Origin of the sequence: Bacillus sp. ATD (assembly GCF_050585765.1) — a bacterium.
GTDB lineage: Bacteria > Bacillota > Bacilli > Bacillales > Bacillaceae > Bacillus > Bacillus stercoris.
This window is the reverse complement of the sequence record NZ_JBOBQH010000009.1, coordinates 1-112,972: the sequence shown is the minus strand read 5'-3', so window position 1 is coordinate 112,972 and position 112,972 is coordinate 1. Positions and strand designations below refer to the sequence as shown.

118 protein-coding genes, 3 pseudogenes and 8 riboswitches are annotated in these 112,972 nt (G+C 43.5%); of the genes and pseudogenes, 82 read left to right on the top strand and 39 right to left on the bottom strand.

Annotated features, from left to right (window positions below; genetic code table 11):
* Positions 1–563: 563 nt before the first annotated feature.
* From ACQXR1_RS18280 to ACQXR1_RS18210, 15 genes are read left to right on the top strand one after another with little or no spacing between them, the layout of a single operon-like run.
* The gene (locus tag ACQXR1_RS18280; protein WP_430772654.1) at positions 564–4,955 is read left to right on the top strand and encodes a transglycosylase SLT domain-containing protein; all 4,392 of its coding nucleotides are present in this window, start codon (positions 564–566) and stop codon (positions 4,953–4,955) included.
* Positions 4,948–5,607, top strand: coding sequence for a LysM peptidoglycan-binding domain-containing protein (locus ACQXR1_RS18275; protein WP_014663654.1), 660 nt, complete (start codon positions 4,948–4,950; stop codon positions 5,605–5,607). The genes ACQXR1_RS18280 and ACQXR1_RS18275 overlap by 8 nt, the downstream gene beginning before the upstream one ends.
* Positions 5,608–5,622: 15 nt before the next feature.
* A complete protein-coding gene (locus ACQXR1_RS18270) occupies positions 5,623–6,600 on the top strand; it encodes an XkdQ/YqbQ family protein (protein WP_430772620.1) in 978 nt (325 codons plus the stop codon).
* On the top strand, positions 6,600–6,866 hold the full coding sequence (locus tag ACQXR1_RS18265; RefSeq protein WP_430772619.1) for a DUF2577 family protein: 267 nt from the start codon (positions 6,600–6,602) through the stop codon (positions 6,864–6,866). The genes ACQXR1_RS18270 and ACQXR1_RS18265 overlap by 1 nt, the downstream gene beginning before the upstream one ends.
* A 57-nt stretch (positions 6,867–6,923) precedes the next feature.
* Positions 6,924–7,349: a DUF2634 domain-containing protein gene (locus ACQXR1_RS18260; RefSeq protein ID WP_014663657.1), complete on the top strand. Its 426-nt coding sequence runs from the start codon at positions 6,924–6,926 to the stop codon at positions 7,347–7,349.
* Positions 7,342–8,388, top strand: a complete 1,047-nt coding sequence (locus ACQXR1_RS18255) for a baseplate J/gp47 family protein (protein WP_003232669.1) — start codon at positions 7,342–7,344, stop codon at positions 8,386–8,388. Before ACQXR1_RS18260 ends, ACQXR1_RS18255 begins: the two co-directional genes overlap by 8 nt.
* Positions 8,372–8,950, top strand: a complete 579-nt coding sequence (locus ACQXR1_RS18250) for a YmfQ family protein (RefSeq protein ID WP_430772618.1) — start codon at positions 8,372–8,374, stop codon at positions 8,948–8,950. Before ACQXR1_RS18255 ends, ACQXR1_RS18250 begins: the two co-directional genes overlap by 17 nt.
* Entirely contained in the window at positions 8,947–9,219 is a 273-nt protein-coding gene (locus ACQXR1_RS18245; protein WP_071580567.1) for a hypothetical protein, read from the top strand. Before ACQXR1_RS18250 ends, ACQXR1_RS18245 begins: the two co-directional genes overlap by 4 nt.
* A 2-nt stretch (positions 9,220–9,221) precedes the next feature.
* Complete coding sequence (locus tag ACQXR1_RS18240) at positions 9,222–11,285, top strand: terminase (protein WP_430772617.1); 2,064 nt, start codon at positions 9,222–9,224, stop codon at positions 11,283–11,285.
* 12 nt (positions 11,286–11,297) lie between these two features.
* A complete protein-coding gene (locus ACQXR1_RS18235; protein WP_071580569.1) occupies positions 11,298–11,627 on the top strand; it encodes an XkdW family protein in 330 nt (109 codons plus the stop codon).
* Positions 11,624–11,788 (top strand): XkdX family protein, encoded by a 165-nt coding sequence (locus ACQXR1_RS18230; RefSeq protein ID WP_103748868.1) that lies wholly within the window; start codon positions 11,624–11,626, stop codon positions 11,786–11,788. Before ACQXR1_RS18235 ends, ACQXR1_RS18230 begins: the two co-directional genes overlap by 4 nt.
* 44 nt (positions 11,789–11,832) lie before the next feature.
* Positions 11,833–12,672: a phage-like element PBSX protein XepA gene (gene xepA / locus ACQXR1_RS18225; protein ID WP_430772616.1), complete on the top strand. Its 840-nt coding sequence runs from the start codon at positions 11,833–11,835 to the stop codon at positions 12,670–12,672.
* 52 nt (positions 12,673–12,724) lie between these two features.
* A complete protein-coding gene (locus ACQXR1_RS18220; RefSeq protein ID WP_003232655.1) occupies positions 12,725–12,994 on the top strand; it encodes a hemolysin XhlA family protein in 270 nt (89 codons plus the stop codon).
* Between the two features lie 12 nt (positions 12,995–13,006).
* Positions 13,007–13,270: a phage holin gene (locus ACQXR1_RS18215; protein ID WP_003232653.1), complete on the top strand. Its 264-nt coding sequence runs from the start codon at positions 13,007–13,009 to the stop codon at positions 13,268–13,270.
* A gap of 12 nt (positions 13,271–13,282) precedes the next feature.
* Positions 13,283–14,176 (top strand): N-acetylmuramoyl-L-alanine amidase, encoded by an 894-nt coding sequence (locus ACQXR1_RS18210; RefSeq protein WP_014663665.1) that lies wholly within the window; start codon positions 13,283–13,285, stop codon positions 14,174–14,176.
* 37 nt (positions 14,177–14,213) lie between these two features.
* Here ACQXR1_RS18210 and spoIISC read toward each other — a convergent pair whose 3' ends face one another.
* The 6 genes from spoIISC to steT form a co-directional block, all read right to left on the bottom strand.
* The gene (spoIISC, locus tag ACQXR1_RS18205; protein ID WP_136654612.1) at positions 14,214–14,351 is read right to left on the bottom strand and encodes a three component toxin-antitoxin-antitoxin system antitoxin SpoIISC; all 138 of its coding nucleotides are present in this window, start codon (positions 14,349–14,351) and stop codon (positions 14,214–14,216) included.
* 85 nt (positions 14,352–14,436) lie between these two features.
* Positions 14,437–14,607: a three component toxin-antitoxin-antitoxin system antitoxin SpoIISB gene (gene spoIISB / locus ACQXR1_RS18200; protein ID WP_003239095.1), complete on the bottom strand. Its 171-nt coding sequence runs from the start codon at positions 14,605–14,607 to the stop codon at positions 14,437–14,439.
* A complete protein-coding gene (spoIISA, locus tag ACQXR1_RS18195; RefSeq protein WP_095431469.1) occupies positions 14,607–15,353 on the bottom strand; it encodes a toxin-antitoxin-antitoxin system toxin SpoIISA in 747 nt (248 codons plus the stop codon). The genes spoIISB and spoIISA overlap by 1 nt, the downstream gene beginning before the upstream one ends.
* Before the next feature lie 109 nt (positions 15,354–15,462).
* Positions 15,463–16,464, bottom strand: coding sequence for an inorganic phosphate transporter (locus ACQXR1_RS18190; protein WP_014663667.1), 1,002 nt, complete (start codon positions 16,462–16,464; stop codon positions 15,463–15,465).
* Positions 16,465–16,476: 12 nt separating this feature from the next.
* Positions 16,477–17,094: a DUF47 domain-containing protein gene (locus tag ACQXR1_RS18185; RefSeq protein WP_003218470.1), complete on the bottom strand. Its 618-nt coding sequence runs from the start codon at positions 17,092–17,094 to the stop codon at positions 16,477–16,479.
* 276 nt (positions 17,095–17,370) lie between these two features.
* Positions 17,371–18,687 carry a serine/threonine exchanger gene (steT, locus tag ACQXR1_RS18180; protein ID WP_014663668.1) on the bottom strand — a complete coding sequence of 439 codons (1,317 nt, stop codon included), beginning with the start codon at positions 18,685–18,687 and terminating at the stop codon, positions 17,371–17,373.
* A gap of 386 nt (positions 18,688–19,073) precedes the next feature.
* Between steT and ACQXR1_RS18175 the strand changes: the two genes are divergently transcribed.
* The 4 genes and pseudogenes from ACQXR1_RS18175 to ACQXR1_RS18160 all read left to right on the top strand — a co-directional run bounded on the left by ACQXR1_RS18175 (position 19,074) and on the right by ACQXR1_RS18160 (position 23,404).
* Positions 19,074–20,024, top strand: a complete 951-nt coding sequence (locus ACQXR1_RS18175; protein WP_134975631.1) for a ring-cleaving dioxygenase — start codon at positions 19,074–19,076, stop codon at positions 20,022–20,024.
* Between the two features lie 84 nt (positions 20,025–20,108).
* A pseudogene (locus ACQXR1_RS18170) lies at positions 20,109–20,254 on the top strand (hypothetical protein).
* 7 nt (positions 20,255–20,261) lie between these two features.
* Positions 20,262–22,421, top strand: a complete 2,160-nt coding sequence (locus ACQXR1_RS18165; RefSeq protein ID WP_430772615.1) for a glycosyltransferase family 39 protein — start codon at positions 20,262–20,264, stop codon at positions 22,419–22,421.
* Between the two features lie 11 nt (positions 22,422–22,432).
* Positions 22,433–23,404, top strand: a complete 972-nt coding sequence (locus ACQXR1_RS18160; protein WP_014663672.1) for a glycosyltransferase family 2 protein — start codon at positions 22,433–22,435, stop codon at positions 23,402–23,404.
* Between the two features lie 183 nt (positions 23,405–23,587).
* Here the strand turns inward: ACQXR1_RS18160 and ACQXR1_RS18155 are convergent, their stop codons facing one another.
* Positions 23,588–23,764 carry a hypothetical protein gene (locus ACQXR1_RS18155; RefSeq protein ID WP_052438167.1) on the bottom strand — a complete coding sequence of 59 codons (177 nt, stop codon included), beginning with the start codon at positions 23,762–23,764 and terminating at the stop codon, positions 23,588–23,590.
* A 159-nt stretch (positions 23,765–23,923) separates the two neighbouring features.
* Entirely contained in the window at positions 23,924–25,294 is a 1,371-nt protein-coding gene (htrA, locus tag ACQXR1_RS18150; RefSeq protein ID WP_069838915.1) for a serine protease HtrA, read from the bottom strand.
* A gap of 165 nt (positions 25,295–25,459) precedes the next feature.
* Here htrA and proG point away from each other — a divergent pair, with 165 nt between their 5' ends.
* The 10 genes from proG (at position 25,460) to ACQXR1_RS18100 (ending at position 35,839) form a co-directional block, all read left to right on the top strand.
* The gene (gene proG / locus ACQXR1_RS18145) at positions 25,460–26,278 is read left to right on the top strand and encodes a pyrroline-5-carboxylate reductase ProG (RefSeq protein ID WP_430772614.1); all 819 of its coding nucleotides are present in this window, start codon (positions 25,460–25,462) and stop codon (positions 26,276–26,278) included.
* Positions 26,279–26,406: 128 nt separating this feature from the next.
* Positions 26,407–27,231, top strand: coding sequence for a D-aminopeptidase DppA (gene dppA, locus ACQXR1_RS18140; protein WP_040083350.1), 825 nt, complete (start codon positions 26,407–26,409; stop codon positions 27,229–27,231).
* A 16-nt stretch (positions 27,232–27,247) separates the two neighbouring features.
* Positions 27,248–28,174, top strand: coding sequence for a dipeptide ABC transporter permease DppB (gene dppB / locus ACQXR1_RS18135; RefSeq protein WP_014663677.1), 927 nt, complete (start codon positions 27,248–27,250; stop codon positions 28,172–28,174).
* 5 nt (positions 28,175–28,179) lie between these two features.
* Positions 28,180–29,142: a dipeptide ABC transporter permease DppC gene (gene dppC, locus ACQXR1_RS18130; protein WP_014663678.1), complete on the top strand. Its 963-nt coding sequence runs from the start codon at positions 28,180–28,182 to the stop codon at positions 29,140–29,142.
* A 4-nt stretch (positions 29,143–29,146) separates the two neighbouring features.
* Positions 29,147–30,154, top strand: coding sequence for a dipeptide ABC transporter ATP-binding subunit DppD (gene dppD / locus ACQXR1_RS18125; RefSeq protein WP_430772613.1), 1,008 nt, complete (start codon positions 29,147–29,149; stop codon positions 30,152–30,154).
* Between the two features lie 2 nt (positions 30,155–30,156).
* A complete protein-coding gene (gene dppE, locus ACQXR1_RS18120) occupies positions 30,157–31,806 on the top strand; it encodes a dipeptide ABC transporter substrate-binding protein DppE (RefSeq protein WP_082033051.1) in 1,650 nt (549 codons plus the stop codon).
* Between the two features lie 87 nt (positions 31,807–31,893).
* The gene (locus tag ACQXR1_RS18115) at positions 31,894–32,853 is read left to right on the top strand and encodes a S66 peptidase family protein (protein WP_430772612.1); all 960 of its coding nucleotides are present in this window, start codon (positions 31,894–31,896) and stop codon (positions 32,851–32,853) included.
* On the top strand, positions 32,850–33,950 hold the full coding sequence (gene ykfB, locus ACQXR1_RS18110) for an L-Ala-D/L-Glu epimerase (RefSeq protein WP_430772611.1): 1,101 nt from the start codon (positions 32,850–32,852) through the stop codon (positions 33,948–33,950). The genes ACQXR1_RS18115 and ykfB overlap by 4 nt, the downstream gene beginning before the upstream one ends.
* Complete coding sequence (gene eepC / locus ACQXR1_RS18105) at positions 33,947–34,837, top strand: gamma-D-glutamyl-L-lysine dipeptidyl-peptidase (RefSeq protein ID WP_430772610.1); 891 nt, start codon at positions 33,947–33,949, stop codon at positions 34,835–34,837. Before ykfB ends, eepC begins: the two co-directional genes overlap by 4 nt.
* 12 nt (positions 34,838–34,849) lie before the next feature.
* Complete coding sequence (locus tag ACQXR1_RS18100) at positions 34,850–35,839, top strand: ABC transporter ATP-binding protein (protein WP_430772609.1); 990 nt, start codon at positions 34,850–34,852, stop codon at positions 35,837–35,839.
* Between the two features lie 35 nt (positions 35,840–35,874).
* On the opposite strand, the gene pgl is transcribed toward ACQXR1_RS18100, so the two are convergent.
* Together pgl and ACQXR1_RS18090 are read right to left on the bottom strand one after the other, a co-directional pair.
* Positions 35,875–36,924 carry a 6-phosphogluconolactonase gene (gene pgl / locus ACQXR1_RS18095; RefSeq protein ID WP_069838907.1) on the bottom strand — a complete coding sequence of 350 codons (1,050 nt, stop codon included), beginning with the start codon at positions 36,922–36,924 and terminating at the stop codon, positions 35,875–35,877.
* A gap of 89 nt (positions 36,925–37,013) precedes the next feature.
* On the bottom strand, positions 37,014–37,874 hold the full coding sequence (locus tag ACQXR1_RS18090) for a dimethylarginine dimethylaminohydrolase family protein (protein WP_430772608.1): 861 nt from the start codon (positions 37,872–37,874) through the stop codon (positions 37,014–37,016).
* A 159-nt stretch (positions 37,875–38,033) separates the two neighbouring features.
* Here ACQXR1_RS18090 and ACQXR1_RS18085 point away from each other — a divergent pair, with 159 nt between their 5' ends.
* Both ACQXR1_RS18085 and hmpA read left to right on the top strand, forming a co-directional pair.
* Complete coding sequence (locus ACQXR1_RS18085) at positions 38,034–38,552, top strand: acyl-CoA thioesterase (RefSeq protein ID WP_003232595.1); 519 nt, start codon at positions 38,034–38,036, stop codon at positions 38,550–38,552.
* A gap of 226 nt (positions 38,553–38,778) precedes the next feature.
* Positions 38,779–39,990 (top strand): NO-inducible flavohemoprotein, encoded by a 1,212-nt coding sequence (gene hmpA / locus ACQXR1_RS18080; protein WP_430772653.1) that lies wholly within the window; start codon positions 38,779–38,781, stop codon positions 39,988–39,990.
* Positions 39,991–40,058: 68 nt separating this feature from the next.
* Here hmpA and ACQXR1_RS18075 read toward each other — a convergent pair.
* Positions 40,059–40,271 (bottom strand): annotated as a pseudogene (locus ACQXR1_RS18075) (hypothetical protein).
* 108 nt (positions 40,272–40,379) lie between these two features.
* Here ACQXR1_RS18075 and ACQXR1_RS18070 point away from each other — a divergent pair.
* The 9 genes from ACQXR1_RS18070 to ACQXR1_RS18030 all read left to right on the top strand — a co-directional run bounded on the left by ACQXR1_RS18070 (position 40,380) and on the right by ACQXR1_RS18030 (position 47,345).
* A complete protein-coding gene (locus tag ACQXR1_RS18070) occupies positions 40,380–41,111 on the top strand; it encodes a DUF421 domain-containing protein (protein ID WP_040083340.1) in 732 nt (243 codons plus the stop codon).
* A gap of 91 nt (positions 41,112–41,202) precedes the next feature.
* The gene (locus ACQXR1_RS18065) at positions 41,203–41,730 is read left to right on the top strand and encodes a DinB family protein (protein WP_430772607.1); all 528 of its coding nucleotides are present in this window, start codon (positions 41,203–41,205) and stop codon (positions 41,728–41,730) included.
* The gene (locus tag ACQXR1_RS18060) at positions 41,720–42,235 is read left to right on the top strand and encodes a GNAT family N-acetyltransferase (RefSeq protein WP_040083338.1); all 516 of its coding nucleotides are present in this window, start codon (positions 41,720–41,722) and stop codon (positions 42,233–42,235) included. The genes ACQXR1_RS18065 and ACQXR1_RS18060 overlap by 11 nt, the downstream gene beginning before the upstream one ends.
* 32 nt (positions 42,236–42,267) lie before the next feature.
* A riboswitch (guanidine-I (ykkC/yxkD leader) is annotated at positions 42,268–42,379 on the top strand.
* A 77-nt stretch (positions 42,380–42,456) separates the two neighbouring features.
* On the top strand, positions 42,457–42,795 hold the full coding sequence (gene ykkC / locus ACQXR1_RS18055; protein WP_134975619.1) for a multidrug efflux SMR transporter subunit YkkC: 339 nt from the start codon (positions 42,457–42,459) through the stop codon (positions 42,793–42,795).
* Complete coding sequence (ykkD, locus tag ACQXR1_RS18050) at positions 42,795–43,112, top strand: multidrug efflux SMR transporter subunit YkkD (protein ID WP_014476583.1); 318 nt, start codon at positions 42,795–42,797, stop codon at positions 43,110–43,112. Before ykkC ends, ykkD begins: the two co-directional genes overlap by 1 nt.
* A gap of 70 nt (positions 43,113–43,182) precedes the next feature.
* Positions 43,183–44,085: a formyltetrahydrofolate deformylase gene (gene purU / locus ACQXR1_RS18045; protein WP_014663695.1), complete on the top strand. Its 903-nt coding sequence runs from the start codon at positions 43,183–43,185 to the stop codon at positions 44,083–44,085.
* A 350-nt stretch (positions 44,086–44,435) separates the two neighbouring features.
* A complete protein-coding gene (gene proB / locus ACQXR1_RS18040) occupies positions 44,436–45,533 on the top strand; it encodes a glutamate 5-kinase (RefSeq protein ID WP_430772606.1) in 1,098 nt (365 codons plus the stop codon).
* A gap of 11 nt (positions 45,534–45,544) precedes the next feature.
* Positions 45,545–46,792 carry a glutamate-5-semialdehyde dehydrogenase gene (gene proA, locus ACQXR1_RS18035; protein ID WP_430772605.1) on the top strand — a complete coding sequence of 416 codons (1,248 nt, stop codon included), beginning with the start codon at positions 45,545–45,547 and terminating at the stop codon, positions 46,790–46,792.
* Positions 46,793–46,919: 127 nt separating this feature from the next.
* The gene (locus ACQXR1_RS18030) at positions 46,920–47,345 is read left to right on the top strand and encodes an organic hydroperoxide resistance protein (protein ID WP_014663698.1); all 426 of its coding nucleotides are present in this window, start codon (positions 46,920–46,922) and stop codon (positions 47,343–47,345) included.
* Between the two features lie 40 nt (positions 47,346–47,385).
* Here ACQXR1_RS18030 and ohrR read toward each other — a convergent pair whose 3' ends face one another.
* Entirely contained in the window at positions 47,386–47,820 is a 435-nt protein-coding gene (ohrR, locus tag ACQXR1_RS18025; RefSeq protein ID WP_014663699.1) for an organic hydroperoxide resistance transcriptional regulator OhrR, read from the bottom strand.
* 142 nt (positions 47,821–47,962) lie between these two features.
* Here ohrR and ACQXR1_RS18020 point away from each other — a divergent pair, with 142 nt between their 5' ends.
* A complete protein-coding gene (locus tag ACQXR1_RS18020; protein WP_014663700.1) occupies positions 47,963–48,373 on the top strand; it encodes an organic hydroperoxide resistance protein in 411 nt (136 codons plus the stop codon).
* A gap of 326 nt (positions 48,374–48,699) precedes the next feature.
* On the opposite strand, the gene guaD is transcribed toward ACQXR1_RS18020, so the two are convergent.
* The 3 genes from guaD to isp all read right to left on the bottom strand — a co-directional run bounded on the left by guaD (position 48,700) and on the right by isp (position 53,005).
* Positions 48,700–49,170: a guanine deaminase gene (gene guaD / locus ACQXR1_RS18015; protein ID WP_306289866.1), complete on the bottom strand. Its 471-nt coding sequence runs from the start codon at positions 49,168–49,170 to the stop codon at positions 48,700–48,702.
* Between the two features lie 172 nt (positions 49,171–49,342).
* On the bottom strand, positions 49,343–51,631 hold the full coding sequence (metE, locus tag ACQXR1_RS18010) for a 5-methyltetrahydropteroyltriglutamate--homocysteine S-methyltransferase (RefSeq protein ID WP_430772604.1): 2,289 nt from the start codon (positions 51,629–51,631) through the stop codon (positions 49,343–49,345).
* Between the two features lie 127 nt (positions 51,632–51,758).
* Positions 51,759–51,914: riboswitch (SAM riboswitch) on the bottom strand.
* 131 nt (positions 51,915–52,045) lie between these two features.
* Positions 52,046–53,005 (bottom strand): serine protease Isp, encoded by a 960-nt coding sequence (gene isp, locus ACQXR1_RS18005; RefSeq protein WP_014663706.1) that lies wholly within the window; start codon positions 53,003–53,005, stop codon positions 52,046–52,048.
* A 222-nt stretch (positions 53,006–53,227) separates the two neighbouring features.
* Between isp and rsbRB the strand changes: the two genes are divergently transcribed.
* Entirely contained in the window at positions 53,228–54,061 is an 834-nt protein-coding gene (rsbRB, locus tag ACQXR1_RS18000) for an RsbT co-antagonist RsbRB (RefSeq protein ID WP_227098458.1), read from the top strand.
* Positions 54,062–54,092: 31 nt separating this feature from the next.
* On the opposite strand, the gene thiX is transcribed toward rsbRB, so the two are convergent.
* Genes thiX through thiU form a run of 4 tightly spaced genes read right to left on the bottom strand, consistent with a single transcriptional unit; the run spans position 54,093 to position 57,665 of the window.
* Positions 54,093–54,857, bottom strand: a complete 765-nt coding sequence (gene thiX / locus ACQXR1_RS17995; protein ID WP_430772603.1) for an HMP/thiamine ABC transporter permease ThiX — start codon at positions 54,855–54,857, stop codon at positions 54,093–54,095.
* The gene (locus ACQXR1_RS17990) at positions 54,832–56,475 is read right to left on the bottom strand and encodes an ABC transporter ATP-binding protein (protein ID WP_430772602.1); all 1,644 of its coding nucleotides are present in this window, start codon (positions 56,473–56,475) and stop codon (positions 54,832–54,834) included. The genes thiX and ACQXR1_RS17990 overlap by 26 nt, the downstream gene beginning before the upstream one ends.
* Positions 56,462–57,061, bottom strand: coding sequence for an ECF transporter S component (locus ACQXR1_RS17985; RefSeq protein ID WP_014663711.1), 600 nt, complete (start codon positions 57,059–57,061; stop codon positions 56,462–56,464). The genes ACQXR1_RS17990 and ACQXR1_RS17985 overlap by 14 nt, the downstream gene beginning before the upstream one ends.
* A 1-nt stretch (position 57,062) precedes the next feature.
* Positions 57,063–57,665: an HMP/thiamine ABC transporter substrate-binding protein ThiU gene (thiU, locus tag ACQXR1_RS17980; RefSeq protein WP_430772601.1), complete on the bottom strand. Its 603-nt coding sequence runs from the start codon at positions 57,663–57,665 to the stop codon at positions 57,063–57,065.
* A 97-nt stretch (positions 57,666–57,762) separates the two neighbouring features.
* Positions 57,763–57,875, bottom strand: a riboswitch (TPP riboswitch).
* A gap of 101 nt (positions 57,876–57,976) precedes the next feature.
* On the opposite strand from thiU, the gene ykoG reads away from it, so the two are divergent.
* The 7 genes from ykoG (at position 57,977) to mgtE (ending at position 63,389) form a co-directional block, all read left to right on the top strand.
* Entirely contained in the window at positions 57,977–58,663 is a 687-nt protein-coding gene (gene ykoG, locus ACQXR1_RS17975) for a two-component system response regulator YkoG (RefSeq protein ID WP_071580593.1), read from the top strand.
* A 3-nt stretch (positions 58,664–58,666) separates the two neighbouring features.
* On the top strand, positions 58,667–60,031 hold the full coding sequence (locus ACQXR1_RS17970; RefSeq protein ID WP_430772600.1) for an ATP-binding protein: 1,365 nt from the start codon (positions 58,667–58,669) through the stop codon (positions 60,029–60,031).
* Entirely contained in the window at positions 60,028–60,708 is a 681-nt protein-coding gene (locus ACQXR1_RS17965) for a PepSY domain-containing protein (RefSeq protein WP_430772599.1), read from the top strand. Before ACQXR1_RS17970 ends, ACQXR1_RS17965 begins: the two co-directional genes overlap by 4 nt.
* A gap of 91 nt (positions 60,709–60,799) precedes the next feature.
* A complete protein-coding gene (locus ACQXR1_RS17960) occupies positions 60,800–61,312 on the top strand; it encodes a PepSY domain-containing protein (protein ID WP_071580596.1) in 513 nt (170 codons plus the stop codon).
* Positions 61,313–61,392: 80 nt separating this feature from the next.
* Positions 61,393–61,530 (top strand): transcriptional regulator SplA domain-containing protein, encoded by a 138-nt coding sequence (locus ACQXR1_RS17955; protein WP_071580597.1) that lies wholly within the window; start codon positions 61,393–61,395, stop codon positions 61,528–61,530.
* 107 nt (positions 61,531–61,637) lie between these two features.
* Positions 61,638–61,803, top strand: a riboswitch (M-box (ykoK) riboswitch).
* A 90-nt stretch (positions 61,804–61,893) separates the two neighbouring features.
* Positions 61,894–62,016, top strand: coding sequence for a hypothetical protein (locus ACQXR1_RS17950; RefSeq protein ID WP_071580598.1), 123 nt, complete (start codon positions 61,894–61,896; stop codon positions 62,014–62,016).
* Positions 62,017–62,033: 17 nt separating this feature from the next.
* Positions 62,034–63,389 carry a magnesium transporter gene (gene mgtE / locus ACQXR1_RS17945; protein ID WP_014663717.1) on the top strand — a complete coding sequence of 452 codons (1,356 nt, stop codon included), beginning with the start codon at positions 62,034–62,036 and terminating at the stop codon, positions 63,387–63,389.
* A 42-nt stretch (positions 63,390–63,431) separates the two neighbouring features.
* Here mgtE and tnrA read toward each other — a convergent pair whose 3' ends face one another.
* The gene (gene tnrA, locus ACQXR1_RS17940) at positions 63,432–63,764 is read right to left on the bottom strand and encodes a MerR family transcriptional regulator TnrA (protein WP_003232541.1); all 333 of its coding nucleotides are present in this window, start codon (positions 63,762–63,764) and stop codon (positions 63,432–63,434) included.
* A 193-nt stretch (positions 63,765–63,957) separates the two neighbouring features.
* Here tnrA and ACQXR1_RS17935 point away from each other — a divergent pair, with 193 nt between their 5' ends.
* The 3 genes from ACQXR1_RS17935 (at position 63,958) to ACQXR1_RS17925 (ending at position 64,980) form a co-directional block, all read left to right on the top strand.
* Positions 63,958–64,113 carry a hypothetical protein gene (locus ACQXR1_RS17935; RefSeq protein WP_052438165.1) on the top strand — a complete coding sequence of 52 codons (156 nt, stop codon included), beginning with the start codon at positions 63,958–63,960 and terminating at the stop codon, positions 64,111–64,113.
* A gap of 87 nt (positions 64,114–64,200) precedes the next feature.
* Positions 64,201–64,383 carry a stress response protein YkoL gene (gene ykoL, locus ACQXR1_RS17930; RefSeq protein ID WP_014663719.1) on the top strand — a complete coding sequence of 61 codons (183 nt, stop codon included), beginning with the start codon at positions 64,201–64,203 and terminating at the stop codon, positions 64,381–64,383.
* 132 nt (positions 64,384–64,515) lie between these two features.
* Entirely contained in the window at positions 64,516–64,980 is a 465-nt protein-coding gene (locus ACQXR1_RS17925; protein WP_003232536.1) for a MarR family winged helix-turn-helix transcriptional regulator, read from the top strand.
* 5 nt (positions 64,981–64,985) lie between these two features.
* On the opposite strand, the pseudogene ACQXR1_RS17920 reads toward ACQXR1_RS17925, so the two are convergent.
* Positions 64,986–66,115 (bottom strand): annotated as a pseudogene (locus tag ACQXR1_RS17920) (MGDG synthase family glycosyltransferase).
* A gap of 91 nt (positions 66,116–66,206) precedes the next feature.
* On the opposite strand from ACQXR1_RS17920, the gene ACQXR1_RS17915 reads away from it, so the two are divergent.
* The gene (locus ACQXR1_RS17915; protein ID WP_040083805.1) at positions 66,207–66,758 is read left to right on the top strand and encodes a YkoP family protein; all 552 of its coding nucleotides are present in this window, start codon (positions 66,207–66,209) and stop codon (positions 66,756–66,758) included.
* A gap of 27 nt (positions 66,759–66,785) precedes the next feature.
* Here the strand turns inward: ACQXR1_RS17915 and ACQXR1_RS17910 are convergent, their stop codons facing one another.
* Complete coding sequence (locus tag ACQXR1_RS17910; RefSeq protein ID WP_095431444.1) at positions 66,786–67,598, bottom strand: metallophosphoesterase; 813 nt, start codon at positions 67,596–67,598, stop codon at positions 66,786–66,788.
* 192 nt (positions 67,599–67,790) lie between these two features.
* Between ACQXR1_RS17910 and ACQXR1_RS17905 the strand changes: the two genes are divergently transcribed.
* Together ACQXR1_RS17905 and ACQXR1_RS17900 are read left to right on the top strand one after the other, a co-directional pair.
* Positions 67,791–69,485 (top strand): DUF6044 family protein, encoded by a 1,695-nt coding sequence (locus ACQXR1_RS17905; protein ID WP_071580601.1) that lies wholly within the window; start codon positions 67,791–67,793, stop codon positions 69,483–69,485.
* 12 nt (positions 69,486–69,497) lie between these two features.
* Positions 69,498–70,511: a glycosyltransferase family 2 protein gene (locus tag ACQXR1_RS17900; protein WP_071580602.1), complete on the top strand. Its 1,014-nt coding sequence runs from the start codon at positions 69,498–69,500 to the stop codon at positions 70,509–70,511.
* 19 nt (positions 70,512–70,530) lie between these two features.
* On the opposite strand, the gene ACQXR1_RS17895 is transcribed toward ACQXR1_RS17900, so the two are convergent.
* The 3 genes from ACQXR1_RS17895 to ACQXR1_RS17885 are packed head-to-tail and all read right to left on the bottom strand — an operon-like array spanning position 70,531 to position 75,754.
* Positions 70,531–72,369 (bottom strand): DNA ligase D, encoded by a 1,839-nt coding sequence (locus ACQXR1_RS17895; protein WP_071580603.1) that lies wholly within the window; start codon positions 72,367–72,369, stop codon positions 70,531–70,533.
* Between the two features lie 3 nt (positions 72,370–72,372).
* Positions 72,373–73,308: a Ku protein gene (locus ACQXR1_RS17890; RefSeq protein WP_168780867.1), complete on the bottom strand. Its 936-nt coding sequence runs from the start codon at positions 73,306–73,308 to the stop codon at positions 72,373–72,375.
* A gap of 37 nt (positions 73,309–73,345) precedes the next feature.
* A complete protein-coding gene (locus ACQXR1_RS17885) occupies positions 73,346–75,754 on the bottom strand; it encodes an EAL domain-containing protein (protein WP_168780868.1) in 2,409 nt (802 codons plus the stop codon).
* A gap of 230 nt (positions 75,755–75,984) precedes the next feature.
* On the opposite strand from ACQXR1_RS17885, the gene ACQXR1_RS17880 reads away from it, so the two are divergent.
* The 4 genes from ACQXR1_RS17880 to rsgI all read left to right on the top strand — a co-directional run bounded on the left by ACQXR1_RS17880 (position 75,985) and on the right by rsgI (position 79,811).
* Complete coding sequence (locus ACQXR1_RS17880; protein ID WP_430772652.1) at positions 75,985–76,599, top strand: DedA family protein; 615 nt, start codon at positions 75,985–75,987, stop codon at positions 76,597–76,599.
* A 47-nt stretch (positions 76,600–76,646) separates the two neighbouring features.
* Positions 76,647–76,806: riboswitch (yybP-ykoY riboswitch) on the top strand.
* A 49-nt stretch (positions 76,807–76,855) separates the two neighbouring features.
* Positions 76,856–77,650, top strand: coding sequence for a TerC family protein (locus tag ACQXR1_RS17875; RefSeq protein ID WP_151256981.1), 795 nt, complete (start codon positions 76,856–76,858; stop codon positions 77,648–77,650).
* A gap of 263 nt (positions 77,651–77,913) precedes the next feature.
* Positions 77,914–78,669 carry an RNA polymerase sigma factor SigI gene (gene sigI, locus ACQXR1_RS17870; protein ID WP_040083319.1) on the top strand — a complete coding sequence of 252 codons (756 nt, stop codon included), beginning with the start codon at positions 77,914–77,916 and terminating at the stop codon, positions 78,667–78,669.
* Complete coding sequence (gene rsgI, locus ACQXR1_RS17865) at positions 78,666–79,811, top strand: anti-sigma-I factor RsgI (protein ID WP_069149488.1); 1,146 nt, start codon at positions 78,666–78,668, stop codon at positions 79,809–79,811. The genes sigI and rsgI overlap by 4 nt, the downstream gene beginning before the upstream one ends.
* Before the next feature lie 10 nt (positions 79,812–79,821).
* Here the strand turns inward: rsgI and sspD are convergent, their stop codons facing one another.
* Together sspD and htpK are read right to left on the bottom strand one after the other, a co-directional pair.
* Positions 79,822–80,016, bottom strand: a complete 195-nt coding sequence (gene sspD / locus ACQXR1_RS17860) for an acid-soluble spore protein SspD (protein WP_003218568.1) — start codon at positions 80,014–80,016, stop codon at positions 79,822–79,824.
* Between the two features lie 130 nt (positions 80,017–80,146).
* Positions 80,147–80,848, bottom strand: coding sequence for a transcriptional regulator HtpK (gene htpK / locus ACQXR1_RS17855; protein WP_040083317.1), 702 nt, complete (start codon positions 80,846–80,848; stop codon positions 80,147–80,149).
* 171 nt (positions 80,849–81,019) lie between these two features.
* Between htpK and htpX the strand changes: the two genes are divergently transcribed.
* From htpX to ACQXR1_RS17835, 4 genes are all read left to right on the top strand, one after another.
* The gene (gene htpX / locus ACQXR1_RS17850; RefSeq protein ID WP_014663732.1) at positions 81,020–81,916 is read left to right on the top strand and encodes a protease HtpX; all 897 of its coding nucleotides are present in this window, start codon (positions 81,020–81,022) and stop codon (positions 81,914–81,916) included.
* 174 nt (positions 81,917–82,090) lie between these two features.
* Complete coding sequence (ktrD, locus tag ACQXR1_RS17845; RefSeq protein WP_151256982.1) at positions 82,091–83,440, top strand: Ktr system potassium transporter KtrD; 1,350 nt, start codon at positions 82,091–82,093, stop codon at positions 83,438–83,440.
* Positions 83,441–83,590: 150 nt separating this feature from the next.
* Entirely contained in the window at positions 83,591–83,746 is a 156-nt protein-coding gene (locus ACQXR1_RS17840) for a hypothetical protein (protein ID WP_003232510.1), read from the top strand.
* Between the two features lie 2 nt (positions 83,747–83,748).
* Positions 83,749–83,931: a hypothetical protein gene (locus ACQXR1_RS17835; protein WP_041521312.1), complete on the top strand. Its 183-nt coding sequence runs from the start codon at positions 83,749–83,751 to the stop codon at positions 83,929–83,931.
* A 41-nt stretch (positions 83,932–83,972) separates the two neighbouring features.
* On the opposite strand, the gene ACQXR1_RS17830 is transcribed toward ACQXR1_RS17835, so the two are convergent.
* The gene (locus ACQXR1_RS17830) at positions 83,973–84,995 is read right to left on the bottom strand and encodes an acyltransferase family protein (RefSeq protein ID WP_430772598.1); all 1,023 of its coding nucleotides are present in this window, start codon (positions 84,993–84,995) and stop codon (positions 83,973–83,975) included.
* A 252-nt stretch (positions 84,996–85,247) separates the two neighbouring features.
* On the opposite strand from ACQXR1_RS17830, the gene kinE reads away from it, so the two are divergent.
* The 3 genes from kinE to ACQXR1_RS17815 all read left to right on the top strand — a co-directional run bounded on the left by kinE (position 85,248) and on the right by ACQXR1_RS17815 (position 88,173).
* Positions 85,248–87,464, top strand: coding sequence for a sporulation two-component system sensor histidine kinase KinE (gene kinE / locus ACQXR1_RS17825; protein ID WP_071580610.1), 2,217 nt, complete (start codon positions 85,248–85,250; stop codon positions 87,462–87,464).
* On the top strand, positions 87,461–87,958 hold the full coding sequence (locus ACQXR1_RS17820; protein WP_095431437.1) for a methylated-DNA--[protein]-cysteine S-methyltransferase: 498 nt from the start codon (positions 87,461–87,463) through the stop codon (positions 87,956–87,958). Before kinE ends, ACQXR1_RS17820 begins: the two co-directional genes overlap by 4 nt.
* Before the next feature lie 89 nt (positions 87,959–88,047).
* The gene (locus ACQXR1_RS17815) at positions 88,048–88,173 is read left to right on the top strand and encodes a hypothetical protein (protein WP_071576678.1); all 126 of its coding nucleotides are present in this window, start codon (positions 88,048–88,050) and stop codon (positions 88,171–88,173) included.
* 33 nt (positions 88,174–88,206) lie between these two features.
* Here the strand turns inward: ACQXR1_RS17815 and mtnA are convergent, their stop codons facing one another.
* The 3 genes from mtnA to ACQXR1_RS17800 all read right to left on the bottom strand — a co-directional run bounded on the left by mtnA (position 88,207) and on the right by ACQXR1_RS17800 (position 91,581).
* On the bottom strand, positions 88,207–89,268 hold the full coding sequence (gene mtnA, locus ACQXR1_RS17810) for an S-methyl-5-thioribose-1-phosphate isomerase (protein ID WP_103748844.1): 1,062 nt from the start codon (positions 89,266–89,268) through the stop codon (positions 88,207–88,209).
* Positions 89,269–89,275: 7 nt separating this feature from the next.
* A complete protein-coding gene (gene mtnK / locus ACQXR1_RS17805; protein WP_136654588.1) occupies positions 89,276–90,469 on the bottom strand; it encodes an S-methyl-5-thioribose kinase in 1,194 nt (397 codons plus the stop codon).
* 92 nt (positions 90,470–90,561) lie between these two features.
* Positions 90,562–90,718, bottom strand: a riboswitch (SAM riboswitch).
* A gap of 83 nt (positions 90,719–90,801) precedes the next feature.
* Complete coding sequence (locus ACQXR1_RS17800) at positions 90,802–91,581, bottom strand: carbon-nitrogen family hydrolase (RefSeq protein ID WP_306646249.1); 780 nt, start codon at positions 91,579–91,581, stop codon at positions 90,802–90,804.
* A 94-nt stretch (positions 91,582–91,675) separates the two neighbouring features.
* On the opposite strand from ACQXR1_RS17800, the gene mtnE reads away from it, so the two are divergent.
* The 5 genes from mtnE to mtnD all read left to right on the top strand — a co-directional run bounded on the left by mtnE (position 91,676) and on the right by mtnD (position 96,155).
* A complete protein-coding gene (gene mtnE / locus ACQXR1_RS17795) occupies positions 91,676–92,872 on the top strand; it encodes a methionine-glutamine aminotransferase (protein ID WP_430772597.1) in 1,197 nt (398 codons plus the stop codon).
* A 38-nt stretch (positions 92,873–92,910) separates the two neighbouring features.
* Positions 92,911–93,011, top strand: a riboswitch (SAM riboswitch).
* A gap of 84 nt (positions 93,012–93,095) precedes the next feature.
* Positions 93,096–94,313 (top strand): 2,3-diketo-5-methylthiopentyl-1-phosphate enolase, encoded by a 1,218-nt coding sequence (gene mtnW / locus ACQXR1_RS17790; protein WP_286315015.1) that lies wholly within the window; start codon positions 93,096–93,098, stop codon positions 94,311–94,313.
* Complete coding sequence (gene mtnX, locus ACQXR1_RS17785) at positions 94,310–95,017, top strand: 2-hydroxy-3-keto-5-methylthiopentenyl-1-phosphate phosphatase (RefSeq protein WP_430772596.1); 708 nt, start codon at positions 94,310–94,312, stop codon at positions 95,015–95,017. Before mtnW ends, mtnX begins: the two co-directional genes overlap by 4 nt.
* Positions 94,975–95,604 (top strand): methylthioribulose 1-phosphate dehydratase, encoded by a 630-nt coding sequence (locus ACQXR1_RS17780; protein WP_103748841.1) that lies wholly within the window; start codon positions 94,975–94,977, stop codon positions 95,602–95,604. Before mtnX ends, ACQXR1_RS17780 begins: the two co-directional genes overlap by 43 nt.
* Positions 95,605–95,618: 14 nt before the next feature.
* Entirely contained in the window at positions 95,619–96,155 is a 537-nt protein-coding gene (gene mtnD / locus ACQXR1_RS17775) for an acireductone dioxygenase (protein WP_014663746.1), read from the top strand.
* A gap of 40 nt (positions 96,156–96,195) precedes the next feature.
* On the opposite strand, the gene ACQXR1_RS17770 is transcribed toward mtnD, so the two are convergent.
* Positions 96,196–96,516 (bottom strand): YkvA family protein, encoded by a 321-nt coding sequence (locus tag ACQXR1_RS17770; protein ID WP_014663747.1) that lies wholly within the window; start codon positions 96,514–96,516, stop codon positions 96,196–96,198.
* A 202-nt stretch (positions 96,517–96,718) separates the two neighbouring features.
* On the opposite strand from ACQXR1_RS17770, the gene spo0E reads away from it, so the two are divergent.
* Positions 96,719–96,976 carry an aspartyl-phosphate phosphatase Spo0E gene (gene spo0E / locus ACQXR1_RS17765; RefSeq protein WP_003218598.1) on the top strand — a complete coding sequence of 86 codons (258 nt, stop codon included), beginning with the start codon at positions 96,719–96,721 and terminating at the stop codon, positions 96,974–96,976.
* 86 nt (positions 96,977–97,062) lie between these two features.
* Positions 97,063–97,494, top strand: coding sequence for a hypothetical protein (locus ACQXR1_RS17760; protein WP_014663748.1), 432 nt, complete (start codon positions 97,063–97,065; stop codon positions 97,492–97,494).
* 27 nt (positions 97,495–97,521) lie between these two features.
* Here the strand turns inward: ACQXR1_RS17760 and kinD are convergent, their stop codons facing one another.
* A complete protein-coding gene (kinD, locus tag ACQXR1_RS17755; RefSeq protein ID WP_168780874.1) occupies positions 97,522–99,042 on the bottom strand; it encodes a sporulation kinase KinD in 1,521 nt (506 codons plus the stop codon).
* 192 nt (positions 99,043–99,234) lie between these two features.
* Between kinD and mhqR the strand changes: the two genes are divergently transcribed.
* Positions 99,235–99,672, top strand: a complete 438-nt coding sequence (gene mhqR / locus ACQXR1_RS17750) for a MarR family transcriptional regulator MhqR (RefSeq protein WP_430772595.1) — start codon at positions 99,235–99,237, stop codon at positions 99,670–99,672.
* A 39-nt stretch (positions 99,673–99,711) separates the two neighbouring features.
* Here the strand turns inward: mhqR and motB are convergent, their stop codons facing one another.
* The 3 genes from motB to clpE form a co-directional block, all read right to left on the bottom strand.
* Positions 99,712–100,497 carry a flagellar motor protein MotB gene (gene motB / locus ACQXR1_RS17745; protein WP_095431430.1) on the bottom strand — a complete coding sequence of 262 codons (786 nt, stop codon included), beginning with the start codon at positions 100,495–100,497 and terminating at the stop codon, positions 99,712–99,714.
* Positions 100,469–101,281 (bottom strand): flagellar motor stator protein MotA, encoded by an 813-nt coding sequence (gene motA / locus ACQXR1_RS17740; protein ID WP_014663751.1) that lies wholly within the window; start codon positions 101,279–101,281, stop codon positions 100,469–100,471. The genes motB and motA overlap by 29 nt, the downstream gene beginning before the upstream one ends.
* A 381-nt stretch (positions 101,282–101,662) precedes the next feature.
* On the bottom strand, positions 101,663–103,762 hold the full coding sequence (gene clpE, locus ACQXR1_RS17735; protein WP_430772594.1) for an ATP-dependent protease ATP-binding subunit ClpE: 2,100 nt from the start codon (positions 103,760–103,762) through the stop codon (positions 101,663–101,665).
* A gap of 364 nt (positions 103,763–104,126) precedes the next feature.
* Here clpE and ACQXR1_RS17730 point away from each other — a divergent pair, with 364 nt between their 5' ends.
* The 5 genes from ACQXR1_RS17730 to queF all read left to right on the top strand — a co-directional run bounded on the left by ACQXR1_RS17730 (position 104,127) and on the right by queF (position 107,811).
* A complete protein-coding gene (locus ACQXR1_RS17730; RefSeq protein WP_095431428.1) occupies positions 104,127–105,170 on the top strand; it encodes a YkvI family membrane protein in 1,044 nt (347 codons plus the stop codon).
* 128 nt (positions 105,171–105,298) lie between these two features.
* Positions 105,299–105,343: riboswitch (PreQ1 riboswitch) on the top strand.
* A gap of 127 nt (positions 105,344–105,470) precedes the next feature.
* Positions 105,471–106,130, top strand: a complete 660-nt coding sequence (gene queC / locus ACQXR1_RS17725) for a 7-cyano-7-deazaguanine synthase QueC (RefSeq protein ID WP_014663754.1) — start codon at positions 105,471–105,473, stop codon at positions 106,128–106,130.
* A complete protein-coding gene (gene queD, locus ACQXR1_RS17720; protein ID WP_014663755.1) occupies positions 106,123–106,572 on the top strand; it encodes a 6-carboxytetrahydropterin synthase QueD in 450 nt (149 codons plus the stop codon). The genes queC and queD overlap by 8 nt, the downstream gene beginning before the upstream one ends.
* The gene (queE, locus tag ACQXR1_RS17715) at positions 106,565–107,296 is read left to right on the top strand and encodes a 7-carboxy-7-deazaguanine synthase QueE (protein ID WP_430772593.1); all 732 of its coding nucleotides are present in this window, start codon (positions 106,565–106,567) and stop codon (positions 107,294–107,296) included. Before queD ends, queE begins: the two co-directional genes overlap by 8 nt.
* A gap of 17 nt (positions 107,297–107,313) precedes the next feature.
* Complete coding sequence (gene queF / locus ACQXR1_RS17710; RefSeq protein WP_003218613.1) at positions 107,314–107,811, top strand: preQ(1) synthase; 498 nt, start codon at positions 107,314–107,316, stop codon at positions 107,809–107,811.
* 229 nt (positions 107,812–108,040) lie between these two features.
* Here the strand turns inward: queF and ACQXR1_RS17705 are convergent, their stop codons facing one another.
* The gene (locus ACQXR1_RS17705; protein WP_430772592.1) at positions 108,041–108,658 is read right to left on the bottom strand and encodes a helix-turn-helix domain-containing protein; all 618 of its coding nucleotides are present in this window, start codon (positions 108,656–108,658) and stop codon (positions 108,041–108,043) included.
* Positions 108,659–108,710: 52 nt separating this feature from the next.
* Here ACQXR1_RS17705 and ACQXR1_RS17700 point away from each other — a divergent pair, with 52 nt between their 5' ends.
* Positions 108,711–109,403 (top strand): M15 family metallopeptidase, encoded by a 693-nt coding sequence (locus ACQXR1_RS17700; RefSeq protein ID WP_430772591.1) that lies wholly within the window; start codon positions 108,711–108,713, stop codon positions 109,401–109,403.
* 135 nt (positions 109,404–109,538) lie between these two features.
* On the top strand, positions 109,539–109,871 hold the full coding sequence (locus ACQXR1_RS17695; RefSeq protein WP_041336582.1) for a hypothetical protein: 333 nt from the start codon (positions 109,539–109,541) through the stop codon (positions 109,869–109,871).
* Between the two features lie 619 nt (positions 109,872–110,490).
* Here ACQXR1_RS17695 and ACQXR1_RS17690 read toward each other — a convergent pair.
* Complete coding sequence (locus ACQXR1_RS17690) at positions 110,491–110,853, bottom strand: DUF1433 domain-containing protein (RefSeq protein WP_430772590.1); 363 nt, start codon at positions 110,851–110,853, stop codon at positions 110,491–110,493.
* 175 nt (positions 110,854–111,028) lie between these two features.
* Entirely contained in the window at positions 111,029–111,391 is a 363-nt protein-coding gene (locus tag ACQXR1_RS17685; protein WP_041334455.1) for a DUF1433 domain-containing protein, read from the bottom strand.
* 50 nt (positions 111,392–111,441) lie between these two features.
* Here ACQXR1_RS17685 and ACQXR1_RS17680 point away from each other — a divergent pair, with 50 nt between their 5' ends.
* Positions 111,442–112,857: a lipase gene (locus ACQXR1_RS17680; RefSeq protein ID WP_430772589.1), complete on the top strand. Its 1,416-nt coding sequence runs from the start codon at positions 111,442–111,444 to the stop codon at positions 112,855–112,857.
* The last annotated feature ends 115 nt before the right edge of the window (positions 112,858–112,972 follow it).

Sequence of the window (112,972 nt, the reverse complement as noted above, 5' to 3'; positions counted from 1 at the left end):
GCAAAACTGTGTTAAGGACAATTGACCGCATACAAAAATCATTAAAGAAAAAGCTTGGCGCCCAAATGATTTCCATTTCAGCTGAGGATAACGCCAGCATTGTCATTCAGAAGGTTCAAACTCAATTGCAAGGATTGCCGGCATCGGTATCTATTAAAATTGGCGCCAGTGACCAAGCAACAGAAAAATTTGAACGACTAAGAGAGCTCGTTGCGGGATTTAAAGGATTTACGATAATGCTGAGTGCAGAAGACCAAATTTCGCCGGCTGTTCAAAAAATACAGCGTTATATGGAAAATGCACTTCAAAATGGCTACTCTGTTACAATACGCGTGATTGATCACGTCATGAAAACAGTCGGTCGCATTTCTGCCGGTATTGATGCCTTAACAGGAAAAGACAACAAATTGGAGCTGGCTATTAATGACAAGGTGTCAGATAAGCTGGATTCCTTGCAGAAAAGAATTGATAGCATGGGAAGCTCAGGTTCACCGGATAAAGCAGCTTCTTCAGCCGGAGGAAATGCCGGTGATATTGCAAGCATGTTTGATCCGGAAACGATTTTGACAGCACTGGACAAATTTGCTGCATCATTCATGGAAAAAGTGGATGAAATCGCCACAAAATTCAGCCCGGAAACAATTCTAACAGAGCTGGATAAGTTCACAACATCATTTATGAGTAAAGTGGATGCGATTGCGACAAAATTCAGTCCAGAGACGATTCTGACACAGCTTGACAAGTTCACAACATCATTTATGAGCAGGGTGGATGCAATTGCGACAAAGTTTAGTCCAGAAACAATTCTGGCACAGTTGGACAAGTTCACAACATCGTTCATGAGCAAGGTGGATGCAATTGCGACAAAGTTCAGTCCAGAAACGATTCTGGCTCAGCTGGATAAGTTCACCACATCATTTATGAGCAAAGTGGATGCAATCGCAACGAAGTTCAGCCCGGAGACAATTCTGGCACAGCTTGACAAGTTCACAACATCGTTCATGAGCAAGGTGGATGCAATTGCGACAAAGTTTAGTCCAGAAACAATTCTGGCACAGCTTGACAAGTTCACAACATCGTTCATGAGTAAGGTGGATGCAATTGCGACAAAGTTTAGTCCGGAAACAATTCTGGCACAGCTTGACAAGTTCACAACATCGTTCATGAGTAAGGTGGATGCAATCGCAACGAAGTTCAGTCCGGAGACAATTCTGTCCCAGCTGGATAAGTTCACCACATCATTTATGGGCAAAGTGGATGCGATTGCGACAAAGTTCAGCCCGGAAACGATTCTAAAACAGCTGGATAAGTTTACAGGCTCATTTATGAAGAAAGTAGATGAAATCGCAAGTAAATTCAGTCCTGAAGCCATTTTTAAACAATTGGATAAGTTTACAGGCTCATTTATGAAAAAAGTAGACGAAGTCGCAAGTAAATTCAGCCCAGAAGCTATTTTTAAGCAGCTGGACAAATTTACAGATTCCTTCATGAAAAAAGTAGATGATATCGTAAGCAAATTCAGCCCGGAAACCATTTTTAACGAGCTTGACAAGTTTACAGATTCCTTTATGAAAAAAGTGGACGATGTCGTAAGTAAATTCAGCCCGGAAACCATTTTTAACGAGCTTGACAAGTTTACAGATTCCTTTATGAAAAAAGTGGATGATGTCGTGAGCAAATTCAGTCCAGACGCCATTATTAATAAAGCGGAAGACTTTGTAACAAATATTGTTGATAAAATCTCAGAAAAATTTAATTTCCTGAATCCGGATAAAATCGCCAATAAAGCAGAAAAGTTTTTTGATAATATTGTCTCGAAAATCGCAAAGAAGTTTGAGAAATTCAGCCCTGATAAAATTATTGAAAAAGTGGGAGAGTTTTTTGAAAAGATTATAAAAGGCATTGCTGAAAAACTGGGGAATCTGGATTTTGGGGGACTGCTTGGCGGCAAATCCAGCGGAAGCAAAGGCAAACAAAAAGCCTCAAAAGCCAATACAAATAACTCAACTTCAAGCAACTCAAACCGTACTAAAAAACCTTCTATGAACCAAAAAGCGTCAGGTTCTAAATCGAAGAAGTCAGGCGGCAAATGGGGCGGGGCTTGCGGATGCTGCTGTGCCGGAATCAGTACAGGCAAAAGCAAAAAAGTTAAAAATAGAAACGGTTCATCTAACAAAGGCAATAAATCAAATCCTGTGAGTACGCCTAAATCTGCAAAAGCAGCTAAAGGCGGATCAGGCAAAGGTTTTTCAGGCCTTCTGAAAACATTGGGAGAATCAAAAGGTTTGAAGGGCGGACTGAAGGGCTTAAAAGGAGCCGCAAAAGGAATACCAGGATTAGGCGAAATATTGTCTCTTACAGACCTAGCGGGAATCAATAAGGATAATGCCGGTGAAAAGGTAGGTTCAGCCGGCGGAGGTTTAGCCGGAGCCGCTGCAGGAGCGGCTATTGGAAGCGTTGTGCCTGGAGTCGGAACCGCTATTGGCGGAGTTGTAGGAGGAATTGCCGGCACTTTCGGCGGTGAAAGTTTAGGTAAGGCAATTGATGCCGGCGCTCTAGAAGATACATGGAACAGCATCACAGAGGGTGCGCAAAATGCCTGGTCAGCCATTCAGGATACTTGGGGAACTGTATCAACATGGTTTATGGATAATGTCTGGACGCCAGTGTCAACCGCAGTTGTGGGTGTAGCAACAAGCATATGGTCCAACATCGTGAATGCTTGGACTACGATCCAAACAATATTCAGTACTGTATCAACATGGTTTATGGACAATGTCTGGACGCCGGTTTCATCAGCAGTTGTAGGTGTAGCAACAGCAATATGGTCTAAAATCGTAAATGCATGGACGACAATTAAAAATGTGTTCAGTACAGTTGCTTCATGGTTTATGAGTAATGTGTGGGGGCCAGTCAAATCTGCTGTAATAGGAGCGGCAACTACAATCTGGGATAAAATGACTGGTGCTTGGAATAAAATTAAGAGTGTTTTCAGTACGGTATCGGGATGGTTCATGGATACAGTTTGGAACCCGGTCAAAAATACAGTCTCAGATGTAGGCAAGGGAATTTCTGATGCTTTCAAAAAAGCGATAGACACAGTCAAGAACATTTGGAAGGGGCTGAGCGGCTGGTTTAAAAAGAATATTCAAGAACCTCTTACAAAGGTTGGAGAAGCCATTTCAGATGCTTTTTCTAAAGCGTTCGGCTGGGTGAAGCAAATCTGGGATAAAGCTGGCGGCGTAGCTAGTAAAGTGATTAATTTTGTAACCGGCGGCGGAGATCCGAATAAAGGGAAGGATCCGGATAAAAAGGCCACAGGCGGCTACATCACCAAACCAACCATCTCGTGGATCGGTGAAGCCGGCAAGGAATTCGTTATCCCGGTCGATAACAACCGAGGCCGAGGGAAGATGCTTCTTTCACAAGCGGCGTCTAAGCTGGGTATGCAAGTCGTAGACGACATGGGCGCCGCTTCGTCTTCCGGTGGAAGTCCGGTATCTGTTTCAGGAGGAGCAGCTGCCAGTCCGTTATCAGGATCTGCCTCTCCAGCAATGGACACTGCAAATCTTACAGGCCAAGCATCCACACTCGGACAGCAATTTTCAGAAGGCTTTGACAAGGGAATAAGCAACCAACCTGTCAAAATGGAAGACTGGAAAAAGAAAAACATCAATACGCCATTTACACAAATGATTTCTGCTTCACCAAATTACGGTAAACAAATGGTAAGCGGGTATGCCAAGGGCCAAAACGGTACAGCAACCGGCACAGACGGCTTTTTGCAATCAAAAGTTAAAACGCCGTACCAAGCCACTGTGAACAAATCGTCTTCATGGGGCACAGGAACGGTCAAAGGCTTTGCACAAGGACAAAACTCAACCCAAACAGGAACTGCACAGTATGTGAGTACACATGTTGACAAACCGTTCCTGCGGTCAAAAGACACATCGAACAGCTGGGGCTCCGGTTTGATCGGAAATTTTGTGACAGGCATGAATGCTAAATCCAGTGAAGTGAAACAAGCTGCAAAGGATATGGCAAAGAGAGTGGAGCAGGCTTTCCGTGAGGAGCTAGATATCCATTCGCCTTCCCGCGTTATGATGAGCTTGGGGCGTTTTGCTTCAATTGGTGTTGTCAAAGGCCTTGGCTCAGTAGATGTCAAGAAATATGCTGAAAAACAAGCTGGATCACTGGCGGCTGCCTATTCCGGAATGGGCGCGATGAGCGGGAACGTAAAACAGTGGATTATGGCTGCTCTCATGGCTACAAAGACACCAATAAGCTGGCTGCCGGGACTCATGACGATTGCGCAGCATGAATCCGGAGGCAACCCGAATGCAATCAACCTATGGGACAGCAACGCTAAAGCGGGGCATCCGTCACAAGGGCTGATGCAGACCATCCCAAGCACCTTTAATGACCATAAAGCACCGGGTATGGGTAACATTAAAAACCCGATTCACAACGCTGCTGCCGCAATCGGCTACATCAAAAGCAGATACGGCTCTATTGACAATGTACCTGGTATTAGAAGCATGAAGCATGGAGGTCCTTATGTCGGTTATGCCAACGGCGGACTGATTACAAAAGAACAAATCGCCCGTGTCGGTGAAGGAAACAAGCGGGAATGGATCATCCCAGAGGAACGGGGCATACGCGGTCGCTACCTTCTTCAGAGAGCGGCACAGGCTCTTGGTATGGAAGTGACAGATCCGTCTCAATCCCAGCAGTCTGAGCTTTCTTCAGGACAAGTTTCAGCTGTTACATCCGGTACACGGCAAACGATACAAACAGCCGGAACGAAAGAAATAAAGATTGAGTTTAACGGCGATCAGCATTTTCATAATGATCAGGACGCTGATAGCTTGGTAGCAAAAATCAAGCAGGCATTGCTTGATGAATTACAAAAAGACATTAACACTGGAACAAAGGGGGTCGTGGCTTTTGACTAAGTCTGTCTATGAATTTTGGATATCACAGGGAAAAGAAAAGCTACGATTCCCTGTTCTTCCTGAAGCGATTGATATAGCGAATAGTGTACAAAATGACTCAGTAAAGATAACAGGACTGGGTGAACTAACGTTTATTGAAGAACCCGGAGCGAAAGAAATTTCATTTTCTTCTTTTTTTCCAAAAAAGTATACGCCGATAGCTGAATATCAAAATCTCCCGTCTCCGGAAAATGCCATTGCGAAAATTGAAAAATGGATGAAGGCTAAAAAGCCTGTTCAATTTTTAATTACGGGAACTAAAATCAATATGGCATGCAGCATTGAAAGCCTTAAATATAGTGAAGGAGACAAAGAGATAGGGGATAGGGATTTTGATATTGTACTAAAAGAATACAAAACCGCTTCCCCCCGAAAAATCAAGCGGAAGAAAAAAACAAAGGCAAAACGCCCGTCGAAGGCTTCCCCGAAAACCTACACAGTGAAAAAGGGAGACACGCTGTGGGACATTGCCGGCAGATTTTACGGGAACAGCACGCAATGGCGCAAAATTTGGAACGCCAATAAAACAGCAATGATTAAACGAAGCAAACGAAACATCAGGCAGCCGGGCCACTGGATATTTCCCGGCCAAAAGTTAAAGATACCGCAATGAAACAGGTGATGTATGATGATAGAACTGTTCGTCATTAAAGACACAGAGTGGCTTGAGCTGGTGGCAGAAAGTGTATCGCTTGAAGGCCATCGTTATCAGGCGCCGCGTTCCATTGAAGCGACCATCGTCATCAAACAGGGCGACCAGACGTATTACAGTGTCTCAGAAGGAGATACGGTATTGTTTAAATGGAAGGGAAAAGAGCTTTTTCGGGGCATTGTTTTTGCAAGAACCCCGGACGAGCATACGCTTGCCTTCAGCGCATATGATATGCTTCAGTACCTGGTCAAAAACCAGGATATGTACGTGTTTTCCAATCAGCGGGCCGACCAGATCATCAGAAGGATTGCTAGTGACTTCCAGATACCGACAACCTCGATCGCGAACACAGGCCATACGATCAAAAGTCTTGTCATTAAAAATGATACGACATTGTTTGACATCATATTAAAAGCGCTGAAACAGACGAAAAGCCAGACAGGGCGACATTACCAGCTGTATTCGGAAAAAGGAAAGCTCGGCCTGCGCGCGTGGCCAGATCCGTCAGAGGTATGGGTGCTTGAAACGGGTGTCAATATTACGGGTTACCAATACAGCACTTCTATAAACGACACTGCTACTCGGGTGGTGCTTCGCCGGCAGAAGGACAATAAAACATATAAAGCCTCTGCCAAGGACAGTTCAGGCGTAAACAAATACGGTGTGCTTCAATATACAGAAACGGTCACAGATGACATCAACCAGGCACAGCTTCAGCAGCGGGCAGATGTACGCCTAGCTGAAAAAAAGGGCGTGAAAAAAGAACTGAAAAATATTCAGGCAGTGGGCATCCCGGAAGTGCAGAGCGGCTTACCCGTCTATATTTCTATTCCGGAGGCCGGCATCAAGAAAACCTATTGGGTAGATACGGACCGGCATGAATTTAAAGGAACGAAACATACGATGACGATCGATGTTGTCGAAAAGAATAAGATGCCGGAAGGAGTATCCTGATGAGATTAAGTGAGGCTATAAAACAGTTGGCTGTTGGTGCAGTTGACGCTGAGTCTCCGGTGGAACTGCTCCCGGCTGAGATCGTTTCGGTTTCTCCTGTGGAAATCAAATTAAAAGAAAACAGCAAACTGATCATACCGGAAGACGCCATCATTATCCCAAAACGGATGCAGTCCGGAGGAGACGATGCACTCGAGCCGGGGGATCGCGTCATGACCGCGGCTCTGACTGGCGGTCAATCGTTTTTTATTTTAGACAAACTATAGACAAATCGCTTCGATCGAAGCGGTTTTTTATTTAGCTTGTAAAAAGGAGTGGGCATCATGGCCCTGACACCAGAAGTAGAGTTTGAGGATTTTGAAGATGAGAGCGAAGTCATTGAAACCTCGCAAACGTACAAAATAGATTTTGAAAATGGAAGAATTACGAATGAGCTGATTACCGGTCTTGAAGCGATCAGGCAATTCGTCTATATCGCCTTACAGACAGAACGCTACGCGTATTCCGTATACAGCCATAATGTCGGAAATGAGCTTCAGGACGTGCTGACAGATCATGAGACGACTGATGCCTATAAAAAGATGGAGATTCCGAGATTGATAGAAGAAGCGCTGGTTTATGATGACCGGATATCGGCTGTAACAGATTTTGAGATTGAAAAACAAGGCGACGCGTTTCATGTGTCCTTCGTGGTGGAGACGGATGAAGGAACGCTTGAGATTGAGGAGGTGATTGGCGAAGATGTTTGAAGATCAGACTTTTGAAGCGATTATGGAGCGTATGCTGAACAGCATTTCTGCAGATATTGACACAAGAGAAGGCAGCGTCATTTATAATGCGTTAGCCCCGGCGGCGGCCGAGCTTGCGAAGTCTTATATATGGCTGGATACTGTTCTTGAGCTAGTTTTTTCTGATACCGCGCAAGGCGAATTTTTAGACAGGCGTGCAGCGGAAGCGGGAATTGAACGGACAGCCGCGACAAAGGCGGTCAGAGCGGGAGAGTTTACATCTGGAGTTACTATTCCTGTCGGCTCCCGCTTTTACGTCGATAATCTTTATTTTCAATATACGGCAGACGGGACGCTCATCTGTGAAACACCTGGTGAAGCGGGAAATGCCAATCTGACTGGACGCAATTTACTATCATTGGATACCATTCCCGGTTTAGAAACGGCCATTGTCAAAGAAATCCTAATTCCGGGACGCGAGGAAGAAGGAGATGACAGCCTGCGGGAACGGTATTTTACAAGGGTTCGTCGGGAGGCTGTCAGTGCCAATAAAATGCATTATAAGGAGTGGGCTGAAGAAGTGGACGGTGTGGGGAAGGCAAAGATCTTCCCGCTTTGGAACGGTGAGGGCACGGTTAAAATTGTCGTCACGAATGCGAATCTTGAGCCCGCTTCTCCTATTTTAATTCAAAAAGTGAAAGATTATATCGACCCTGAACCAGGGCAGGGAGAGGGACAGGCGCCAATCGGAGCTGTAGTCACAGTGGAAAGCGCGGTCTGGAAGGAAGTTGAGATTTCTGCCGAGGTGCTGCCAGAGATCAATCACTCAATTGATGAAGTGAAGTCAGAAATTGAGGAAGGCGTTTTAAATCTCTTTAAGAAAATGGCGTTTGAAGACAACGTCATCCGTCTTTCTCAAATTAACAATATTGTCTATAATTCGCCGTCAGTCAGTGACTACTCCAATATTCAAATCAACGGCACGTCTGAAAATCTGGTGCTGAGCGACGTGGAAATTCCTAAGCTTGGGCAGGTGAAGATTATTGAGCAAACAAGATGACATGAGAGCTTATCTGCCGCCGTTTCTCACTAGCCTTAAAGAAATGGCTGAGCTGCTGAAAGCGGAAGCGCCTGAGTTTGACAAACAGAATAACAGCATATTTGATCTGACGGATCAGCTATTCGTGCCGACGGCGACATGGGGGCTCAGCCGCTGGGAAAAGATTTTAAACGTCCCGCGTGAATCAGGCGACACAGATGAGATCAGACGATTGCGGCTCATTTCCAAAATGTCGAACATCCCGCCAATCACTTACAAGGCCATTGAGCAGGCGGTGAATCGTTTCTTGAAAAACCCGTCTACACAGGTCCGTCTGCTCCCCGGTGAATACCGCTTTAACGTGGATATCAATGTTGATGACCTTCAGCACATGAATGAGCTGATCGAAGCGATAGAAAACATGAAGCCTGCTCATTTGGCGTATACGCTCAGAGGCGGATTAAACGAGACGCTACAAATCAAAGACACAGTCATCCTGAATCACCGCAGATACCGAACAGCCAGTGAGCTGAAGGTCGGTTATTCTGTCACCCTTAACAACAATGAGGTGGTTTTAACTTGATTTCAACCATATACAGAGAACGTACAGCGGCAGATCTGAAAAGCAGAATTGATCACGTGCTGCTCAACGGCCAAAAAACAGAAATAGTAGAACTCGCCATTGACGGAGCGACAGTCACCGTCCTGACAAAACGTGAGGAAGACATCAAGCATATCGAAACGGTCCAAATTTTTGACGAGCAGGGCAATGTGATCACTGAAAGAAAGACTGACCTGGACGTCAGCGAAAACAGAACACTCGATTTCAGATTTACTTTTGAGGTGGTGTAAACATGGCATACGAAGAAAAAACAGACTGGCTTCCGGACGACCCCATCAACGAAGACGACGTCAACCGCTGGGAAAAAGGCATAAAAGACGCCCACACAGACCTGGCCGCCCACAAAAACGACATGAACAACCCCCACAACACAACAAAGGCGCAAATCGGGCTGGGGAATGTTGATAATGTACAGCAGGCGGCGAAGAAGGATTTTGACAAGCATGAGCAAGATCAGGTGCGGCATATTACATCGACAGAGCGTGAAAACTGGAACGCAAAAGAAACTCCAGGTGAAGCTCAAAATAAGGCAGATCAAGCCGAAGCCAACGCAAAAGCCTATACAGATAGTTTTGCTGCACGAAGAGATAATCCTAACCAAGTAACAAAAGCACAAGTTGGACTTGGGAATGTCGAAAATGTGAAACAAGCCTCACAAGCAGATTTTGATGCTCATTTAAGCAATACTAAAGTTCATGTATCTGAAGGGGAAAGAAATAAATGGAATGCTGCCCAACTAATTAAACTTACTGGAGACGATGGTAAAAGAATACAACTCCAAGACGGTACAGATATTCTTACATTATCTTCTGGGTTTTATTGTGCAGTTGGTCAGTCAGTTGTAAACAACCCGGTGGAAGGCGATGCAACTTGGTATAACTACGATATTGTAGAAGGCGGTTCAGGAAGGAAAACAATAGTAGCTTACCAAAGTTGGGGAAGCATGATGTGGATCGGAATGGTTCACACTGATGGAGAATTTAGAGGATGGAAACAAATTGCAACAACAGATTTTATAGATAGAGTTCAATCAGAATTAGATATTCATAAAAATGATAAAACTAATCCACATTCAGTTACTAAACAACAAGTGGGTCTCGGAAATGTTGAGAATGTTAAGCAGGAGACACCTGATGGTGCGCAAAAAAAAGCTGATACTGCTTTGAACCAATCAAAAGATTATACTAACAGCACGGCCTTTATTACTAGACCATTAAATTCAATAACCGATGCAAATGATTTAAATCTTCCGCCTGGCACTTATCGTTTAGACACTAATTACATGAATGCAAATCCAGTATTGCAAAATCAATTTCCGCTAAATGATAACAGAACAGGTTTATTAATTATCTACCCTTCTGTAAATAAATGGGCTACACGTCAAGATTGGTTTAGCATCTCTACGAAAACACTTTATACAAGGATAGCTTTTAATGGTACTGATTATACTAATTGGTATATGTTGGAAACATCGGAAGGTTCACAAAGTAAAGCAGATAAAGCTTTAGCTGATGCTAAAAACTATGTTGACTCTAATTATACGAATAATAAATTAACAGTTCTTACAGGATCCAATGCAATTCAAGACGCTAGAACAAGCGGCAATGAGTATCCAGATGGGCTGACTTTTATGGATATAGGAGCAAATAATACAACAGGTTACCCGCTTACCTATGGCATAGTAAAAAATGAAAAGTATAGTAATTATCGATTTGCTCAATATTTTTATGGGACAGGAAATGAGTCAAACTCTTATTTTACTAGTACAGGTTCTTGGATTCGCCATTGGTGGGCCGATTCCGGTTGGACAGCTTGGCATAAAATTTCTGGATTTGCTCATGCAAATATCGGAACTACAGGAAAGCAGCAATTGATTAAAGGAGAACTTCAAAAAGTAAAATATAATAGAAAAATAAAAGATAGCCATAATACTTTTGATACTAAAAACAATAGATTTATTGTTCCGAATGATGGAATGTTTTTGGTGAACGCGGGATTGTATATAGAAAATTATCAAAGGTATGTAAACTATGAATTGGACATTTATTTAAATGGTGTTAGATATAAAAATATTGCACACTATAGGGCAAATCCAGGAGACCAGTCGGATACTACCGAAATAAATGTTGGACTTTATGGGGCTGCAACAGTTCCAGCAAATCAAGGGGATTATATTGAAATTTACTTATATGTCGGATATAACGGTGGTACTACTCGGTATACAACAGAAAGCTCAGGGTGGTATAACTACTTTGATATTACAGAAATCGGTGGCAGAAATTATCCGAGGACTTAGGAGGTAAGAGTAATGATCTTATACGACGCAATCATGTACAAATACCCTGACGCTGTGCCGAGAAAGGATTTTGAGCTGAGGAATGACGGTAATGGTTCTTATATTGAAAAATGGAACCTGCGCGCCCCCATCCCAACGCAAAAAGAACTCGAATCCTGGTGGGAGGAGCTGCAAAAAAACCCGCCGTACGAGCCGCCTGATCAGGTGGAGCTTCTCGCTCAGGAGTTGTCGCAGGAGAAGCTGGCCCGCAAGCAGCTTGAAGAGTTGAACAAAACGTTGGGAAGCGAGCTGGCAGATATAAAGCTTTCCGTACTTTCTTTGAAAGGAGATCATGCTGAATGAATTATTGGGTGCTTGCCCTCTATTATGAGTGGGCGACAACGGATATGGTGAAACAGGCCTTAGCATATAAAGACTGTTCAATTGAGGATCTGGCAGAAGGTGTGAACAAAAAGCTGATCACAGCTGATCAGTATGAAGAAATTACCGGTAAAGCCATGTAAAGGCTTTTTTATTTTGCCTTTTTTTAAATCAAAGGAGGATGAAAATGGTGAAGTATCAATATGAATTTCCTCTCGATAAGACTGGAAAAGCCGGAGCTGTAAAGCCCTATCGAGGAGGAAAAAATGATTTTGTGACACCTGTTTCGAATTTGTCGGGTGTAGCGGAGATTTTAACAAATGCTTCCTTAAAGGCAACTGAGGCATACAGTCAGCTCGGGCAGGACAGGCTTGGCGCAGTTCTGATTTCGAAAGTGAAGGGCTGGGCGTATGCAGATCGTGAAGGTACGCTCTTTATAGAAGAAAGTGACAACAACAATGTTTGGACGACGACAGCATCCGTTAATGTCGTAGCAGGTGTCCTGACAGCGACGGACTGGGTATACCTTTCTAAACGCTTTTACCGCTTTCGCTATGTGAACGGGAATCTTCAACAATCAGAGTTTATCTTATACCAATCAGTCGGTGCGGGTGAAATGGATGTGCGTGTCAGTGGAAAAGCGCCTTTGCAGATTGACTTTCAGGAGAATCAAATACACGATGGACGGTTGAAAGTGGAGTCTCGCAAAACATTTGACTTTGTCTTTCATGAAAATGCAGAGTCCGCCGGTGAGGGTGCTGTTTTACCTGTTGACGGTGCCGAGCATTTACTCGTTGAAGTATACGGCACAGCGGAAATGAGCGAAGTCAAATTTTGGGGAAAATCGGTGTCAGGACAGAAACTACCGATCAGAGGCGTGAAAATTGATGATGCAAGCTCTGCATTGAGTACATTAGGAAAAGCTGAGGCGTGGGCCTTTGATATTAAAGGGTTTAAGGAGATCATCATGGAGATCGTCAGTATCACCGGCGGTACTCTTTCGGTAAAAGGGACCGCTGTTTCATAACAGTTTTGGCCCTCGGAAGGGAGGTGATCTGCATGTGAAGGAGGAGTAAGTAATGCAGCAAGAGGCAGATGTGAATGTGTTTCAGCAGGATTTAGCAGACATGAAAGGCGAGCACAAAGCGCTTGAGCAGAGGGTTTCCGCATTAGAACGCGTGTCTGACCGTCAAGACCAGCAAATCATGACGCTGAACGAAAAATTAAACAAAATTGAAGAAAACACAACGTGGATCAAACGCACCATCACAGGTGCCATCATTACAGCAGTGTCTACAGGCATCATTGGCGGAGCCATCGCCATTATGTACAGCCTGCTGCAGCATTAAAGGGGGATTTTTATGAACACGTTTGACAAAGGCACGGTCATCAGGACGGTGCTTCTTTTAATTGCTTTAATCAACCAGACCATGCTGATGCTCGGCAAATCACCATTGGACATTCAGGAGGAGCAGGTCAATCAGCTTGCTGACGCTCTTTATTCAGCCGGTTCCATTGCCTTTACAATTGGAACGACACTTGCCGCTTGGTTTAAAAACAACTATGTAACAGAAAAAGGGAAAAAGCAGCGTGACTTGTTAAGAGACAATAATCTGACAAAATAAGGAGAGATGAAAATGGTTAACATTATCCAAGACTTTATTCCGGTTGGCGCAAATAACCGTCCAGGCTACGCAATGACGCCGCTTTACATTACGGTGCACAATACAGCGAATACTGCAGTAGGGGCGGATGCTGCGGCCCATGCCCGCTATTTGAAAAATCCTGATACGACGACAAGCTGGCATTTTACAGTTGATGATACAGAAATTTATCAGCATCTGCCTTTGAATGAAAACGGCTGGCATGCGGGAGACGGAAATGGCAGCGGCAACCGGGCTTCTATCGGTATTGAAATTTGCGAAAATGCTGATGGAGATTTTGCAAAAGCAACAGCAAATGCCCAGTGGCTCATCAAAACATTAATGGCTGAACATAATATCAGTCTTGCCAATGTCGTCCCTCACAAGTATTGGTCAGGGAAGGAATGTCCGCGAAAATTGTTAGATACGTGGGATTCGTTCAAAGCAGGAATTGGGGGAGGCGGCAGCCAAACTTACGTCGTGAAACAAGGTGACACACTCACATCGATAGCGAAAGCATTCGGTGTTACGGTTGCTCAGCTGCAAGAGTGGAACAATATCGAAGACCCGAATCTTATTCGGGTTGGTCAAGTATTAATTGTAAGTGCGCCATCGTTCGCAGAAGAACCAGAGCTCTATCCGCTCCCTGATGGTATCATTCAATTGACAACACCTTATACCTCAGGAGAACACGTCTTTCAAGTGCAACGAGCACTTGCGGCTCTGTATTTTTACCCTGATAAAGGAGCTGTCAACAACGGAATTGACGGCATTTACGGCCCGAAAACAGCTGACGCAGTCGCACGTTTTCAGTCTGTTAACGGTCTGACTGCTGACGGTATTTACGGGCCTGCGACGAAAGCCAAGATCGCAGCGCAATTAAGCTGATCACAGACCATAAAAATCCCGGAGCTGGTTCCGGGATTTATTTTTTCTTCTTCAACTTTTTTAAAATTCCTGCACTGCGCTCCCTCACCCGAAGCGAGTACCCGGAAAGCCCAAACTTACCGTAATCAACAAACTTCACACGCCTCACCAATTTTTTCACTGTATCACCTGACATTATCCTCTGTTTGTATTTATTATATGTAACCCATTAAGAAAAGGAATAAGGACAAGAGCTGTTTTCTCTTGTCCTTTTAGTGTGATCATGCTTTTTTTCGTTTATACTCGTCAATCAGCCGTTCGTTTTCTTTGAAGATTCTTGCTGTGTGCGGACTGACTTGATAGCTTGCGACACTGGTGGTTGAACGTTTTTTCAGGATTTTAAACGGTTTGGCCGCTCTGGGCTCGCATCCGTTTTGAAACGCACGTTCCATTATCCTTCACCTTCCTCCTCAATTGGCAGCACCAAATCATATATGCTTGTTAATGACGTAAATAGCAAATAATCAAATTCCGTGACAATGCTGTCAGACGTCAGCTTGATGACATAGTTCTTTGTCTCGATGGTAAAAGGGATGAGAACCATTTTTCCGTATTGGTCGTAATAAACATCCTTTCGATCGAGCCGTGTTTGTACATCTGCCGGATCATCCATATGCTCGGTTAACCGGTCTTTATCAGCCTGCGTCGAATATTGGCAAAGAGAAGCCGTTAAGTTCATTTTATCAGCATAGGTTTTCAGCAGCTTATCAATGCCTTCAGCATAAGCATCTATACTTCCATAATAAACATGGATCGGTTCGTTTTTCAATAGGTATTGGTATGTTTTCAGCCGATTGAGATACATGTGGAGCATTTCGTTGTTTTCTTCAAGAATTTCTCTTGTGTCTGTTTCAAGCTCGCTGCCAGCCAGTTTTTTGACGTATGCACTTAAGAAGATGAAAGCATCAATCAAAGCAAAGCTGACTGCGACAATGAGATACCGATCCCAGTGGGTAAATAGGGAAGTGGGCTCATATGTCCAGTATACCATAGCGCCCAGAACAAACAGCAAATACCATGTTTTCCGGATGGCGGACATTTTTTCTTTGACCTTCGCTTCGAAACGCCACGTGGCATACACGTATAACCCCAGTCCAGCCACAATGCACCAGACCATGATCTGAAAGAATAAAACCATACTCGACTCCCTCACATCTGAAATAGGTTCTGCTTATTGTATTCGAGAGATCCGGATGGTTTTCCTCTTCCATCAAAAAAACCGCTCCTTTGACAGAAGCGGTGTGACATTAAAAAATCATATTTAAAATAAAGTAGGCGATGGCACCAAGTGTCGCTGAAATCGGAAGCGTAATGACCCATGTAATGAGCATTCGCTTGGCCGTACCCCAGTTTACGCCTTTTACCCGGTGTGACGCACCGACGCCAAGAATTGATGAAGAAATGACGTGGGTTGTACTGACCGGCAAATGAATAAATGTAGCGCCGAAAATAATCGCTGCCCCGGTTAAGTCAGCGGAAACCCCGTTTACCGGGCGAATTTTCATGATCTTTCCGCCAACGGTTTTGATGATTTTCCAGCCGCCGATTGATGTTCCAAGACCCATGGCTGTCGCGCAGGCGAATTGCACCCAGGTAGGAATATCGTTAGAAGAAGTATGTAAATTCGCTGTGATGAGAGCCATTGTGATAATTCCCATTGCTTTTTGCGCATCGTTTGTTCCGTGCGTATACGATTGCAGGGCAGCTGTTACAATCTGCACTCTGCGGAATTGCTTGTTTGTTTTCGCCAAATTGCTGTCTTTGAAAATCAGCTTGACGATACTGTATAAAATAAAACCAAGGACAAAAGCGATAATCGGTGAAAAGATCAATGCTTCAATGATTTTAATGAAGCCTTTATAATTTAACGCAGTAAATCCGGCTGCCGCAACGGCTGCTCCGGCAATAGCTCCAATGATGGCATGGGACGAGCTGCTTGGGATGCCGTAGTACCATGTGATAAGGTTCCAGGCAATCGCAGCGACTAGCGCGGCCAGAATTACGACAGAGCCATTTTCCAGTGTATAAGGATCTACAATGTCTTTCGTAATGGTTTTGGCAACACCTGTAAATGTCATTGCTCCGATAAAATTCATCACAGCCGCCATGATAATGGCATGGCGCGGTTTCAGCGCTTTTGTTGATACCGAAGTCGCAATAGCGTTCGCCGTATCATGAAACCCATTGATGAAATCAAACGCCAGAGCACAAATGACTATTAGTATTGTTAATATGAATAGAATATCCATTTTTACCCCTCGTTACGCGTTTTTCATAATGATGGTTTCAAGATTATTGGCAACACTTTGGCAAGAGTCGGCAATTTCTTCAAGCGTTTCATAAATTTCACGATATTGAATAACTTTAATCGGATCTGTTTCATTTCCGAAAAGATTCTTTAATGATTTTCTGTGCAGGTTGTCACAGCTGTGCTCATACTCTTTAATTTTGATAGCGTGAGGCTGAATATCCTTTAACCGGTTTTCTGCCAGCAGTTCAATTGTAATTAAAATTTCTTTCGCACATTCTCTGATGTATCCGCTGAATTTATCAATATGCTCGTCAGATGAGGTAATTGAGAAAATCTCCATCATGGCAGAGAAATGTTCGATTCCGTCAAGCACATCATCCAGGCTGTTTGTCAGCTGAAGGATATCTTCGCGTTCAATAGGAGTGATGAACGCTTTGTTAAGCTCTTTAATCATGACATGAACATGATTGTCACCTTTTGTTTCATATTCCTTTAACGTATCTGCGAATTCTTTAAGCGTCGTTTGGTTTGTGACCTTAAAATTCACAAAATATTCGGCAGTTTCGTCTATGTTCTTTGCAATTTCTGTTAAAAGGAGTGAGAACTTATCTTTTTTTCTTCTTATCATTAAAAACCCTCCATAGTTTGAATGAGACAATGCACACATCAAATTATTATATAGCCTTTTGTCGAAAAAAAACAGGTAAAGTCGAAAAAAACACGGCTTGACTTTTTCTGCAAATCATGTCCCCTTATTTTGACCTACTTCGATTCAAAAAACCGACCCAAGTTTGCAAAATCTTTCTGCTTAACGTAAAAAGTATATCAAAAGTTGTGTTTTTCCTGTCAACTTTTATCTTCTGTTTCACCAAAAAACGGTTCCCTAAACAAGGGAACCGTTTTATCAGCTTGCTTTTCGTTTTTTCATCCAGTAATAAACAGGCAGTCCGGCAAGGCCGATGAGGATGGATAATCCGCAGCTCATTGTATCTGTAATGAGTGTGCTGCCTAATACAAAGAAGGAGCCTGCGATGGCCAAAATCGGCATGAATGGATAAAGCGGAACACTGTAGGCGCGCTTTTCTCCCTTTGTTCGCTTGCGGAGAATAAACACCGCAAAAAAGGCCATCACATAAAAAATGTAGATCATAAAAATAGAGATTTCAGAGAGCTTATCCGGGTTGCTGATCAGCATCATAATCAAAGCCAAAGCAATCTGGAAGGAAATCGCGATCCATGGTGTGCGGAATGTCGGGTGTACATGTGAAAGCTTATCAGCAAATGGAAGCTGTTTGCGTTCTGCCATTGCAAATGAAACACGCGGAAAAGAAAGTACTTTTCCATTTAAACATCCAAAGATGCTGACGATAATTCCGACACTGATCAGCTTTCCGCCAATTGAACCGAACAGCATGGTGGCAGCAGTGCTTGTCGCATTTTCGCCAAGTGTGACAATTTCGTTCGCAGACAGGATGTGAAGCAATGCAAAGTTAATGAAAATATAGATGGCTGTTACGATTAATAATCCGCCCGTCATTGCGCGTGGCAGCAGCTTTTCGGGATTTTTCATTTCTCCGCCGAGAGCGGCCAGAAGAATCCATCCGTCGTACGCAAATAGTGTAGCCAAAATGGCCGCTCCGAAGTTCATATCGGAAATACTTTCGTTTACTGCTGTGAAGATGTGCTGATCACCTTTCCAAAGGCCGAAGATGATGATGCATGCAATCGGAATCAGTTTACCGATCGTTGTCAGCGTTTGGACAAAGCCGCCGTATTTTGTACCGATTATATTAATGACGCATAAAAAGAGAACTGCTATAATTCCGATTGCTTTTGACAATCCAGATCCCCAGCCGAAAAGATTCGCCATTAAAGAGCCAAAATATAAACCCAGCGCGGCTATAATCGCCGGACCGTAAATGATAATCTGCACCCAGCCGCACAAAAATCCCCAAAATTCGCCATACACTTCTTCAAGGTACGTATAAAGCCCGCCGGTTTTTGGAATCTGCGTTCCGATTTCCGCGATTGTCAAACCGCCCGCCAGTGTTAAAATACCGCCTAACAGCCAGGCGAAAAGCGCGGTTTTTGAATCACCTGAATAAGCAAGCACAGCGCCGGGCTTCATAAAAACACCAGAGCCGATAATGGTTCCGATGACAAGAGTAAGGGCAAACAAGAGGCCTATCTCTTTTTTCAAACCGTTGTCTTCAGTATGCATGTCCGTAACCTCCTATGGTGTTGAAGCTTCATGATGAAGAATCTATTTTTTCATATTGTAAACCCTATTTTAGAAAAGTGAAATAAAATAAATTTTCTGATTTTCGATATTTGCTTTTCGTTCAGTTAAAAAAACGGTGGAAACGTCTCTTTCAACAATCTATAAACGAATGAATCGCATTATTTCTTTTATAAAGTTCGTGTTTTCTGCAGAGGAATTTTAAACGGATCAGAGGAGAGGTAGAATTCAGAAAATGAACGAACCGTCGGTGAAGCTGATATGTTGACTTTCCCTTGCGAATAAAATACCTTGTTATTAGAACAATAAATAGATAACTATGATATGATATCTCGAAATCGAGATAAAATGACCTGGAGGGACAGCATATGAAAGTCAACGGCATTCACCATGTATCGGCATTAACGGCCGACGCACAAAAAAACTTGGATTTCTATAAGAAAGTATTAGGATTAAAGCTCGTCAAAAAATCCGTCAACCAGGATGAACCAACAATGTATCATCTGTTCTACGGAGATGAAGTGGCAAATCCGGGAACTGAGCTGACGTTTTTCGAGATTCCTCGCATTGCACCATTTCATGCGGGAACAAACAGTATTTCTTCTATTGGGTTGCGCGTCCCAAGTACAGAAGCTCTGCATTACTGGAAAGAACGTTTTGAAGAGCACGAAGTGGCGCACAGCGGCATCTCAAAAAGAGCCGGACGTGACATATTGGCATTCCAAGATCATGAAGGGCAGCGGCTTGTGCTGACTGCTGATGAGAAAGGAAAAGGATATGGCCTGCCTGTTAAACAGAGCGGCATTCCGGAAGAATTTTCGTTTCGCGGATTAGGGCCGGTTGAACTGACTGTGCCATATGCCGAACCAACCTTACACGTGCTGACGAATATTCTTGGATTTACAGAAATCAGCCGTGAACCAGTTGGAGGACAAGGAACCGCTGTTATTTTGGAATCAGGTGAAGGCGGTGCGGCAACGGAAATCCATTTAATAGAAAGAAACGATCTTCCGCGCGAGCGCCAAGGCAAAGGAAGTGTTCACCACGTTGCATTTCGGGTAAGAGATGAAGAAGAACTTGCCGGGTGGCATCAGATCATCAGCCGGGAAGGCTTTAGCAATTCTGGCATTGTTGAGCGCTACTATTTCAAGGCGCTGTATTTCAGAGAACCGAACGGCATTTTGTTCGAATTATCAACAGACGGACCGGGCTTTATGGTAGATGAAAATCTTGATGAGCTTGGCCAAACGATCGCTCTTCCGCCATATCTTGAGCATCGAAGAGCTGAAATTGAAGCGAAATTGAAACCGATCCAATAAATTGTGATTCATTTGCCTTCCGGCGTCGCCGGAGGGCTTTTTTATTTTGGTAAAACAGCATCACCCATTGGAAGGAAATATCAGATTACGGTTGGGAGAAATGGCTTGAGACCAGCTGTATCTAGGATGATTGGCATGAAATGGCCTCGGCAAAAATATTGTCTTTGTTTATTAATAGTTTATTCATATTTGCTTGTTACACTATTTCCAAGTTAGACAAAAAGGAGTGAAAAACACGTGGAAAAGAAAAAACGCGAGCTGGATATCGTCCTCATCCTCATTTTGCTCGCATCTGCATTCTTAAATATCTATAACATCTGGAATGATGATACGGTGAATCCTTATTACACCGCTGCAGTCACAAGTATGATGCAAAGCTTTCATAATTTTTTCTATGCCTCATTCGACGCGGCGGGGTTTATAACGGTTGATAAACCGCCTATTACGTTCCAGATACAAACCATCAGCGCACTTATATTCGGTATGCACGGGTGGAGCGTCATCCTGCCTCAGGCACTTGCTGGTGTAGGTTCTGTCCTTTTAATGTATCTGTTAATAAAACCGACATTCGGTAAGACGGCAGCAAGAATTGCCTCTTTCATCATGGCATGTACACCGATCGCGGTGGCTGTGGCCCGTACAAACAATGTTGATGCATTACTGGTATTTTTCTTATTGCTTGCTACATGGCTTCTCTTTAAAGCAATCAGAAAAGGAAAGCTGATCTGGTTGTTAGCGGCGTTTTTCGTTGTTGGAGTAGGTTTCAATACAAAAATGCTGCAGGCTTACATGATTTTACCGGCTTTCTTATTATTCTATTTGATTGCGGCAAACGCTACGATGAAGAAAAAAATCATTTCGCTGGTAAGTGCGTTAGCCGTATTAGCAGCCGTTTCGTTATCGTGGCCGCTCATTGTTGACAATATCCCTGCAAGCAAGCGGCCTTATATCGGAAGCAGCCAAACCAACTCTGTGCTGGAATTGGCTTTTGGTTATAACGGAATCCAGCGGCTGACAGGCCAAAATTCCGGCAGCGGCCAGGGTGCGCCAAACAAAGACGCTTCAAAAGAAATGTCTTCTTCTGATAACACTCAAGCACCGCCTAATCAGACATCAAGCGATGACAAATCCTCAAGTGGCAATATGACGGCACCTCCATCCAATGGCCAAATGCCAAGCGGCGGAGAAATGCCAAGCGGCGGTCAAGGAGGCCCTCCAAGCGGCGGAGATGGCGGCCAAGGAGGACCTGGCGGAGACGGAGGGAAAGGCGGAACAGGAACCGGCTCAAAAATGCAATCAGGTTCAGGAATGTTTGGAACGGGAACACCTGGTCCACTGCGGCTTTTCCAAACAGAGTTATCTGATCAAATCAGCTGGCTTCTGCCATTTGCGATTTTTGGAATCGCAGGCTTACTGATCGCTGGCGCGAGAGAAAGAAGAAGATTATCTATAGAGCAGAAGGAAACGGTATTCTGGGTTGCGTGGCTTGTACCGATTGCCGGATTCTTCAGTGTCGCAGAATTTTTCCATCATTATTATCTCATTATGCTGGCACCGCCGATTGCGGCTCTTGTCGGTGCGGGGTGGGTTGCCCTTGTTCATCTGTACCGCAATCAGACAGGCTGGAAATCATGGCTTCTGCCGGGAGCAATCATTGCGACAACTGGATTTGAATTGTTTATTCTCAGAAACTACAACGATCAAATCGGTGTTGGATGGAGTATTGGCGTAGGGGTTATCGGCGTGTTGTCAGCGATTGCTTTGCTGCTGTTCAAACAGCGCCAAAAACCGATCAGTTATTATACTTCGCTTGCAGCTCTTCTCGCATTGCTGGTGATGCCGATGTATTGGGCAAGCACACCGCTATTGTACGGTGGCAACAGTTCACTGCCTGAAACAGGCCCTCAGCTCGCATCAATGAGCGGAAAAGGCATGGGAATGTCTGATGCGACTGTAAATGAAAAACTGATCAAATATCTAGAGGAGAATAACACCGGAGCTGAATACCTATTCGCCACAACCAATTCGAACACAGCGGCGCCATATATCATTAAAACGAAAAAAGCTGTCATGGCTATTGGCGGATACAGCGGTTCTGACCCGGCGATCACGCTGACTCAATTTAAAAAGCTCGTAAAAGAAGGAAAAGTGAAATACTTCTTGGCTTCAGGAATGGGGAAAGGCGGAAACAATGACATTGTCGAATGGGTTGAGAAAAATGGAAAAGAAGTAGCATCAGAAAAATGGCAATCAAGTTCTGATCAAAAAACAGAAGATACTGATTCAGCTGATACTTCAAGCAACAGCAAGGCTTCAGGTCAAACCGGCAAAATGGGCGGCGGGCCTGGCGGAATGAACCAGTCAGCAACATTATACGAACTAAATGCTGATGAATAGGAGGAAAAAACATGAGCAGACATATTCAATATTCAATTGTTGTACCTGTGTATAACGAAGAGCTTGTCATTCATGAAACCTATCAGCGCTTAAAAGAGGTCATGGATCAAACGAAGGAAAACTACGAGCTGCTTTTCGTCAATGATGGCAGCAAAGATCGCAGTATTGAGATTTTAAGAGAGTACAGCCTGATCGATCCGAGAGTAAAGATTATAGACTTTTCAAGGAATTTTGGGCATCAAATCGCGATTACAGCGGGTATGGATTATGCACAGGGGAATGCCATCGCCGTCATTGACGCCGATTTGCAGGACCCTCCTGAGTTAATTTTAGACATGATTGAAAAGTGGAAGGAAGGCTATGAGGTCGTATACGCCGTACGTACAAAACGAAAAGGGGAAACCTTTTTCAAAAAACAGACAGCGGCCATGTTTTACCGGCTTCTCAGCAGCATGACAGATATTGATATCCCGATTGATACCGGGGATTTCCGCCTCATGGACAGAAAAGTCTGTGATGAAATGAAAAAATTAAAGGAAAAAAACCCTTTTGTCCGAGGACTCGTCAGCTGGGTAGGCTTCAAACAAACGGCAGTTGAGTATGTACGTGATGAAAGGCTTGCCGGAGAAACGAAATACCCGCTTAAGAAAATGCTGAAGCTTTCAATGGACGGCATTACGACATTTTCACATAAACCGCTGAAGCTGGCAAGCTATGTCGGAGTCTTAATGTCAGGCGCAGGATTTCTGTATATGTTTATCGTACTGTATTTGAAGCTGTTCACCGACAGCACGATTACCGGCTGGTCATCACTTATTGTGATCCAGCTCCTGTTCAGCGGCATTGTCCTTCTGATTCTCGGCATGATCGGCGAATATATCGGCAGAATCTATGATGAAGCCAAAGACCGGCCGCTTTACATCGTACAGAAATCGTACGGGATTGAAAATAAAAGACTCTATAGAGACCAGCACATGTCATAACCTTAAAACCTCTGTTCTTAACGGACAGGGGTTTTTTTATGTTCTGCCGATCAAAGTGAAAAATACGAATAGATATATGGAATAAGAGAAGGCGGAAGAGATTGCGGGCTTGTACTTCGGTTCACTCACGCTGAAAGAAAAACGGCAAAGCCTAATCGTTTTCGTCTTAGGCTTTGCCGTATGTCAGCTGTTATATTGGGGGGCTTTTAAGAAACGCATGATCACTGCTGTACCAGTGACGTTTAATAGAATACTGGCACCCAGTACAACTCCCCATGCCAACGTCGATTCAGAGAGAAGAAAGCTCAGCAAAAGAAAAGCTAATCCTGCGCAGATCATACTCAATCCCGCGGTTTTCATGTTTATACCTCCTAGCAAACGATGTTTCTAGCATCTTGATGCGAATGATGTCAGTCTGTATGATATACGGATATCTCGCCAGAAAGTTTCATAGAGCAATTAGGTCTTTGTCTATTAAAAAAGCCTCAGGCCGAATTTTGCGGCCCGAGGCTTTATCTCTTACGAAGTTTTCTCTTCTTTTTGATCGAGTTTAATTTTTTTCGTCATTTCTTTGCCGTTTCTGAGAATTTTCACTTCAACGGTATCACCGATTTTTGCGTCTTTATATAAGATATTGCGCAATTCACTGCCTGTATCGGTTTCTTTACCTTTTAGGCCGATGATAATATCCTCCGCTTTTAATCCAGCCTTTTCAGCAGGAGAGCCTGAAGCGACCTCACGGATGTAAACACCTTTATTCAGCTGGCTGCCGAACAGGCCGAGTGTGCCTTCTTGGTAGTTTTGCGGCACTTGTTCTAGATCAAGCATGCTGACACCGATATATGGACGTTCAATTTGCCCTTTCGACAGCAATTCTTCAGCAATCGGTTTTACGTCATTGCTTGGAATGGCAAATCCGATACCCTCAACATCATCCTCACTGATTTTCATACTGTTAATGCCGACAATTTTGCCGTCTGTATTTAACAAAGGACCGCCGCTGTTACCTGGGTTAATTGCTGCGTCTGTCTGAATGACGTTAATGCTCGTTTCGCCGGCTGAAGTAGACATTGAAACCGTCCTGTCCACGCCGCTTACAATTCCTTGTGTTACCGTGCGGGACAGGTCTTTTCCAAGCGGATCCCCAATCGCAATAACGGTCTCGCCTGTTCTGAGATCAGATGAATTTCCGAAGTTTGCCACTTTTGTGACATGATCATCACTGATTTGGAGGACAGCTAAATCAGTTAACGAGTCACTGCCTACCAGCTTTGCTGTCACTTCAGTGCCGTCATATAAGGATACCTTCAGTGAAGATGCTCCTTCTACGACGTGGTTATTTGTAATGATATAAGCCTTGCCATTCTCTTTTTTGAAAATGACACCAGACCCTGAACCGCTTTCTGTGTCTTCGCTGGAATCAGAGCTGGAACTGGATGAGCCAGAGCCGAACAAAGAGCTGTTTGATTGTGCCTGAAGATTTGTAATGCCGACTATTGCTGGTGAAAGGTCTTCTACCATATCTGAGATTTTAGAAGAGTCCTCGCTCTTGAATGCAGATGAGCTGCTTGAGCTTGATGAGCTTTTTTTAGATTCAGAGGACGTGCTTTTAGCAGTAACAGATTGCGTTTGCTGCTGGCTGGATGATTGTTTTGCAGTGTCCTGAGAATCATGGTCGCCAAGCGGTGTAAACGTGTAAATGCCAAGGGCGAGACTGCCGCCGATCACTCCGCCAAGCAACGGCCTGAACCATCCGAATCCTCGTTTTTTCTTTTCCTGATCATGAATGACATTGCGGGCTGAGTAGGAGGTGCTCTGATCGTTCTCTTTTGTTAAAAAGACCTCATTCTCATTACCTTCCGTTCTGTTTTCATCACGATAGTTATTCATTATGTTCACTCCGTTTCTCTATTTTCACATTACTATTTATGATAGGTTTATGACTTGAGTTTATCATAAACAAAAACTGTGGGATAAAAATGAAAAGATTATGGGAAATTGTGAAAAAGTGCGGAAAACGGTACACTTCATATTGTATATGAAAGGACTGAGTCAATGGAACAAATTGGATTGATTGGATATGGCAGTATGGCGGATATGATCGCCAGACAGCTGTTGAAGCACGGACAAATAAAAGAGAATGAGCTATTTATTGAAACGAGAACGAAGGGGGAGCGGCTGCAGGCACTCATGTCAGATTACCCAAACGTATCGGCTAATTCGCTGGAGAATTGGGCAAATACATGCCAATTGATTTTGATATGCGTCCCGCCGCTCCATGTCATCGAAACAATGCGCCGTCTGCACCCGTATGTGAACAGAAATACTCACATCGTATCCATAGCTGCCGGTGTGCCGCTGCGTCTTTTGGAGGCGGAAACAGAAGCGGGGATCTCACGTGTAATTCCTGCCATTACGTCCGAAGCAGAAGCCGGCATCTCACTTGTCGTTCACAGTGAAGCACTAGCTGCGGAGAAGAAAGAGCATCTAAATGAATTGTTATCGGTTTTCAGCCGTGTACGAGAAATCAAAGAATCGAATGTTGATGCGGCCAGCAATTTAACGAGCTCGGCACCGGGATTCATAGCTGCAATCTTTGAAGAATTGGCACTGTCTGCCGTCAGAAACAGCAGCCTGTCCAAAGAAGAAGCCTTTGATTTTCTGATTCATTCACTATACGGAACTGGCAAGCTGCTGATTGAAAAAAATATGTCTTTCGAGGAGACGCTGGAACGTGTTGCAACGAAAGGCGGAATAACGGGAGAGGGAGCTGAGGTGATACGCGCCTCTGTGCCGGACGTTTTTGATCAGGTGTTTGAAAGAACGCTGAAAAAATATGAACTTGTTACAGAACAGACAGAGAAACAGACATGAATCCTTGCAAGAGGATTCTTTTTTTATCACTGAATGGTCGAGATTTTCCCTAGTTATATTGCATTTTTCCTCTTTTTTTAATATAATTTGTTAGAATATTCATAATTTAGTAAAAAAGGAGGAGCGTTATGAAATTGTACCTGTCAGTAGATATGGAAGGTATTTCGGGTCTTCCGGACGATACCTTTGTGGATTCCGGCAAGCGTAATTATGAACGCGGGCGGCTCATTATGACTGAAGAAGCAAACTACTGTATTGCCGAAGCGTTTAACAGCGGGTGTACTGAGGTGCTGGTCAATGACAGTCATTCGAAGATGAATAATCTGATGGTTGAAAAGCTTCACCCTGAAGCGGATTTGATTTCCGGTGACGTCAAACCATTTTCAATGGTTGAGGGTTTGGATGATACGTTTACAGGCGCTTTGTTCCTCGGTTATCATGCGAGAGCCTCGACTCCCGGTGTCATGTCACACAGCATGATTTTCGGGGTCCGTCATTTTTACATAAACGATCGGCCTGTCGGTGAGCTTGGGCTAAATGCATACGTTGCCGGTTATTATGATGTCCCTGTATTAATGGTGGCCGGGGATGACCGGGCGGCTAAGGAAGCGGAAGAGCTCATTCCGAACGTGACGACAGCCGCGGTCAAACAAACGATTTCAAGATCTGCAGTGAAGTGCTTGTCGCCTGCGAAAGCCGGACGGCTGTTGACAGAAAAAACCGCATTTGCCCTGCAAAACAAGGACAAGGTCAAACCGCTTACACCGCCTGACAGGCCGGTTCTGAGCATTGAATTCGCCAATTACGGCCAGGCAGAATGGGCGAATCTGATGCCGGGAACGGAAATCAAAACGGGAACCACAACCGTTCAATTTCAGGCGAAGGACATGCTTGAAGCCTATCAGGCGATGCTTGTCATGACTGAGCTTGCGATGCGGACATCATTCTGCTAAAGGGGTGTTTTAGGCTTTGGCACGATACATGATAAAGCGTTTTTGGGCAATGGCAGCTACGATTTTGGTGATTACCACCCTGACTTTTGTTCTCATGAAGGTCATTCCCGGATCTCCTTTTAACGAGGAGAGAGGCACAAATGAAGCCGTTCAAAAAAATCTCGAAGCCTACTATCACTTAGACGATCCTCTCATTTTCCAATACATCATCTACCTAAAATCCATCATTACATTCGATTTTGGACCTTCAATAAAAAAACCATCCGACAGCGTAAATGACATGCTGGAACGCGGATTTCCCGTTTCCTTTGAGCTTGGAATGACGGCGATTGTCATTGCTGTGATTTCTGGGCTGGTACTGGGCGTAATCGCTGCGCTCCGCCGTAATGGCTTTTTGGACTACGCTGCGATGAGTCTTGCGGTACTTGGCATCTCCATCCCGAATTTTATTCTCGCAACATTGCTCATCCAGCAATTTGCAGTCAATCTCAAACTATTTCCTGCTGCCACATGGACGAGCCCGATTCATATGGTGCTTCCGACCGCAGCGCTTGCTGTAGGGCCAATGGCGATCATTGCCAGGCTGACACGGTCAAGCATGGTCGAAGTTCTGACTCAGGATTATATCCGCACAGCAAAAGCAAAAGGGCTTTCCCCATTCAAAATTATTGTGAAACACGCACTCAGAAATGCACTCATGCCCGTCATTACCGTCCTGGGCACACTCGTCGCCAGCATCTTAACAGGAAGCTTTGTCATTGAAAAAATCTTTGCCATTCCGGGAATGGGAAAATATTTTGTGGAAAGCATCAATCAGCGGGACTATCCCGTGATTATGGGAACGACCGTTTTTTACAGCGTCATTCTGATCATCATGCTGTTTTTGGTCGATTTGGCCTACGGTCTCTTAGACCCGCGCATTAAACTGCATAAGAAAGGGTGAAGCGTGTGAATCTCCCTGTACAAACGGATGAACGCCAGCCAGAACAGCACATTCAGGTGCCGGATGAGTGGTTTGTCTCAAATCAGGAAAAAAATCGGGAAGCCGATTCGGTCAAGCGGCCGAGTTTGTCATACACGCAGGATGCCTGGAGGAGGCTGAAGAAAAATAAATTAGCGATGGCTGGACTCTTTATTCTTTTATTTCTTTTTGTCATGGCAGTTATCGGACCCTTTATATCGCCTCATAGTGTCGTGCGCCAATCGCTGACCGAACAAAATCTTCCGCCCTCAGCCGATCATTGGTTCGGCACCGATGAACTCGGCCGGGATGTGTTTACCCGAACATGGTATGGCGCGAGAATTTCGTTATTTGTCGGCGTGATGGCAGCGCTGATTGATTTTGTGATCGGTGTCATTTACGGAGGCGTTGCCGGCTATAAAGGCGGCAGGATTGACAGCATTATGATGCGAATTATCGAAGTGCTGTACGGGCTGCCGTACCTGCTTGTTGTCATTTTGCTGATGGTGCTCATGGGGCCGGGACTGGGCACGATTATTGTGGCGCTGACTGTGACCGGATGGGTCGGCATGGCGAGAATTGTAAGAGGCCAGGTGCTTCAGATTAAAAATTATGAATATGTGCTCGCCTCGAAAACCTTTGGCGCGAAAACGTTTCGCATTATACGGAAGAATTTGCTGCCGAATACAATGGGAGCGATCATCGTACAAATGACATTAACCGTACCTGCCGCAATATTCGCAGAATCATTTTTAAGCTTTCTCGGCCTCGGCATACAGGCCCCGTTTGCAAGCTGGGGTGTGATGGCGAATGACGGCCTGCCTACAATTTTGTCTGGCCATTGGTGGCGCCTGTTTTTTCCGGCCTTTTTCATATCCCTGACGATGTATGCGTTTAATGTGCTGGGGGACGGATTGCAGGATGCGCTCGACCCTAAGCTGAGGAGGTAGCTGTATGGAAAAAGTTCTGTCAGTCCAAAATCTGCACGTGTCTTTTACGACTTACGGCGGGACGGTTCAGGCGGTCAGAGGGGTGAGCTTTGATTTGTATAAAGGAGAAACCTTTGCGATCGTCGGCGAATCCGGCTGCGGCAAAAGCGTTACCTCCCAAAGCATTATGGGCCTGCTTCCGCCTTATTCGGCGAAGGTGACAGACGGCAGCATTCTATTTAAAAACAAAGACCTTTGCCGTCTCTCTGACAAAGAAATGAGAAGCATAAGGGGAGCCGACATTTCTATGATTTTTCAAGACCCGATGACGGCGTTAAACCCGACGCTGACTGTCGGCGACCAGCTGGGGGAAGCGCTATTACGCCACAAAAAAATGGGCAAAAAAGCGGCGCGGAAAGAGGTGCTTTCCATGCTGTCATTGGTCGGTATTCCAGATCCCGAAGAGCGCCTAAAGCAATATCCCCATCAATTCAGCGGCGGCATGAGACAGCGGATTGTCATTGCGATGGCGCTGATTTGCGAGCCTGACATCTTAATTGCGGATGAACCGACCACCGCCCTGGATGTAACCATTCAGGCCCAGATTTTAGAGCTGTTTAAAGAGATTCAGAGAAAAACGAATGTGTCTGTCATTCTGATTACGCACGATTTAGGGGTTGTTGCCCAGGTAGCTGACAGAGTCGCAGTCATGTATGCCGGGAAAATGGCGGAAATCGGCACAAGAAAAGATATTTTTTATCAGCCGCAGCACCCATATACAAAAGGCTTGCTGGTCTCTGTCCCGCGGCTGGATTTAGATGGCGCTGAGCTGACCCCGATTGACGGAACGCCGCCGGATTTATTTTCACCTCCGCCGGGCTGCCCGTTTGCCGCCCGCTGTCCGAACAGGATGGTTGTGTGTGACAGGGTATACCCGGCCCAAACGATCAGATCTGACTCGCATACTGTCAACTGCTGGCTGCAGGATCAACGAGCAGAGCGTGCGGTGCTGTCAGGAGATGCAAAAGGTTGAACATGAAAAGGGGGAAGAGGATGAAACGAGTGAAAAAGCTATGGGGCATGGGCCTTGCATTAGGACTTTCGTTTGCGCTGATGGGATGCACAGCAAATGAACAGGCCGGAAAAGAAGGCAGTCATGATAAGGCAAAAACCAGCGGAGAAAAGGTGCTTTATTTAAATAACGAAAATGAACCGACTTCATTTGATCCGCCGATCGGTTTCAATAATGTGTCATGGCAGCCGTTAAATAACATCTTGGAGGGGCTGACGCGTCTTGGCAAAGAGAATGAGCCCGAGCCAGCAATGGCGGAGAAGTGGTCTGTATCAAAGGATAAAAAAACCTACACGTTTACGATTCGAGAAAATGCGAAATGGACAAACGGAGATCCGGTAACAGCCGGAGACTTCGAATACGCGTGGAAGCGGATGCTTGATCCGAAAAAAGGCGCTTCATCGGCATTCCTAGGCTATCTTATTGAAGGCGGCGAAGCGTATAACAGCGGGAAAGGGAAAAAAGACGATGTGAAGGTGACGGCAAAGGATGATCGAACCCTTGAAGTTACGCTGGAAGCACCGCAAAAATATTTTCTCAGCGTCGTCTCCAATCCAGCGTATTTTCCAGTAAACGAAAAGGTCGATAAAGACAATCCAAAGTGGTTCGCTGAGGCGGATACTTTTGTTGGGAACGGTCCGTTTAAGCTGACGGAATGGAAGCATGATGACAGCATCACTATGGAGAAAAGCGACACGTATTGGGATAAGGATACCGTAAAGCTTGATAAGGTGAAATGGGCGATGGTCAGTGACAGAAATACAGATTATCAGATGTTTCAATCAGGCGAACTTGATACTGCTTATGTCCCTGCAGAGTTAAGCGACCAGCTGATGGATCAGGATAACGTCAATATTGTTGACCAGGCGGGTCTCTATTTCTATCGGTTTAATGTGAACATGGAGCCATTTCAAAATGAAAACATCAGAAAAGCCTTTGCGATGGCTGTGGATCAAGACGAAATTGTAAAGTACGTCACGAAAAATAATGAAAAACCGGCGCGCGCCTTTGTATCGCCTGGATTTACGCAGCCCGACGGCAAAGATTTCCGTGAAGCGGGCGGAGACCTGATCACGCCTAACGAAAGCAAAGCGAAGCAGCTGCTCGAAAAGGGGATGAAGGAAGAAAACTATAATAAGCTTCCTGCGATCACGCTTACTTACAGCACAAAGCCGGAGCATAAAAAGATTGCCGAGGCTGTCCAGCAAAAATTAAAAAATACCCTTGGAGTCGATGTAAAGCTGGCCAATATGGAATGGAACGTATTTTTAGAGGATCAAAAAGCGCTGAAATTCCAATTCTCTCAAAGCTCATTTTTACCTGATTACGCGGACCCTATCAGTTTTCTGGAAGCCTTCCAAGCGGGAAATTCGATGAACCGCACAGGATGGGCCAATAAAGAATACGATCAGCTGATCCAAAAGGCGAAAAATGAAGCCGATGAAAAAACACGTTTCTCTCTTATGCATCAAGCTGAAAAGCTGCTCATCAATGAAGCGCCGATCATTCCAATTTATTTTTATAATCAGGTTCACCTGCAAAACGAACAAGTAAAGGGAATTGTCCGTCACCCTGTCGGCTATATCGATTTAAAATGGGCAGATAAAAACTGATGGCGGTGATTGAGGAAATACTGCTTCTTTATGCGAAGGAGCGGTATTTTTTCTCTTTCTTGCACGTATACGTAGGGTGCAGAGCAAATGAAAGGAGTGTTTCCGTTGAATCACAAGCCGAAAGCGCTGAAAAAGGGTGATACAGTCGGAGTGATCGCGCCCGCAAGCCCGCCGGATCCAAAAAAGCTTGACACCGCGCTTTTATTTTTAGAAGAGCTCGGTCTTCAGGTGAAGTTGGGCAAGGCACTGAAAAACCAGCACGGTTATTTAGCGGGACAGGATGATGAGCGGCTGGCGGATCTCCATGAGATGTTCAGAGACGAGGAGGTGAAAGCAGTGCTGTGCGCATGCGGGGGGTTTGGGACAGGACGTATCGCCGCGGGCATTGATTTCAACTTAATCCGCAAACACCCTAAAATCTTTTGGGGATACAGCGATATTACGTTTTTACATACTGCCATTCATCAAAACACAGGTCTTATCACCTTCCATGGCCCGATGCTTAGCTCGGATATTGGCCTTGACGACGTTCACCCGCTGACAAAAGCGTCATATAAGCAGCTCTTCCAGGAGACGGAATTCACCTATACTGAAGAGCTTTCTCCGCTGACCGTGCTTGTTCCCGGCAAAGCGGAAGGTGAGCTTGTCGGGGGAAATCTGTCTTTGCTGACGTCTACACTGGGCACGCCATTTGAAATTGATACGAGAGGAAAGCTTCTGTTTATTGAAGATATTGACGAGGAGCCTTACCAAATCGACCGGATGCTAAATCAGCTGAAAATGTCGGGGAAGCTGACGGAAGCGGAGGGGATTTTAGTTTGTGATTTTCACAATTGTGTCCCGGTGAAGAGAGAGAAGTCTCTCTCTCTTGAGCAAGTGCTGGAAGACTATATTATAACAGCCGGAAAACCTGCTCTGAAAGGATTTAAAATTGGCCACTGCTCCCCAAGTATTGCCGTTCCGGTCGGTGCGAAAGCTGCTATGAATACAGCAGAAAAAACAGTTGTAATAGAGGCAGGCGTTTCAGAAGGGGCGCTGAAGACATGAAAATCATTCGAATCGAAACAAGCCGAATCGCCGTCCCGCTGACAAAGCCATTTAAAACCGCGCTTCGCACTGTGTATACGGCTGAATCAGTCATTGTCAGGATCACTTATGACAGCGGCGCAATCGGATGGGGAGAAGCGCCGCCTACGGTCGTGATTACAGGTGAAAGCATGGATAGCATTGAAAGTGCCATCCACCATGTGTTGAAGCCGGCATTGCTTGGAAAAAGCCTGTCGGGCTATGAGGCTATTCTGCACGACATCCAGCATCTTCTTACAGGAAATATGAGCGCAAAGGCTGCTGTGGAAATGGCGTTATACGACGGCTGGGCGCAGATGTGCGGACTGCCGCTTTATCAAATGCTTGGCGGATACCGGGGTGCGCTTGAAACAGATTATACCGTCAGTGTCAACTCACCTGAAGAGATGGCCGCGGATGCCGAGAATTATTTCAAACAAGGCTTTCAAACGCTGAAAATAAAGGTCGGAAAAGATGATATCGCAACAGATATCGCCCGCATCCAGGAAATCAGAAAACGTGTCGGATCAGCTGTGAAACTGCGTTTAGACGCTAATCAGGGGTGGACGCCGAAGGAGGCTGTAACTGCGATTCGGAAAATGGAGGATGCGGGCCTTGGCATTGAGCTTGTCGAGCAGCCTGTTCATAAAGATGATCTCACAGGGCTTAAAAGGGTGACAGATGCGACAGATACTCCGATTATGGCTGATGAAAGTGTTTTTACACCGCGGCAGGCATTCGAAATTCTGCAAACCAGAAGCGCAGACTTGATCAATATTAAATTGATGAAAGCGGGCGGCATCAGCGGAGCTGAGAAAATCAATGCCATAGCGGAGGCCTGCGGGGTGGAGTGCATGGTCGGCAGCATGATCGAAACAAAGCTGGGCATTACGGCCGCGGCGCATTTTGCGGCAAGTAAAAGAAACATCACACGCTTTGATTTTGACGCGCCGCTGATGCTGAAAACAGATGTCATCAAAGGCGGTATAACATACAGCGGCAGCACGATTTCGATGCCTGGCAGACCGGGTCTCGGAATCACCGGGGCTGCGCTTTTGAAAGGGGAAACAGAGCAATGATGCACACCGTCATATCAGCAGTGGCCAACATCTGGACAGCGCCTGATTCACCGCGTCTGTCTGATCAATTCATGCTTCAACCGACTGTAAGGATCAGAGACTGGCTGGAGCGCATGACGTATGATGAACGGCTTGGATTATGTACAGACAATGTAATCCAAACTCAGGTTCTCTTTGGCGAAAAAGTACTTGTGACAGCGGAACAGGGGGAATGGGCTTCTGTGATCGTGCCTAGCCAGCCATCCCGAAAGGATCCGCGCGGATACCCGGGCTGGATGAAAAAGAACCAACTGGAAAAATCTACACCCATCCATTCACAACACGATGTGATGATCAGCAAACCTGCTGCCTTTTTGTACAAAAGCAATGGAGAAAAGGAGATCGAATTGAGCTTTTTGACAGTTCTCCCCCTCATTGCAGAAGAAAACGGATATTTTAAGGTTTCGACCGTTTTTGGGGAAAGGTTTGTGAAGCAAAGTGATGCAGCGCCTGTCAGCGAACAGAAAGGGACTGCTGAAGACATCATTCAAACGGGTGCGTTTTTTCTTGGCCTTCCCTACCTGTGGGGAGGGATCAGCGGGTTTGGGTTTGATTGCTCCGGGTTTATGTACAGTATATTTAAGGCCAATGGATACCGCATCCCCCGTGATGCGGGAGATCAGGCTAAGGCGGGGAAGGATGTCCCGCTTGATGATATGAAGGCTGGTGACCTGCTGTTTTTTGCTTATGAGGAAGGAAAAGGAGCGATTCATCACGTCGGTCTCTCCGTTGGCGGCGGGAAAATGCTTCATTCTCCAAAGACGGGAAAATCAATCGAAATCCTTACATTAAAAGAAACAATCTATGAAAAAGAACTTTGTGCGGTGCGCCGCTGTTTTTCAGAATAAGGAGGGAGACAAATGACGCCACTGCCTTTGTTAGAGGTCAGCAAGCTAAAAATGCATTTTGACGCAGGGAAAAAGCGGACAGTCAAAGCCGTCGACGGGGTTACCTTTCAGATTCGTGAAGGAGAAACGTTCGGGCTAGTCGGGGAATCAGGGTGCGGGAAATCAACCTTGGGGAGAGTGCTGATGCGCCTCTATCAGCCAACAGAAGGAAGTGTGGTATACCGCGGCACAAATCTTCATGCACTAAGTGAAAAAGAGCAGTTTGCCTTCAACCGCAAACTGCAGATGATTTTTCAGGACCCCTATGCTTCATTGAACCCGCGCATGACCGTTCGAGAAATTATTTTGGAGCCGATGGAGATTCACAATCTCTACAATACCCATAAAGCGCGGCTTCTCGTCGTGGACGAGCTCCTTGAGGCAGTTGGGCTTCACCCCGATTTTGACAGCCGTTATCCGCATGAATTCAGCGGCGGGCAAAGACAGAGAATCGGGATTGCGAGAGCACTGTCGCTGAATCCCGAATTTATCGTGGCGGACGAACCGATTTCTGCTCTTGATGTCTCGGTTCAAGCGCAGGTGGTCAATCTGCTGAAGCGGCTTCAAAAAGAAAAAGGGCTCACATTTTTATTTATTGCCCACGATCTTTCGATGGTGAAGCATATCAGTGACAGGATCGGTGTCATGTACTTAGGGCACATGATGGAAATTACAGAGAGCGGCACTTTGTATCGTGAGCCGCTACATCCCTATACAAAGGCGCTTTTATCCTCGATTCCGATTCCGGATCCCGAATTGGAGGACAAGCGTGAGCGTATTCTCTTGAAAGGGGAGCTGCCGAGCCCAGTCAATCCGCCGAGCGGCTGCGTGTTTCGGACCCGTTGCCCGGAGGCGATGCCTGAATGCGGGGAATCCCGTCCCCAGCTTCAAGAAATCGAACCCGGCCGCTTTGTCGCTTGCCATTTGTATCGAACTACTGAGACGAGAGAAAAGGTGAGATAGACAAAAAAGACTGGCTCCTGAGCCAGTCTTTGCTTTTATGCTTGATGTAAAAATTTCACACAAACCGGGTAAGGGACAGAAACTGTTGACGGAAGCAGTGTCAATCTGCCGGTTTCTTTGTCTCTTTCAAACAGGACAAGGCTGCCTGTTTCTTCATTTGAGGCAACGAGGAACCCTTCCGTTGGGTCAAATACAAAGTCACGAGGCCAGTTTCCTTCTGTCGAAACTCTTTCTATGAAAGCCAGCTCTCCTGAATATTGATTCACTTCAAATACGGCGATACTGTCATGGCCGCGGTTCGCGACGTAAACAAAGCGCCCGTCCTGTGTGACATGAATTGCACTTCCCTGGCTGTTATCCGTAAAATCATCAGGGATGGCAGAAACGACCTGGATTTCTCTAAATTCACCGGCTGTCGGATTGTATTCAAGCGCAATCACTTCATTGCTTAATTCTGTCATGACATAAGCGTATTTTTCTTTCGGATGAAAAGCGATATGGCGAGGCCCTGTACCGGGAGCGAAGGAATGGCTTCCGGATTCAGCCAATACGCCGTCTTTCAGCTTATAGGTGTACAGCTTATCTGTACCTAAATCAACCGCTACGACATAATTGTGTTCAGGTGTGAACCCTGCGTAGTGTGTATGCGGTTTTTCTTGTCTTTCGTGCGGCCCTTTTCCTGTGTGAGCGGCTTCAGAAGCAGGTGATTGCAAGCTGCCGTCTTCCTGAACCGGAAACGCGTGTACCTTCCCGCTGTGATAATTGGCAGTCAGTACGAATTGATTTTGATCATCAACGCTTACGTGGCATGGAGAAGGACCATCAATTAACTGATGATTCAGAAATGTCAACTCGCCGCTGTTTTTATTGATTTGATAGGCAGCAACTCCGCCTTGGCCGTCTGCTTTTTCGATGGAATAAAGGATGGTGTTGTTTTTATTCGGCGTCACATATGTCGGGTTGCCCAGCTTAGCGGCAAGCTTTGGCTCGCTGAGTGCTTTTTTCTCAGTATCAAGCTCAAATGAATAAATTCCTTCGCTTCCGCCTTTTGTATATGTTCCGACATATCCTATGTATTTTGTCATGCGATTTCCCCCTTAAAAATGATGTCACCTCTATATTAACGTATCTTGATAAAATAAGCTGTTCAAAACATGAAAAAGGGGAAGATTCTTCATTCGCCGCGAATCAGCGGCAGTGTACAGCACCTGAAGGAGCCGCCTGATTTGATGATTTCTGACAGGTCAATTTCGATAATGTGATAGCCTCTTTTTGATAGCTCTTGATTGACATGTTGGTTGCCAGGGAGGCTGATGATCGTTTTTCTCCCGATTGAAAGGACGTTGGTGCCAAGCGTAAATTGTTCGTCCTCGGGCACTTCAATAAGGTCATAACGTTTTGCCAGCATATCAGCTGCCTCTGGCTCAAGTGCTTGAGGATAAATTAACGCTTCGCTTTCAGATACAATGTTAAAAACACAGTCCAAATGCAAAAATTTTTCATGCAGCTTTACTGGAACGATCGTGTACTCAGGCAGTGCCTCTTCAAGCTGGCCGATTGCTGAAATGTCGGTGCGCTGGCTGATTCCGACATATACGGTGTCACCATCGATAATGACATCCCCGCCTTCAATGCTTGTATCAAGCATACGGGTGTAAGAGATACCTTGGCTGTGAAATAAATTTTTTATAACGGCTTCTTCTCCTTGGCGAATCGGTTCAGTCATGCTCGACAGAAAGGCTTTTTCTCCGATGACAAACCCTATATCCCTAGTAAAAACCTGTTCTGGGAGTCCGTCGCGAACGGGCAACAGGATGACCTCAACGTTGTGTGACCTGAGTGCCTCCACTAAGCGGCTGTGCTGATCGTTGGCGGTTTTCACATGAATATTGTCATCTTCAAAATGTTTTTGTGTTTCGTTTATGACATCTTTTATGGTCATGTGCTCAGGTCTGCATAAAACCACTTTCTGAAGTGTGCCGTATTCCGTTCGGCATACCGTTTTGTGCTGAGATTTCGGGATGGATACGTCCATTTGTTTTTCCTCCTAAAGTGTGAAGAATACATTTATTATTCCCTCATCATGAAAATCATTAAACCATTTTAAATTTTAGACAAATGGAAGAGAATATTGTTTAATAGGAGAATATAAGTGCATTTAGCTAAAAGATCAGACATCAAAGGGGAGAAAGGTATGGAAACACCGGAAACAAGATTTTGTAAAGAGTCAAAGGTTGTAAAAACCAGCAGGGTGTTCCCGCTTGATACGAACAACCATAATACACTGTTTGGCGGAAAATTAATGAGCTACATCGATGACATTGCCTCTATTTCTGCGGCGCGCCATTGCAGACGTGAAACCGTAACAGCTTCAATGGATTCTGTAGATTTTTTAAAACCGATCGGGCAAAAGGATTCTGTTTGCCTAGAGTCGTATGTGACATGGGTCGGCACATCTTCCATGGAAGTATTTGTGAAAGTTATTAAGGAGCATTTGATGACTGGCGAACGGGAACTCGCTGCCACATCCTTTTTGACATTTGTCGCATTAGATTCAAATGGCAAGCCGGTGCCTGTACCGAGAGTTGTACCGGAAACAGAAGAAGAAATCATGCTGCATAATACAGCTGTACAGCGCGCTAATGAACGAAAGAACCGCAAGAAACACAGCCAGGCGCTTGCAAATGCGCTTGGAACTGATAAGCCTTGGTGAACATTAAACCCAAAACATAAGTTGTTTTGGGTTTTTTTGTACTTTTCAATGGTGATTATTACAATGGTTAGTCCGTTTTTGCTAGGGGATTCTATAAAAAAGCAACAAATGTCATGTTAAATTGATAATTTTGTGACAACTTTATTAAAGATTCATTTTAGATATATCTTTTATTCGTAAGATCATGTATTTTAAAGATATATTCTAAATACATCTTTTCGAAAGGATTGTTTATACAATGTTAGATAACAAAACAATCGAAATTATTAAAAGCACTGTACCCGTATTGCAACAGCATGGAGAAACAATCACTGGCCGTTTTTACGATCGGATGTTTCAAGACCATCCAGAGCTTTTAAACATTTTTAACCAAACAAACCAAAAGAAAAAAACACAGCGAACTGCATTGGCAAATGCCGTTATTGCAGCTGCGGCAAATATTGATCAGTTAGGAAATATTATTCCGGTTGTCAAACAAATCGGCCACAAGCACCGCAGTATTGGAATTAAGCCTGAACACTACCCGATCGTCGGTAAATATTTGCTGATTGCCATTAAAGATGTATTGGGAGATGCTGCAACCCCTGACATTATGCAGGCATGGGAGAAAGCGTACGGAGTTATTGCTGACGCGTTCATCGGAATTGAAAAAGAAATGTATGAACATGCGGAAGAGCAAGCCGGCGGCTGGAAAGAGTATAAGCCGTTCGTCATCGCGAAAAAAGAGCGGGAAAGCAAAGAAATTACGTCCTTCTATTTGAAATCAGAAGACGGCAAGCCGTTACCTGAATTCCAAGCGGGGCAGTATATCAGCCTAAAAGTTCGGATTCCTGATTCTGAATATACGCATATCCGCCAGTACAGCCTGTCTGATATGCCGGGAAAAGACTATTATCGAATTTCAGTAAAAAAAGATGGTGTCGTGTCTTCCTATCTACATGATGGGATTCAGGAGGGAGATTCAATAGAGATCAGCGCACCGGCAGGGGACTTTGTTTTAGATCCTGCATCACAGAAAGATCTCGTTTTGATTAGTGCCGGAGTTGGCATTACACCAATGATCAGCATGTTGAAAACATCTGTTTCCAAACAGCCTGAACGGCAAATTCTGTTCATTCATGCGGCGAAAAACAGTGAATATCACGCATTGCGCCATGAGGTAGAAGAAGCCGCAAAACATTCTGCTGTTAAAACTGCATTTGTGTATCGCGAGCCGACAGAGGAAGACCGTGCAGGTGATCTTCAATTTCATGAAGGGCAGATTGATCAGCAATTCCTCAAAGAACTGATTGCCAACACAGATGCGGATTACTATATTTGCGGTTCACCGTCGTTTATTACGGGAATGCATAAGCTTGTATCAGAGCTCGGATCAGCGCCGGAGTCTATCCATTACGAGCTATTCGGCCCGCAATTAAGTTTGGCACAGTCCGTTTAAACACGAAACTCTTCTCCTTTCAGAGAAGAGTTTTTTATTGAGAGAGAAGAAGGCGGACAAGCGCCGGTTTACATCCGGACAATCACTGACCCGCCGCCGTTTGTGCATACACGGTTTTGCATTGTTCTCAGCCTTCATTGTTTACCTCAATCGCTCTGCTGCTCCATCCTTAGCTCTAAACCGACCAGCCTGTCAAGTGTTTGCTGCTGCTGATAGCTCGCGGGCTGGGGAGCCGATGGCAGATCGCAGGGCCAATGGGAATTCGTCTTCTGATATTTCATATTGCGCCTCCAATCGGTGTCACTTTCTATTGGACAAAAGGCATGCATAGAGGGTCTGCCACGGGGCACAATAGGCTCAATATGATCAGCGGATGGAGGTAAAGATCGGTGTTATGGATGGTATGGGTATTTTTACTGAAGCCAGTTATCGTATTTTCGATTGCATATATTTTGTTTCGGCTTGCCGGTAAAAAAGCTGTGTCACAAATGAACAATTTTGATCTGCTTTTGACCTTCGCAATCGGAACCATCATCAGTGAGCCGATCCTAACATCCAAGCTGCCGATGTCAATTTATTATGCGGGCGCTTTTTTGGTGCTTTATCTAATAATGAGCAAGCTCTCATTATCTAATAAATGGCGATGGCTCCTGGTCGTGAGCCCAACTGTCTTAATCCGAAACGGGGATATTGATGAACGCGGCCTCCGTAAAGAAAGGCTGACTGTTAATGAACTGCTCGGAAAGCTGAGGGAAAAGGGGTATGCTGATCCGGCTGACATTGATCTTGCCATCATTGAAGAAACGGGAGAAGTAAGCGTCATCCCAAAAGAGGAAGCGAGAGCGGTGCAGGTGCGGGATTTGAATATGAAAGCTGAACGGAATTTTATCCCGATTCCGCTCATACTGGACGGCGAAATCCTTGATCATAATTTGAAATATCTCCAAAAAAACCGATCCTGGCTTTTTGAGAAGCTTGAGGAAAAAGGGTACAGCCCGAAACTGCTGTCTTCAATCACCCTTGGCACGATGAATGCGCGCGGCGATATATCCCTTGATTTAAATACCTCGAATGAACCCCAGCATGATCCTTATTTATATAAACCGGGAAATAACAACTAAGATGGCTCTCTATTGCATTGAGAGCTTTTTTCTTTTTTAAAGGGAATTTTTGTTTGGTGTCAAATGTACCTAGTTAGGAGGGGAGCTGAACATGAAGGACTTATTCATAAGAAAAGATATGGCACCAACGGTCAGTCTGCTATATTCCGCAGTGGAAGAAAACAGTCTCCGTCTGGCTTCTATCGTAAGCCACATGACGCACAGTGAACTTTACTATAAGGGGCGCTACCAAACAAAAAACAGCACGGCTCAGCTTTTGCACCATATCGCAAATGTTGATATCAGATGGGTCTGGCGGATCAAGGGAAATCGGATACCGAATCATATTGAACAGGCATACGGCCCGATGACAGATCAAAACGGACAGCTGCCTGAACCGAAGAATCAACCCGGATTAGATGAACTCCTGAAAAGACATCAGCATGTGGTAAACGAGCTGAAATCGGTTTGTTACACCTTAACTGAAAATGATTTGCATCAGCCGCTTTCTTACGATGGTGACACCGCGACCATACGGTGGGGCATTTGGCATATGTCAGATCATAGCCGCTATCATCAAGCACATATTGAAGCCCTCAAAAAAGAATGGAAGCAGGATGTGGCGAAATATGAGCGCTAAAACGAAGCTTGTAACCGATCGAATTCGTTTGCGCTGTATGGAAGATCGGGATCAGGCTTATTTGTTTGAACTTTTTAACGATCCTGACGTCATGAAATATTACTCCGGTTTAAAAGATAAGAGGCAAACCCGCGAGTGGATCAATTGGAACAAACGAAATGAAAAAGGGTACGGCGTCAGTCTGTGGGTCGCCGAAGATAAGCGGACAGGGGATTTTTTGGGACAATGCGGCATCGTACCCCAGCAGATCGAAAATCAAACAGTAATGGAAATTGGCTATATGTTTGCCCGCCGCCACTGGGGGAACGGCTATGCGCAAGAAGCGGCTCGGGCCTGTCTGGACTATGGCTTTAACGAGCGGCAGTTCGGCAAAATGGCGGCTTTGATTGATCCGGGTAACAAAGCGTCCATACGGGTAGCGGAGAAAATCGGCATGCATTACAGCAAAACGATCAGAAAATGGAATAAACCGATCGCTGTTTATGAAAGAAAATCTTACAATTGAAAGATAGAGCTGAGTTTAGTATCATGATATCATGTAAAGTTTTCTAGGGTTCCGCATGTCAATGGACATGGACTGGTCCGAGAGAAAACACATACGCGTAAATAGAAGCGCGTATGCACACGGAGGGAAAAAAGCCCGGGAGAGTCAAGCTCATTATGAGTCGACTGTCCGGGGTTTTTTTGTTTTCGGAGAATCTTAATAGATAGAAAGGAATGACTCAAATGAAATGGGGATTGGTCGTGCTTGCCGCTGCTTTCGAGGTTGTTTGGGTGATAGGCTTAAAGCACGCTGACTCAGCCTTAACATGGAGCGGCACTGCCATCGGCATCATATTCAGCTTTTATCTTCTAATAAAAGCAACTCATAGTCTGCCTGTCGGTACCGTATACGCCGTCTTTACCGGACTCGGCACAGCGGGAACGGTACTTAGTGAAATTATTCTGTTTCATGAACCAATTGGGTGGCCGAAGCTATTGTTAATTGGCGTGCTCTTAATCGGTGTCATCGGATTGAAGCTTGTGACACAGGATGAGACAGAGGAAAAAGGAGGAGGGGCATAATGCTGCACTGGATCAGTTTACTGTGCGCGGGCTGTTTAGAAATGGCCGGCGTGGCCCTTATGAATCAATATGCGAAGGAAAAAAGCGTGAAATGGGTGCTGTTGATCATTGTTGGTTTTGCCGCTTCATTTTCCTTGCTGTCGTACGCAATGGAAACCATTCCGATGGGAACGGCTTACGCGGTCTGGACAGGGATTGGCACCGCCGGCGGGGCGCTTGTCGGCATCCTCTTTTACAAGGAGCAAAAAGACGCCAAACGGATCTTCTTTATCGCGTTGATTTTATGCTCAGCGGTTGGTTTAAAAATTTTGTCATAAATTGATTTTTATCAAATCTTCAGTATAATGGATAAATAGTTTAGACTTACAAAGATAAGAGGGATTATTCATGAAATCATATATGACTCAGCGGATGGACGATTACCGTGACGGAAATGAGGATAAAGGGCGCCTTTTGGTCAGCTGTCCCGATCAGCCGGGGATCGTCTCCGCGGTTTCCGCGTTTTTATTTGAACACGGCGCTAATATTATAGAATCAAATCAATATACGACAGACCCTGAAGGCGGGCGGTTCTTCCTGAGAATCGAATTCGACTGTGCGGGCATTCGTGAGAAAAAAGAATCCCTTCAAGCGGCGTTTGCCTCTGTTGCGGAAAAATTCGACATGACCTGGAGCTTAACATTGGCAAGCGAGCTGAAGCGCGTCGCCATCTTTGTTTCGAAGGAGCTTCACTGCCTGCATGAGCTGATTTGGGAATGGCAAACCGGCAACCTTATGGCGGAGATCGCTGTTGTCATCAGTAACCATGAGGAAGCGAGAGAGCTGGTTGAGCGCCTGAACATTCCATTCCACTATATGAAAGCGAACAAAGACATCAGAGCGGAAGTCGAAAAAAAGCAGCTTGAACTGCTGGAGCAGTACGATATTGATGTGATTGTGCTCGCACGCTATATGCAGATTCTAACTCCTGATTTTGTTTCGGCTCATCCGAATCGCATCATCAATATCCACCATTCATTCCTGCCTGCTTTTATCGGTGCGAATCCGTACAAACGGGCCTACGAGCGCGGCGTGAAACTGATCGGTGCGACATCTCACTATGTGACAAACGATCTTGATGAAGGGCCGATCATTGAACAGGATATTGAGCGAGTAGACCACCGCGATAATGCGGAAGCGTTGAAAAACATCGGAAGAACAATTGAGCGCAGCGTGCTTGCCCGTGCTGTGAAATGGCATTTGGAAGACCGCGTCATCGTTCATGAAAATAAAACAATCGTCTTTAACTAGACCGCAAAATGCCCGCGCAATGCGGGCTATTTTTGATCACAAAAAACCTTGACAAGTGTCTCTTTTCTTTGCATAATATAAAAAAATCATTGAGCGTTGAAGAGGATTAGTAAGCAGACCTTTCTGTGACAGAGAGCAAAATGACCCGCTGAAACATTTTGCCGCATGAAACCTGCCGAACCTGCCTTGGAGTCTTAGGGGGAAAACCTAGGCGCATAACCTGGCGTTACAGGAGAGCGGAGCGTGCACAAGCGCGTTCAATCAAGGTGGTACCACGGAAACCCATTTCGTCCTTATGAATCAGGATGAAATGGGTTTTTTTATTGTAGAAGAGCCGCGGAGGAGAATAAATGAAAAAACAAAGAATAGTAGTGAAAATAGGAAGCAGTTCGCTCACGAATAGCAAAGGGAGCATTGATGAGGCAAAAATCAGAGAGCATGTTCAGGCCATTTCCGTGTTGAAAAAAGCGGGGCATGAAATGATCCTGATTACCTCGGGAGCCGTAGCGGCGGGGTTTTCAAGCCTCGGTTATCCGTCCCGCCCCGTTACCATCAAAGGAAAACAGGCGGCAGCCGCGGTCGGACAAACACTGTTAATGCAGCAATATATGAATCACTTTAAACAATACTCATTGACTCCGGGACAAATCCTTTTAACGAGAAATGATTTTTCGAAAAGAGAACGGTATCGAAACGCATATGCTACGATAATGGAATTATTAGAACGGGGCGTCATTCCGATTATCAACGAGAACGATTCCACATCTGTTGAAGAATTGACTTTCGGAGATAATGATATGCTTTCTGCATTAGTCAGCGGATTGATTCACGCAGACCAGCTTATGATTCTCACCGACATCAACGGACTGTATGATGCCAATCCGAATGAAAATCCTGAGGCGAAACGATTTGATTATTTGCCGGAGATCACGCCTGAAATGCTTGGATATGCAGGTTCAGCCGGATCAAAGGTCGGCACCGGCGGAATGAAATCAAAACTGTTAGCCGCACAAACCGCGCTGTCTCTTGGAGTGAAAGTGTTCATTGGAACAGGCAGCGGGGCGCAAAAACTTGCGGACATTTTGGACGGGAGGGGAGACGGCACTTATATCGGAGACAAAGAACTGTCTTCGGTTAACAACACGAGGCAGTGGATTCAGTTCCACTCTCCGATATCTGGAGAAATCATCATTGATGCGGGTGCCGAACAGGCGATGATCCATAACGGAAGCAGTCTGCTGCCCGCTGGCGTTGTGGGCGTTAACGGAAGTTTTCCGAAAGGGGCGGTTGTGGAAGTCAGGGGACCGGGCGGCGTGATCGGTAAAGGCCAAACTCATTACTCCTCCGAGGAGATTATGGAGGCTAAAGGCAAACGAAGTGACGAACTTGATTTTGAGAAAACGTTTGAGGTTATTCATAGGAATGACTGGGTCAATGTAAAAGACTAGGAGGCGGAAAAATGAGTGAAGTTTCTGTAAAAGCGAAGCAGGCGAAAGAAGCAGCAGCCGAAATGATCATGAAAACAACAGTCGAGAAGGATGAGGCGCTCAGTCTCATTGCAAACGGACTCCGTAAAGAACTGGATTTTCTCTTGGCGGAGAATGCAAAAGACATTGAGAACGGAAAAGAGAATGGTTTAACACCGGACATCATTGACCGTCTCACGCTGGATGAGAAACGTATACGCGATATCGCGGACGCGGTGGAGCTCTTAATCGACTTAGCGGACCCGGTCGGCGACTCTCTTGAAACGATTGAAAAAGAAAACGGCCTGTTTATTGAAAAAATCCGTGTGCCGCTCGGTGTCGTAGGAATGATTTATGAGGCGAGGCCAAACGTCACAGTCGATGCGGCTACCCTTTGCCTAAAGACAGGGAACGCGGTTGTTCTGCGGGGGAGCTCCTCAGCCATCCACAGCAACAAAGCGCTCGTCAGTGTCATTCACAGAGCTCTTGAGCAATCAGCGCTTCCGATTCACGCTGTACAGCTGATTGAAGATACGAGCAGAGAGACAGCAAAAGAGCTCTTTACGTTAAATGATGGCTTAGACGTATTGATTCCGCGCGGAGGCAAGAAACTGATTGATCTCGTTGTAAGAGAATCAACAGTTCCTGTATTAGAAACAGGAGCGGGAAACTGCCATATATTCATCGATGAAACGGCTAAACCGCAAATGACAGAAAAGGTTGTCGTAAATGCCAAAACGCAGCGGCCTTCCGTATGCAACGCGATTGAATCATTGCTGATTCACAAGGCATGGGCAAGACAGCACGGGAAAGAATTGCTGACCCAGCTGGAAAACGCGGGAGTTGAAATTCGCGGTGATGAACTTGTATGTGAACTTCACCCTTCAAGCAAACAAGCATCAAAAGAAGATTGGGAAACTGAATTTTTAGCGCCTGTCCTCAGCGTAAAGACGGTTGAGAACGTCCAAGAAGCTGTGAAGCATATCCAACAATACGGCACCAATCATTCTGAAGCGATATTAACTGAAAATGACAAAAACGCGGCTTATTTTCAAACGGCTGTCGATGCTGCCGCTGTCTATCATAACGCGTCAACCCGTTTTACTGATGGCTTTGAATTCGGCTACGGAGCCGAAATCGGCATCAGCACGCAAAAGCTTCATGCAAGAGGGCCAATGGGGCTTCCTGCACTGACTTCTACTAAATACATCATTAAAGGAACTGGGCAAATCCGCGAATAGCGGGGAAATATTTGATACAGAAGCTTATCTCGTTACGGGATAAGCTTTTTTGTGCGGCAAAAAATTGACATCGCAAAATAGATTGTGTACAATTTAATTGTACAAAATGAATTAGGGGGATAAAAAAATGAGTCAGCCATTATTTACAGCAACTGTTTCAGCGGTAGGAGGAAGAGAAGGAAAGGTCATTTCATCAGACCGCGTTCTTGAGCTTGATGTCGCAATGCCGGGAACACCAAGAGCAAAGAAATTAGAAAAAGCGACAAATCCAGAGCAGCTCTTTGCAGCGGGTTATGCAGCTTGCTTTGACAGTGCATTGCAGCTTGTCGCAAGAACAGAACGGGTAAAAGTAGAGACAGAGGTTACAGCGAATGTCAGCCTGTTAAAGGATGAAGCGGACCAGGGCTATAAGCTGGGTGTGACGTTGCAGGTGAAAGGAGAAGGAGTCAGTGCATCAGAATTGGAGGCGCTTGTGAAAAAAGCGCACGGCGTCTGCCCGTATTCAAAAGCAACCTCCGGAAATATTGAAGTGACGCTTGAAGTTGTTGAATAAATAAAAAGAGGATGCCCCGCACAGGGCATCCTCAATTTTTTTAATGAAGTGTTTCCAACAATGTATATAGAGCGGACTTTAACTGTTTGAGATCCTCTCCAGATAGCTTTGAGAGCCCTAGAATCGTCTCTGGAATGTCAACCGCTTTTTCTTTTAATAACGCTCCGTCCTCTGTCAGGCTGACCAACACGGATCGCTCATCCTCTTCAGATCTTTTTCTCGTAATCAAACCCTGTTGTTCCATTCGTTTAAGCATTGGAGTAAGTGTCCCTGAATCTAAATACAGCAGCTCGCCCATTTTTTTGACAGTAAGCGTTTCATGTTCCCATAACAAAAGCAAAGCCAAATATTGAGGGTATGTTACATTCAGCTTATCAAGCAGCGGCTTGTATTGCTTTGTCATTTCCCGCGAACTCGCATATAGCAAAAAACAAAGCTGATTCTCCAATTTCATATGATCAAATTTATTTTCCATTTTGTTCACCAACTCTTTTTGTCATTCGATTCTATTGTATCTGAAAAACTTCACTTTTCCTATTCTCGGCAAACATAGCATGTTTAAAAAGATCAGAAAGGGAAATATAACAACTAGATATAAATAAGGAGGCTGAATACAAATGGCATTATTTACAGCAAAAGTAACCGCGCGAGGCGGACGGGCAGGACATATTAAGTCAGATGACGGTGTTCTTGATTTTGATATTGTGATGCCAAACGCGAAAAAAGAAGGACAAACCGGCACCAATCCGGAACAGCTCTTTGCGGCAGGGTATGCTGCATGCTTCGGCGGCGCGCTCGAACATGTGGCCAAAGAGCAAAATATCGAAATTGATTCGGAGATTGAAGGGCAGGTCAGCCTCATGAAGGATGAGAGCGATGGCGGCTTTAAAATCGGTGTCACACTTGTTGTGAACACGAAAGATTTAGACCGGGAAAAGGCACAAGAGCTTGTCAACGCCGCTCATGAATTCTGCCCTTACTCCAAGGCAACCAGAGGAAATGTTGATGTGAAACTAGAATTAAAATAATAACCGGCATCCTGAGACTCTCAGGATGTTTTTTGTGTGGAAGCAAACAGAGTGGGCATGATTTTTCTCGAGGTCTGAAACATGTCTTATAAATGGATTCAGACTTATGCATGATGAATTGACGCGGAATGGAATAGGGGTGGGGCACAGATGATTGATAAAATGTCAGAGAAGCGATCACAGCGTTTGAAGCCTGAAAAGTTACAGGTGAAGCGGGCGGCTGGTGCGATGTCTGCCGTGCTGAATTGGCGTATTTGACTGCTGTTTTGGGTCATAGCGGCTACTTGAAGAAATAACACGAATCAGGCCGTACATGCCTGATTCTCTTAATATTCTTTCTTATCGGCTAAATTCCGCCATGCTTGAAACGGGGATAAATGCTCTGTCAGAGTCACTTGATAAAAGGGAATTGTTCTTTCTTCAACGGGTTTATCAATTTCTTCATAAATGAATGAATCATCAAACCCGGCTTCGGCAGCGTCTGTATGCTCCGCTGCATAGAAAACGGCTTTCGGCCGGGCCCAGTAGATGGCGCCCAAACACATTGGGCATGGTTCACAGCTCGTATACAAAATGCAGTCATCAAGCTGGTATGCTCCTAAGACCTTACAGGCGTTCCGAATAGCTGTAACTTCCGCGTGGGCAGTCGGATCATTGCTTGTTGTGACGTTGTTCTGGCCCTCTGCAATAATGGCTCCGTCTTTCACGATAACGGCTCCAAAAGGCCCGCCAATTCCTGCATTCACTCCTTCACATGCGAGAGTGACAGCCCGTTTTAAAAACGTTTCATGATTCATCCAATCCCTCCTGTCAATAGAGTGTTATTAGTATAGCCGAAAAGAATGCAAAGAACATTCTTAAATAAGTGCAAAATAAACAAAGTATTTGGGGGATTTGCTAAAATGAGAAACCGATTGTGGCTGTATTATAGAAAAAACCACCTGCCAAATGCAGATGGTTTTTGAAAAATTATACTAGCTGTGTTTGCTGTGCTCTCGCCTGCTTTGCAGCTTCAACCATGTTTTTCAATGCGGCAACCGTTTCTTCCTGCTGTCTTGTTTTCAATCCGCAGTCCGGATTTACCCAGAAGCGGTCAGTCGGACAGACGGCAAGCGCCTCAACAATAATGTTGTACATTTCTTCAGTTGACGGCACACGAGGGCTGTGAATATCATATACACCAAGGCCAAGCCCTTTCAAATACGGGTGGTCTTTTAAGTAATCTAAAAATCCTCCGTGGCTTCTGCTATGTTCGATTGTAATCACATCGGCATCAAGATCATTGATCGTATCAACGATATCTTCGAAGTTGCTGTAGCACATATGTGTATGAATCTGTGTCTCGTTTTTCACGGAAGAAGTGGTTAATCTGAATGCTTCTGCCGCCCAAGTCAAATACTCATCCCAATCGTGGGTTTTCAATGGAAGGCCTTCACGCAGCGCTGGTTCATCGACCTGAATGATTTGGATGCCTGCGTCTTCAAGCGCTTTAACTTCTTTACGAAGAGCAAGCCCGATTTGGAAGGCGATTTCTTTTCTCGAAATGTCGTTTCGAGGGAAAGACCAGTTTAAGATTGTAACAGGTCCCGTCAGCATTCCTTTCACATGCTTGGAAGTCAGTGACTGTGCATAGACTGTGTCTTTCACTGTCATCGGTTCAATAAATTCAACATCTCCGTAAATGACTGGCGGGCGTACACAGCGTGATCCGTATGATTGAACCCAGGCGTATTTAGTGAAGGCGAAACCGGCCAGCTTTTCACCGAAGTATTCGACCATGTCTGTCCGTTCAAATTCGCCGTGAACAAGGACATCAAGCTCCAATTCTTCTTGAATATCAATCCATCTTTTTGTTTCCGCATTGATAAAGTTTTGATACTGTTCATCGGACCACTCAGCTTTCCGCCATTTTTGGCGCGCGCTCCGCACTTCAGCAGACTGCGGGAAGCTGCCGATCGTTGTCGTCGGCAAAAGCGGAAGGCCGAGAGATTCATTTTGCAGGGCTAAACGTTCTTCAAACGGAATAGGACGCTTGAAGTCTTTATCAGTTAATTGCTCAAGCTCTTTCTTTTGTTCAGAATTGGCGCCTGTTGCAAACTGTTTAAGCGCCTGGATATCAGCCTTAGCCTGCTGAATCTCTTCGCTGATCGCCGCTTTTCCTGATACTAATCCCTCTTTCAAAGCTGTCAGCTCGGCCAGCTTTTCTTTTGCGTAGGATAATCCGTTCAATAGATCTGTTTCCAAGTGCTCATCGGGGTGTTTCGCTACTGGAACATGCAGCAGGCTGCTTGAAGGCTGAATCCACAGTTCATCAACTTTTGCAACGCTGAGAATATCAAGAACGGCATCGAGACGCTCTTCAAGATCTGCTTTCCAAATATTGCGTCCGTCGATAACGCCGGCTGCCAGCACTTTGTCTGTCGGAAAGCCATGTGTTTTGAGCTGCTCCAGGTTTCTCCCTTTATCGTGAACAAAATCAAGGCCGATTCCCTGAACTGGGTAAGAGATCAGCTCTTCATAAGCATCAACAGAATCAAAATACGTCTGCAAAAGCACATTCAAGGATGAAAGCTCACTTGTAATGCTTTCAAATAATTCTTTTGCGCCGCGGACATCTTCGCTAGAAGCGGTAACGAGCGCCGGCTCATCAATTTGAACCCATTTTACGCCTTCTTCTTCAAGCTCCTTCAAAAGCTGTACATATAATGGCACAAGGCGTTTTTGGATCGCTTTTGCTTCAGACGGTTCATAGCCTTTAGCAAGCGTAATAAATGTATAAGGGCCGACAATCACAGGCTTTGTTTCAACACCGTATGCCTCTTTGATACGGCGATAATCTTCGAGCTGTTTATTTCTTGTCAGACGGAACTCAATGCTCTCGTCATATTCCGGAACGATGTAATGGTAATTTGTATTAAACCATTTTGTCATTTCACTGGATACAGCGTCTTTGATTCCGCGGGCGATAGCGAAGTATGTATCGGTAGCGTCAGTCAAATGCCTGAACCGTTTCGGGATCCAGTTGAAGCTGACGGCTGTGTCGAGTACATGGTCATACTGTGTGAAATCAGAAACAGGCACAACATCAATCTGCTGGTCAATTTGTGTTTTTACTGCGGATAAAAATAGTTCGTCAATTTGCTTCAAAAACGTATCTTTATCAGTACTGCCTTTCCAATACGCTTCAAGTGCTTTTTTCCATTCTCGGTTCAGTCCGATTCTGGGAAATCCTAAATTCGATGTTTTGATAGTTGTCATTGTTTCTCCTCCTTTATATGTAAAACACTCTCGTTAACCCGCGGATACAGGCTGCTAAGAGGTTTTCTCACAACAAAAAGCCTCTTTCCCATGAGAGAAAGAGGCTTTTCTACGTAAAACACTGCCTCTCTCATCTCTCAGATTCAATCTGATGGAATTAGCACCGTGCCTTATGAGACATCAGTCTCGGCGCGAAAAGCAGTGCGCCCCATTTCACAATGGTATTACGGTCGGTTGCTGTTGGGGTCAAAAGGCCAATCCCTCGCCCAACTCTCGATAAGAGAAAATGTTATTAATTTTTTGAAAAGTTGAATCATTTGTTGGTAATCTTAACAGTAATTCAAATTCATTGTCAACATAGAATTTGAAATTTTATTTACATGATTTGGGGCTTATTATATAAGAAAAATAATTTTATAGGGTCAACAAATGTGATTGCTCTGCTTTTTCTGCGAGCTCATCAGGAGCTGTTAAATACAGGAATCCATTGCCTGCCAGCGTTTTTGCAATATCAAGAGGAAGTGTCCTGCGGATTAGCTGTGCGAAAACTTCAGATTCTGAAAGCTTTCTTTGAAATGATTCTTCTTCATAGCTTTTGATTAAAGCAAGCGCACCGCTGACATGAGGGGCAGCCATTGAAGTGCCGGTAAGCTTACCGTACTTCTTGTTGGGAAGGGTGGATAAGATGTTTTCACCTGGTGCCACAAGGTCAATCTCTTTATTGGCGTTAGAAAATTCTGATAATTCTCGTGCTACAGAAACAGATCCAACTGCAATCACTTCATTATAAGCCGCAGGGTAGGAAAGCTCTTCTGTGCGTTCGTCGCCGTCACCCTCATTTCCCGCTGCACACACGACAAGCACTCCGTTTTTGACCGCGTTTTTCACGGCTTCTTCCAGTTCCGGCACATCACTTGGTCCGCCAAGGGACATTGAGATGATATCGACTTTCTGTTCCACCGCATAGTTAATGCCGTTGATGATCCATTCGTATTGTCCGCTGCCGTTCTCGCCGCCAAGAACCTTCACAATCAATAGGCTTGCCTCAGGCGCGACTCCGGCAATGCCTCCGTTTGAATCATTAGCTGCAATCGTTCCGGCGACGTGTGTGCCGTGTCCGTTGTAGTCGGAAATCGCATCTTCCTTGCCGCCATCGTCATCCGTAAAGTTCTTCCCGCCAATGATTTGGCTTTTTAAATCTGGATGGCTCGTGTCGCACCCCGTGTCCAATACAGCAATTTTTACATTCTTGCCTTTTACCCCTTTCGCCCACATTTCTGGCGCCTTAATCACTTTAATGCCCTCAGGAAGCTCGTTTACATCCATGATCTGCTCATTCGTCACATACGGGATCAAGCGGATTTCACCATTCATAAAAAAGCCCTCCTTTTTTATGCTTTCAAGTGGATTCAAGGGTGTTGCCTCATATTATATGAAAAAAACAACCGATCGGACAGAGCCATTTGAAGCATTTTGAAAAAATAGGATACACACCAAAGAATTAGTAATTTTCAAAATATTGGATGGCTTCAGCGTGTATGACTGGGATTTAGCTGGCAGTCAAGTTATAATGGTGTTGGGGAAAGGAGCAGTGTGATGAAACTGAATGAAAAATTATATGCGTTTTTTTCAGAACATGTGGAGCAAATGGCCGAGGAATGGATAGAAACGATGGAGGAAAGTGATCCGAATTCGCTTTACGCCTTACATAATGCAACAGTAACGGAAGAATTGAAAGAGCAGGACAGAGAATTTTACCGGCATCTGAATTACATGTATGTTTTACCGGAAAAACAATTTCTCGAAGAATTTCAAGAATGGGTCATTGAGCTGACGAACGATCAAAAACATCTCGACACACCGGTTCAGTATGTCATTCGGGAGTTTATGAGAAACCGGAGATTATATACGAAGTATTTTGAGAAGTTCGCAGAAGAAAATGAGTCAGCATTTGAAACGGGCGAGAAGCAAAAATGGGCTGATTTGATTGTAAAAGTATTTGATTTCACCATTTATACATTCGTTGATCACGCTGAAATGAATGCTAAGCAGCAATTAAACGCCCAGAGAGAAATGATATTGGAATTAAGCTCACCTGTCATTACCCTGAGCAAATCAACAGCTCTGCTGCCGCTTGTCGGTGACATTGATACCGAACGGGCTAAGTTTATTCTGGAAAACACGCTTCAAGCTTGTGCAAAAAGACGCGTGGAGCATCTGTTAATCGATCTGTCAGGTGTTGTGGTAGTGGATACGATGGTGGCGCACCAGATTTTTAAATTGATTGAGGCGCTCAATCTGATCGGTGTCCGGTCAACCCTGTCAGGAATCAGGCCTGAGATTGCGCAAACCGCTGTACAGCTGGGAATTGACTTTTCGAATATTACCATTAAAACCAATCTTGCCCAAGCATTAAACTATCATCAATAAAAAAATCCGCTATCTTTGATAGCGGATTTTTTTATGAAGCGAAACATAAAGATACGAGAAAAGATCCCGCGAATAATAAGAGAACGAGGCAAAAGAACACCCAGTCGCGCCAGTTCACGGACAGCATCCTGTAATATGTCCGGTTTCTGCTTCCTGTAAAACCTTTCGATTCCATCGCAAGCGCTGTCCGTTCTGCTTTTCTGATGGCGCTTGCCAATAGCGGTATGGTATATCGTTTTAACCCGCTGATTTTATTTATGAAGCCGCTCTCCGCCGCACCTCCTCTGATTTTATGAGCCTGCTGGATCAGCTGGACCTCATCCTTTAACAGCGGAAGAAAGCGAAAGCCTGCAATGACACCGTACGCGAGCTTTGGTGAGAGCCTGCACTGCTGGACAAGGCTCAGCATAAATAAAATCGGATCGGTCGTAAAAACAAACATCATCGATAAGGCGGAAAAGCACAAAATACGAAACCCGAGAGAGATGCCGACAGACACATTATCGCTGTTAATGGAGATAGGGCCTGCTTGAAACAAAAAATTATCCGGTGTTGTCGGCACCTTTCCAAAAACGGCGGCTGTCCATACGCATCCGAATGCTAAAATCAAAAACGGAATCGTAAACAACAACCATTTTTTCAATGGGATTCCGGCCGCCAATAGAATACCCGCAACGATGATGATATAAAAACACGCCGGAGTGTAAGGGTTGTAAGTAAACGACAGCATGACGACACAACAAAAAACCGCCGCCGCTTTTACGGTTGGATTAATGAGATGTAACGGCTGCTTCATCGCGCACCTCCTCTTGATAGGCCATCCATTCATATAGAAGGGGAAGGGTGAGCTTTGCTTTTTGGGCAAGCCCTGTTTCTTGAGAAAACAACTGTGCTGGAGATCCATCAAAGGCCAAGCCTGTATTGTGAAGCACAAGCACGCTGTCAGCATACGAAGAGACTAGCTCCATATCGTGTGTAATCATGAGGACAGCGGTTCCCTCTGCCTTAATACGCTGAATCATTTCCATACATTCAGCCGCCGTGCGGGCGTCCTGTCCAAAGGTTGGTTCGTCTAATAATAAAACCTTTACGTCATGCATGAGCATGGTAGCAACGCTCAGTCGCCGTTTTTGCCCTTGGCTGACCGCAAACGGATGATGATCAGCCAAATGCGCAAGATCGAAACGATTCAGCAGGTGTTGCGCTTTTTTCTCAGTTTCAGCATTTACCTTCTGGCCGAACAGCAGCTCATCATACACCGTATCGGTGACGAATTGGTGTTCAGGGTTTTGAAAAACAAATCCCATTCGTTTACGCAATTCTTTTTCTTTATATTGCTGCAGCGGCTGATCATAGAGAAGGATTTTGCCGCTTTGCGGTTTCATAAGACGGGCCAGAACAGATAAGAGCGTCGATTTTCCAGTGCCGTTCGGGCCGACAAGCGCCGTCAAAGAGCCTTCGCGCAATGAAAAGCTGATGTCTTCGAAAATCGTTTGTTGTCCTCTCGCGAACGAAAGGCTGCGGACTTCGAGCACACTATTTCCAGAAGGAGTTTCCTTCTTTTCGGCACGCCCGGCAGGAAAGGGCTCTTTGAACAGCGTTTCTTTTGATAAAGTAAACGGCATACTCAGCTTTTCCTGCAGATGGCAGACCTTTGGAATTGCGATGCCCAATTTCTTTAGTGTCTCCGCTTCGTGCTGAAATAGATCTTTCGTCAGGCCATCCAGCGCTTTTTGGCCTGATTTATCGAGCACGATCGTTCTTTCAATCCAAGGCGCCCATTCATCAAGCTGATGCTCAATGACGAGGAGGCTGAAACCTTTTTCCCGCTGAAGATCTTTCATCAGATGAACGAATTCCCGCGCTGAGAAAGGGTCTAAAAGAGAAGTCGGCTCATCTAAAATAATAAGCTCAGGCTCCATCGCCAAAATACAGGCGAGAGCCACTTTCTGCTTTTGTCCTCCTGAAAGGGTGGATATCGTTTTTTCTTTTAAATGGGTAATACGTAATTTTTCTAATACGGCATTGATTTTCTCTGTCATTTCTTCTTTTGGAATCTGCAGATTTTCCAGCCCGAAAGCGATTTCGTCATCCACCGTCAGCATGCAGAACTGCTGATCGGGATCCTGAAAAACGACCCCGGCATGCTGAGCAATCGTTTCGGTGGTTTCAGCGTTTGTGACCGGCTTTTGAAATAGAAAGACATGTCCGGACTGAATGCCGTCGCAAGCCTCCGGATATAGACCGTTTAAACAAAGGGCGAGCGAGCTTTTACCGCACCCGCTGGGGCCTAGCAATAAAACACATTCTCCTTTTTGAAGCTCAAACGAAATATTTTGAAAAACCGGTTTTTCGTCTTCTTCATAAGAGAAGCTGAGCTGGTCAACTGTCAGAAGCTCGTCAAAGGCTTGCATGTTCTGACGCCCGCTTCCGTTTCTTTTTCAGTTCCTTTCCGAGTGCCATTCCGTTTAACACACCTGTATAAGCGAGAGAGTCGCTGACGGCTTTTCCGAGAAGGCCCGCCAAGAGCGCGCCGGAAATGAGACGGATTACAAGCATAATGAGCAGATAACCTGATGAATAGGCTGCATAGCCAGAAACAAAGAGATCGTAGATAAAGCTGGCTACTGAAGATCCCATTCCGGCCAGCATAAGGACAGGGAGAGAGTATGCTTTCCAGCGTGTTGCAAGGAATACAGCTTCAGCCCCGAGTCCTTGAACAATGCCGATGACGATGACCATCGGGCCAGACGGATTTCCCAGCAGGCACTCAACGAGAGCGGCAATGATTTCAGAAACGAGCGCCGCACCCGGTTTTCGAATGATGTATGCGGCGATGACCGAAACGATAAACCAAATACCGTAAATCGGTTCATAGGCAATTGGCCCAAACATACCTGCAAGCACGTTTCCGAAATGTGTAAATAATAAATAAACAACGGCAAATACGATACTGATAACGGACATGATGACAATTTCTTTTACTTTCCAGCTTTTCATGTTATCCCTGCTTTCTGTTTTTTCTTGATGGGCTGTTAGCCGAAAGATTCACAGTCATGGTGATGTGGTTTGTTTGCTGCTCAGCCATGCGGAAAGCGGCTTCCAATGTTCTGAATACGTCATGGGCATCCCCGTCAAGCTCGCTCGCGTAATGGACACCCTGTACAAAAGTACCTTGGGCTTTTGCGATGTCGACAGCCTTCATAATCAATCCCATATAATCCGGCTCATTCATTGGATAAAGCGCAAATTGGCACGGCGCTTCCGCGTTCAAGCCTCGGACAGCATCTTCATTGACACGCTTATTGTCTTTGGAAAGATATGTATCTCCCTGAGTGTCGCCCGGGCACCCAATGGAAAACGTGCCACTCATGACGATGTGTGTCTCGCTGTTTGCTGCATAAAGATAAATGGCTTTTGCGGCATCGAATACATGATCAATCGATCCGCGTAACACCGTGCTGATATGGTCGGTTTTCGTCCAAACCTTGGACGTATCTGTTTTTTTCAGCGCAGACTTGATCACACTGATAAAATCATCCGTCATCGGATATAAAGAGAAGCGAAAACCGGCGATTCTGCTTGTACCGCACATATGCTCCATTTCTAAAAGCCTCCTGTTTTTTGGATAAAATAAAAAACTGCATATCCTAAGGGAATATGCAGTCATAGATCGATTAAGCGCACAAAAAAATACACCATTCGGTCAACCTGCACTTCCCCACGCTGGTATTATCCAGATCGGGTCATAAGGGATCAAAACGCGATTCTCCCGCGTTTTATCTCAGCCAAAACAGCACCCCTAGTGCTTTCCGTATACAATTTTTTATTTTGACATCATAATAGATGATAAGAATCATTTTGTAAACAACGAAATCATTTTTTTCATATAGGGACAGGAGAGGATGATCACATTTGGACAAAGGACACATATTAATTGTGGAAGATGAAGAAAAAATCGCCAGGGTTCTACAGCTTGAATTGGAATATGAAGGATACGGCGTGACCATTAAACACAATGGAACAGAAGGCCTGAATGCGGCCGCGGAAGGCGGGTATTCCTTGGTGCTTCTTGATGTCATGCTGCCGGGGCTTAGCGGACTAGAAGTGCTGCGCCGCTTGAGAAAAACGGATCAACAGACACCGGTCATTTTATTAACGGCGCGAGACAGCATTCCTGATAAGGTAACAGGTCTGGATATCGGTGCGAATGACTATGTCACCAAGCCGTTTGAAATCGAGGAATTACTTGCGAGAATCAGGGCGGCGCTGCGCCAAAATGGAACAAAAACGGAAGAAATCGGCACCTTTCTTACATATGACGATTTACGGGTGAACGAAAAAACCCGTGAAGTGAGACGCGGAGACAAAGAGGTGGAATTAACGCCGCGGGAATTTGATTTGCTCGTCTACATGCTAAAGCATCCGCAGCAAGTGCTGACACGGGAGCAAATTCTAAGCGCGGTATGGGGATTTGATTATATCGGTGATACAAATGTCGTAGACGTCTACATTAGATACATCAGAAAAAAACTGGACTATCCTTACGAAAAACAGCTGATCCATACGATTCGCGGGGTCGGCTATGCCATTAAGGGGTAAACGATGAAGCTGAAGACCAAGATTCATCTGTACACATCAATATCACTGTTGATTTTATTAATTTTAGTTCATACCGCAGTATATCTCATTTTTTCGTCTGCGCTGACATCAAAGGATGCGGCCCGGCTTGCTGATGAGACGGATAACATGGCCGAAGCGCTGCATGCTGCTGAAACAGAAGGAGTGGCTTTGCGGGACATGCTGCAGGCCTACCTGCCGGCAAATGGCATGGTGCGTGTAGTGAACGGTGATCAAAAAGCCGCCATGACGATCACAAAAGAAAAAGCGTATAAAGATTTTCCTCTCTCTTTTCACAGCGGGGAAACGGCAGATGTGAGGAAACATGACGGCAAGCTGTTTGCTGAGGCTGCTGTTCCGGTGATTTGGACCGATGGACAAGTGGTTTCTCTTCAGGTGGTGGAAAGGCTGGAGAACACAGAAGAGAGCCTGTTTCTGTTGAAACTCATCTTAATCGCTGCAAGTGCCGCTGTCTGCATTGCTTCTTTTTTTGCCGGCAGCTTGCTCGCCCGCCGTATTATCAATCCGATCAGACGATTAATGATGACCATGAAAGACATACAGCGAGAGAAAGCATTCAAAACGATTTCTTTAGAAGGACAGTCGCACGATGAATTGTATCAAATGGGGCTGACATTTAATGAGATGGCGATGATGCTGAAAGAGCACTATGATAAACAGCAGCAATTCGTTCAAGATGCTTCACACGAATTGAAAACTCCGCTCACCATTATAAAAAGTTACAGCAGCCTGATGAAGCGATGGGGGGCAAAAAAGCCGGAGGTGCTTGAGGAGTCGATAGAAGCCATTCATGCAGAAGCGGTGCATATGAAGAAACTGACCAATCAGCTTTTGGCGCTGGCCAAAAGCCATCAAGGACTCGAGGTTGATCTGAAAACAATCGATTTGATTGAAGTGTCGCGCGCCGTCACGCAAACGCTCCAGCCTGTCTATCAGCGCGACATTTTACTCGAAACAGATAAAGAGAGCCTGCCTGTAACAGCTGATGAAGAACGCATCAAGCAGCTGCTGACCATTTTGCTCGATAATGCCATAAAGTATAGTGAAAAAGCCATTGTGATATCAGCCGGAACGAAGGGTGGACGGCCGTTTCTGTCTGTGAGTGATGAAGGCAGTGGAATCTCTGAGGAACATATCCCGCATTTGTTCGAACGGTTCTACCGGGCAGATGAGGCACGGAACAGAAAAACAGGCGGAACGGGTTTAGGCCTTTCCATTGCCAAGCAAATCGCCGATGAGCATGGCATTGAGCTATCTGTCAAAAGCAAGCCGGGACAAGGAACAGCTGTCACCATGCAATTCAGTGAACAGAATGGGGGAGGCCGATGAACAAACCAATAAAAGCAGTATCTTTTGCTGCAGCAGCAGTTTTAGCCGTTACCATCTGTACGTTTCTCATCATTCGGCATACCCATGAGGACGTACTTTCAAAAGAGGCTGTCATAAAAAAAGTCGAAACCTCTTATGAAGGCAAGGTCACGAAATCAACACAGTCAAAGGATAAAAAAACATATGAAATGACCCTTGAAAATCCCAAGGGAACTTATTTTATAAAAGCTGACGCAACATCAGCTGACATTCTTTCAATGAATAGAGTAAAAGCGATGAATCCATCTGTTATGACAGAAAAAGAAGCCGAGCATCTCGCGCTTAAGCGGGTGCCGGGTACGGTCAAAAAACGAACACACAAGAATCGCGTTGCCACATATATCATTCATAAAGAAGACGGAAAAACATACGAAGTGAAGGTAGATATGCAGACAAAAACAGTCTTGTCTGCCGATCAAATCAGCAATAAAGACCAACAAAAAACACCGATTACGAAAAAAGAAGCCAAAACAATTGCAGAGCGAGAAACGGGCGGGACAGCGGATGACGCAGATCTCGAAGAAAGTGAGGGCACTCTCATCTTTGAAGTGGATGTTGATCTTCCTGATGATAAAGAAGCGACAGTGAAGATCAATGCCTACACAGGTAAGGTAGCTAACATTGTCTATGAAGACTAAAGGTTTCTCATCAAATTCTCATCTTGCTCTCGTTTTCCTTTCATGTTGAGTGTGTAAACTGTACTCATACAAAACAAAGGAGGACTCACAAATGCTCAAGAAAAGATGGATGGTCGGGCTTTTAGCAGGGTGCCTAGCGGCTGGAGGATTCAGCTACAACGCGTTTGCCAAAGAAAACAATGGAAACAGTCAGCCTTCTTCTAAGACGGATGCACTCACTGAACAACAAGCAGAATCAATTGCCAAAACAGTTGTTGACGGCAACGTAGAAGACATTGACAGAGAGCTTTACAATGGCAAAGAAGTCTATGAAGTGGAGATTGAAAAAGCGGGTGAAGACTACGACGTTTATGTAGATATTCATACAAAACAAGCGCTTAATGACCCGTTAAAGGAGAAAGCAGAACAAGTTGCCATAACAAAAGAAGAAGCGGAAGAAATTGCTTTAAGGCGAACAGATGGAACCGTAACAGAAAGTAAGCTGGACGAAGATGACGGTGTTTACATCTATGAAATTGAAATCCAAACGAAACAAGGAACTGAGACAGAATTTGAAATTTCCGCAAAGGATGGACGCATGATCAAAACTGAGATAGACGACTAATCAAACCCCCGCTGCAGCGGGGGTTTTTCATGATAAGAAACCTTCTTTTGGACAATCTAAGTGAAAAGGAGGCGAAACACATGGAAAAGAAAGAGGAGCAATACATCAATCAGGCTGAATATGTCCCTCATCCAACGAAGGATGGAGAGTACGCTTTATTTCTTCATGAAACGTATCATTTGCTTTCTGAAGATGACGAGAAACAAACAACAGAATAAGGGCTTAGGCCCTTGTTTTGTTCCGTAATTGTGATGTAAGCGCATTTATTACTTTTTTGAGTTGACACAGCTTGTTTTTTTCTGTAATCTCAGTGTGTCAATTCAATTAGGAACTTCGTTAGGTGAGGCTCCTGTATGGAGATACGCTGCTGCCCAAAAATGTCCAAAGACGCCAATGGGTCAACAGAAATCATCGACATAAGGTGATTTTTAATGCAGCTGGATGATTGTCCTATGCCATACAGTGCTAAAGCTCTACGATTGAAGGCGCCCGCACGCTTTTTTGCCGTGCTTCTTTCACCTTCAATCCTGAAGGCTTTTTTTATGCCTTTAAAACGAACCCAATCAAAGGAGGTGCGGAGTATGGATTCTCCCCATTCGAGTCAATCTGAAGAAGTACCCATATACTATGACAGCAAGGCAATTGATTACACGATGAGGAGACGAACTGCCGCACCTTCTGGCGAGGCCGGCACGTCTCCGTAGAGGAGGTACGAGTCCCGATGGTTCAAAACATGACCTATGACGAACTCATTTTACGCATCATTATTTTATTGCGAGACGGGAAAATCAGGGATTTCAGAAGCGTTATTGATGAGCTTCAGCCCTATGACATGGCGTTTATTTTTAAAGAAATGCCGGAAAAACACCGCGCCCGCTATTTATCTTATTTAACTGTAGACGATATCACTGATATGATCGGGGAGCTGGAACGCGAATTTCAGCTTGCCGTCTTAAATAAAGTTGGAAAAACAAAAGCAACACTGGCGATGAACAAAATGGACAACGATGACCTCGCACAATTGCTTGAAGAAATGGATGAAGAACTGAAGGAGCAGCTTTTGTCCAGCATGGAAGCGTCAGAGTCAAAAGCTGTACAGCTCTTGATGAATTATCCGGCTGACTCAGCAGGACGCATGATGACAAACCGGTATGTGTGGATTCCTCAGCATTACACGGTGAAAGACGCGGTCGTCAAATTGAAAAGCTTCGCTGAAATCGCTGAATCGATCAACTACTTATATGTTATTAATGAAAGCAAACAGCTGGTTGGGGTTCTTTCCTACCGCGATTTGATCCTGGGTGAACCTGAAGAAAAGGTGCAGGATTTAATGTTTACCCGCGTCATATCAGCAGATGCTCTTCAGGACCAGGAAGAAGTTGCCCGCCTGATTGAACGTTACGATTTCTTGGCAATACCGGTTGTAGAAGAAAACAACGTGCTTGTCGGCATTGTAACGGTTGATGATATTATCGACGTCGTCATTCGGGAAGCTGATGAGGATTACGAAAAATTTGCCGCTTCCGGTAAAGACATCACCTTTGACACAAAAGCTTACGTTGCGGCATACCGGCGCCTGCCATGGTTGATTTTACTCTTGTTTATCGGGCTGATTTCAGGAAGCATTATCAGCTATTTTGAGGATGCGCTGAAGCAGGTTGTCGCGCTTGCGTTTTTCATGCCGATGGTGTCAGGGATGACAGGAAATACGGGAACACAATCTCTCGCGGTTGTCATCAGAGGTTTGTCTAAAGAAGAAATGAACAAAAAAACGATTGTGCGCCTGATCTTCCGGGAGTTCAGAACAAGTATTTTTATCGGAGCGGTTTGTTCTGTGCTAATCGCGATTGTCTCCATCATATGGCAGGGGAATGCGCTTTTGGGATTTGTTGTTGCTTCTTCACTGTTTTTAACCTTAATCATCGGCACGATGTCAGGAACGATTATCCCTATTATTTTGCACAAACTGAAAGTAGACCCGGCGATTGCTTCTGGACCGCTGATTACAACGTTAAACGATATTTTATCTTTATTAATCTACTTTGGCATTGCCACTGCATTCATACACTCATTATAAATATAAAAAGTCCGTCTCAACTGCGAGCCGGACTTTTATCATTTAACGGTTTTTGTACCGAAAGTGAGCATTAAGCTGCCCTTCCAGCATTTTTTTCCGCACTTGCGGATCGTTTTTTAACATCTGTTCTTTTTTGCGCATATCCTTTAAAATCTCTGCCGTCTGTACACCGTCTTCACGCTTATTGGCGATATCCATCAGCCGCTCCACATCGGCAAAGGAGTATTTTCTTGTCCCCCTTGAAGAACGCTGCGGGTAAATGAGTTTTCGTTCCTCATAATACCTGATCTGTCTTACGGACAATCCTGTCAATTCACTCACAATTCCGATTGAAATCACTTTTTTGTCTTTATAAGAATGATCTTCTGTGGTCATTTTTCCACCCCTGGATGTCTTTTGATAATAGTATATAAAAAACAAAGAGAAAAAACCTGACGCTTGTCATATTTTCTAACATCAAATAGAAGATTTTTGAAAAAATACGGAAGAAAAATTAACAAGAATAATGCGTAACATACAAGCGCGTTTTATCCTTTATGTAACGAACAAACGAGGAGGAAGGATAATCATGGAGGAAGAAAAAGCGGTCTCACTGGCAAAAGAAATTATCGAGTTGGATATCAAGCGTGATGAAATGCTGGAGACGTTTATGCAGCTTGCCGGAGAACAGGCTTTTCAATTATTAAGATCCGTTCAAAACGGACGGTACCGTAAGTCTTCGTAAACATAAATTCTTTACATTAGATTCATACCACGTTCATTTAAATAGAGTATCTTTTGTATAGGATACCTCAAAATGAAGGAGGACGCTATGAGTAATTTATTGAAAACCGCTTTAGAAAAAGAACGAAGCCATTATTCTGAAAAACTCTATCAAATTGGGGTTTATAATAAAGAGGTCATGAACAAAATGACGATTTCTGAGCTTCGGAAAGAATATGCTTATTTCTTTCGAAGCATTACAAATCACAGAAATTATCCTTATACAAGATAATGTATAAGGATTTTTTTGCTTTTAGAAGGAATTTCTCGAATTATAGCGAATACGTATAGTAAGGGACTGAACTCTTATTATATGTAAGGGTTTTCATTATTTTTTTATAAAAATCCTATATACGAGGTAGATATGATGAGATTATCGTTTAACGAAGAAGAAGTTGAGCGTGCGATGAATTTGTACAGAGTTTTTGCAAGGGCTTTCAAAAGTGTGTCCGAACATAGTATCCGTGATAGCAAAGAGCACGGTTTTAATCCCACTGAATTTGCTGTACTGGAGCTCCTGTACACAAGAGGCCCGCAAAAATTGCAGCAAATTGGGTCGAGACTTCTGCTTGTAAGCGGAAACGTCACATATGTTATTGACAAACTAGAAAGAAACGGGTTTTTAGTAAGGGAGCAGGACCCGAAAGATAAACGCTCCGTTTACGCACATTTAACTGACAAGGGAAATGAGTATTTGGATAAAATTTATCCGATTCATGCTCTGCGTATTGCGAGAGCGTTTTCAGGTCTTTCGCCTGATGAACAGGACCAGTTGATCGTCCTGCTCAAGAAAGCGGGCATACACAGCCAGCATTTGCTGTTTCGTTAACGACTCTACACTCTCTGTTTCAGGAGAGTGTTTTTTTGTGTCATAGGATTCTTTTTAAAACATCTTCAATCTTCCTATCAGACATTTCGTCAAGATATTCATTGACGTGAGTTTGATATTTCTTCATCAGTTCACTTGATTGAAAAAATACCGCAAAACGTTCTTCTGCTTTTTGTACATCCCAGTTTCTCATATCTATGACAAGCTTCCTTTCTTTTAAAAGGTTCAAATTCATTTCCTCCTGTCCCGGCAGTGCATGATAAATAAATACGGGGAGCCGCTTCTGTAAGCATTCACTGATGGTCACGCCTCCGGGTTTTGTCATGATGCCTGCCGCCTGTTCGTACAAACGGTTCATCTCTGCTTTGCTGTGAAGGTAAGGAATTGCCTCAATTAAAGGGTGGCGTAAACTTTTGACATAGCAGTAGAGCTTTTCGTTTCTGCCGCATAATATTTTGTATAAGATCTTTCCGCCTGGCGACAGTTTCTGCACCCATTTTAACATTCCCCCGACTCCCATACTGCCTCCTGTGATGATGATGGTATATGGCGGATGATGCTGACAGGCATCTGCTGATCCCATTTCAAACATTCGGTGAACGGGTATGCCGGTCAAGTATATGTTTTTCTGATCGATCCCCTCTGATATGAGCTGCTTCTTTACTTCGGTGCTCGGAACAAAATGGTAATCAATGTTCTTCCGTCCCCATAATTGATTCACGAAAAAATCAGTGTATACATTCACAACCGTCAGATTCGGATATTCAGGCTTTAGCCGGTTCAGCAGATAAGAAGGCAGCGCATGTGTGCAGAAGGCGAAATCAGGCTGTTTTTCTTGGAGGATGTGCCTCATTTGCTGTGTGAACAGCCATTCGTACATGGAATAGCGTTTGTCATGCTGATATTCTCCGCAGGCGAGCAGCCGGTAAATGCCGCTATACGTTTTCGGGAAGTATTGAATCCATTTTAAATAAGCCGCGGAGGACAATTTTTCTAACCTCCTATACGCATGTGAAAAGATATCAATGTTCTCGGCTCCAAGCCCCTGAGACTCCAATTCAGCCTGCAATGCATCAGCGACATGATGATGGCCGGTGGAAATGCTTAAAAAAGGAAAAATGAGAATGTTTTTCATGACAGTCCTCCCAAAAAAATATGGCAACTATATTTTGGGGAGAACGCTCACAAAATATAAGGGTGTTTTTGATCATAAGGAAGGTGAAAAGATGAAAACCTGTTTCCTTTCCATTTGGAAAATGCTTGACCCGATTTATTTCTTTTTTTCAAGGCTAAGCTTGATTGACAAAGAGCAAAAAAGCGTTTTTCGAGTCAGGCTGACGAAGTATAAAGGACATCATGTCGTGCTGAGCGACGGAACGCATATTAAAAAAAATGATGTGCTCGTTAAAATCCATCTGCACAATATTAAGCTGATAAGAGAACTGCAAAGCATTGAGAGTACGGTCAGAAAAGGAATCATTATTTATCAGAAAGTATATCAATCAATGCCGCTTCTTCTTGACTATATCAACAATCATAAAAAAAGCGAGAAAATCAAAGGAATCATTGGGATTACGATGCTTGACAAAGGTGTAAAAAGGCTCGGCTTTGATGTGATCACCCCGGTGAACCCTTTTTACAGATGCTTTAAAAAAATGTCCCATGTGCCGATTTTATATTTGACTTCAAAGCCTGTGAGCTTGCGGCATTTACCGAATTCATCCTATTTGTTGATCTCAAAAGAAAAGCTGCAGAAAACCTATCAAAAAAAAGACTGATGCCTCGGTCAGCACAGTCTTTTTTGCTTAAATCTGATGAAATGTCACTTCAGGGCGGCTTCCGACACGGATATTTACGCCGGTTTGTCCTAAGCCTTCGCTGATATAAAATGGCTTATCGTGATGATAATGAAGACCTTTAATCATGTTCATGCGCACGAGTTTGCCCATTTTCACCAAATGATACGGTTTTGGCCAATGGATTTGCCCGCCGTGAAAATGGCCTGACAGCAGGTAATCATAATGAACATCTTTCATATCCAGAATAATATTGGGGTCATGTGTTAGTACAAGCTGATAGCCGTTTTCCAAACTTTGATAAGAGCCGGTGATATTACTGCGATTCGTACTGTAATCATCAATGCCGATAATATTGATTGGCCCTGCAGCCGTCTCGATTCGAACATGTTCATTTTGAAGCGTGATACAGCCGTTTTCCTCTAAAACACGCTTCAGCCTCTGAAAGTCTCTTTCTTTCAATACATAATCGTGGTTACCGAACACCGCGTACATTCCATATGCAGGCTTCAGCTTTTGCAAGGCGTTCAAGTAACCTGCCAGCTTCGGAATATTACGTTTTCGATCAAGAAAATCACCGGTAAGAGCAATGATGTCCACAGGCTGATCTTTTGTTAAAAGATACAGCTCCTCAGGTGAGACTGAAATGTTTTCCAAGTGAAGATCTGATAAATGAAGGATATTTAATTTTTTTCTGGCTGGAAGGCCGTCTTTTTGATCGATTGAAATGGTGTTGACCTTCACATCTTTTGTATTGCGGTTCGCTTTATATAGAAATGGCACAAATACGAGTATGGCCAATGAAAGTAAGATTGTAAACAAAATATATCCCCTCCCTGCTATCAGTATAGTAAGTGATCAAGCACTATGGATAGCGGGAATTAATGGGTAGAGACAGGCAGAAAAACGGATTGTCATATGATGAATGATTTGGAAGGGAAAAGGGATAATAAATTTTGACACATGAGGCAGAACATGCCGACGGAGTCAGAATAACAAATGGATGTGTAAGCAATGTTAAGGTTGATGAGACAACAAAAAAAAGAAACATATTATCTCTGGATCGCATTATTTCTTCTTTTGCTGTATGTATCCCCGCTTTTTATTTTAAAGGAAGATGCCCATATCCGAGTCCACGATAATTTAGATTCCAACATCGCGTGGTACAAGGTTCTTGCCGATAGCGGAGAAATCGTCGGCAAGGTTGACGCTGCCATTCCGCAAATCATTAACGGGCTGCCACGGGATGCCTTTGGCACCGAGTGGAGCGGCATTGTTTGGCTTCATGCATTCTTTTCTTCCATGACCGCCTATGCAATAAGCCAAACGGTTACAAGAGTTGTCGCTTTTTATGGAATGTATGTGCTGCTGAAGAAACATGTGATCCCGGAACCAAAAGCGGCTTTCATCCGAATTGGCGTATCTCTTGCATTTGCCTTAACACCTTTCTGGCCTTCGGGAATGCTGAGTACGCTTGGGTACCCTTTGGCACTGTGGGCTTTTTTAAATATCCGAAAAGGGGATATCTCATGGAGAGAATGGCTGACGCTCGGACTGCTTCCTTTATATTCAAGCTTTGTGTTAGGCTTCTTCTTTTTCCTGGCAGGAATGGCGTGTTTTTGGCTGTATGATGCCATTACAAAAAGAAGATGGAATCTGATTTTCTTAGGCAGTATTGCATTTATGACGAGTATCTATCTTTTCGTTGAATATCGGCTTGTCTATTCGATGTTGTTTGAGCATGCACCGATGCATCGGATTGAATTTATCTCATCCAGGCATGACGTTTGGCATTCTCTTCGACTATCCGTAAAAAACTTTGTCTATGGCCATAACCATGTGATGACCGTTCATACCGTTGTCATCCTCCCGATTCTGCTGCTCGTATTTGCTGCTCTGCTGTTCAAACGAAATCGGACAAAGCCAGAAAATGTTTATCTGTTTTTATGTGTGCTTAATTACGGACTGTCATTATGGTATGCGTTTTGGTTTAACAAAATTTGGGCAGTGCCTAAGCAGACATTTGCCTTTTTAGCAGAATTTAATTTTGCCCGATTTCATTTTCTGCGACCGCTTGTTATATACGTGAGCTTTGCGCTTGCTTTATATCTTATTTGGCGGATGGGGAAAGGGTGGAAATGGCTTGTGTACGCCGCGGTCGCTGCACAGCTGATGGTGCTGGCGCCTTTTAATGAAGAGTATACGTATGGTGTTCATTACAACGCGCCGACATTTAGGGAGTTTTATGCATCCGAGCAATTCAACGAGATTAAGGAATTTATCGGACGCCCGCAAGATTCGTACAGGGTGGCGAGCATCGGCCTGCATCCGTCTATCGCCCAATATAACGGGTTTTATACGTTAGATACGTATAACAATCTATATCCACTTTCTTATAAATATGAATTTAGGAAAATCATCGAAAAAGAGCTGGAAAAAAACACTCGGCTGAAACAATATTTTGATGAGTGGGGCAGCCGCTGCTACCTTTTTGTCGATGAGCTCGGTAAACGATACGATTTCAAAAAGAACTCGAAGAAAACGATCAACAATCTTCAATTAAATACAGATGTATTTAAAAAAATGGGCGGACGGTACATTTTTTCTTCAGTTCCGATCATGAATGCTGAACAAAACCATCTTGCGCTTGTCAAGACGTTTGACCATAAGGATTCTGCTTGGCGCATTTATTTATATGAAACAAGATAAGGAGGATATCGATTGAAACAGCCACAGCCAGTATTAACCATCGTCGTCCCGTGTTTCAATGAAGAGGAAGTGTTTCAAGAAACAAGCCGTCAGCTGACAGAGGTTATAGACGATTTAATTGAAGAGAAATTAATTGCTGAGAACAGTAAAATTCTATTCGTCGATGATGGCAGCAAAGACCGCACTTGGGCTTTGATTGCCATGGAGAGCATAAGAAACAAGAAGGTTACCGGCTTAAAATTAGCCTGCAATGTCGGCCACCAAAAAGCGCTTTTAGCCGGACTTCATAAAGCGAAGAATAGGTCAGACTGTGTCATTTCGATTGATGCTGATCTTCAGGACGACATCTCTGTGATCCGGGATTTTATGCTGAAATATCATGAAGGCTGCGAGATCGTGTACGGTGTCCGCCGGAGCAGAAAAACCGATACCTTTTTCAAACGCACGACCGCATTAGGATTTTATCGCCTCATGAATAAGCTTGGAATTAAATTAATTTATAATCATGCTGATTTTCGTTTAATGAATAAAAGATCCCTTGAAGAGCTTGAGCGTTATCCAGAAGCGAATTTGTTTTTAAGAGGCATTGTTCCCATGATCGGTTTTAAGTCAGCCGAAGTGTTGTATGACCGCAAGGAACGCTTTGCCGGCAAAACGAAATATCCGCTGAAAAAAATGCTGTCATTCGCTTTTAACGGGATTACATCATTCAGTGTCGCACCAATTCGATTCTTTACGCTATTGGGATTTGTTTTATTTTTTCTCAGCGCTGTGGCAGGGATTGGTGCGTTTATTCAAAAGCTGCTCGGCCATACGAATGCAGGCTGGGCGTCTCTCATCATTTCCATTTGGTTTTTGGGCGGGCTGCAATTGATGGGAATTGGGATTATCGGAGAGTATATCGGGACGATATTTTCCGAAGTGAAAAGACGCCCGAAATACGCGATTGATATCGATTTGTATAATGAGCCGCTGAGCCCGCTTCAGCGCCAGGAAAAAGAGCGATTAGAGAAAAAGTACAGTTAAACGGAAAGAGCTGACTTCATTAGTCAGCTCTTTTTTTCAACTGATGTAATATAGCGCTAAGAGGTTCGTCCTGCGGGTTGCGGTAAAAATCAAAAAATGGACAGCCCTTTTTCTTAATCCGATCAATGACGGTATCAATTGTAAACAGATCGGGTGTTAAAGATGATTGGACTTCATGCCAGTAAAGCGGTGCCGCGACAGTCCCGAGCTCATTTCCTCTCGTCGAATAGGGACAGATAATCGTTTTTCCTTCTGCATGCTGCAAATAATCAAGATACAATTTGCCGTGCCTGTTTTTAATCAAGCGTTCAGTGGTAAATAGCTCGGGAAATGCATTGGTGCAGTACTCGGCAATCAGCTGTGTAAATTGGCGTGTTTCTTCATACGTGAAAGCCTCAAAAGACAAGGGAATATAAAGCTGGATGCCTTTGTTGCCGGACAGCTTCGGGTACGAAGTAATGCCAAAGGAGTCAAACAGCCGCTTCAGTTCATTTGCAGCCTGAACGGCCATAATAAAGTCATCTCGCGAAGGCGGGTCTAAATCAATGACAATCTCAGCCGGACGCCTGCTTCTAATGGTTTGAAAAGGAACGTGAAACTCCAAAGCAAGCTGGTTGCAAAGCCATAACAACGTAGACATATCCTCGCAGACAATATGCTCATGGCTTCCGTCATAGAAAGATTGAACAAAATCCGGCGCATAGTCCGGCTTGTTTTTTTGGAAAAATGATTCGCTCCTAGCTCCATGCGGATAGCGAATGACGGTGACAGCACGGTTTTTCAGAAATGGAAACAGGTAGTCACTGACTTCAATCATATACTGAATAAAATCTTCTTTTGTTTTTTTATTCTTTTCAAATATGATTTTATCCAGGCTTGTGAACTGAAGCTTTGGGTGAACCGGTTTGGAGTGGCGTATGACTTGCGCATACGTGCATTCGGTCCAGTCCATTTGGAATTCGAAACCGACAAACGATACCTCTCTTAGTGTGCCTTGAAGAATCGTTAAGTATTGAACAGTTGCACAAATAGAAGGTTCAAGCGTAAATTCGCCAGAAGGTGCTTGATGTCCGTGCTGTTCCATAATCTCTCGTATCGCGCTTTTTTCCTCATCACGCATTCCGTGGGAGACAGAGGCAATCGGTGTCATGATCCCGTTTTTTAATACGGACACCGTCAGAAACCCATTGTTAGGGTTGAAGCCTGTTATGCAAACATGTGCTTGTTTAAAGTTTTTATATTTGAGCCAATCGGACGACCGCTTCTTTCCGAGCCATTTGCTGTTTGTTTTTTTCGCTACAATTCCTTCTCCGTCATATTTCATTACCATTTCCCAGAGTTGATCAAAATGATCGTAACAGGGGATATATTGGATGGTTTCCTTTGCGTAAGGGTCTGGAGACGCAGGAAGCTTTGCTGCGGACATGAGGTCATACAGCGATTTTTTACGGTCCAAATACGAAAGAAGCGTTACATCTTCTCCGTTTCTCTCTAATAAGTCAAAAGCGAGAAAGCAGCACGGCCTCGCGTTTGCCGATTCCTGAATCTTGTCTGGCCTTTTTAAACGTCCCCGTACTTGAAGATGTTCAAAATCTGCACGACAAGGATTCACCAAACATACGATTTCTCCATCAAGTGTCAGCGGAAATTCTTTTTCTATAGGCTGAAAGACGGTTTTGGCGAATTGTGTGATTTCAGGGAAGGTGCTGTTGAGCTCCACACCATTTCTGCTGGTTAAGGTCACACCTGAAGAATGGATGCGAAGAATACATCGGTACCCGTCATATTTAACTTCGTAACGCCATTCTTCTCCAATTGGCGGTGACGAAGTAAGGACCGGCTGCATGGTTAACGCCATGGACTATGACGTGCCGGAGGCTTTTTTTCTAGTCGTTTTCCGTTTTAAATCTCCGGCTCCTTTCGGTTCAGCGGCTTGTGCAGGTGCGGCAGCCGGTGTCTCGGGGTTCGGTCTTCTGGTTCTGTCGATGCTCGCTTGCAGTGCGCTTACCAGGTCAATGACATCTTCACGCGGTGGCGCTTTATCAGGAGTGACGGCTGTCTCTTTATTTTCAAGCTTGTCATTGACTCTTTGCAGCAGAGCCTGACGATACGTGTCCTCATATTTTTCAGGTTCAAACTCAGCAGTCAGTTCATCTATTAATGTGATAGCGGTTTGCAGTTCCTTATCATTTACATTCGATTGATCAGGTACACCTGGGACATGAGCGGCGCTTCTGACCTCATCCGGATAATGGATGGACTCCATGACGATACAATTTTCATAAACGCGGAGAATCGCCAGCTGCTGCTTTGACCTGATTGTCATATTGGCGATACCGATCTTTCCGGTTGAACGCAGCGCCTCACGCAGCAGGGTATAGGCTTTCGTCCCGTTATCTCCGGGGCCGACGAAGTAGGAGCGGTTAAAATAAATCGGATCAATTTCCTGAAGCTGAACAAAGTCAACAATCTCAACTGCTTTCTCCTCATGCTCCTGCTTTAAGCTTTTTAAATCTTCGTCCGTCAGCACTACATATTTTCCTTTTACATATTCATATCCTTTGACAATTTCATCAGGACTAAGTGTTTTTTCGCAATTCGTGCAAACTTTCTCGTATTTAATTGGTGCGTGATCCTCTTTATGGAGGCTGCGCAGCTTAATATCTTTATCTTCTGTGGCCGCATATAGCTTGATGGGGATGTTTACTAGTCCGAAACTGATCGATCCCTTCCACATTGTATGCATATCGATAAACCCCTTTTTTTCTTTAGTGTGAAGAGGAGGGGGGCGATTCATGTGTAGTAACTTATGGGTGAAAAAAACAGCCGCGCTATTATTGCGGCGGCTGTTCAATAATGAATTGTTCGATTTGTTCCGGCGGTATTGGCCTGCTGAAAAAGAATCCCTGCAAATGGTCGCAGCCTTTTTCATAAAGGAGCTGCTTTTGTGCTGAATTTTCAACACCTTCGGCAATCACCTGCAAAGACAGCTGATGGCCCATGGCAATAATAGCCCCTGTAATTTGCTCTGATTTACGATGGGTTTGAATATCGTCAATAAATGATTTGTCAATTTTCAGCCTGTGAATCGGAAAGTGCTTCAAATAGCTAAGCGAGCTGTGGCCAGTACCGAAATCGTCAATACTGATTCTGATTCCTAATTCCGTTAGCGATGACAAAACCTTTTTGGAGTGGTCAAGATTGTCCATTGTCATGCTTTCTGTCACTTCCACTTCAAGAAGGTGCGGAGGAAGCTTGTATTTATTCAGCGTATCCTTGATGAGGGGAATCAGATCTTCGGATTGAAACTGTTTGGCGGAAATATTGATGGCGACAGAAAGATCATAGCCTTTGTCATGCCAAACCCTTGCCTGTTTGCATGCTTCATCTATAATCCACTTTCCGATATCAATAATAAGGCCCGTTTCTTCTGCGACACCGATGAATTCTCCGGGTGGGCACAGCTGCCCGGCGGGTGTGACAAGGCGTATTAATGCTTCTGCCCCTGTCATTTTTTGATTTTTTGCACTGAATTGCGGCTGATAATATAAGACAAATCTATCGTTTTCAATTGCTTCTCTAAGTACGATCTCTTGATTCAGCTTGACGGTTTCTTTTTTCCCGATTGAAAAAGAAAAGTACCTGTATTTGCTTTTGTTCGGTTCTTTAGCGGCATACATCGCCATATCAGCCTTTTTCATCAATTCAAGGCCATCCGTCCCGTCTTTTGGAGATATTGCAATCCCGATACTGACAGAGGTGACTAGAGTGTGCTCTTGGATTTTAAAAGGTTTTTCGAATTTTTGGATAATTTTTCTTGCTAAAACATCTGCCTCGCCTGTTCCTGTATTGGCGTCTGTCAATATAATAATAAATTCATCGCCGCCAAGACGGGCAATAAATCCGTTATCAGGAACTACAGATGATAGGCGCTTAGCTGCAAGCTGAAGCAGTTGATCACCGACATTATGCCCTAATGCATCGTTAATCACTTTAAATCGGTTTAAGTCCAGAAAGAATACAACGGTGTTATAATGTAAGGTATGCTCGCGATTCAGCACTTCTGTTAGGTGAGAGATGGCATGCCTTCTGTTAGGTAAGTCTGTAAGCGAATCATAATGAGCCATTCTATGGATTTCTTTCTCTGCTCTGTACTGCTTTGTCATGTCTTTGCAAATAACATAAATGCTGTCAAGCTCTTGATTGACCTCAACAGGTATGAGCGTAATATTTAAGTGAAACTGGCCTTTTTCAGTAATCAGATCGCTATCACTGTTCATCGCTTGTTTATCTTTTTTAACTTGCTCAAAAAGGCGCTTAATTTTCTGGGATGTATAATTTCTCCAATCGTGCATGCTGAATCCAAATTTGCTGATCATTTCCTCGCCGGCATGATTTGATGATATAATGTCGCCTTCTAATGACAAAATAAAGATGGCATCAATATTGTGGTTGATTAAAGATTGAAATCTCTGTTCGTTATCCTTTATGCGTTCGCTTTGTTTCATAAACTTTCGGTCTGCATGGGAACTGAATAATAATAATGTTTGTATACAAAAAATAATTAAAGTAACAAAAATTGACCAATGAAACGTATGTACTTCCATATGGCTTCCGGGAGGAGCCGTGTCCTCATGAAAAGTTGCGGCAAGCATTCCTGTATAATGCATGCCCGAAATCCCTAAACCCATTACAAGTGAACTGATGACTTTATAGTACATAAGATGATCAGAATGTCTTTTTGCGGCCAAGTCAAAGAATATCTTTAACGAGACGAAAGATGCTGCAATCGCAATGATAATTGAAACTGTAAATAAAATCGGTTCATATATAATCATTACCCGGGAAATGGCAGACATTCCGATATAGTGCATAGAAGCAATAGATGCGCCAAGCACAACTGATCCGGTAAGCAGTCTGTAAAATGTAAGAATGTTCCGGCTGACAAAATATAATGACACAAATGATCCAGAAACAGATGCACCAATGGATGCCATTAAAGGCATGAATTCATATTCCAACTGCATTTCCATCTCCATATGGACGGCCATCATCCCTACAAAATGCATTGACCAAATCCCGAATCCCATTATAAGTGAGCCGCCAATCAGCCAAACTTTACTTTTTAAACCCGTATGGATCGTGACTTTCCTTGACAGTTCAAGGGAAATGTATGAGGCGGCACAGGCAATAAGAATAGATAAATATATGAGCGTCGTATTATACGTAACGTGTATTTCCAAATGGAGATTCCTCCCGTATCTGATGTTCCAGTCTTGTTGACTCTCTTTATTATCGGCTGCTTAACTCCAGCCTTTCAGCCTTCAAGATGATAGAAATATGAGTGAGAGCTATTTTTAGTTCAGCTGACCGTGAAAAATGTGTTAAAATCATGTTGACGTTTTCCAAAAAAATAAAATGTACAATACATAAATAGGGAAAAGGGGAGTTGAAGGCTATCGAAGAGCTGGTAATGTCATGGATAGAAGCATTTAAAAGCTTATCTTATTTTGGAATATTTCTAGCGCTCAGTATTGAGTTTATCCCCGCTGAAATCGTCCTGCCTCTTGCGGGCTACTGGGTATCGAAAGGCGACATGACGCTAGCCGGCGCTGTTTTGGCAGGTACGCTTGGAGGAGTGGCCGGTCCGCTTACGCTGTATTGGATAGGCAGGTACGGAGGAAGGCCGTTTCTTGAACGTTTTGGGAAGTATCTTTTTATTAAGCCTGAAGCGCTTGATAAGTCGGATGAATTTTTTAAAAAACATGGGGGCTTTGTCGCCTTCAGCGGCCGATTCTTGCCTGGCATCAGGACATTGATCTCCATACCGTGCGGCATTGCAAAAATGAATGTTTGGGTGTTTGCGCTTTATACATTCATCGCTATGCTTCCGATTACATTTGTATATGTTTATCTCGGTGTGAAGCTCGGTGAAAATTGGAAGGAAGTCGGCTCTATTCTTGATCAATATATGCTTCCGATCGGGATAGCGATTTTGGTGCTGTTCCTGCTCTACTTATTGATGAAAAAGAGGAAGAAACGCACGCACTCCGAACATTTATCAGTATTTTTAAAAAATAAACGTTGACAAATCACCGCACTGCGCATATTATTGACGTATAAAATGATATTTCTTGAAATCCCAAAGGGGAGTAGCGTCCGGAATATATTCCGGAAACAAAGTCGTCATTTCATGGATGGTATCCATCGGCTTTGTTGGCATGCTTGAATTCATGTCTAGCAAGACCTTTGCCTTATGTCGGCAAAGGTCTTTTTTGCATGGTCCGGCCGGCATAAGATCGGATGAAGAGAAAGAAAACAACTTTTTTGGGAGGGTATCATTTATGGATGCAGCATTATTATTAGAGTATGGTTGGGTTCTTCTCGTCTTGATCGGGCTGGAAGGGATTTTAGCCGCCGATAACGCACTGGTTATGGCGGTCATGGTAAAACATTTGCCGGAAGAAAAAAGAAAAAAAGCGCTGTTTTATGGATTGGCAGGGGCTTTTGTACTGCGATTTGGCTCTTTATTTGCAATTTCTTTCTTGGTCAACGTATGGCAGGTTCAAGCGATTGGCGCGATCTATTTGCTGTATATCTCAGCAAGCCACTTATTGAAAAGATATGTATTTAAGAAAGAAGACACGCATAAAGAGACGAAGAAAAGCGGTTTTTGGCCGACTGTTTTAAAAGTGGAACTGGCAGATATCGCGTTTGCTGTTGATTCTATTTTAGCAGCAGTAGCACTGGCGGTTACGCTCCCTGGGACATCACTCCCGAAGATCGGCGGACTTGACGGAGGGCAATTTATCGTCATTTTGGCCGGTGGTATCATCGGACTGGTGATCATGCGATTTGCGGCTTCAATGTTTGTAAAGTTATTAAAGGAACGTCCAAGCCTAGAAACAGCAGCCTTTGTGATTGTCGGCTGGGTCGGAGTGAAGCTTGCTTTATATACGCTTGCCCATCGTGACATAGCGGTTGTTTCTGAACACTTTATCCATTCTGGAGCATGGAAGCTGATATTCTGGGGTGTCTTAGCGGCAATTGCAGTTAGCGGCTGGTTTATGTCAGGTGGGAAAAAACAGCCGGAGGGCACACAAAACGAACAAAAAAACAGCACTCGGGAACGGGCGTAATCTGAAAGACTCTGCTTAAAAGCAGAGTCTTTTCATGTTTGAAGCGTTTTCACGGGCGAAATAAAATAACATTTTTATAACAGCTTTGTTACAAAAAACACGCATAAAACCCCCTTAATTCTTTAGAAAGGCACGAAATCATGTATAGGACGTCAGAATGGTTTGTCATAATTGAGACATTGGAAATCAATATTTCTTTTTCTCCTTTGCGAATCCCTATCAAATTAGCTATCATTAATGAGTAGTTATAGGGAGGAACTGAGGTGAAACCAGTGCTTAGCCTTTTGTTTAAATTGGGAAAAAAGAAGCAAACGCTTGAAAAAGCTGTTGAGAGTATACAAAAAGGCAATAAAGATCTGCAAAATGAATTAATACAGCAATATAAGCCATTTATCGCAAAGACGGTTTCATCCGTTTGTAAACGATATATAGATGAAAAAGACGATGAGTTCAGTATTGGACTGATCGCGTTTAATGAAGCTATTGAAAAATATTCACCTGAAAAAGGAAATTCTCTGCTCGCATTTGCTGAGCTTATTATAAAAAGAAAAGTCATTGATTACATTAGAAAAGAAGCCAGAAGCGCACAAAATATAAATATCGATTTACAGGAAGGAGACGATCAGGAATCATCACAAAGCCTGATTGAAGCCGAGCTTTCCATTGATGAATACCGCCGTCAGATTGAACAGGAGCAGAGGCGTGAGGAAATCCTCTATTTTCAAAGGCAGCTCAAGGATTATGGTTTGTCGTTTAAAGAACTGCTTGAAAATTCTCCAAAGCACACGGATGCAAGGCAAAATGCTATAAAAGTGGCAATGACGCTTGTTGAACACGAAGAATTGGCCGCTATTTTGTACACAAAGAAGCAGCTTCCAGTGAAACAGCTGGAGCAGCTTGTCTCTGTAAGCCGAAAAACGATTGAGAGAAACAGAAAATATATTATTGCGATGTGTATTATCATTACGGGTGATTATATTTATTTAAAAGATTATCTTAAAGGGGTGCTGCACTCATGAGAAGAGGGATTATAGTAGAGAAAAATAAAAAATTCGTCACGTTGCTGACCCCTGACGGACAATTTTTAAAAGCTAAAAATGATCGCCACAGCTATGAAATCGGAGAGGAAATCATGCTTCCGAGTGAAACACGCATGGGCAGAAGGGCCAGCTTTTTTGATTTTTTTAAACTGCGCCCTTTCAAAATGGGGATTTTTACGATGACTGCTATTATGCTTTTTATTTTTATAGTTCTCCCCGTTTTTTCTAACAATAAGGCCTATGCGTATATGACAATCGATATCAATCCAAGCGTCGAAATGGCGTTAAACAGCGATTATGAAGTGATTGAACTGACGCCTCTAAACGATGAGGGAAAGCAGGTCGTAAATGATATTGATGATTGGGAGAAGACTGATTTTAAAAAGGTGATTGACGATATTATAACCGACTGCAATGAGCACGGGTATGTAAAGAAATCGAAAGAAATATTGATTTCCACTGTTTATGAAAATACGGAAGACAATACATATAAAAAAGCTGTGAAAAAACAGCTCAACGATGTGACTGAAAAATATAAAACGACATACCGCATGGAATCTCTCGAGTCAGACATGCAAACGAGGGAAAAAGCGAAGAAAGAAGGCGTTTCAACAGGCAGCTACATCAAATCAAATGAAAAGAATAACAATAAAGATTTAAAAGATGACTCCAGCAAACCATCCGGAGAAGAGGATCAAAAGAGTGAAGAAAATGAGGGTGAAAACACCGATCAAACCGACTCCCAAGACAGCAAGCAAGGAGATAATGAACAGTTGAATGATACGGATTCCGGTGACCAGAAAGAAGATAAAGCGGATGACCAGACTGATAAAAGTGATAAAGATAAAAATGTAAAGGAATCAGATGAAAACACAAATACCGAAAAAGATGGGGACGATGAGCAAACCCCAATACAAGATCCTCAAGATAAAGGAAATGAAAATAACAGCGCTGACAAAGGTCAAAGCCAATACCACAGGGACTGGAACAATGGTGAACAGGGCAAGAATCGTTCTTCATCCAGAAGGGATAACGCTTCAGACCGCCGTAATCCAAACGGCTACAGCAGTGATAATAATTCAGCACAAAATGAAGATTCGCCGAGTGCCCCCGGCGAATAAAGACCTGAATTTATTTAGTTGTGCCGTTTAACTGAGATTGTGCTTGCTGCACCAGCCGCTTTGTCATTTCTCCGCCTACAGAGCCGTTAGCGCGTGCGACTGTATCAGAACCAAGGTTCACACCGAATTCTTGAGCCACTTCGAGTTTAAATTGGTCTAGTGCCTGCTCCACCCCTGGAACAACGAGTTTATTTCTGCTCGCCATCTTTTTCATCTCCTTTTTCTATAAAGAAATTCTTAACGCGTATTTAGTTTGAAATATACGGGGATTATTTATGCTGGCAATTGTTGTGGAGAAAAATAAACCCCCGGCCTCTGAGCCGGGGGTGCGCAGACTATAAAATGTCTGCTGTCATTTTATGAGCGGTTGCCTGAATATGGAACGTTAAAATGGAGAGGACTGTAATGGCGATAATCTGTCTGATTTTAAGCCATTGGCCGTCATTCAGTTCTTCAAAACGGTAGCGGAGACGTTCTGTCTCCTGTTCGACGATCACCTGCAGATTTGATTCTTTCATAGAAGGAGTATCTTGGTGATGAACGGCATCAAGCACATATGCACAGCTTTCATAATAAGCAATCGGGCTAATGACATCATCAGATCTGTCTGAGATTGTGTTAAAGGCCACTTTTAAAATAGCCCGTATGTGTTCAAAGTCATAAATGGATTTTAAATCACGTACAATTAAAAGAATAACTGCTTGTTCAACTGAGTATTTTTTGCCCAGCTCAGGGTGTCCGATCAGATCCTTGATATCACGCTTTACCCAGTTTTGAATCGCGGTTGACTTTAATGAAGTCAGTTCGCATAAGTTGCCGAGCTCTACGATTTCATTTGTAGAGAGGCCGTATTCTTTTTTCTGTTTTTTTCGTTCGTATCTTGTAAGAAATTCAGGAATTTCAAGATGATTGGCTGCTTTTTCTGCTGACATGTTCGCTGATTGGACGAGAATGTCGAGCGGGCTATGTTCTCCTTGTCCTTTTAGGGAATAGAGCAGCCGCACCATATCGGTTCGAGAAAGTTTAAAAATGTTCATTGTTCACCTCTTTAAACAATTTGACGCGGATAAGCGGTTTATGTATAAGTTCAACATTGAAGCGTCAGCAAATTACATTAACATCATACGTCGAATTCCTTGCATTTTCAAATGGATGTTTTATAATTTAAATATACAGGTTCTTTTGAACTTAAAATAACGGAGGTTGTTATGGCGAAAAGAATTTTTCTGTTTATTTTAACGAATATTTTGGTGCTTACAACAATCGGGATTGTTTTGTCTATTTTGAGCTCTGTTACTGGAGTAGGGACATACTTTACAGCTGATGGCGGTATCGATCCAATGGCGCTTCTTGTGTTCAGTTTAGTCGTTGGCTTTGTCGGTTCCTTTACGTCTCTTGCAATGTCCAGATGGATGGCAAAGACGATGATGGGCGTGAGAGTGCTGAATCCGAAAAAACACTCACTCAGCTACGAGGAACAGCAATTGGTTGATCGTGTCCATAGATTAAGCCGTTCTGCAGGGTTAACGAAAATGCCGGAAGTCGGGATTTACCGTTCACCTGAAGTAAACGCGTTTGCGACTGGACCGTCTAAACGCCGTTCTCTTGTCGCAGTATCGTCTGGGCTCTTGGAGCAGATGGATGATGCGGCGGTTGAAGGAGTGCTTGCCCACGAGGTCGCGCATATCGCTAATGGTGATATGGTAACAATGACGCTTTTACAAGGTATCGTCAATACCTTTGTCGTCTTTCTATCACGCATCGCAGCTTGGATTGCAAGCCGTTTTGTCAAAGAAGATCTAGCGCCGATCGTACATTTTATTGCAATGATTGTCTTTCAGATTATCTTTTCGATACTTGGCAGCCTGGTTGTGTTTGCGTATTCACGCCATCGTGAATTCCATGCTGACAGGGGAGGAGCGGATCTTGCCGGCAAGGATAAGATGATTCATGCGCTTCGGACGCTTAAAGGCTACTCTTCCCGAATGATGGAAGACGATCAGACAGCTGTCCAAACGTTAAAGATCAATGGCAAGAAGCGCTCTTCACTTTTCTCTACTCACCCTGATTTAGATGAGCGTATCAGACGGCTGGAAGCTAAGTAATACAAACACATTGTTCCTCTGAGGAAATTCTCAGAGGTTTTTTTATTTTATCCATTGATTAAAAACATAAAAAAATAAGCAAGTTAAGAAAATGTTCCGTAAAAGCCTTTAAAAATGGACCTAATATCTTTAGAATAATTACCGTACTTAAAAAGAGAGGCAGAAGGATTTTACATGAAATTAAAGTTTGGAAAATTGATACAGGCCCTGTCACCGGCCCAGCTGATCGCATTATATTATTTTCTTGCAGTTACTGTGGCTGTTATATTGCTGAGTTTGCCGGCGGGCCATAAACCGGGGGCGGACTGGACGTTCATTGATGCGCTGTTTACCGCCGTCAGTTCAGTCAGCGTAACAGGGCTGACGGTCGTTGATACAGCTGATACATTCAGTACAACAGGCATTTTTATATTGGCATTTGTTCTGCAATTTGGCGGAATCGGGATTATGACGCTCGGAACGTTCATTTGGCTGATCATGGGAAAACGAATCGGGCTGAAAGAACGGAAATTGATTATGGTTGACCAAAACCAATCCCAGTTTTCCGGGATTGTCAATCTGATGAAGCAGGTTCTTTTTCTGATCTTGTGGATTGAATTTTTTGGCGGGCTTATACTCGGCACTTATTTCTTAACCTACTATGATTCCTTTCAGGAAGCTTATTTACACGGGTTTTTTGCCAGTATCAGTGCAACGACAAATGGCGGATTTGATATTACCGGTAATTCGATGATTCCATTTCGTCACGATTACTTTGTGCAGTTTATTACAATGCTTTTAATTATATTTGGAGCGATTGGATTTCCTGTGCTGGTTGAAGTAAAGGATTTCCTGTTTTCAAAGCATCGCCGTTATCCATTTACGCTTTTTACGAAGATCACAACGATTACGTTCGGCTCGCTTGTCTTGTTTGGAGCCATAGGCATCTTTGCCCTGGAAGCAAACCATGCGTTCGCAGGAAAATCATGGCATGATATTTTGTTTCTGTCCCTGTTTCAATCAACGGCAACCCGAAGCGGGGGTCTTGCCACAATCGATATCAGCCAATTATCAGATCCCACACTCTTTTTTATTTGTGCGATGATGTTTATCGGAGCGTCGCCAAGTTCAGTCGGGGGAGGCATACGGACAACGACTTTTGCCTTGAACCTTCTTGCGCTGTTTCATTTCGCCCGCGGTAATAAGTCCGTAAAGGTATTCAAACGGGAGCTGCACCCTGCTGATCTGATGAAGTCGCTTGTTGTCACAATGATGGCGATCTTGCTCGTTTTTGGCGCGACACTCATTCTGACCATTACAGAAAAGCATTCCCTGCTGGAGCTTTTGTTTGAAGTGTGCTCGGCATTTGGTACAACCGGTCTGTCACTTGGAATTACGGCTGATTTGAGCAGTGTAGGAAAATGCGTCATTATGATTGTTATGTTTATCGGACGAATCGGCATCCTAACCTTCCTGTATCTGATCGGTAGAAAGGAAATTGAAGCGAATTATCATTATCCGAAGGAAAGAGTGATTATCGGATAGACAAAACACCGCCAATTTAGCGGTGTTTTTTGATTGCCAAAAAAAAGATGTGTGCCTCCTGTTCAGTTGGAGAACCTAACTTCGACAGGTGCAGTTTAATGCCCCTGCATCTTTAGCCGAAATGTGTGAAAACTGGCGAGGAGGATTCGAATGAAGCGTAAAGCTGAAGTAAATGAAGCCATTAAAAATAACAATACACCTACCGAGAGCATGGACCCAAATTCATATAAGACACAATATCATGACGACCCCAATTTTAGAGGGGCAAACCGCAATTCCAAACAGGGTCAGCAGGGAGGCATGTGATTGTGAAGAAACACCGTCATAGCAGAGATATGCAAAATCATAAAAAGCCTATGAATAAGAAGGTGCTGGAGGAAGAATTCTCAAGTGAATTTGGGGATTACAATGCCGGAAAGATCATCGAAACGCTGGAAGTTACAAAGCCTGAAAAGAAAAATGAAAAAAACAAAAATAATAAACAGAAATAAAAAAGACCTCTTAGGCGGTGTCCCGCTTAAGAGGTGCTTTTCTATTTTAAATAAGCATTTTTGCCCGTTCCTCTGACAAATTGCAATAAGCTGGTCATCCTCAGCTCAATGAAAGGCTGAGCGACTGTCTTAACAAAGTTGCTGGAGAGTACTGATGTCAGTGCTGCTGTTAAAAGCAAGAGGATCACTAAGCTTTGATAGTCAGTAAGCCAATCCTCAAGACCGACCTGCCGCAGCGTTTTAATAATAAACCCGTGAAGCAAATACACGTAAAATGTCCGGGTCCCCCATTTGGTAAAGAAATACCGTTTTTGCGGAACGAGCGCTAAAAAGCTAAAGGTTGCCGCAAAGGCGAGTACATACCAGCCGATTCGGGATATTCCGCTTACAAGGGTAACGTCTCCAAATGAAGAATACGGTTTTGAACCAAACAGAAAAGAATAGTCAAAATCGATGCCCCAGCAGATGACGAATACGGCGGCAAGCACTCCGAGCGCAATTTGTTTGCCTCGTTTTGATCTCAATAAATCAAAATGGTGTTTATTTAAATAAAAACCGACAAGGAACATCGGTAAGAATACGAATGTCCGTGACAAACTCAGCGTGCTGCTGACAAAGTCCAGATAACCGATCAGCACGGCGAATCCGCAGCTGACAAACAGCGCACCCAGCTTTGAAAGCTTTGAAAAAGGATATAGAAGCAGGTTCCAAAAGAATAAGCTTACAAGAAACCATAACGACCATTGCGGATCAATCGGGTTCACATTTGCCATGCTTTCATCTTGCATAATGTAATAAAAAATGGAATAAATGATTTGGAAAATCAAATACGGAATAATCAGCTTGGCCGCCAGCTTTTTTACATATCCCGCCCGTTTAAAGCCTTTTGCGAAATAACCGGATACAAGAATAAATGCAGGCATATGGAATGTGTAAATGAACTTGTAGAGGTAGAGCATAAAGTGATTATCATTAATAAAGGAACGAAGAATATGACCGAATACAACAAGGAATATCAATAAAAATTTTGCGTTATCGAAATAACTGTCCCGCGATTTACTCATAGCATCACCTTCTCTTTCATCAGTCACTAAGAGATTATTCCCTGCTGGTACATATTTTAAAATAAAAGATGAAAAAGGAATCTAAAAAAATGCTGATTGTTAGGACGATGTAAAGTGGCGGTAAGGATCGTAGAAAATGTCTTCGGAATGTAATGGCGCTGAAATTTTCTGAAATTTATAGGGCAAATGAAGGAAGTTCCCGCATTTTGTAGAAATATTGAGGGATAGGTTTTGAAGAAGGAGTGTACATGCATGGAAACTCTTGATGTCCAGACAAACTCGGAGCTGCGAGAGGAACTGAATCGCCTCAAAGAAGAAAACGCGCGACTGAAAAAGGAATTGAATCAGCATCAAGTGATTGTCAACAATACGCTCGATGCTATTTTTATTTGTGATAACGAAATGCGAATCGTTAAGGCGAATGAAGCAACAGAAAGGATGCTTCAAGTTGATTCGGAAGATTTAAAAGAGCGTTCTGTTTTGGATTTTTTGTTTTCAATCCCAAAGGATGAACTGAATCTTGCCGTAAAGAAGTTTTTTAAAAAAGGCTTTCTGTGGAAGGAGGTCCCGATCAGGCTTGATTGCGGGGCGACAAAATACATAGAATTTCTGGCCAAAAGAGGCATTGGCGAGGATTTCTTTTTTGTTGTCATGAGAGACATATCTTCTAAGAAGATTTTGGAGCGGGAATTCTCTATGAATGAACAGCTTTTTAAGGACTTGTTTGACAGAGCGGTTGATGGAATCGTCCTGTTTGATAAAGATGGCGGTTTTATTGATGCCAATTTGTCCTTTTGTAAAAGCTTCGAAATCAATCATAATGAGCTGTCTCATTTATCGTTGTATGAGTTCATAGACAGCGGCTCAAGAAAAGATTTCGACAATATCTGGAAGACGCTCAACCGCAAGGGAAAAGCGAAGGGGGAGCTGCCTGTCAAGCTTCGTTCAGGAGTCCAAAAGCTATTTGAATTCACGATTACATCAAACATCATCAGCGGTTTTTATATGTCCATTATGAGGGATATCACAGAGAAGCGGTCTATGGAGCTTCAGCTCTTTAAAAGTGAGGAGCGATTCAGAGAAATCTTTGAAAATGCGATGGACGCCATCATCATTTGGTCGAATGACGGAAGAATCGTTAAGGCGAATCAATCAGCCTGCAAAATCTTTGAGCTGCCGATGAACTTGCTGTTGAAAAGAAAGCTGTGTGATTTTCTCGTCGACTCGCAGCAGAAATACAGCATAACGAAAAGGAAATATGCAAAATACGGAGAGATCAGAGAAGAGCTGCTGTTTCAAATGGGGAATGGACAGTTCAAAGAGCTCGAATTCACTTCAAAGCGGACAATACTTGAAAATCAGCATTTGACGATCTTAAGAAATGTCAGCGACAGAAAGCGGATGGAGAAGGAGCTTCGGGAAAGCGAGCTGAAATTCAGAAAAGTGTTCAACGGCTCAATGGACGGCAATGTATTGTTCGACAATCAATACAGGATTATCGACGCCAACCCGTTAGCAACCCATATTTTGGGGCTGTCACATGAAGAGATCAAACAGCACAGCCTGCTAGATATTATTTCTGCTTATGAAATAGAAAATCTGGCATCACCGGCAAGGCAGATTAATTTTGATGAAATGGACAACGAAATTCCATTTTTGCTAAGCAGCAGTGACAATCGAAAACTCGAATTCTCATTTAAACGGAATATTATTCAAAATATGAACTTGGCTATCTTTAAAGATGTTACAGAGCGAAAAGAATTGGAGGAACGCCTGCGCAAATCAGATACCCTTCATGTTGTCGGCGAACTCGCAGCCGGCATTGCCCATGAAATCAGAAATCCGATGACCGCTCTTAAAGGCTTCATTCAGCTCCTGAAAGGAAGTGTCGAGGGAGACTACGCCCTTTACTTCAACGTGATCACCTCAGAACTAAAGCGCATCGAATCCATCATCACCGAATTCTTGATTTTAGCCAAGCCCCAGGCCATTATGTATGAGGAAAAACATGTTACCCAAATTATGAGAGACACGATAGACCTTCTAAACGCGCAAGCCAATCTCAGCAATGTACAAATGCAGCTTGATTTAATGGACGACATTCCCCCGATCTACTGTGAACCGAATCAGCTGAAACAGGTTTTTATCAACATATTAAAAAACGCCATCGAAGTGATGCCTGACGGCGGAAACATTTTTGTGACGATAAGAGTACTGGATCAAGATCATGTCCTCATCTCCTTAAAAGACGAGGGAATTGGAATGACAGAAGATAAATTAAAGCGCCTTGGTGAACCATTTTATACGACAAAGGAACGCGGAACTGGACTTGGGCTTATGGTAAGCTATAAAATTATTGAAGAACATCAAGGCGAGATTATGGTCGAAAGTGAAGAAGGAAAGGGCACCGTTTTTCATATTACGCTTCCCGTCAGACAGAATGCTGAAGAAAGAAGGAATGATGAGTGAATTACTATATGACAGCTGAAACGCCGCTCGGTGAATTTATCATTGCCGAAGAGGAGGGCAGGATCACCCGTCTATTTCTCAGTCAGGAAGATTGGATGGATTGGAAAGAAACCGTTCAGAAGACAGAACACAAGGAAACACCTCTTCTTGCAGAAGCGAAAAAACAGCTTCATGAATATTTCGCCGGAGAAAGAAAGACATTCTCCCTGCCGCTCAGCCAAAAGGGCACACCTTTTCAGAAAAAAGTGTGGGAGGCGCTGGAGAGGATCCCATATGGTGAATCCCGAAGCTATGCTGATATTGCCGCTGCGGTCGGGAGTCCGAAGGCGGTGCGCGCTGTCGGACAGGCTAATAAACGTAACGACCTGCCGATTTTTGTTCCGTGTCACAGAGTGATTGGCAAAAACAGCGCGTTAACAGGCTACGCCGGAAGCAAAACTGATCTCAAAGCATTTTTGCTGAACATCGAGCAAATCTCCTATAAAGAAAAATAAAACATATGGCACGTTCCCTTTTTTCACAGCCGACATATCATTTTATTAAGTTAAAAAAGTTGGTCTGATGAAAAAGGAGGACAAAGCAATTGAAGCCGAGCCGCTCTGAGAAAATTGCCGTTTTTGCCAAACTGTTTGTGAAACTGCATATCTTATCAAGCGCTCAAAAAGATGAAATCATCAATGTTAACAAAAAGAAACAAAAAAACCGCTGACTCAGCTCCAAATGAGCAAAGTCCAGCGGTTTTTTAATGCACCTTTTCACCTTTAAACAACTGTTCAATCTCTTCTGCATAGTTACCGGTCATAATCCCTTTTTCTGTGATGATTCCTGAAATGAGATCATGAGGTGTAATGTCAAAAGCGGGATTAAAGACAGGCACATCTGATGGAGCGGTCCGTACTCCGGAAATCTGCCTGACTTCGTCGGGATCCCGCTCCTCTATCGGGATATCAGCGCCGCATTTGACCTTCGTATCAAATGTAGATAAAGGTGCGGCGACAAAAAACGGAATATCAAAGGCGTTTGCTAAAATAGCAAGGCCGTATGTGCCGATTTTATTTGCCGTATCACCGTTCTTTGCAATTCGGTCAGCTCCGACGATAACAGCGGAAATTTGTTTTTCCTTCATCGTATGGGCGGCCATGCTGTCTGTAATTAGCGTGACATCAATGCCTCCCTGCATCAGCTCCCAAGCAGTAAGGCGTGATCCTTGCAGGACAGGCCTTGTTTCGCAGGCATAAATGTGCAATCCCAAATCTTTTTGTTTGGCCAAGTAAAACGGAGCTAGCGCCGTTCCATAGCGGCTTGTCGCGATTGAGCCGGCATTGCAGATCGTCATGATCCTGTCGCCTTTTTTGAAAAGCTGCAGGGCGTTTTGGCCGATCAACCGGCACGTTTCCTCATCCTCGACCTGAATCTGAATTGCTTCATGGACAAGGTTTGTTTTTGCTTCATTTACGGAAATCGCGTTTTCGACCGAATGACTCAGTCTCTCAAGCGCCCATGACAAATTAATGGCTGTAGGCCGTGAGCTGTTTAAATATTGTTTGATGTCTTCCAGTCTGCGCCGGAATTCCGTGACATTATCTGTTTCAATGTTTTTGGCAGCAAGCGCTAGTCCGAAGGCAGCCGTAATGCCGATCGCCGGAGCGCCCCTTACCTTGAGCGTGACAATCGCATCAAATACATCCTCTTTCGTCGTCAGCTCCAAATATTCCGTCTCATCAGGAAGCTTTTGCTGATTTAAAATGGTAATAGCTGTTTCTTTCCATTCAACAGAACGTGGAACAGCAAATGAATGGGTCATGAATGGATCATTCCTTTACAAGTAACTTAAATAATTCAATCACATCTGTTATCGTTTTGAATTCCGAACGTTTTTCGATAAAGGCTGTGCCGGTTTCGAGCGCCAAGCGTTTTCTGCCGATTCGTTTATCAAACGGCACGATCGTATCCAGGTCAGCTACATGGGCAAGGCCGATCGTGCGTCGTATCAGCTCACAGCCCGCAAATCCGATTGCTTCTTCAAAAATATGGCTGAGCGTATCAGTGAGGTAACCGTCGATGTTGGCGTAAACATCCAGACTGTCCTTCTGCCAGGCTTCACTAAACGTCTCTTCAAACGTTTCCCAGACCTGGTTGACATGTTCATATAACGGCTCTCTGTCAGCTCCGTCACGGCTGAGTGCGTTCAAAAATAAGTTGGCGATAAATTGCCCTACATCAAAGCCGATCGGTCCGTAAAAAGCAAACTCAGGATCAATCACCTTTGTTTCGTGCTCACTTGCGAAAATGCTTCCTGTATGCAAATCACCATGAATCAACGTTTCCGCAGACGTTAAAAATGACTTTTTCAGCTTAGCGGCTTCGATTTTAACGTTGTCATTATTCCAAAGCTTCTCGACAAAAGGACGAAGCTCTTCTTCAAAATCATTTGTGTCATGGTCGAAGAAAGGATCTGTAAAAACAAGTCTTTCCGTAATGTCGCATAGCTCAGGGTTTGTAAACTGTTTAACAAGCTGTTTTTTCACCTTAGGTTCAAGCGCGTAATCTGATGAGTAGAAAAGTGTTTTTCCTAAAAATTCACCGATGTGCCGTGACAGGTGCGGATAATTTTCACCCTCAATCAGTCCTTTTCTTGCGATTTTTAGGTGAGAGAGATCCTCCATGACGGTAACCGCCATTTCCGTATCAGAGTAAAACACTCTTGGAACCAAGTGAGGCACATGCTCGCCCTGACGGATGAGAGCGCTGCTTTCGATTCTTGCACGATCGATTGTGAGCGGCCAGCTTTCTCCCACCACTTTTGCATAAGGAACCGCCTGTTTAATGATCAATGCTTTGTCATGTTCTTGATCATAAATATGAAAAACGTAATTTAAGTTGCCATCGCCGATCTCCTGACATGTCAGGGTGCTTTTGCTTGGAAATAAGCCGAGCTTCACAGCCAACGCCACAGCGGAACTTTCATTTAACGTTTCGTATAAAGGTGTTTTTGTGACTGCCATCATCATAACCTCCAATTATGTAATCACTTAATATGTGGCCGTAAAAAAGCCTCCTTCTCAGAGAGAAGGAGGCTTAACATCTATGTCCGCCTCTCTTATCTCTCAGATCAGATCTGAATGGAATTAGCACCGTGCCTTAAGAGACAAGCGTCTCGGCGCGAAAAAGATGCGCCCCATTTCACAATGGAATTACGGTCGGTTGCTGTTGGGGTCAAAAGGCCAAATCCCTCGCCCAACTCTCGATAAGAGAATATATTCATTTGTTAAACAATTCTAATTTATCAGTTGATGAACATACTAACAGGTGTTTTAATAAGTTGTCAATATATTTTTTAATATAAATCTTTTCTGATATCATCGAAAACAGGGATGCTCTCCCGCACCTCGACGCTTTTATGAAGGTCGATTTCCGCACGGACTATGCCTTCCTCACGGCCGCCTTCAGCAAGTACACGCCCCCATGGATCAATAATCAGGCTATGGCCTGCAAATTCATTATCCGGATTTGAACCAGTGCAATTGCAGGCTGCGACAAAGCATTGATTTTCAATGGCACGGGCAATAAGCAGGCTTTTCCAATGATCGAGTCGGGGGAGAGGCCATTCCGCGGAAATAAACAGCACGTTGGCACCTTTTGTCGTATGTTTTCTGAGCCACTCCGGAAAACGGATATCATAGCAGATCAATCCTGCGCTTTTGACGCCGTCAAGCTCAAAGCATCCATCTTCGGAACCGGCTGATAAATACAAATGCTCATCCATCAGCTGAAAAAGATGGGCTTTTCTGTACTCTTTAATGATTTGCCCTTCCTTATCCGCGATGTACATTGTATTATAAACATCAGAATCCTTTCTGACAGCGACCGATCCGGCGACAAGATGAACTCCATGTTTTTTTGCCGTTTTCATCAGCCAGCTCTGAGCAAAGCGGCCGTCTTCATCAGCGAGTTCATCAAGATTGGCCAGATCATATCCGGTCGTCCATAATTCAGGCAGAACAAGAACATCAGCATGTTTGCTTTCTTTTTCGATCAAAAATTCAGCCTTTTTTATATTTTCCGAAGGTTTACCATATGAAATATCAAATTGAAGACAAGATATCGTCCATTTCATCTTTTTAACACCCCAAATTTTTCTTTACTTTTTTCATTTAACCATATATGATGATGGACTATCATTTCAAGATTTTTTTAGAAGGTGAGAATAGATGAAATTTGAACAGTCTCATGTATTGAAGACATTGCCTAAACAATTCTTCGCTTCGCTGGTGCAGAAAGTGAACCGAAAGCTCGCAGAGGGACACGACGTTATCAATCTAGGACAGGGAAATCCAGATCAGCCGACACCGGAACATATCGTCGAGGAAATGAAACGAGCTGTTGCTGATCCTGAGAATCATAAATATTCATCTTTTCGCGGCTCATACAGCCTAAAGTCAGCGGCGGCTGCATTTTACAAAAGAGAGTACGGCATTGATCTGGATCCGGAAACCGAAGTCGCTGTATTATTCGGCGGAAAAGCCGGTCTTGTCGAGCTCCCGCAATGCTTGTTGAATCCCGGTGATACGATTTTAGTTCCCGATCCGGGCTACCCTGATTACTGGTCTGGTGTCGCACTCGCGAAAGCGAAGATGGAAATGATGCCGCTCGTAAAGGACAGGGCGTTTCTTCCCGATTACAGCAGCATCCCCGCTGAGGTGAGAGAACAAGCGAAATTGATGTATTTAAATTATCCGAATAATCCGACTGGAGCTGTTGCTACCTCTAAATTCTTTGAAGAAACCGTGAGCTTTGCAAAAGAAAACGGAATTTGCGTCGTTCATGATTTTGCTTACGGCGCTGTAGGGTTTGACGGCTGTAAGCCTTTAAGCTTTTTGCAGACTGAAGGTGCAAAGGATATTGGAATTGAAATTTACACGCTGTCAAAAACGTATAACATGGCAGGATGGCGGGTTGGCTTTGCCGTCGGAAACGCTTCGGTCATTGAAGCAATCAATCTTTATCAAGACCATATGTTTGTCAGTCTTTTCAGAGCAACTCAGGAGGCTGCAGCAGAGGCACTGTTAGCTGATCAGAGGTGTGTGGCAGAGCAAAATGCCCGATATGAGAGCAGACGAAACGCTTGGATTGCTGCATGCCGTGAAATTGGCTGGGATGTGACAGCACCGGCAGGGTCATTTTTTGCATGGCTGCCTGTACCTGAAGGCTATACTTCTGAGAAGTTCTCAGACCTTTTGCTGGAAAAAGCGAATGTGGCGGTTGCGGCTGGAAACGGCTTCGGTGAATACGGAGAGGGCTACGTCAGAGTCGGACTTTTAACAAGTGAAGAAAGGCTCAAGGAAGCCGCTTATCGAATTGGCAAACTAAACCTGTTTACCCAAAAAACCATTGACAAGACCCTATAACGATGGGATAATTCAAAATAATTTATAAAATCTATATTTTCTTATCAAGAGCAGGCAGAGGGACGAGCCCGATGAAGCCCGGCAACCGACTTATAAAGCACGGTGCTAATTCTTGCAGCTAGCGGCTGAGAGATAAGATTCGGACGAGAAACGAAACCTCTTCAGACGCGATTGCAGTTTGAAGAGGTTTTTTGATATGGATGAAAATGAAAGGAGCTCTGGGATGAGTGAGTTATTAGCAACATATCTCCTAACAGAACCGGGAGCTGATACAGAGAAGAAAGCAGAACAAATTGCAACAGGATTGACAGTAGGCTCCTGGACTGATCTCCCCCTTGTAAAGCAGGAGCAAATGCAAAAGCACAAGGGGCGGGTGATAAATGTTGAGGAGAGAGAGGGATCTTCTGTATCAGAAAAACAAGCCGTCATCACAATTGCCTATCCTGAAATCAATTTCTCTCAGGATATTCCGGCTTTGCTGACAACAGTGTTTGGCAAGCTGTCCTTGGACGGAAAAATCAAATTAATCGATCTTCACTTCTCTGAAGCATTTAAGCGTGTACTTCCGGGACCAAAGTTTGGCGTATACGGCATCCGGAAGCTGCTGGGAGAGTTTGAAAGACCGCTGTTAATGAGCATATTTAAAGGTGTAATCGGAAGGGACCTGAGTGATATTAAAGAACAGCTTCGACAGCAGGCGCTTGGCGGAGTTGACTTGATTAAAGACGATGAAATTTTCTTTGAGACAGGTCTAGCGCCTTTTGAAACAAGAATTACAGAAGGAAAGCAAATATTAAAAGAAACGTATGAGCAAACCGGACATAAAACGCTGTATGCGGTGAATTTGACTGGACGCACGGCTGATCTGAAAGACAAAGCGAGACGTGCTGCCGAATTGGGGGCTGATGCGCTTTTGTTTAATGTCTTCGCTTACGGCTTGGACGTTATGCAAAGCCTTGCGGAAGATCCTGAAATCGCAATTCCGATTATGGCGCATCCAGCGGTCAGCGGGGCCTTTACATCTTCTCCGTTTTACGGATTTTCTCATGCACTTTTACTCGGGAAATTAAACCGATATTGCGGTGCTGATTTCAGCCTCTTTCCGTCTCCATATGGTTCGGTTGCGCTGCCAAGAGCTGATGCGCTGGCCATTCATGAAGAATGTGTGAGAGAGGATGCTTTTAACCAAACATTTGCCGTTCCGTCAGCAGGCATTCACCCTGGCCTGGTTCCGCTATTAATGCGTGATTTCGGCATAGATCATATCATTAACGCCGGAGGAGGCGTACATGGACATCCAAACGGTGCCCAAGGCGGGGGGCGTGCGTTCAGAGCCATAATTGATGCGGTCTTAGAAGCCCAGCCGATTGATGAAAAAGCCGAACAATGCAAGGATCTTAAGCTTGCGCTAGACAAATGGGGAAAGGCTGAAGCCGTATGACGACTCGAAAACCTTTGATTATATGTGATTTTGACGGAACCATCACGATGAACGACAACATTATAAATATCATGAAAGCATTCGCTCCGCCGGAGTGGGTGGCATTAAAAGACGGCGTACTTTCCAAAAAGCTGTCGATCAAGGAAGGTGTCGGGCGGATGTTCGGCCTTCTGCCCAGCCGTTTAAAAGAAGAGATTACAAGTTTTGTATTGGAAGATGCAAAAATCAGGGAAGGCTTTCGGGAATTTGTAGCGTTTATCAATGAGAATGAGATTCCGTTTTATGTCATAAGCGGAGGAATGGACTTTTTTGTATATCCTTTGCTTGAAGGCATCGTGGAGAAAGACCGCGTTTATTGCAATCATGCGTCATTTGACAACGACTATATTCGTATTGACTGGCCTCATTCTTGCAAGGGAACATGCAGCAATCAATGCGGGTGCTGTAAGCCGTCGGTTATCCATGAACTTTCTGAACCAAACCAATATATCATCATGATCGGTGATTCGGTTACAGATGTGGAGGCAGCAAAGCTGTCTGACTTATGCTTTGCAAGAGATTATTTATTAAACGAATGCCAGGAGCAAAACCTCAATCATCTCCCGTATCAAGATTTTTATGAGATAAGAAAAGAAATTGAGAATGTAACGGAGGTACAGGAATGGCTGCAAAACAAGAACGATGGCGAGAGCTCGCTGAAGTAAAACGGGAATTGGCAGAGAGAGATTGGTTTCCGGCGACTAGCGGCAATCTGTCCATTAAGGTTACTGATGAGCCTTTAACATTTCTCGTCACTGCAAGCGGAAAAGATAAACGCAAAGAGACGGATGAGGATTTTCTTTTGGTCGACCAAAACGGAGAGCCCGCTGAAAGCGGGCATTCTCTGAAACCGTCAGCGGAAACACTGCTTCATACACATTTGTACAATAAAACCAATGCCGGATGCTGCCTGCATGTCCATACGGTAAACAATAATGTGATTTCAGAGATATACGGAGACCAAAAGAAAATCACATTCAGAGGCCAGGAAATTATAAAAGCACTCGGCTTATGGGACGAGAATGCAGAAGTGACCATTCCGATCATTGAAAATCCGGCTCATATTCCGACGCTCGCGGCACTGTTTGAGAAAGAAGTTTCAGAAGATTCAGGAGCTGTTCTGATCCGCAATCACGGTATTACCGCATGGGGGAGAACAGCATTTGAAGCAAAAAGAGTGCTTGAAGCGTTTGAATTTTTGTTCAGCTACCATTTAAAATTGAAAACCCTTCAGCATCAGCTGGTTAAATAAAAGGAGGAATTGAAATGGCTACAATTCGAATTCATGATGAGGCAAATACAATGATTGAACATCAAGAGGAAGTAGCAAGCTTTCTGGACAGTCAAGAGGTTATTTATGAGCAATGGGATATCGCGAAGCTTCCGGAACATCTCTCAGAGAAATATGATTTGACAGAAGAAGAAAAACAGCAAATTCTTGATACCTTTGAAACTGAAATTAAAGACATCTCAACCCGCCGCGGCTACAAAGCACAGGATGTTATTTCATTGTCAGACAGCAACCCGAAACTTGATGAACTGCTTGAAAATTTTAAAAGAGAGCATCACCATACAGACGATGAGGTTCGTTTTATCGTAAGCGGACACGGTATTTTTGTCATTCAAGGCAAGGACGGCACGTTTTTTGATGTCCGTTTGAACCCTGGAGATTTAATCTCCGTGCCTGAGAATATCCGCCATTACTTCACGCTTCAGGAGGACCGCAAAGTTGTCGCGGTGAGAATTTTTGTCACAACTGAAGGCTGGGTTCCGATTTATGAAAAAAACAGCGTGAGTCAATAAGCATGAGAAAGCCCCGTTCACCGAACGGGGCTTTTTATATTTATTGCAAACGCCACTTTTCATACTGTGACAGTTCTTTTTTAATTAGCATCCAAATGAAACCTAAGACAGCTGCATCGTCAATAAACCCAAGACCTAGTATAACGTCTGGAATGATATCGAGCGGCATGACGATATACAAGATGGCAGCAGTTAGCAGCAAAAGTGTTTTAACCTGTGAACGAGGGTAATTGCCATTTCGCCAATCGCGAAGCATCTGAAAAAAAGTAGTGATGTGCTGGATACATTTTTTTCGGTTTTTCCTCTTTAAAATCGCTTTTCCGCCTGCGGCTCCGAGCATTATTGCTTTCTTTTTCTTCATTGGGCATACCTCCTGCCTGGCGGCGTGTTTAAGATATTCTTCACCTGGGTATTGTTCTTCTAATCCTATCAATATATCTATTATACCTGAAAAATTAACTTATTTAATGAAAATATGTTTACAAATAAAGTATAATCTGTAATAATGCACAATAACCCAATCAAACTTGTTTCCTATTTCTTAGCGGCGAGGGGTGAAGTGAATGGGCGGTTCTTCTGAACAAGAAAGATTGTTGGTGTCTATTGATGAAAAAAGAAAGTTAATGATAGATGCCGCTAGAAAGCAGGGATTTACAGGGCATGACACGATCAGGCACAGTCAGGAGCTGGATTGTTTAATAAATGAATATCACCAGCTTATGCAAGAAAACGAACATTCCCAAGGGATTCAAGGTCTTGTAAAGAAATTAGGCTTGTGGCCCCGCAGAGATGTTATGCCAGCATATGATGCAAATAAATAGCGGCCTATCAGATGCATATATAAAGAGAGAGAGCTTTTCAGAAGCGCTCTTTTTTTCTGGAAAATTTCATATGAAAGAGGGAACTAATGAAAGAACTGGCGATTCTTATTACTGAAATGGTCAATGAATTTCATGATGCTTTTATTTCTATATGCGGATTATTCGGCATTCACTTAACTGACAAAGAAATGCATTTTTGGGTGATCGGCATTTTTGGCATTCTTTTTTTCGGTTTCACTCATGTTGTGTTTACGTGGCTTTCTAAATGGAGTATAACAGCCTTGTCCTTTATCTATACTGTTACAGTTATCATTGTGATCGTATTTGCGATTGAGATTCAGCAAAAAGTGACGGGGAGAGGGAATATGGAATTTTTAGATGCCACAGAAGGCATAAAGGGTTTTTTAGTATTTTTTATGGTTTTTTGGCTTCTGAAAATGCTGCTGCGTTTCATCAAAATCCTTTTTTCCGGCAGTCCAGCAGGCAAGTCGAATGGAAATGCCCGGTCACGAAGATAAAAAAACCCTCCTGACAAGGTCAGGGGGTTATGAAGCGGACACGGGGAGGGTAATTGTCACCTCTGTGCCTCTTCGCACTTCACTTTCAATATGAATAGAGCCTCCGTACATCAGCACGATCCGTTTACAAACGACAAGGCCGAGACCGGTTCCTTTTTCTTTAGAAGTAACAAAGGGAAGGAAGATGTGATCCAGCATTTCCTGAGAAATCCCTTCACCGTTATCCACAACTTTGATTATGGCTTTTTTATCTAAAGCTCCCAGGGAGATCGTCAGTTTGCCTCCTTCAGACATTGACTCGAGTCCATTTTTTGCCACATTTAAAATCACTTGTTTAATATGGTCTTTTGTACATTTTACGAGTAAGGGCTGCTCGGTTAAATACTGTAATTCGACTTCAACATTGTATAGGTTCCCCTCAGAATAGATGATCGGCATAATTTCTTCGATAATGTCCTGAAGCGAGTTCAGTTCCCATTTTTCAGCTGTCGGCTTGCCGAGAACGAGAAACTCACTGACAATTTGATTGATGCGCTTGATCTCCTGTTCGATAATGGAGAAGTAAAGCTGATCTTCCTCACCTTTATATTTCTTTTGCAACAGCTGAATAAAGCCGCTTATCCCTGTGAGAGGGTTACGGATTTCATGGGCTGTGCTGGCAGCAAGCGTCCCGATCAGCTCTAATTTTTGCGCCTCATTTTCTGAGCGCTCCAGCTGGGTCTGGCGCTTCAGCAAATAATACAGCACGAGAATAAAAAGGATATTCAGCAGCACAATGCTGCATGAAAGCGGAAGCACAAGGCTTTTTGTCAATTCTTCTATGGTGACAGGGTTCGGATATACTTTCATATTCCAGCTGATATCATCCAAATATCCGCTGACAGGTTTCTGATCTTTTACACGGGAGGCCTGTCCGCTCGCAAAAATCATTTTCCCGTCTTGGTTCACGACTTCAATATAAACATCAGGGCTCAGCAAGTTAATGAGATTTTTCAAATAATCAATTTGAATAGCTGCGACAAGATAATCTGTCACATTTTGTTTTGAGTCCAAAACAGGGACACAAATTGTAAAAATGGGCTGGCCTGTAATTCTGCTCGAATAACTATCTGAAATGACTGTCTTTTTTGTTTCCTTTGCTTTTGTAAAAAAAGATCTGTCGGCCAGGTTTACTTTCGTTTTTAATTCGGTTGTGCTTGCGGTGACGTCTCCTTTGGCATTTAGAAAATAGAGGCCGGAAAATCTCGGCTCTGAATCAAAGGTCTTTTCCAAAATCGACTGCATTTTCTTTATATCAACCGGTCTGTCAATGGCGATGGACAAGGAGGTCATTCGTGCCATCGTTTCTCCGATTAAATAATTGATTTTATTGCGGTGAAGGTTTAGCAGGACACTTGCTTCTTGCTTATGTTCTGCAGCTATTGTATCTTTTTCTTTTTCATATACGAAAAAGCTGATGACGATTGCCGGAATCACGACCAGTATGATATAAAGTTTGACTCTCCCGCAGGCGCCTTTTAGTATTTTCAATTTGCATCGCTCCAACATACACCTGATTAGAGGTATTATATCATTGTTTCTTCTTCTTTAATAAGAAAAAATAACCAAAAAAATTAGAAAAAGATGTTGAGCAGCTAACATTTTAAAAAAGAAGAGAAATATTGGAAAGATTTTTATTGACATTTTGGTCTTTGTTTATTAATGTTTCTCTGTAACGGTTTCTAAAAGGATGATTGAGACATGACAGAAAAATCACTGAAGTTATTTATCGTGCTGTCGCGCGCGTATCGGTCTATTAACGATCATATGAATAAGCATATTCATAAGCACGGGCTGAATCCGACTGAATTTGCTGTACTAGAGCTTTTATATCATAAAGGCGATCAGCCGCTGCAGCAGATAGGGGATAAAATTCTATTGGCTAGCGGGAGCATCACATACGTTGTAGATAAGCTGGAGCAAAAAGAACTTCTCATTCGGAAAGCTTCTCCTACAGACAGACGGGTGACATTTGCACAAATTACTGAAAAAGGCATCGGTCTTTTGAACGATATTTTCCCTGATCACGCTGCTGAAATTGATGAAATGATCAGCGTATTAAGCGAAGAAGAGGTAGAGATGTGCACTGAAATGTTAAAAAAAGTAGGGTTAAACGCAAAACAGTTTCACAATAAGTAAAAAAAGGAAGCCTGATATGTCACAGGGCTTCCTTTTTTTCTATTTTTCATTTGTTTCCGCTGCGCCTCTTGGCAGGATGAGAACTTCAACCCGCCGGTTTTTGCTTCGGCCTTCCGCAGTTTTGTTGGAAGCCACCGGTTTGTACTCGCCATAACCCTTGGCACTGAACACTTTTGCATCGAGCTTGGGGTTTTCAATCAAAAGCCCCATAAAGTTTACCGCTCTCATGACGCTTAAATGCCAGTTTGATTGGAATTCAGAATTTTTAATTGGCATATTATCAGTATGTCCGCTGATAATGATATTTCTTGGCGGGTTAATCACAAGAAGATTTGAAATCTCCTTTGCAAGCGGTACATCTTCCTTACGAATGATCGCTTTTCCAGAGTCAAAGAAGATACTGTCTTTAATCGTAATCAGGAGGCCTTCACTAGTCATCTTCGTCTCAAGCTGATGTTCAAGCTTTTTATCTTTGATGAATTTTTCCACCTGGCTCTTCACATTTTTAAGTTCTTCTTGATCAGCTGCTTTTTCTTTTTCTTTCTTGTTTTTTTCTTTCTCTTCTTTTTCCTTTTTCACTTCATCGATGCCGTCTGACTCGTTTTCAGGAGGAGTGACACTGGAGTAGTCTAGTACGCCGGTGCCGCCTGTAAAGACTTCATTAAATGATTTTGAAAGCATTTGAAACTTAGCTGCGTCAATTGAGCTGCTCGCGTACAGCACAATAAACAATGCCAGGAGAAGAGTAAGGATGTCGGCGTAAGGCACGAGCCATGATTCATCAACGTGCTCGTCCTCATGCTTCTTCTTCTTTTTTCTCGCCATTTTGCGCCTCTCCTTGTTCTGCAAATTTCAAGCGGTCCTTCGCAGGAAGATACATTAAAAGCTTTTGTTCGATGACTTTCGGTGCCTGTCCTTCTAAAACGGATAACACACCCTCAATCATGACTTCACGCAGTTTTACTTCTTGTTTTGATTTTCGCTTTAATTTATTTGCGAAGGGATGCCATAACACATACCCTGTGAAGATACCGAGAAGTGTGGCAACAAAGGCAGCACTGATGGCGTGCCCAAGCTCATCTGTGTTATCCATATGAGAGAGGGCGGCAATTAGCCCGATTACAGCGCCGAGTACTCCAAGTGTTGGCGCGTACGTTCCCGCTTGTGTAAAGATAGCGGCTCCGGCTTGGTGCCTGTCCTCCATTGCTTCGACTTCCTCTGTCATGATATCTCTGATAAATTCCGCGCTTTGCCCGTCAACAGCCATGCTGAGCCCGTTTTTCAAGAAAGCATCATCTACATCCTCAATGCTTGCTTCTAAAGCAAGCAGACCTTCGCGGCGTGCAAGCTGGGCCCATTCAGAGAACATAGGAATGAGTTCCTCTATTGTCAGCTGTTTATTTTCCTTAAATAGCACTCGGAACAGCGCAGGCACTTTTTTAATTTCTTTTGTTGGGAACGCAATAACGACTGCTGAGATTGTCCCGGCGATAATAATTAAAATGGCGGCGGGGTTTGCAAGCGCGTTGAAGCTGACGCCTTTCAGAACCATTCCCACACTCAATGCCACAAAAGCAAGAATAATACCGATTAACGAAGTTTTATCCATAGTTTTCACCAAATCCTTTTTTACTAGCTTGTCTATGGTTAATATCGGTTTTGGTGCCCGGAACTTTAGGGACATTGTGAATTTGTTCATGAAATATTCAAGGAAGAGGCATAGAAGGGAGAAATAAACAAAAACGGACTTTTCAAAATTGAAAAGCCCGGGGGTTTAATGAAATTGGCAGTTTGTTTGCAAGCTGTCCTTCAGACTGTATTCATATAATAGTAGAAATACATATTCACTATATATAAACATGTTCCATCCCTCCTTAAAAAAAGTCTAAAAGATGAAAGGAATCAGCGCTTCAGGGGAAGGGACGGTATTTTCTCAGTCAAGAGTATGAATGCATAAAAAAGCGGCTTCCTAAAAGGAAACCGCTAATTGTTATTTCGCTTGCACTTTGATTTTATCATCTTCTAAAATGACGTGAAAACTTGTGATCTCGCTGTTATCAAGCAGCAGATCAGTCATTTCATCCTCAACCCATTCTTGGATGGTTCTTCTAAGCGGACGTGCACCGAATGAAGGGTGGTAGCCAAGCTCAGCGATTTTTTCTTTCGCTTCAGCTGTCACATTCAAGCTGATGCCCCGTTCAGCCAATGTTTCTTCAAGTTCTCCAAGAAGAAGGCTGACGATTTTGACCAGATGTTCTTTATCCAATGAGCGGAACTCAATAATGCTGTCAAAACGGTTGAGGAACTCAGGTTTAAAGTACATGCTCAGTGAATCAATCAATGTTTGTTCTTCGATGACACTGTCATCTGATTGGAAACCGACTTTCGTTTGTTTCTCGCCAGCACCCGCATTGCTTGTCATAATGATCACAGTGTCTTTAAAGCTTACGGTTCTGCCTTGGCTGTCTGTCAGACGGCCATCTTCCATAATTTGCAGGAACATATGCTGAACGTCTGGGTGTGCTTTTTCAATCTCATCCAGCAACACAATGCTGTAAGGATTGCGGCGCACTTTTTCAGTTAATTGTCCAGCTTCCTCATGGCCGACATATCCAGGAGGTGAACCGATAATCTTAGATACGGCGTGTTTTTCCATGTATTCGCTCATATCGAGACGGATAATAGCGTCTTTTGTGCCGAACAATTCATCTGCCAGTGTTTTAGAGAGCTCTGTTTTCCCTACGCCGGTAGGACCGACAAAGAGGAAGGAGCCGACTGGTCTGTTTTTGGATTTTAATCCGGCGCGGCTTCGTCTTACCGCTTTTGCCACTTTTTGAACAGCGGCTTCTTGTCCGATCACGCGTTCATGAAGTTTTGCTTCAAGCTCTTTCATTTTCGTTTGTTCGTCTGCCTGCAGTTTGCCGACAGGAATGCCTGTTTTTTGTTCAACAATTTCCTGAATGTGCTCAGCTTCCACAGTGACAGCGGTTTGAGCGGAGGAGCTGTTCAGTTTTTTCTCCAATGCGATTTCTTCATCACGGAGTTTTGCCGCCAGTTCGTAATTTTCTTCTTCAAGGGCTTTGGTTTTTTCGGCTTCAATTGCAGTTAAGCGTTCAGCCGCATCCTCATCATTCAGTTCATCGATTAACAGGTTGGCTTTTGAACCTGCTTCATCTAATAAATCAATTGCTTTATCCGGCAGGTGTCTGTCCTGAATGTAGCGGGATGATAACGTGACACATGCTTTGATTGCTTCATCACTGAACGTCACGCCATGGTACGCCTCGTATTTGTCTTTAATCCCTTGCAGAATGAGGATAGCTTGTTCAATTGAAGGCTCCTGCACCATGACAGGCTGAAAACGTCTTTCCAGCGCAGCATCTTTTTCGATTTGACGGTATTCTTTCAGTGTTGTCGCCCCAATGACTTGCAGTTCGCCTCTGGCTAGGGCCGGTTTGAGAATATTGCCGGCGTCCATTGATCCTTCTGCAGAGCCTGCGCCGACGAGAAGATGAATTTCATCAATGAAGAGAATGACATTTTTTCGTTCCTTCAGCTCAGTGATCAGCTGTTTCATTCTCTCCTCAAATTGGCCTCTGATCCCTGTATTTGCAACAAGGGATGCAACATCAAGCAAGTATAGCTCTTTGTTTTTCAGTTTGTTTGGAACATCGCCTTCAGCAATTTTTAAAGCGAGTCCTTCAGCGATGGCAGTTTTCCCTACACCCGGCTCCCCAATAAGAACCGGATTGTTTTTGTTGCGGCGGTTTAGAATTTCGATCACTCGCGCCACCTCGTCATCACGGCCGATGACGGGATCAATGAGACCGGCTTTAGCACCGTTTGTAATATTTTGAGCCAGCTCATCAAGCAGCCCTTTTTTTCCGCTTTGTTTTGCTGCGCTCTGTTCTTTCGGCTGGAATGCCTGTTCAAAAGGAAATCCGAACGATTGAGGACCCATACTCATTGAAGGTTTACGGGTCAGTTCGTTATAACAAGTTTCACATAGAACCATCTGTTTATGAACGGAATTTATTTGCATGTTAAGGCGAATCGTCGCCTCGTTTTGATGACAATGTTGACAACGCATTTGCCAAAACCTCCTTAATGATTTGATCTTCTTTGACCAATGAAAGTGAATAAAAAGGTCTATCGAATTTGACCTTCTTTGACTATTAGTATATGGCAAACGTAACGGCATTCAAAACAATATGCTCAAAGCAACTTAACTTTTTGACTATCTTTGACCAATTGTTTTTTAAAAAAGGCCGGTTTGTTTGACCAACTTTGATTAATAGTATACTCTGACCATCTTTGACTTTCAAGTCTTTTGCACAATATTTTTTAATTTGTTACAAAGTAAAACATGTTTTCTTCGTCTTTTCAAGGAACTTGTCTCATAGGTTATAAAAAGGCATCTATGGACAAAACTGCGGTTCGTTCGGAGGGGAGAAATGGAACAATCAAAAGGGTCTGCAGGTCAGCTTGCTTTTGTGTATGTCGGCACAGTAGTCGGAGCTGGATTTGCGACTGGCAGAGAAATTGTTGAGTTTTTTCTGAAGTTCGGCTGGTTCGGTTTATTCGGCATTCTCGTCAGCGGCGGAATGTTTACGTTACTGGGCGCCAAGCTGATGATCATTTCAAAGCGAATCAATGCCAAGTCATATCAAGAAATGAACATCTTTTTGTTCGGGACGACGGCTGGGAGGATTATCAATGTATTTATGCTGTTTGTTCTTCTCGGAGTTACATCTGTTATGCTCTCAGGAGCAGGGGCGCTTTTTGAGGAACAATTGGGGATGTCCGCTCAGATTGGGATGCTTATTACAATCGGTCTGAGCTTAATTGTGATGACCAGAGGAGTAAAAGGCATTTTCGGTGTCAATGTATTTGTTGTTCCCCTTTTAATCATCTTTTCAATGATTGTAGTGGCCGACTCTTTTATATTCAGTGAATCACGAAACGCAGCTCAGTGGGTCTGGCCGCATCGCTGGGATTGGCTGTTATCAGCCTTTTCTTACGGGGCTTTGAATTTATCGCTGGCCCAAGCGGTTTTGGTTCCGCTGGCGAATGAAATGTCCTCGGAGAAAGTGATCAAAAAAGGCGCTTTAATCGGAGGCACGATGCTGACGATTGTGCTGTCCGCGAGTTTTCTGTCTTTGTCGACTCTTCCGGATGTATTTTTGTATGATATACCGATGGCGCAAGTGGTTTATCTTTTTGCAAGATCTGTCCATTTGATTTATTTACTCATTATTTTCGGAGAAGTGTTCACATCAGTTATCGGTAATTTATATGGATTAGAAAAACAAGTGCAGAGTTTTCTTCCAATAAAAAGCAAATATATCTTTGCAGCCATTATGATCACGGCCTATATCACGAGCCAAATAGGGTACGGCAAGCTCATTTCAACGATTTATCCCATGTTTGGCTATGTAAGCCTGGCCTTCATAGGCGCCTTGATTTGTAAAAAGGCTCCTCGGCGGCGCAGTTTATAACTATATAATGAAGCGAACCGGCACAATAGATCTTGAAGCGAGCGGGGACTGACTTTTTTATTGTCAAGAAAAACAACATTATGGTAAGATAGCAGAAGTGAAAAAATTGAAGAAAATCCGTGCGGTATGCGGGAGAGGTTCTAGCTACACCCTCTATAAAAAACTAAGGACGAGCTGTATCCTTGGATACGGCCTTTTTTATGTTTTTCTAGAGCACCTTCCGAAAAGGTGTTTTTTTGCGTAAATCAGCTGTAGCGATGTCTCTCGCCGATGTGTTTATTGCGGAGAAGGAGAGGAATCATGAAAAAAGAAAAAGCAATTGTCGTATTTAGCGGCGGTCAAGACAGCACCACATGCTTACTGTGGGCTTTAAAAGAATTCGAAGAAGTCGAAACGGTGACTTTTCATTATAATCAGCGGCATTCGCAGGAAATTGAAGTGGCAAAATCCATTGCGGAAAAGCTTGGTGTGAAAAATCATTTGCTTGATATGTCACTTTTAAATCAGCTTGCACCGAATGCCCTGACTAGAAATGATATTGAGATAGAAGCAAAAGACGGCGAACTGCCATCCACATTCGTTCCAGGCCGCAATTTGGTATTCTTATCCTTTGCGTCTATCCTGGCATACCAAATTGGCGCGCGCCACATTATTACAGGAGTTTGCGAGACAGACTTCAGCGGTTATCCTGACTGTCGTGACGAATTCGTGAAATCTTGCAATGTAACGGTAAATCTGGCGATGGAGAAGCCGTTTGTGATCCACACGCCTCTCATGTGGCTCAATAAGGCGGAAACATGGAAGCTTGCAGATGAGCTTGGCGCGCTGGATTTTGTGAAAAACAACACGCTGACGTGCTATAACGGCATCATCGCAGACGGCTGCGGCGAATGTCCGGCATGCCATCTTCGTTCAAGAGGTTATGAAGAATATATGGTGATGAAAGGAGAGCGTGCATAAATTGTTATCTCAAATTTATCCGCAGGTCCAGCATCCTTATTCGTTTGAACTGAATAAGGACATGCACATCTCAGCCGCTCATTTTATCCCTCGGGAAAGTGCGGGAGCGTGCAGCAGGATTCACGGGCATACGTATACCGTAAATATAACCGTTGCCGGCGACGAACTTGACGACTCCGGCTTCCTTGTCAATTTCAGCGTGCTCAAAAAACTGGTGCATGGAAACTATGATCATACGCTATTAAATGATCATGAAGATTTTTCTCAGGACGACCGATATTCGCTGCCGACAACTGAAGTCGTGGCGAAAACGATTTATGACAACGTACAGGCTTATTTAGACACTTTGGAGAATAAGCCGGCCTGTGTACAGGTGTTTGTCCGTGAAACACCGACAAGCTACTGTGTCTACCGTCCGAAAAAGGGTGGTTTGAATGGCTAAAGGAATTCCTGTATTAGAAATTTTCGGACCGACGATTCAAGGAGAAGGCATGGTGATCGGACAGAAAACGATGTTCGTCCGAACAGCCGGCTGTGATTATTCCTGCAGCTGGTGTGACTCCGCCTTCACTTGGGACGGGTCTGCTAAAAAAGATATTCGCTGGATGACGGCAGGGGAGATTTTTGCAGAGCTTAAGGACATTGGGGGAGACGCGTTTTCCCACGTGACGATCTCAGGAGGCAACCCGGCCCTGTTAAAACAGCTGGATGCTTTTATTGAACTGCTGAAGGAAAATAACATCCGTACAGCGCTTGAAACTCAAGGGACCGTTTATCAGGATTGGTTTACGCTGATTGATGATTTGACAATTTCTCCAAAACCGCCAAGCTCAAAAATGGTGACGAACTTTCAAAAGCTTGACCACATTTTAACTTCACTTCAAGAGAATGATAGACAGCATGCTGTCAGCTTGAAGGTTGTCATCTTTAATGATGAAGATTTGAAATTTGCCAAAACGGTGCACAAGCGGTACCCCGGGATTCCGTTTTATTTACAAGTCGGCAATGATGACGTGCATACGACAGATGACCAGTCACTGATTGCACATTTACTTGGAAAATATGAAGCGCTTGTTGATAAGGTAGCTGTCGATGCGGAGCTGAATCTCGTCAGAGTGCTCCCGCAGCTGCACACCCTGTTATGGGGCAACAAACGCGGCGTATAATAGAAAGGAAGATGAACATGACGACAAGAAAAGAATCAGAATTAGAAGGTGTAACACTGCTAGGCAACCAAGGCACAAATTATTTGTTCGAATATGCGCCGGACGTGCTGGAATCCTTCCCGAATAAACACGTAAACCGTGATTACTTTGTAAAATTCAATTGCCCTGAATTCACATCTTTATGTCCAAAAACAGGACAGCCTGACTTTGCAACAATCTACATCAGCTACATTCCTGATGAAAAAATGGTTGAAAGCAAATCATTAAAGCTGTACTTGTTCAGTTTCAGAAATCATGGTGATTTCCACGAAGACTGCATGAACATCATCATGAATGACTTGATTGAATTAATGGACCCGCGCTACATCGAAGTATGGGGCAAATTCACGCCAAGAGGCGGAATTTCCATTGATCCGTACACCAACTACGGAAAACCTGGCACGAAGTATGAAAAAATGGCCGAATACCGTATGATGAACCATGATTTGTATCCGGAGACGATTGATAATCGTTAATTATTCCGTTGTGTGAAACGGAGTGGAGACACGGTAAAAGTGAGAAAAGTCACACCTGAAAATGGCTCTATCCATGGGAACTGCATCAAAAAGTGTGACCTGAGGTACAACCTGAACTGTGACTTTTATGCAGTGAAAAATTGATAGTGCAGAAGCAGATAAAGGCGTACGATTTAGTACGTCTTTTCTATTTTATCCACAAAAAAATGCCCTGCAAAGGACATCATTTTTAATCTAGACTTTTAATTGGTTTAATTATTTTAGGTTTACCAAATGCAGTTTTTTCTTTATTAATACGATTTGTTTCCTCAATGACTGTATTTAAAACTTTTAGCATTCCCTGTTCATCTAATCTTGGTAAATCACTGTTGAACAATTTTGATGTAAAATTGAATAGTTGTTTATTGAGTATCATTTCAACGGTAAGTTTATTTAATCCACTAACAATTTCAAATCCCTTACCTGATGGTTCATAAACAATATTTTCGAGTACTTCTGCAACTTCTCCCACATATTCATTAGACTTTTCTTTGATTAAATCAAATCCATTGTTAGAAATTCTACTCCTATTCCTGCTTACAACATCATTATCTAAATATTTAAGCCCTCTTTCAATGTATCTTGGATCGTTGTAAAGTTGTTTTTGTCTTTCTTTTTGAGCTTCAGCCTCTGCATGCTCCCATTTTTCAGGAGACCAATACCCGAAATGATCAAGGTAATCTTCAATTCGCTCTTCTTCAATTCCTAACTTTTGAAAAATCTTATACAAAGTATCGTAATCAGGCTTTTTATTCCTGTTGTTTTCAATTTGGCTAATGTATGCGTCTGATTTGCCAACTTCGCTCAAAAGACAGTATTGAAACAACATAATCTTACTAAATAAAACGGAGGAACCTAATATGACAATGTATTATTACTCAAGAAATATGGACAATATCAACAAACTTGCGGATAACACAAAAGCAGCTGCTAAGAAACTATTGGCTTACGCAGAGAAAAACAAAATTGGCGTGCTTATCTATGGAACGATTCGTACTGAAGCACAACAACGCCAGAATGTTAATAAAGGTGTTTCACAGACAATGAAATCATATCACCTTGTAGGTCAGGCTTTGGACTTTGTACCAACTGGTGGCTATTCTAAATCTGATACTAAATGGAATGGCTACAGTGCTGCAGATATCAAAAAATTTATTGCTTATGCCAAGTCAATTGGATTTGAATGGGGAGGAGACTGGAAAGGTTTTGTCGATCAGCCACATCTTCAATTTAACTATAAAGGCTATGGTACAGACACCTTAGGAAAGAAAATATCTTCTGCACCAGTTAAAGCCTCTAAACCTTCAAAATCCACAAATTCAGGCATTAAATCAGTCGGTAACATCAAAATTGTAGGTGTTAAAAATGCCGCCATTATTATGGACAAACCTGACCGTATTAAAGCTAAAAATGTTGGTACAATTGGGCTGGTAAGACAATTGATATCGCTGGGTCTGTTAGAGGCTCCAATAACTCTAAAGGATACTGGGAGATCATTCATAACGGTAAACGCCGATATGTGTCTGGTCAGTACAGCAAAATGGTTTAAGTAAATAAATAGTTCCCTTGAATATTTTCGAGGTAATTCTTTTATTTATTTGAAAAGGAATAAACGTTAAGAAATATGAAACTATTGTTTTAGTTATCCCGTATATTAATGATACTTATAGAAGGGGAGGACAAATAAAATGAAAAAACATGAAGAAGAGGAATTGAAATCTCGTATTTTAGGTGATAGGGACATGTTTGCTTATTATTTGAAAGAGGTTTTAGAGAATGAATTGATTGAAAATGCCGCAGCTTTAGGCATTGCTCGTTTGATTATTGATAAGGGAGCAGAAGAATTAACTGATAAACAATGGTATACATTTTTAAGACATGGTGTTGGAGACATTAATTATGTTCCACATTGCCGTAGAGATTATGAGCGTATCCCTTGGGAAGAAATGCTCGCAGCTGTCCACATTGAAGAAGATGAACTATGCAGCTACTGTAGACATAAAGAAGAAAAAGGGGAATAAAAGATGGTAATCTCAAAGTTTGATCCTCCTGTTGGAATGTAAATTGATCGAGAAGTTCACGTTTGTTTAAATTTTGAATTGAATTAAGAGAAAAGTAAGAAAGGTATGAACTTCACAGTGAAATTACTAATGAGTTTTGTGTTCGGATTTTTAGGGGCATTATTAATGGGAAACGTGAGAGAAAATTTTTCTTTCAATGTGACATTAATTGTTTTAGTTGTTGTTATTATAGTTGCATTTATTCTTGAAAAAGTGTGGAAAAGGTATAAAGTCAAGAGAGGAGAAAATTAATTTATTCTTTCTCTTTTTTATTTAGTTTTATTTTGGTCTTTAGGTTTAGTGAATTTTGTGGAATATCCAGCGACTAATAAAAAGATAATGGCAAGAACATACGCTAAAATACCTTGATGAAATACGAAGATAGAAATTAAATTTGATGCTATAGCAAGGATAATGAAAATAATTGTATATATGTTTAATCGCAATAGGGAGACCTCCCTTGGTTTCTTTTGAAGAATTTTATCATTTGTAAAGAAAGTTAAAGTACCCAAATGGTGAACTAACAACAATACAGGATTAAATAAAGCTCTATCCTTAACTGGATAGAGCTTTATTTTACTTAATACTCACATAATTTATCTTCGCATTCAGGTTTTCGGGTAGCAACTACTTTAAATACTCCAACTTCATCATTTGCCTTATCGTATATTCCCAAAATTTTTTTGTCTTTGTTTCCGTTTAAATAGCCATTAATTGAAATACCACCCATTGGATTTATTTCATAATCATTGGTGTATTCAATTGAATGGATATCTTTATAGTTTGTTTCAATAAAGTCAGTCATTCTTTTTTTAGCCAAGGTATACAATTCTTCTTTTTTTGCTTCTTGAGCTTCCATTTTTTTGTCGTGTTGTTCCTTCATGAAAAGTCCTGCAAGTGTTATAAGAGCCAGAGTAGTAAGTATAATTATGGCTTTCTTCATTAAATCATCCTTTTGGCCGTGAAATAAGAGTGGATTCATATATTTTGTTTAACATTAAATTAACTGTGGAGAGAATCTTTCTTTCAATTGTTTTGATTCTTGTTGCATTTATTCTGGATGAGGTAAGGGGAAGGCGTAAAAAAGACCCCTCGACATTAAGGGAAGAGTTGTATACTTAATACTCACATACTTTATCTTCGCACTCAGGCTTCTCGGTTGCATCCACAGTAAATGATCCTATTTCGTCATTAGTTTTGTCGTAAATTCCCCATATTTCTTTTTTCTTATTTCCATTGAGATAACCATTGATTTCAATGCCGCCCATTGGGTTTACCTCATAATCATCAGTGTAATCAATTCGTTCAATATCTTTATAGTTTGTTTTAATAAAGTCAGTCATTCTTTTTTTAGCCACGGTATACAATTCTTCTTTTTTTGCTTCTTGGGCTTCCATTTTTTTGTCGTGTTGTTCCTTCATAAATATCCCTCCAAGTGTTATAATAACCAGAGCTATAAGGATAATTATGTATTTTTTCATAAAACCATCCTTTCTGTCTTATATTTTACATGAGGGTAGGGGTATTGTACATGAATATAAAGACCGACATACCTAATTTATCAGATAAAGACTATTTTTATCTCAGTCAAAATACATACAGTGAAAAGAAAATGAAAAAAGCCTATGAAAATAAGACTCCCATAGTAAATAAATCAAAAAAGGCTTTTTACGTGGATAAAATCAAAAAAGATCCAGACACAGGCCTAGATGTTTACGTATTTGTCCAAGCCAAGAAAAAAGAAGGTAAATGGGTAAAACCAAAAGAACCAGAAAATGTCGTTGTAGGTTTTCAAGGAACAAATCAGGAACAAATTAAAGCTGATGTTATAAGTGCAGATGGCGGCAACGTGGTAATGGGTAAAGACCCGAAAAAGAAAGTCCAATACATAATGAAAAAAGATGCGTCTGAAAACTCTAAAGCTATTGCCAAGTATAACGGCAGTATGGAACAAGCAATGTTGATTAAGAGCGGAGAATACAAAATTGTCACTAAGACATCTCAATTTGATCAAGGAGATAAGCTCGTTGCCAATGAAGTGAAAAAGTATGCTGGCGCTAACACAGTGATTTCGACCACAGGTCACTCACTTGGGGGAGCAGATGCAGAATATGCAGGTGTAAACAACAACGTTTACAGTGTGGCTTTTAATAACCCTTCTATTGTTAAGCTGCATGATGAAGAAACACAGAAGAAAATCAGAAATGGCGAATTTGACCTGTATCACAAAGCAATCATTAATCCTGATGATATGGTGGGTTCAGGTTGGTTTTTAGAATACGACAGACACAACGGAACAACGATATACACGAAAAATCCTAGCATTGCCCGCCAAGATAGAGCAAACCGGCTTAATACATCTTTAGGTATTCCAGGTGTTCTAGGGAGTCTTATTACTTCCTTCTATGGCCAAGCATTTGCAAAAAATCCTGATACTCATAGTTTAAACGATTCGAACTTTACATTTGATAAGAATGGTAATATCCAAAGTGTTGATGGCAGCAAAGGTGTTTATAACCAGAATATCGAATCATTCTCATCTTATTCGGGTATGAATGGGCAAACCATTAAAGTGGATGCAAAGTATGCAAAAGAATTAGCTAAACGATTACAGGCAGCTATCGAAGACTTAAAAACAAAGAAACAAACTATTGAACGGTTCCCTCATGATCACAGCAAAATGGTTTACGACGTAAAATCTATTTGTGGGAAGAGATTAGGAGAGTTCAAGGATCTAGATCCAAGTGATGTTGATAAAGCTGTATTGTTTCACGCACCTTATGTGAAAGATGGGGCAGCATTTTATGACTCAGAAGAACAGTATCAAACTGAGGCTTCTCTTCATTATTTGATTAGAGATTTAGAGGATATTAGTGAGTTTATTGTTAAAATGGCTGAGGATTTAAAAGATAAGGATAATGAATTAGCAAGCTGGTTACGGTTATAAGGGGGGATTTGAATTGCCATATGGAGTTAACATGGATGCAGATGAATTTTACAGACGGTTACAACAGAATGAAGAATTAAAAAAAATTGTGGGTTCAACTTTAAAAACCCATTGC

What these genes read in the sequence shown, in the direction of transcription:
- ACQXR1_RS17730 (WP_095431428.1), top strand. Translation starts at nt 104,127, where the DNA reads ATGGAACAATCAAAAGGGTCTGCAGGTCAGCTTGCTTTTGTGTATGTC.
- ACQXR1_RS18190 (WP_014663667.1), bottom strand. Translation starts at nt 16,464, where the DNA reads ATGGATATTCTATTCATATTAACAATACTAATAGTCATTTGTGCTCTG.
- mhqR (WP_430772595.1), top strand. Translation starts at nt 99,235, where the DNA reads ATGACAGAAAAATCACTGAAGTTATTTATCGTGCTGTCGCGCGCGTAT.
- ACQXR1_RS17830 (WP_430772598.1), bottom strand. Translation starts at nt 84,995, where the DNA reads ATGAGTAAATCGCGGGACAGTTATTTCGATAACGCAAAATTTTTATTG.
- guaD (WP_306289866.1), bottom strand. Translation starts at nt 49,170, where the DNA reads ATGAATCATGAAACGTTTTTAAAACGGGCTGTCACTCTCGCATGTGAA.
- ACQXR1_RS17970 (WP_430772600.1), top strand. Translation starts at nt 58,667, where the DNA reads ATGAAGCTGAAGACCAAGATTCATCTGTACACATCAATATCACTGTTG.
- ACQXR1_RS18265 (WP_430772619.1), top strand. Translation starts at nt 6,600, where the DNA reads ATGAGATTAAGTGAGGCTATAAAACAGTTGGCTGTTGGTGCAGTTGAC.
- spo0E (WP_003218598.1), top strand. Translation starts at nt 96,719, where the DNA reads ATGGGCGGTTCTTCTGAACAAGAAAGATTGTTGGTGTCTATTGATGAA.
- mtnK (WP_136654588.1), bottom strand. Translation starts at nt 90,469, where the DNA reads ATGGCAGTCACAAAAACACCTTTATACGAAACGTTAAATGAAAGTTCC.
- ACQXR1_RS17950 (WP_071580598.1), top strand. Translation starts at nt 61,894, where the DNA reads ATGGATTCTCCCCATTCGAGTCAATCTGAAGAAGTACCCATATACTAT.
- queE (WP_430772593.1), top strand. Translation starts at nt 106,565, where the DNA reads ATGGCTAAAGGAATTCCTGTATTAGAAATTTTCGGACCGACGATTCAA.
- ohrR (WP_014663699.1), bottom strand. Translation starts at nt 47,820, where the DNA reads ATGGAAAATAAATTTGATCATATGAAATTGGAGAATCAGCTTTGTTTT.
- ACQXR1_RS17760 (WP_014663748.1), top strand. Translation starts at nt 97,063, where the DNA reads ATGAAAGAACTGGCGATTCTTATTACTGAAATGGTCAATGAATTTCAT.
- motB (WP_095431430.1), bottom strand. Translation starts at nt 100,497, where the DNA reads ATGGCGAGAAAAAAGAAGAAGAAGCATGAGGACGAGCACGTTGATGAA.
- ACQXR1_RS17690 (WP_430772590.1), bottom strand. Translation starts at nt 110,853, where the DNA reads ATGAAGAAAGCCATAATTATACTTACTACTCTGGCTCTTATAACACTT.
- ACQXR1_RS18155 (WP_052438167.1), bottom strand. Translation starts at nt 23,764, where the DNA reads ATGAAAACCGCGGGATTGAGTATGATCTGCGCAGGATTAGCTTTTCTT.
- ACQXR1_RS18270 (WP_430772620.1), top strand. Translation starts at nt 5,623, where the DNA reads ATGATAGAACTGTTCGTCATTAAAGACACAGAGTGGCTTGAGCTGGTG.
- ykfB (WP_430772611.1), top strand. Translation starts at nt 32,850, where the DNA reads ATGAAAATCATTCGAATCGAAACAAGCCGAATCGCCGTCCCGCTGACA.
- spoIISA (WP_095431469.1), bottom strand. Translation starts at nt 15,353, where the DNA reads ATGGTTTTATTCTTTCAGATCATGGTCTGGTGCATTGTGGCTGGACTG.
- kinD (WP_168780874.1), bottom strand. Translation starts at nt 99,042, where the DNA reads ATGTTGGAGCGATGCAAATTGAAAATACTAAAAGGCGCCTGCGGGAGA.
- ACQXR1_RS18215 (WP_003232653.1), top strand. Translation starts at nt 13,007, where the DNA reads ATGAACACGTTTGACAAAGGCACGGTCATCAGGACGGTGCTTCTTTTA.
- mtnD (WP_014663746.1), top strand. Translation starts at nt 95,619, where the DNA reads ATGGCTACAATTCGAATTCATGATGAGGCAAATACAATGATTGAACAT.
- ACQXR1_RS18090 (WP_430772608.1), bottom strand. Translation starts at nt 37,874, where the DNA reads ATGGACGTATCCATCCCGAAATCTCAGCACAAAACGGTATGCCGAACG.
- ACQXR1_RS17875 (WP_151256981.1), top strand. Translation starts at nt 76,856, where the DNA reads ATGGATGCAGCATTATTATTAGAGTATGGTTGGGTTCTTCTCGTCTTG.
- ktrD (WP_151256982.1), top strand. Translation starts at nt 82,091, where the DNA reads ATGAAATTAAAGTTTGGAAAATTGATACAGGCCCTGTCACCGGCCCAG.
- sspD (WP_003218568.1), bottom strand. Translation starts at nt 80,016, where the DNA reads ATGGCGAGCAGAAATAAACTCGTTGTTCCAGGGGTGGAGCAGGCACTA.
- ACQXR1_RS18260 (WP_014663657.1), top strand. Translation starts at nt 6,924, where the DNA reads ATGGCCCTGACACCAGAAGTAGAGTTTGAGGATTTTGAAGATGAGAGC.
- queC (WP_014663754.1), top strand. Translation starts at nt 105,471, where the DNA reads ATGAAAAAAGAAAAAGCAATTGTCGTATTTAGCGGCGGTCAAGACAGC.
- ACQXR1_RS17800 (WP_306646249.1), bottom strand. Translation starts at nt 91,581, where the DNA reads ATGAAATGGACGATATCTTGTCTTCAATTTGATATTTCATATGGTAAA.
- eepC (WP_430772610.1), top strand. Translation starts at nt 33,947, where the DNA reads ATGATGCACACCGTCATATCAGCAGTGGCCAACATCTGGACAGCGCCT.
- purU (WP_014663695.1), top strand. Translation starts at nt 43,183, where the DNA reads ATGAAATCATATATGACTCAGCGGATGGACGATTACCGTGACGGAAAT.
- rsgI (WP_069149488.1), top strand. Translation starts at nt 78,666, where the DNA reads ATGAGAAGAGGGATTATAGTAGAGAAAAATAAAAAATTCGTCACGTTG.
- ACQXR1_RS17925 (WP_003232536.1), top strand. Translation starts at nt 64,516, where the DNA reads ATGATGAGATTATCGTTTAACGAAGAAGAAGTTGAGCGTGCGATGAAT.
- ykkC (WP_134975619.1), top strand. Translation starts at nt 42,457, where the DNA reads ATGAAATGGGGATTGGTCGTGCTTGCCGCTGCTTTCGAGGTTGTTTGG.
- ACQXR1_RS17960 (WP_071580596.1), top strand. Translation starts at nt 60,800, where the DNA reads ATGCTCAAGAAAAGATGGATGGTCGGGCTTTTAGCAGGGTGCCTAGCG.
- ACQXR1_RS17840 (WP_003232510.1), top strand. Translation starts at nt 83,591, where the DNA reads ATGAAGCGTAAAGCTGAAGTAAATGAAGCCATTAAAAATAACAATACA.
- steT (WP_014663668.1), bottom strand. Translation starts at nt 18,687, where the DNA reads ATGCATACTGAAGACAACGGTTTGAAAAAAGAGATAGGCCTCTTGTTT.
- ACQXR1_RS17985 (WP_014663711.1), bottom strand. Translation starts at nt 57,061, where the DNA reads ATGAAAAGCTGGAAAGTAAAAGAAATTGTCATCATGTCCGTTATCAGT.
- ACQXR1_RS17965 (WP_430772599.1), top strand. Translation starts at nt 60,028, where the DNA reads ATGAACAAACCAATAAAAGCAGTATCTTTTGCTGCAGCAGCAGTTTTA.
- proB (WP_430772606.1), top strand. Translation starts at nt 44,436, where the DNA reads ATGAAAAAACAAAGAATAGTAGTGAAAATAGGAAGCAGTTCGCTCACG.
- ACQXR1_RS18100 (WP_430772609.1), top strand. Translation starts at nt 34,850, where the DNA reads ATGACGCCACTGCCTTTGTTAGAGGTCAGCAAGCTAAAAATGCATTTT.
- dppD (WP_430772613.1), top strand. Translation starts at nt 29,147, where the DNA reads ATGGAAAAAGTTCTGTCAGTCCAAAATCTGCACGTGTCTTTTACGACT.
- ACQXR1_RS18235 (WP_071580569.1), top strand. Translation starts at nt 11,298, where the DNA reads ATGATCTTATACGACGCAATCATGTACAAATACCCTGACGCTGTGCCG.
- thiX (WP_430772603.1), bottom strand. Translation starts at nt 54,857, where the DNA reads ATGAAGCAGCCGTTACATCTCATTAATCCAACCGTAAAAGCGGCGGCG.
- dppA (WP_040083350.1), top strand. Translation starts at nt 26,407, where the DNA reads ATGAAATTGTACCTGTCAGTAGATATGGAAGGTATTTCGGGTCTTCCG.
- dppE (WP_082033051.1), top strand. Translation starts at nt 30,157, where the DNA reads ATGAAAAGGGGGAAGAGGATGAAACGAGTGAAAAAGCTATGGGGCATG.
- ACQXR1_RS17935 (WP_052438165.1), top strand. Translation starts at nt 63,958, where the DNA reads ATGGAGGAAGAAAAAGCGGTCTCACTGGCAAAAGAAATTATCGAGTTG.
- mgtE (WP_014663717.1), top strand. Translation starts at nt 62,034, where the DNA reads ATGGTTCAAAACATGACCTATGACGAACTCATTTTACGCATCATTATT.
- htpK (WP_040083317.1), bottom strand. Translation starts at nt 80,848, where the DNA reads ATGAACATTTTTAAACTTTCTCGAACCGATATGGTGCGGCTGCTCTAT.
- ACQXR1_RS18020 (WP_014663700.1), top strand. Translation starts at nt 47,963, where the DNA reads ATGGCATTATTTACAGCAAAAGTAACCGCGCGAGGCGGACGGGCAGGA.
- ACQXR1_RS17915 (WP_040083805.1), top strand. Translation starts at nt 66,207, where the DNA reads ATGAAAACCTGTTTCCTTTCCATTTGGAAAATGCTTGACCCGATTTAT.
- ykoL (WP_014663719.1), top strand. Translation starts at nt 64,201, where the DNA reads ATGAGTAATTTATTGAAAACCGCTTTAGAAAAAGAACGAAGCCATTAT.
- ACQXR1_RS18220 (WP_003232655.1), top strand. Translation starts at nt 12,725, where the DNA reads ATGCAGCAAGAGGCAGATGTGAATGTGTTTCAGCAGGATTTAGCAGAC.
- proA (WP_430772605.1), top strand. Translation starts at nt 45,545, where the DNA reads ATGAGTGAAGTTTCTGTAAAAGCGAAGCAGGCGAAAGAAGCAGCAGCC.
- spoIISC (WP_136654612.1), bottom strand. Translation starts at nt 14,351, where the DNA reads ATGTCAGGTGATACAGTGAAAAAATTGGTGAGGCGTGTGAAGTTTGTT.
- ACQXR1_RS17955 (WP_071580597.1), top strand. Translation starts at nt 61,393, where the DNA reads ATGGAAAAGAAAGAGGAGCAATACATCAATCAGGCTGAATATGTCCCT.
- htpX (WP_014663732.1), top strand. Translation starts at nt 81,020, where the DNA reads ATGGCGAAAAGAATTTTTCTGTTTATTTTAACGAATATTTTGGTGCTT.
- ACQXR1_RS17700 (WP_430772591.1), top strand. Translation starts at nt 108,711, where the DNA reads ATGACAATGTATTATTACTCAAGAAATATGGACAATATCAACAAACTT.
- rsbRB (WP_227098458.1), top strand. Translation starts at nt 53,228, where the DNA reads ATGAAACTGAATGAAAAATTATATGCGTTTTTTTCAGAACATGTGGAG.
- ACQXR1_RS17895 (WP_071580603.1), bottom strand. Translation starts at nt 72,369, where the DNA reads ATGGCGTTAACCATGCAGCCGGTCCTTACTTCGTCACCGCCAATTGGA.
- ACQXR1_RS18255 (WP_003232669.1), top strand. Translation starts at nt 7,342, where the DNA reads ATGTTTGAAGATCAGACTTTTGAAGCGATTATGGAGCGTATGCTGAAC.
- metE (WP_430772604.1), bottom strand. Translation starts at nt 51,631, where the DNA reads ATGACAACTATCAAAACATCGAATTTAGGATTTCCCAGAATCGGACTG.
- ykkD (WP_014476583.1), top strand. Translation starts at nt 42,795, where the DNA reads ATGCTGCACTGGATCAGTTTACTGTGCGCGGGCTGTTTAGAAATGGCC.
- ACQXR1_RS18030 (WP_014663698.1), top strand. Translation starts at nt 46,920, where the DNA reads ATGAGTCAGCCATTATTTACAGCAACTGTTTCAGCGGTAGGAGGAAGA.
- ACQXR1_RS18085 (WP_003232595.1), top strand. Translation starts at nt 38,034, where the DNA reads ATGGAAACACCGGAAACAAGATTTTGTAAAGAGTCAAAGGTTGTAAAA.
- thiU (WP_430772601.1), bottom strand. Translation starts at nt 57,665, where the DNA reads ATGGAGCATATGTGCGGTACAAGCAGAATCGCCGGTTTTCGCTTCTCT.
- proG (WP_430772614.1), top strand. Translation starts at nt 25,460, where the DNA reads ATGGAACAAATTGGATTGATTGGATATGGCAGTATGGCGGATATGATC.
- ACQXR1_RS17905 (WP_071580601.1), top strand. Translation starts at nt 67,791, where the DNA reads ATGTTAAGGTTGATGAGACAACAAAAAAAAGAAACATATTATCTCTGG.
- ACQXR1_RS17695 (WP_041336582.1), top strand. Translation starts at nt 109,539, where the DNA reads ATGAAAAAACATGAAGAAGAGGAATTGAAATCTCGTATTTTAGGTGAT.
- kinE (WP_071580610.1), top strand. Translation starts at nt 85,248, where the DNA reads ATGGAAACTCTTGATGTCCAGACAAACTCGGAGCTGCGAGAGGAACTG.
- ACQXR1_RS18230 (WP_103748868.1), top strand. Translation starts at nt 11,624, where the DNA reads ATGAATTATTGGGTGCTTGCCCTCTATTATGAGTGGGCGACAACGGAT.
- ACQXR1_RS18060 (WP_040083338.1), top strand. Translation starts at nt 41,720, where the DNA reads ATGAGCGCTAAAACGAAGCTTGTAACCGATCGAATTCGTTTGCGCTGT.
- mtnA (WP_103748844.1), bottom strand. Translation starts at nt 89,268, where the DNA reads ATGACCCATTCATTTGCTGTTCCACGTTCTGTTGAATGGAAAGAAACA.
- queF (WP_003218613.1), top strand. Translation starts at nt 107,314, where the DNA reads ATGACGACAAGAAAAGAATCAGAATTAGAAGGTGTAACACTGCTAGGC.
- ACQXR1_RS17880 (WP_430772652.1), top strand. Translation starts at nt 75,985, where the DNA reads ATGTCATGGATAGAAGCATTTAAAAGCTTATCTTATTTTGGAATATTT.
- ACQXR1_RS18160 (WP_014663672.1), top strand. Translation starts at nt 22,433, where the DNA reads ATGAGCAGACATATTCAATATTCAATTGTTGTACCTGTGTATAACGAA.
- ACQXR1_RS17890 (WP_168780867.1), bottom strand. Translation starts at nt 73,308, where the DNA reads ATGAATCGCCCCCCTCCTCTTCACACTAAAGAAAAAAAGGGGTTTATC.
- tnrA (WP_003232541.1), bottom strand. Translation starts at nt 63,764, where the DNA reads ATGACCACAGAAGATCATTCTTATAAAGACAAAAAAGTGATTTCAATC.
- htrA (WP_069838915.1), bottom strand. Translation starts at nt 25,294, where the DNA reads ATGAATAACTATCGTGATGAAAACAGAACGGAAGGTAATGAGAATGAG.
- ACQXR1_RS18065 (WP_430772607.1), top strand. Translation starts at nt 41,203, where the DNA reads ATGAAGGACTTATTCATAAGAAAAGATATGGCACCAACGGTCAGTCTG.
- mtnX (WP_430772596.1), top strand. Translation starts at nt 94,310, where the DNA reads ATGACGACTCGAAAACCTTTGATTATATGTGATTTTGACGGAACCATC.
- spoIISB (WP_003239095.1), bottom strand. Translation starts at nt 14,607, where the DNA reads ATGGAACGTGCGTTTCAAAACGGATGCGAGCCCAGAGCGGCCAAACCG.
- ACQXR1_RS17990 (WP_430772602.1), bottom strand. Translation starts at nt 56,475, where the DNA reads ATGCAAGCCTTTGACGAGCTTCTGACAGTTGACCAGCTCAGCTTCTCT.
- mtnW (WP_286315015.1), top strand. Translation starts at nt 93,096, where the DNA reads ATGAGTGAGTTATTAGCAACATATCTCCTAACAGAACCGGGAGCTGAT.
- mtnE (WP_430772597.1), top strand. Translation starts at nt 91,676, where the DNA reads ATGAAATTTGAACAGTCTCATGTATTGAAGACATTGCCTAAACAATTC.
- clpE (WP_430772594.1), bottom strand. Translation starts at nt 103,762, where the DNA reads ATGCGTTGTCAACATTGTCATCAAAACGAGGCGACGATTCGCCTTAAC.
- xepA (WP_430772616.1), top strand. Translation starts at nt 11,833, where the DNA reads ATGGTGAAGTATCAATATGAATTTCCTCTCGATAAGACTGGAAAAGCC.
- motA (WP_014663751.1), bottom strand. Translation starts at nt 101,281, where the DNA reads ATGGATAAAACTTCGTTAATCGGTATTATTCTTGCTTTTGTGGCATTG.
- ACQXR1_RS18240 (WP_430772617.1), top strand. Translation starts at nt 9,222, where the DNA reads ATGGCATACGAAGAAAAAACAGACTGGCTTCCGGACGACCCCATCAAC.
- ACQXR1_RS17780 (WP_103748841.1), top strand. Translation starts at nt 94,975, where the DNA reads ATGGCTGCAAAACAAGAACGATGGCGAGAGCTCGCTGAAGTAAAACGG.
- ACQXR1_RS17770 (WP_014663747.1), bottom strand. Translation starts at nt 96,516, where the DNA reads ATGAAGAAAAAGAAAGCAATAATGCTCGGAGCCGCAGGCGGAAAAGCG.
- pgl (WP_069838907.1), bottom strand. Translation starts at nt 36,924, where the DNA reads ATGACAAAATACATAGGATATGTCGGAACATATACAAAAGGCGGAAGC.
- isp (WP_014663706.1), bottom strand. Translation starts at nt 53,005, where the DNA reads ATGAATGGTGAAATCCGCTTGATCCCGTATGTGACGAATGAGCAGATC.
- ACQXR1_RS17680 (WP_430772589.1), top strand. Translation starts at nt 111,442, where the DNA reads ATGAATATAAAGACCGACATACCTAATTTATCAGATAAAGACTATTTT.
- ACQXR1_RS18185 (WP_003218470.1), bottom strand. Translation starts at nt 17,094, where the DNA reads ATGATAAGAAGAAAAAAAGATAAGTTCTCACTCCTTTTAACAGAAATT.
- ACQXR1_RS17685 (WP_041334455.1), bottom strand. Translation starts at nt 111,391, where the DNA reads ATGAAAAAATACATAATTATCCTTATAGCTCTGGTTATTATAACACTT.
- ACQXR1_RS18115 (WP_430772612.1), top strand. Translation starts at nt 31,894, where the DNA reads ATGAAAGGAGTGTTTCCGTTGAATCACAAGCCGAAAGCGCTGAAAAAG.
- ACQXR1_RS18175 (WP_134975631.1), top strand. Translation starts at nt 19,074, where the DNA reads ATGAAAGTCAACGGCATTCACCATGTATCGGCATTAACGGCCGACGCA.
- ACQXR1_RS18210 (WP_014663665.1), top strand. Translation starts at nt 13,283, where the DNA reads ATGGTTAACATTATCCAAGACTTTATTCCGGTTGGCGCAAATAACCGT.